This window comes from Paenibacillus sp. FSL P2-0173, from assembly GCF_038008045.1.
Taxonomy (GTDB): domain Bacteria; phylum Bacillota; class Bacilli; order Paenibacillales; family Paenibacillaceae; genus Paenibacillus; species Paenibacillus polymyxa_B.
Genome location: NZ_JBBOYK010000002.1, coordinates 1 through 115,343 on the forward strand (window position 1 = coordinate 1; position 115,343 = coordinate 115,343).

103 protein-coding genes and 1 pseudogene (1 of these 104 running past the window's edge) are annotated in these 115,343 nt (G+C 46.2%); 18 read left to right on the forward strand and 86 right to left on the reverse strand.

What is annotated here, in order from left to right; translation table 11 throughout:
• Positions 1-1,151: 1,151 nt before the first annotated feature.
• The 7 genes from glpX to MKX30_RS10240 form a co-directional block, all read right to left on the reverse strand.
• Positions 1,152-2,129: a class II fructose-bisphosphatase gene (glpX, locus tag MKX30_RS10210; RefSeq protein WP_013310165.1), complete on the reverse strand. Its 978-nt coding sequence runs from the start codon at positions 2,127-2,129 to the stop codon at positions 1,152-1,154.
• Positions 2,130-2,277: 148 nt separating this feature from the next.
• A complete protein-coding gene (locus MKX30_RS10215) occupies positions 2,278-3,081 on the reverse strand; it encodes a pyruvate, water dikinase regulatory protein (protein WP_341062803.1) in 804 nt (267 codons plus the stop codon).
• A 13-nt stretch (positions 3,082-3,094) separates the two neighbouring features.
• Positions 3,095-3,709 carry a helix-turn-helix transcriptional regulator gene (locus MKX30_RS10220; RefSeq protein WP_223822107.1) on the reverse strand — a complete coding sequence of 205 codons (615 nt, stop codon included), beginning with the start codon at positions 3,707-3,709 and terminating at the stop codon, positions 3,095-3,097.
• A gap of 237 nt (positions 3,710-3,946) precedes the next feature.
• Complete coding sequence (locus MKX30_RS10225; protein WP_023988441.1) at positions 3,947-5,158, reverse strand: ABC transporter permease; 1,212 nt, start codon at positions 5,156-5,158, stop codon at positions 3,947-3,949.
• Positions 5,155-5,874, reverse strand: coding sequence for an ABC transporter ATP-binding protein (locus tag MKX30_RS10230; protein WP_023988440.1), 720 nt, complete (start codon positions 5,872-5,874; stop codon positions 5,155-5,157). Before MKX30_RS10230 ends, MKX30_RS10225 begins: the two co-directional genes overlap by 4 nt.
• Positions 5,875-5,880: 6 nt before the next feature.
• Complete coding sequence (locus MKX30_RS10235) at positions 5,881-7,341, reverse strand: efflux RND transporter periplasmic adaptor subunit (protein WP_071558800.1); 1,461 nt, start codon at positions 7,339-7,341, stop codon at positions 5,881-5,883.
• Between the two features lie 13 nt (positions 7,342-7,354).
• Positions 7,355-8,518: a TolC family protein gene (locus MKX30_RS10240; RefSeq protein WP_341062804.1), complete on the reverse strand. Its 1,164-nt coding sequence runs from the start codon at positions 8,516-8,518 to the stop codon at positions 7,355-7,357.
• Positions 8,519-8,838: 320 nt separating this feature from the next.
• On the opposite strand from MKX30_RS10240, the gene MKX30_RS10245 reads away from it, so the two are divergent.
• Positions 8,839-9,027, forward strand: a complete 189-nt coding sequence (locus tag MKX30_RS10245) for a hypothetical protein (protein WP_013370989.1) — start codon at positions 8,839-8,841, stop codon at positions 9,025-9,027.
• 156 nt (positions 9,028-9,183) lie between these two features.
• On the opposite strand, the gene MKX30_RS10250 is transcribed toward MKX30_RS10245, so the two are convergent.
• The 3 genes from MKX30_RS10250 to MKX30_RS10260 form a co-directional block, all read right to left on the reverse strand.
• Entirely contained in the window at positions 9,184-9,507 is a 324-nt protein-coding gene (locus MKX30_RS10250) for an MGMT family protein (RefSeq protein WP_023988438.1), read from the reverse strand.
• Between the two features lie 115 nt (positions 9,508-9,622).
• A complete protein-coding gene (locus MKX30_RS10255; RefSeq protein ID WP_076265346.1) occupies positions 9,623-10,783 on the reverse strand; it encodes a rhamnogalacturonan acetylesterase in 1,161 nt (386 codons plus the stop codon).
• A gap of 231 nt (positions 10,784-11,014) precedes the next feature.
• Positions 11,015-11,437 (reverse strand): hypothetical protein, encoded by a 423-nt coding sequence (locus MKX30_RS10260; protein ID WP_028542329.1) that lies wholly within the window; start codon positions 11,435-11,437, stop codon positions 11,015-11,017.
• A gap of 168 nt (positions 11,438-11,605) precedes the next feature.
• Between MKX30_RS10260 and MKX30_RS10265 the strand changes: the two genes are divergently transcribed.
• The 4 genes from MKX30_RS10265 (at position 11,606) to MKX30_RS10280 (ending at position 15,476) form a co-directional block, all read left to right on the forward strand.
• Positions 11,606-12,031 carry a CHRD domain-containing protein gene (locus tag MKX30_RS10265; RefSeq protein ID WP_023988435.1) on the forward strand — a complete coding sequence of 142 codons (426 nt, stop codon included), beginning with the start codon at positions 11,606-11,608 and terminating at the stop codon, positions 12,029-12,031.
• 320 nt (positions 12,032-12,351) lie between these two features.
• Entirely contained in the window at positions 12,352-13,542 is a 1,191-nt protein-coding gene (locus MKX30_RS10270; protein ID WP_075154145.1) for an acyltransferase, read from the forward strand.
• Between the two features lie 110 nt (positions 13,543-13,652).
• The gene (locus tag MKX30_RS10275) at positions 13,653-14,354 is read left to right on the forward strand and encodes a response regulator transcription factor (RefSeq protein ID WP_023988433.1); all 702 of its coding nucleotides are present in this window, start codon (positions 13,653-13,655) and stop codon (positions 14,352-14,354) included.
• Between the two features lie 15 nt (positions 14,355-14,369).
• Positions 14,370-15,476, forward strand: a complete 1,107-nt coding sequence (locus MKX30_RS10280) for a sensor histidine kinase (protein WP_028542331.1) — start codon at positions 14,370-14,372, stop codon at positions 15,474-15,476.
• A gap of 65 nt (positions 15,477-15,541) precedes the next feature.
• Here MKX30_RS10280 and MKX30_RS10285 read toward each other — a convergent pair whose 3' ends face one another.
• The 5 genes from MKX30_RS10285 to MKX30_RS10305 all read right to left on the reverse strand — a co-directional run bounded on the left by MKX30_RS10285 (position 15,542) and on the right by MKX30_RS10305 (position 22,442).
• Positions 15,542-16,978 (reverse strand): glycoside hydrolase family 1 protein, encoded by a 1,437-nt coding sequence (locus MKX30_RS10285; RefSeq protein ID WP_341062805.1) that lies wholly within the window; start codon positions 16,976-16,978, stop codon positions 15,542-15,544.
• A gap of 19 nt (positions 16,979-16,997) precedes the next feature.
• A complete protein-coding gene (locus MKX30_RS10290; protein WP_341062806.1) occupies positions 16,998-18,887 on the reverse strand; it encodes a beta-glucoside-specific PTS transporter subunit IIABC in 1,890 nt (629 codons plus the stop codon).
• Between the two features lie 117 nt (positions 18,888-19,004).
• Positions 19,005-19,847 (reverse strand): BglG family transcription antiterminator LicT, encoded by an 843-nt coding sequence (gene licT, locus MKX30_RS10295; protein WP_023988429.1) that lies wholly within the window; start codon positions 19,845-19,847, stop codon positions 19,005-19,007.
• A gap of 259 nt (positions 19,848-20,106) precedes the next feature.
• Positions 20,107-20,961 carry a DMT family transporter gene (locus tag MKX30_RS10300; protein ID WP_028542333.1) on the reverse strand — a complete coding sequence of 285 codons (855 nt, stop codon included), beginning with the start codon at positions 20,959-20,961 and terminating at the stop codon, positions 20,107-20,109.
• A gap of 17 nt (positions 20,962-20,978) precedes the next feature.
• The gene (locus MKX30_RS10305) at positions 20,979-22,442 is read right to left on the reverse strand and encodes a glycoside hydrolase family 1 protein (RefSeq protein WP_341062807.1); all 1,464 of its coding nucleotides are present in this window, start codon (positions 22,440-22,442) and stop codon (positions 20,979-20,981) included.
• Positions 22,443-22,596: 154 nt separating this feature from the next.
• Between MKX30_RS10305 and MKX30_RS10310 the strand changes: the two genes are divergently transcribed.
• Positions 22,597-23,574 (forward strand): LacI family DNA-binding transcriptional regulator, encoded by a 978-nt coding sequence (locus tag MKX30_RS10310; RefSeq protein WP_068940816.1) that lies wholly within the window; start codon positions 22,597-22,599, stop codon positions 23,572-23,574.
• Between the two features lie 12 nt (positions 23,575-23,586).
• Here the strand turns inward: MKX30_RS10310 and MKX30_RS10315 are convergent, their stop codons facing one another.
• The 8 genes from MKX30_RS10315 to MKX30_RS10350 form a co-directional block, all read right to left on the reverse strand.
• Positions 23,587-24,342, reverse strand: coding sequence for a LutC/YkgG family protein (locus MKX30_RS10315; protein ID WP_075154143.1), 756 nt, complete (start codon positions 24,340-24,342; stop codon positions 23,587-23,589).
• Entirely contained in the window at positions 24,335-25,855 is a 1,521-nt protein-coding gene (locus MKX30_RS10320; RefSeq protein WP_341062808.1) for a LutB/LldF family L-lactate oxidation iron-sulfur protein, read from the reverse strand. Before MKX30_RS10320 ends, MKX30_RS10315 begins: the two co-directional genes overlap by 8 nt.
• Positions 25,852-26,580 carry a (Fe-S)-binding protein gene (locus MKX30_RS10325; protein ID WP_025724218.1) on the reverse strand — a complete coding sequence of 243 codons (729 nt, stop codon included), beginning with the start codon at positions 26,578-26,580 and terminating at the stop codon, positions 25,852-25,854. Before MKX30_RS10325 ends, MKX30_RS10320 begins: the two co-directional genes overlap by 4 nt.
• A 268-nt stretch (positions 26,581-26,848) precedes the next feature.
• On the reverse strand, positions 26,849-27,607 hold the full coding sequence (locus MKX30_RS10330) for a DeoR/GlpR family DNA-binding transcription regulator (RefSeq protein ID WP_023988422.1): 759 nt from the start codon (positions 27,605-27,607) through the stop codon (positions 26,849-26,851).
• 20 nt (positions 27,608-27,627) lie between these two features.
• The gene (gene rhaB, locus MKX30_RS10335; RefSeq protein WP_028542338.1) at positions 27,628-29,103 is read right to left on the reverse strand and encodes a rhamnulokinase; all 1,476 of its coding nucleotides are present in this window, start codon (positions 29,101-29,103) and stop codon (positions 27,628-27,630) included.
• Complete coding sequence (gene rhaI, locus MKX30_RS10340; protein WP_025724216.1) at positions 29,100-30,320, reverse strand: L-rhamnose isomerase; 1,221 nt, start codon at positions 30,318-30,320, stop codon at positions 29,100-29,102. Before rhaI ends, rhaB begins: the two co-directional genes overlap by 4 nt.
• 353 nt (positions 30,321-30,673) lie before the next feature.
• Entirely contained in the window at positions 30,674-32,743 is a 2,070-nt protein-coding gene (locus MKX30_RS10345) for a bifunctional aldolase/short-chain dehydrogenase (RefSeq protein ID WP_341062809.1), read from the reverse strand.
• A 263-nt stretch (positions 32,744-33,006) separates the two neighbouring features.
• On the reverse strand, positions 33,007-34,020 hold the full coding sequence (locus MKX30_RS10350) for an LLM class flavin-dependent oxidoreductase (RefSeq protein WP_075154139.1): 1,014 nt from the start codon (positions 34,018-34,020) through the stop codon (positions 33,007-33,009).
• Positions 34,021-34,265: 245 nt separating this feature from the next.
• Between MKX30_RS10350 and MKX30_RS10355 the strand changes: the two genes are divergently transcribed.
• The 4 genes from MKX30_RS10355 (at position 34,266) to MKX30_RS10370 (ending at position 38,410) form a co-directional block, all read left to right on the forward strand.
• Positions 34,266-34,742, forward strand: coding sequence for an Rrf2 family transcriptional regulator (locus MKX30_RS10355; RefSeq protein WP_081327414.1), 477 nt, complete (start codon positions 34,266-34,268; stop codon positions 34,740-34,742).
• Positions 34,743-34,773: 31 nt separating this feature from the next.
• Positions 34,774-35,655 (forward strand): Hsp33 family molecular chaperone HslO, encoded by an 882-nt coding sequence (gene hslO, locus MKX30_RS10360; RefSeq protein WP_341062810.1) that lies wholly within the window; start codon positions 34,774-34,776, stop codon positions 35,653-35,655.
• A 264-nt stretch (positions 35,656-35,919) separates the two neighbouring features.
• Positions 35,920-36,642, forward strand: coding sequence for a class I SAM-dependent methyltransferase (locus MKX30_RS10365; RefSeq protein WP_341063001.1), 723 nt, complete (start codon positions 35,920-35,922; stop codon positions 36,640-36,642).
• Between the two features lie 898 nt (positions 36,643-37,540).
• Entirely contained in the window at positions 37,541-38,410 is an 870-nt protein-coding gene (locus MKX30_RS10370) for an aminoglycoside 6-adenylyltransferase (RefSeq protein WP_069079667.1), read from the forward strand.
• A gap of 49 nt (positions 38,411-38,459) precedes the next feature.
• Here the strand turns inward: MKX30_RS10370 and MKX30_RS10375 are convergent, their stop codons facing one another.
• From MKX30_RS10375 to MKX30_RS10445, 15 genes are all read right to left on the reverse strand, one after another.
• Positions 38,460-40,328: an alpha/beta fold hydrolase gene (locus MKX30_RS10375; RefSeq protein WP_341062811.1), complete on the reverse strand. Its 1,869-nt coding sequence runs from the start codon at positions 40,326-40,328 to the stop codon at positions 38,460-38,462.
• Between the two features lie 60 nt (positions 40,329-40,388).
• Positions 40,389-40,970 (reverse strand): TetR/AcrR family transcriptional regulator, encoded by a 582-nt coding sequence (locus tag MKX30_RS10380; RefSeq protein WP_226887689.1) that lies wholly within the window; start codon positions 40,968-40,970, stop codon positions 40,389-40,391.
• Between the two features lie 66 nt (positions 40,971-41,036).
• Complete coding sequence (locus MKX30_RS10385; protein WP_023988410.1) at positions 41,037-41,381, reverse strand: cupin domain-containing protein; 345 nt, start codon at positions 41,379-41,381, stop codon at positions 41,037-41,039.
• 121 nt (positions 41,382-41,502) lie between these two features.
• Positions 41,503-41,838 (reverse strand): YolD-like family protein, encoded by a 336-nt coding sequence (locus MKX30_RS10390; protein ID WP_013310132.1) that lies wholly within the window; start codon positions 41,836-41,838, stop codon positions 41,503-41,505.
• Positions 41,839-41,850: 12 nt separating this feature from the next.
• The gene (locus MKX30_RS10395) at positions 41,851-42,045 is read right to left on the reverse strand and encodes a hypothetical protein (RefSeq protein WP_013310131.1); all 195 of its coding nucleotides are present in this window, start codon (positions 42,043-42,045) and stop codon (positions 41,851-41,853) included.
• 154 nt (positions 42,046-42,199) lie between these two features.
• On the reverse strand, positions 42,200-42,583 hold the full coding sequence (locus MKX30_RS10400; RefSeq protein ID WP_023988409.1) for a VOC family protein: 384 nt from the start codon (positions 42,581-42,583) through the stop codon (positions 42,200-42,202).
• A gap of 66 nt (positions 42,584-42,649) precedes the next feature.
• Positions 42,650-43,138 (reverse strand): hypothetical protein, encoded by a 489-nt coding sequence (locus MKX30_RS10405; protein WP_023988408.1) that lies wholly within the window; start codon positions 43,136-43,138, stop codon positions 42,650-42,652.
• Between the two features lie 85 nt (positions 43,139-43,223).
• A complete protein-coding gene (locus MKX30_RS10410) occupies positions 43,224-43,586 on the reverse strand; it encodes a response regulator (protein WP_023988407.1) in 363 nt (120 codons plus the stop codon).
• Positions 43,587-43,919: 333 nt separating this feature from the next.
• Positions 43,920-44,909: a metal ABC transporter substrate-binding protein gene (locus MKX30_RS10415; RefSeq protein ID WP_069079665.1), complete on the reverse strand. Its 990-nt coding sequence runs from the start codon at positions 44,907-44,909 to the stop codon at positions 43,920-43,922.
• Positions 44,910-44,961: 52 nt separating this feature from the next.
• On the reverse strand, positions 44,962-45,810 hold the full coding sequence (locus MKX30_RS10420) for a metal ABC transporter permease (RefSeq protein ID WP_028542348.1): 849 nt from the start codon (positions 45,808-45,810) through the stop codon (positions 44,962-44,964).
• Positions 45,756-46,463, reverse strand: coding sequence for a metal ABC transporter ATP-binding protein (locus MKX30_RS10425; RefSeq protein ID WP_023988404.1), 708 nt, complete (start codon positions 46,461-46,463; stop codon positions 45,756-45,758). The genes MKX30_RS10420 and MKX30_RS10425 overlap by 55 nt, the downstream gene beginning before the upstream one ends.
• A 217-nt stretch (positions 46,464-46,680) precedes the next feature.
• Positions 46,681-47,703, reverse strand: coding sequence for an ABC transporter substrate-binding protein (locus tag MKX30_RS10430; RefSeq protein ID WP_053325337.1), 1,023 nt, complete (start codon positions 47,701-47,703; stop codon positions 46,681-46,683).
• Between the two features lie 64 nt (positions 47,704-47,767).
• Positions 47,768-48,556, reverse strand: coding sequence for an ABC transporter ATP-binding protein (locus MKX30_RS10435; protein WP_069079663.1), 789 nt, complete (start codon positions 48,554-48,556; stop codon positions 47,768-47,770).
• Complete coding sequence (locus MKX30_RS10440; RefSeq protein ID WP_034095024.1) at positions 48,553-49,662, reverse strand: FecCD family ABC transporter permease; 1,110 nt, start codon at positions 49,660-49,662, stop codon at positions 48,553-48,555. The genes MKX30_RS10435 and MKX30_RS10440 overlap by 4 nt, the downstream gene beginning before the upstream one ends.
• Positions 49,659-50,753 carry a CobW family GTP-binding protein gene (locus MKX30_RS10445; protein WP_341062812.1) on the reverse strand — a complete coding sequence of 365 codons (1,095 nt, stop codon included), beginning with the start codon at positions 50,751-50,753 and terminating at the stop codon, positions 49,659-49,661. Before MKX30_RS10445 ends, MKX30_RS10440 begins: the two co-directional genes overlap by 4 nt.
• A gap of 234 nt (positions 50,754-50,987) precedes the next feature.
• On the opposite strand from MKX30_RS10445, the gene MKX30_RS10450 reads away from it, so the two are divergent.
• Genes MKX30_RS10450 through MKX30_RS10460 form a run of 3 tightly spaced genes read left to right on the forward strand, consistent with a single transcriptional unit; the run spans position 50,988 to position 54,097 of the window.
• Complete coding sequence (locus tag MKX30_RS10450; RefSeq protein ID WP_068940793.1) at positions 50,988-51,989, forward strand: permease; 1,002 nt, start codon at positions 50,988-50,990, stop codon at positions 51,987-51,989.
• 8 nt (positions 51,990-51,997) lie between these two features.
• Positions 51,998-52,975 (forward strand): TIGR03943 family putative permease subunit, encoded by a 978-nt coding sequence (locus tag MKX30_RS10455; protein WP_071558808.1) that lies wholly within the window; start codon positions 51,998-52,000, stop codon positions 52,973-52,975.
• Positions 52,976-52,993: 18 nt separating this feature from the next.
• On the forward strand, positions 52,994-54,097 hold the full coding sequence (locus MKX30_RS10460) for a CobW family GTP-binding protein (RefSeq protein ID WP_341062813.1): 1,104 nt from the start codon (positions 52,994-52,996) through the stop codon (positions 54,095-54,097).
• Between the two features lie 111 nt (positions 54,098-54,208).
• Here the strand turns inward: MKX30_RS10460 and MKX30_RS10465 are convergent, their stop codons facing one another.
• The 13 genes from MKX30_RS10465 to MKX30_RS10525 all read right to left on the reverse strand — a co-directional run bounded on the left by MKX30_RS10465 (position 54,209) and on the right by MKX30_RS10525 (position 71,960).
• Positions 54,209-54,454 (reverse strand): type B 50S ribosomal protein L31, encoded by a 246-nt coding sequence (locus MKX30_RS10465; protein WP_013310118.1) that lies wholly within the window; start codon positions 54,452-54,454, stop codon positions 54,209-54,211.
• 17 nt (positions 54,455-54,471) lie between these two features.
• Positions 54,472-54,942: a hypothetical protein gene (locus MKX30_RS10470; RefSeq protein WP_023988396.1), complete on the reverse strand. Its 471-nt coding sequence runs from the start codon at positions 54,940-54,942 to the stop codon at positions 54,472-54,474.
• A 95-nt stretch (positions 54,943-55,037) separates the two neighbouring features.
• Positions 55,038-55,187: a 50S ribosomal protein L33 gene (rpmG, locus tag MKX30_RS10475; RefSeq protein ID WP_007430271.1), complete on the reverse strand. Its 150-nt coding sequence runs from the start codon at positions 55,185-55,187 to the stop codon at positions 55,038-55,040.
• Positions 55,188-55,255: 68 nt separating this feature from the next.
• Positions 55,256-55,825: a hypothetical protein gene (locus MKX30_RS10480; RefSeq protein WP_053325330.1), complete on the reverse strand. Its 570-nt coding sequence runs from the start codon at positions 55,823-55,825 to the stop codon at positions 55,256-55,258.
• 80 nt (positions 55,826-55,905) lie between these two features.
• The gene (locus tag MKX30_RS10485) at positions 55,906-57,288 is read right to left on the reverse strand and encodes an MFS transporter (RefSeq protein ID WP_028542356.1); all 1,383 of its coding nucleotides are present in this window, start codon (positions 57,286-57,288) and stop codon (positions 55,906-55,908) included.
• A gap of 93 nt (positions 57,289-57,381) precedes the next feature.
• Positions 57,382-57,849, reverse strand: a complete 468-nt coding sequence (locus tag MKX30_RS10490) for a MarR family winged helix-turn-helix transcriptional regulator (RefSeq protein WP_023988393.1) — start codon at positions 57,847-57,849, stop codon at positions 57,382-57,384.
• Positions 57,850-58,078: 229 nt separating this feature from the next.
• Positions 58,079-61,087 carry a GAP1-N2 domain-containing protein gene (locus MKX30_RS10495; protein ID WP_341062814.1) on the reverse strand — a complete coding sequence of 1,003 codons (3,009 nt, stop codon included), beginning with the start codon at positions 61,085-61,087 and terminating at the stop codon, positions 58,079-58,081.
• A complete protein-coding gene (locus tag MKX30_RS10500; RefSeq protein WP_023988391.1) occupies positions 61,084-62,349 on the reverse strand; it encodes a TRAFAC clade GTPase domain-containing protein in 1,266 nt (421 codons plus the stop codon). Before MKX30_RS10500 ends, MKX30_RS10495 begins: the two co-directional genes overlap by 4 nt.
• Positions 62,350-62,365: 16 nt before the next feature.
• Positions 62,366-63,019, reverse strand: a complete 654-nt coding sequence (locus MKX30_RS10505) for a beta-mannanase (RefSeq protein ID WP_068940786.1) — start codon at positions 63,017-63,019, stop codon at positions 62,366-62,368.
• 18 nt (positions 63,020-63,037) lie between these two features.
• Positions 63,038-64,327: a vWA domain-containing protein gene (locus MKX30_RS10510; protein WP_023988389.1), complete on the reverse strand. Its 1,290-nt coding sequence runs from the start codon at positions 64,325-64,327 to the stop codon at positions 63,038-63,040.
• Positions 64,328-64,373: 46 nt separating this feature from the next.
• The gene (locus tag MKX30_RS10515; RefSeq protein ID WP_053325327.1) at positions 64,374-66,740 is read right to left on the reverse strand and encodes a transcription initiation factor TFIID; all 2,367 of its coding nucleotides are present in this window, start codon (positions 66,738-66,740) and stop codon (positions 64,374-64,376) included.
• Between the two features lie 3 nt (positions 66,741-66,743).
• Complete coding sequence (locus MKX30_RS10520) at positions 66,744-70,133, reverse strand: tubulin-like doman-containing protein (RefSeq protein ID WP_341062815.1); 3,390 nt, start codon at positions 70,131-70,133, stop codon at positions 66,744-66,746.
• 24 nt (positions 70,134-70,157) lie between these two features.
• Positions 70,158-71,960: a vWA domain-containing protein gene (locus MKX30_RS10525; RefSeq protein ID WP_341062816.1), complete on the reverse strand. Its 1,803-nt coding sequence runs from the start codon at positions 71,958-71,960 to the stop codon at positions 70,158-70,160.
• Between the two features lie 300 nt (positions 71,961-72,260).
• On the opposite strand from MKX30_RS10525, the gene MKX30_RS10530 reads away from it, so the two are divergent.
• The 3 genes from MKX30_RS10530 to MKX30_RS10540 all read left to right on the forward strand — a co-directional run bounded on the left by MKX30_RS10530 (position 72,261) and on the right by MKX30_RS10540 (position 73,657).
• Positions 72,261-72,413, forward strand: a complete 153-nt coding sequence (locus MKX30_RS10530) for a hypothetical protein (protein ID WP_023988385.1) — start codon at positions 72,261-72,263, stop codon at positions 72,411-72,413.
• Positions 72,406-73,323 (forward strand): hypothetical protein, encoded by a 918-nt coding sequence (locus MKX30_RS10535; protein ID WP_023988384.1) that lies wholly within the window; start codon positions 72,406-72,408, stop codon positions 73,321-73,323. The genes MKX30_RS10530 and MKX30_RS10535 overlap by 8 nt, the downstream gene beginning before the upstream one ends.
• Before the next feature lie 172 nt (positions 73,324-73,495).
• Positions 73,496-73,657, forward strand: coding sequence for a hypothetical protein (locus MKX30_RS10540; protein WP_023988383.1), 162 nt, complete (start codon positions 73,496-73,498; stop codon positions 73,655-73,657).
• 181 nt (positions 73,658-73,838) lie between these two features.
• Here the strand turns inward: MKX30_RS10540 and fabG are convergent.
• From fabG to MKX30_RS10570, 5 genes and pseudogenes are all read right to left on the reverse strand, one after another.
• Positions 73,839-74,593, reverse strand: a pseudogene (gene fabG / locus MKX30_RS27380) (3-oxoacyl-ACP reductase FabG).
• Between the two features lie 335 nt (positions 74,594-74,928).
• Positions 74,929-77,685 (reverse strand): PHB depolymerase family esterase, encoded by a 2,757-nt coding sequence (locus MKX30_RS10555; protein ID WP_341062819.1) that lies wholly within the window; start codon positions 77,683-77,685, stop codon positions 74,929-74,931.
• 274 nt (positions 77,686-77,959) lie between these two features.
• Complete coding sequence (locus MKX30_RS10560) at positions 77,960-78,298, reverse strand: hypothetical protein (RefSeq protein WP_023988379.1); 339 nt, start codon at positions 78,296-78,298, stop codon at positions 77,960-77,962.
• Positions 78,299-78,433: 135 nt separating this feature from the next.
• Positions 78,434-79,564 carry a bifunctional cystathionine gamma-lyase/homocysteine desulfhydrase gene (locus tag MKX30_RS10565; protein WP_025724184.1) on the reverse strand — a complete coding sequence of 377 codons (1,131 nt, stop codon included), beginning with the start codon at positions 79,562-79,564 and terminating at the stop codon, positions 78,434-78,436.
• Between the two features lies 1 nt (position 79,565).
• Positions 79,566-80,489 carry a PLP-dependent cysteine synthase family protein gene (locus tag MKX30_RS10570; RefSeq protein ID WP_023988377.1) on the reverse strand — a complete coding sequence of 308 codons (924 nt, stop codon included), beginning with the start codon at positions 80,487-80,489 and terminating at the stop codon, positions 79,566-79,568.
• Positions 80,490-80,744: 255 nt separating this feature from the next.
• Here MKX30_RS10570 and MKX30_RS10575 point away from each other — a divergent pair, with 255 nt between their 5' ends.
• The gene (locus MKX30_RS10575) at positions 80,745-81,107 is read left to right on the forward strand and encodes a hypothetical protein (protein WP_068940772.1); all 363 of its coding nucleotides are present in this window, start codon (positions 80,745-80,747) and stop codon (positions 81,105-81,107) included.
• A 119-nt stretch (positions 81,108-81,226) separates the two neighbouring features.
• Here the strand turns inward: MKX30_RS10575 and MKX30_RS10580 are convergent, their stop codons facing one another.
• The 27 genes from MKX30_RS10580 to MKX30_RS10710 form a co-directional block, all read right to left on the reverse strand.
• Positions 81,227-81,526 (reverse strand): DUF6509 family protein, encoded by a 300-nt coding sequence (locus MKX30_RS10580; protein ID WP_023988376.1) that lies wholly within the window; start codon positions 81,524-81,526, stop codon positions 81,227-81,229.
• Positions 81,520-83,487 (reverse strand): ATP-dependent DNA helicase, encoded by a 1,968-nt coding sequence (locus tag MKX30_RS10585; protein WP_339201974.1) that lies wholly within the window; start codon positions 83,485-83,487, stop codon positions 81,520-81,522. The genes MKX30_RS10580 and MKX30_RS10585 overlap by 7 nt, the downstream gene beginning before the upstream one ends.
• Positions 83,488-83,778: 291 nt before the next feature.
• Positions 83,779-84,783, reverse strand: a complete 1,005-nt coding sequence (locus MKX30_RS10590; RefSeq protein WP_023988374.1) for an ABC transporter substrate-binding protein — start codon at positions 84,781-84,783, stop codon at positions 83,779-83,781.
• A 100-nt stretch (positions 84,784-84,883) separates the two neighbouring features.
• Positions 84,884-85,402 (reverse strand): RDD family protein, encoded by a 519-nt coding sequence (locus tag MKX30_RS10595; RefSeq protein WP_028542365.1) that lies wholly within the window; start codon positions 85,400-85,402, stop codon positions 84,884-84,886.
• A gap of 397 nt (positions 85,403-85,799) precedes the next feature.
• A complete protein-coding gene (locus tag MKX30_RS10600) occupies positions 85,800-86,936 on the reverse strand; it encodes a glycoside hydrolase family 88 protein (protein ID WP_023988372.1) in 1,137 nt (378 codons plus the stop codon).
• Positions 86,937-86,996: 60 nt separating this feature from the next.
• Positions 86,997-88,907, reverse strand: coding sequence for a hypothetical protein (locus MKX30_RS10605; RefSeq protein ID WP_028542367.1), 1,911 nt, complete (start codon positions 88,905-88,907; stop codon positions 86,997-86,999).
• A 28-nt stretch (positions 88,908-88,935) separates the two neighbouring features.
• The gene (locus MKX30_RS10610) at positions 88,936-90,840 is read right to left on the reverse strand and encodes a heparinase II/III domain-containing protein (RefSeq protein ID WP_076160355.1); all 1,905 of its coding nucleotides are present in this window, start codon (positions 90,838-90,840) and stop codon (positions 88,936-88,938) included.
• Between the two features lie 207 nt (positions 90,841-91,047).
• Positions 91,048-92,040, reverse strand: coding sequence for a cation diffusion facilitator family transporter (locus MKX30_RS10615; RefSeq protein WP_023988369.1), 993 nt, complete (start codon positions 92,038-92,040; stop codon positions 91,048-91,050).
• 259 nt (positions 92,041-92,299) lie between these two features.
• The gene (rpsN, locus tag MKX30_RS10620) at positions 92,300-92,569 is read right to left on the reverse strand and encodes a 30S ribosomal protein S14 (RefSeq protein WP_023988368.1); all 270 of its coding nucleotides are present in this window, start codon (positions 92,567-92,569) and stop codon (positions 92,300-92,302) included.
• Positions 92,570-92,831: 262 nt separating this feature from the next.
• Positions 92,832-93,800 (reverse strand): ABC transporter ATP-binding protein, encoded by a 969-nt coding sequence (locus tag MKX30_RS10625; RefSeq protein ID WP_341062820.1) that lies wholly within the window; start codon positions 93,798-93,800, stop codon positions 92,832-92,834.
• Entirely contained in the window at positions 93,793-94,776 is a 984-nt protein-coding gene (locus MKX30_RS10630; RefSeq protein ID WP_053325318.1) for an ABC transporter ATP-binding protein, read from the reverse strand. The genes MKX30_RS10625 and MKX30_RS10630 overlap by 8 nt, the downstream gene beginning before the upstream one ends.
• A gap of 13 nt (positions 94,777-94,789) precedes the next feature.
• Positions 94,790-95,716: an oligopeptide ABC transporter permease gene (gene opp4C, locus MKX30_RS10635; protein WP_023988365.1), complete on the reverse strand. Its 927-nt coding sequence runs from the start codon at positions 95,714-95,716 to the stop codon at positions 94,790-94,792.
• A 15-nt stretch (positions 95,717-95,731) separates the two neighbouring features.
• Positions 95,732-96,685 carry an ABC transporter permease gene (locus tag MKX30_RS10640; protein WP_061831922.1) on the reverse strand — a complete coding sequence of 318 codons (954 nt, stop codon included), beginning with the start codon at positions 96,683-96,685 and terminating at the stop codon, positions 95,732-95,734.
• 107 nt (positions 96,686-96,792) lie between these two features.
• Complete coding sequence (locus tag MKX30_RS10645) at positions 96,793-98,514, reverse strand: ABC transporter substrate-binding protein (RefSeq protein ID WP_341062821.1); 1,722 nt, start codon at positions 98,512-98,514, stop codon at positions 96,793-96,795.
• A 202-nt stretch (positions 98,515-98,716) separates the two neighbouring features.
• Positions 98,717-99,652 (reverse strand): ArsR family transcriptional regulator, encoded by a 936-nt coding sequence (locus tag MKX30_RS10650; protein WP_279830658.1) that lies wholly within the window; start codon positions 99,650-99,652, stop codon positions 98,717-98,719.
• 250 nt (positions 99,653-99,902) lie between these two features.
• Positions 99,903-101,312 carry a discoidin domain-containing protein gene (locus MKX30_RS10655; RefSeq protein ID WP_076160212.1) on the reverse strand — a complete coding sequence of 470 codons (1,410 nt, stop codon included), beginning with the start codon at positions 101,310-101,312 and terminating at the stop codon, positions 99,903-99,905.
• Positions 101,313-101,683: 371 nt separating this feature from the next.
• Positions 101,684-102,619, reverse strand: a complete 936-nt coding sequence (locus tag MKX30_RS10660; RefSeq protein WP_068940757.1) for a dockerin — start codon at positions 102,617-102,619, stop codon at positions 101,684-101,686.
• A gap of 187 nt (positions 102,620-102,806) precedes the next feature.
• A complete protein-coding gene (locus MKX30_RS10665) occupies positions 102,807-103,964 on the reverse strand; it encodes an amidohydrolase (RefSeq protein ID WP_341062822.1) in 1,158 nt (385 codons plus the stop codon).
• Between the two features lie 56 nt (positions 103,965-104,020).
• On the reverse strand, positions 104,021-105,037 hold the full coding sequence (locus MKX30_RS10670) for an LLM class flavin-dependent oxidoreductase (RefSeq protein WP_068940753.1): 1,017 nt from the start codon (positions 105,035-105,037) through the stop codon (positions 104,021-104,023).
• A 15-nt stretch (positions 105,038-105,052) separates the two neighbouring features.
• Positions 105,053-105,805, reverse strand: a complete 753-nt coding sequence (locus tag MKX30_RS10675) for an amino acid ABC transporter ATP-binding protein (RefSeq protein ID WP_023988357.1) — start codon at positions 105,803-105,805, stop codon at positions 105,053-105,055.
• The gene (locus MKX30_RS10680) at positions 105,802-106,512 is read right to left on the reverse strand and encodes an amino acid ABC transporter permease (RefSeq protein WP_023988356.1); all 711 of its coding nucleotides are present in this window, start codon (positions 106,510-106,512) and stop codon (positions 105,802-105,804) included. The genes MKX30_RS10675 and MKX30_RS10680 overlap by 4 nt, the downstream gene beginning before the upstream one ends.
• Complete coding sequence (locus tag MKX30_RS10685; protein ID WP_023988355.1) at positions 106,509-107,288, reverse strand: amino acid ABC transporter permease; 780 nt, start codon at positions 107,286-107,288, stop codon at positions 106,509-106,511. Before MKX30_RS10685 ends, MKX30_RS10680 begins: the two co-directional genes overlap by 4 nt.
• A gap of 76 nt (positions 107,289-107,364) precedes the next feature.
• Entirely contained in the window at positions 107,365-108,213 is an 849-nt protein-coding gene (locus MKX30_RS10690; RefSeq protein ID WP_023988354.1) for a transporter substrate-binding domain-containing protein, read from the reverse strand.
• Positions 108,214-108,373: 160 nt separating this feature from the next.
• A complete protein-coding gene (locus tag MKX30_RS10695) occupies positions 108,374-109,264 on the reverse strand; it encodes a LysR family transcriptional regulator (protein WP_013310069.1) in 891 nt (296 codons plus the stop codon).
• 108 nt (positions 109,265-109,372) lie between these two features.
• Positions 109,373-109,903, reverse strand: coding sequence for an NADPH-dependent FMN reductase (ssuE, locus tag MKX30_RS10700; RefSeq protein ID WP_029519116.1), 531 nt, complete (start codon positions 109,901-109,903; stop codon positions 109,373-109,375).
• A gap of 17 nt (positions 109,904-109,920) precedes the next feature.
• Positions 109,921-111,261: an LLM class flavin-dependent oxidoreductase gene (locus MKX30_RS10705; protein ID WP_023988352.1), complete on the reverse strand. Its 1,341-nt coding sequence runs from the start codon at positions 111,259-111,261 to the stop codon at positions 109,921-109,923.
• Positions 111,262-111,403: 142 nt separating this feature from the next.
• Positions 111,404-111,673 (reverse strand): glutaredoxin family protein, encoded by a 270-nt coding sequence (locus tag MKX30_RS10710; protein WP_023988351.1) that lies wholly within the window; start codon positions 111,671-111,673, stop codon positions 111,404-111,406.
• A 271-nt stretch (positions 111,674-111,944) separates the two neighbouring features.
• On the opposite strand from MKX30_RS10710, the gene MKX30_RS10715 reads away from it, so the two are divergent.
• Positions 111,945-112,814 (forward strand): DUF421 domain-containing protein, encoded by an 870-nt coding sequence (locus MKX30_RS10715; RefSeq protein WP_028542379.1) that lies wholly within the window; start codon positions 111,945-111,947, stop codon positions 112,812-112,814.
• 87 nt (positions 112,815-112,901) lie between these two features.
• Here the strand turns inward: MKX30_RS10715 and MKX30_RS10720 are convergent, their stop codons facing one another.
• The 3 genes from MKX30_RS10720 to MKX30_RS10730 all read right to left on the reverse strand — a co-directional run.
• On the reverse strand, positions 112,902-114,026 hold the full coding sequence (locus MKX30_RS10720) for a sensor histidine kinase (protein WP_076160200.1): 1,125 nt from the start codon (positions 114,024-114,026) through the stop codon (positions 112,902-112,904).
• The gene (locus MKX30_RS10725) at positions 114,023-114,697 is read right to left on the reverse strand and encodes a response regulator transcription factor (protein WP_068940747.1); all 675 of its coding nucleotides are present in this window, start codon (positions 114,695-114,697) and stop codon (positions 114,023-114,025) included. The genes MKX30_RS10720 and MKX30_RS10725 overlap by 4 nt, the downstream gene beginning before the upstream one ends.
• Positions 114,698-114,758: 61 nt before the next feature.
• A protein-coding gene (locus MKX30_RS10730) for an ABC transporter permease (protein ID WP_028542381.1) crosses the window boundary here: on the reverse strand, positions 114,759-115,343 show its 3' portion. 231 nt of this gene lie beyond the right edge of the window; the window shows 585 of its 816 coding nt (coding positions 232-816); the start codon falls outside the window, past its right edge; the stop codon is at positions 114,759-114,761.

The following is a 115,343-nucleotide window of genomic DNA, read 5'->3' on the forward strand; positions in this document are numbered from 1 at the left end:
TTTGAAACTGACGAGATAAAATATCTCTTGTTCGCTTCTATTTTATACAGCCTGACGGCATGTACCAAAATTTCAGCGTTGGATTTTGTAAACAAAATCCGTACTCACTCGTTGTTCAGTTTTCAAAGATCAAATTTTCACGCGGCTTTTTGAGCCAGAACAATAATATAACATTTCCATCTAATTTAATCAACCTGTAAATAATTCCAGGCGAGTTATCCAAACCTTATTTAGTTAACAATCACTTTCGGGCTGGAATAATAATATATCAATTTAAACCGATCAAGTCTACCTGTAAAAATTCCCAGCTTGTTCGAACTTATTAAAAATCTTTGATCTTGTTCTATCGGCTGGACTAGTAATTTAACACGCATACCAAATTAATTCTACTTGAAATTAATTCCTTTTGATAGACAACTATAGATAATACACCAAAGTGGTTCATAATCCCAATAGGTGGAAATTTTGCTTAAATCTACGTTATTCTAATTTCCATAAAGATTTGCTTTGTCAATTATTTCTTAGATGTTTTCTAAGGTTGATGCTTCTTGTATTTCATTTGATTTTGATGCTAGTAATACTATTTATATTCTTTTTGGATGCATTTTTCTCAGAAGAAGTTGATAATTATGAAGAAATTTATTATGAATTTAATCCTTACATTTTTCACTGGCCTCTTCGCTATTTATTTACTTACTCGAAAAGTAGAAATAGATGGTTTAAGAGTTTGCTTTATAAGCACAGGAGTAGTAGCACTAGGTTATCTGACTGTGTGTTTAATAAAAAAAGCCCGTAAATGAAAACCACATTTCTAATACGGACCAAAAAACGGCAAAAATAATTATGCTTACGTCACTCAATGAAAGTGAGGTTATACTCGATGCGTATTCCATGGAGTTGATAACTTCATCTGTTCCATGACAGTTAGAATGACCCCGAAATATGAAAAACAGCGGTATCCTTGGATGAGTCCTAGATACCGCTGTTTTTTTGAACTATCGTTCCTTGTTTGTTAAACGATAAACTTAATCTCCGTATTGTATTTACAGCATACGAAACTTCTGCTTTGAATTCACCTCTGGACGATGCAAGGTGAAGAAGAACCTTTCGCCTACTGTGGGAACAGATTTAGGAAGCCATGACTTCAATGTTCAAGAGGATGCCGCTACCGCAAGCGTACCGGAAGAATCTGCTGTATGATGAATACTCCGCACGAAGCGAATCGTTTTTGTTTCTGAGTGCATTACGACTGAATGAGTTTCCGCTCTGTGGCCAGGAAGAGAACGAACCCCCTGCAACCACTCTCCAGGTGTCACACCTGTAGCCACAAACATCACGCCTTGGCGTCCGACCATATCATCCATGGAGAGCAACGCACCGGGATCAGTAATGCCCATACGCTTGCAACGCTCAATCTCTTCTTCACCATGAGGCAGCAGGCGACCTTGGATTTCTCCGCCCATGCATTTCAGCGCTGCAGCGGCCAATACACCCTCAGGAGCGCCACCAGAACCGATATGCAAATCTACACCGCTATCCAGGCATGTTTCAATCGCGCCCATCACATCCCCATGGCCAAGCAGTTTGATTCGAACGCCGCTTTCCCGCAGAAGCTTGATGATCCCGGCGTGCCGTGTACGATCAAGAATAGACACGGTAAGATCAGACAAGGATTTACCGAGTACTCGTGCAGCTTTTGACAATGTAGTTGGAATTGGGTCCTCAAGTGATAGCTTTCCAGCCAATGCCGGGCCAACGGCCATTTTTTGCATGTACATATCCGGAGCGTGGAGTAGACTACCACGAGGTGCAGCAGCAATGACCGACAGAGCGTTATTCAAACCATTTGCTACCGTTTCGGTTCCCTCTAGTGGATCGACAGCGATGTCCATAGCCGGTCCTCTGCGATTGCCTACTCTTTCCCCGATATACAGCATGGGAGCTTCATCCATTTCGCCTTCGCCAATGACGACCGTGCCGTCCATGGATACCGCATTAAAATGAGTGCGGATGGCTACCGTAGCCGCCTCGTCTGCGCTATTCTTATCTCCACGCCCTGTCCATTGTGCTGATTGCAGTGCCGCTGCCTCTGTTACCCGAACGAATTCCAATGCCATTTGACTCTCCATACCTATCCCTCCACCTCTCCTAAAAATTAATTGTTACCCTTAAGCAAATGAATTATTTAGGGCAGCTTTGCTGCAATCTTTCTATTTATCTATTAAACTCCTGTATCCTACGATTTTAATTTTTAGTTATATGAGCAGCTACTAGGCTCTATAACATTCTGATAATTAAACCTGCCGTCTCTTCAATCGCCTTATCTGTAACATCAATAACCGGACAATTCAGCTCTTTAAACAAAGACTGCGCATACGCTATTTCCTCTTCTACCCTTATCGCTGTAGCATACTGCACATTATTAGGAAGCCCCATAACCTTTAGTCGCTCACTGCGTATTTTCAACAGTAACTCTGGCTCGATCGTTAATCCGAATACTCGACCACGCTGAACATCCTTCAACTGAACAGGCGGTGTCAGCTCCGGTACAATCGGTATGTTGACCGTTTTATAACCTTTATGCGCGAGAAACATGGATAAAGGGGTTTTGGAAATACGGGATACTCCAAGCAATACAATATCCGCTTTGAGAATGGCGCTCACATCTTTACCATCATCATATTGAACCGCAAAATCCAAGGCCTCTACACGGCGAAAATAGTTATCGTCCAGTCGGTGCAGCAGACCAGGCTTCTCTTTGGGATCGTTATGGAACGTATCAGCAAACGCCTGCATCATCGGTCCCATAATGTCGACAGCCCGCACATTCAGCCGGACAGCCTCCTCTTTCATCGCTTCTCTCAATTCTGGCTGTACCAGCGTATAAGCTACGAAGCCTTTACGCTCGGCAACTTCCTCCATCACCCGGCTCAGTTCGTCTTCATCCCTCACGTTCATAAATCTTTTGATCTCTGTGTCCGGTAACTCAAATTGGCGCATGGTCGCCTGTACGACAGCTTCTGCCGTCTCGCCAATCGAGTCTGAACAGATCGCTATAAAATGACTGCTCACCTGAACCATTCGATTCCTCCCATTAATCCTCTGCTACCATATCGAGCAACATTTTAATAATATTCGTTTTTGTAATGCGTCCCACGACTTTCCAGTGCTCCCCTGGCTTGTCGGAGTCGGAAGGGACGACAACAGGCAGGCTGTCGATTTGACGGGCAATAATTTTGCGCGCTGCCTCTAATACCGTATCCTCTGGGGAAACGGTGACAACATTCGCCTGTCGGGTCATCACAAGGCTGACAGGAATGGTTGCTGCATTGGGATTCCCTAACGTTACCTTAAGCAAATCCTTGCGGGAAGCTACCCCTGCCAAATCTCCGTCTTCATCGGTGACGATCAAATTGCTCACATTTTCCAAAAAGAGAGCTACGACAGCTTCCTGAATCGTGGTTGTTTCTCGTACGATGACTGGAACACCATGAAGATCGCCGACCTTCATTTGCAACAGCCGGAACTTTTCCTCCCGGTTCGGCGTGCCCCGCTTTCCAACAAAATATCCGACCTTGGGCTTTGCATCTATGTAATTCAGAATGCCCAATTTGGATAGGTCGGTCCGAATGGTCGCCTTGCTGAGATTAAGCATTTCCGCAATCTGATCCCCGGTAATCGGGGCATGCTTTTGTACGATGTTTAAAATTTCTACTTGTCTTGCCGTAAGGTCGATGATGAACGTCCCTCCTTTTTTCTTGCGATCTAATATTGAATATAATACGTCATATATAACAATAAATCAACCTTAAAAAGCATATAAAACATCACATATATAAAATTAAGGCAGTTATTCATGTCTTTTTATCATTTAAAACACTTATTTAACACAAAAAACGGGTACTTTGCACCCTGCTCTTTCGAGTAAGGCGAAGTACCCGCTCCCTTATTCGTATCTTAAAGCATCAATTGGACGCAGCTTCGACGCCTTTCGCGCCGGATATACTCCGAACAACACTCCAACCCCCATACAGCACAGAAAAGAGTAAAGCACGGGCTCTATCGAATACACAATCGGCATTTGGACGAATTTCTCGAGCAGCTTTGCACCTCCGAGACCCACCATTACGCCAACCAGTCCACCCATCAGACTGAGAAAAACAGCCTCAGCCACAAACTGCAGCATAATATCACTGCGTTGCGCACCAATCGCTTTACGAATCCCGATCTCCCTCGTACGTTCCGTGACGGACACCAGCATAATATTCATAATGCCGACACCTCCAACGCCAAGCGCAATTGCAGCTACACCGGCCAGCAGCATATTCATAATCCGATCAACCCCGGACACTGTTTTTAAGATTTCCGTCTGGGTCATGATCTGAAAGTCATCGCCCTCTGATGGCTTTAGCTCATGTCTGGCACGTAGCACCTGCCGAATTTCAGCACTTGCCTGATTAATCTTCTCCTCTGTTGTTGCAGAGGCGTTCACCTGCTGAATACTCATATTGCCTAGCCGTTCCATCCCCGTTGTAATCGGTACATATACCTGCTGACCACTGTTACTCATATTGGAATTGGAATTTGCCAGCACACCAACCACCTTAAAAGGAAGCTGTTTAATCATGATCGTCTCACCGACCGCTCTTGAGGCATCCGGACCAAAAATATTACGGGCCGCATCACTCCCAAGCACGGCCACATTCATTTGTTTATCCACTTCATAGTGGGTAAACGACCTGCCTTGAGCTAGTGACAGCTTTCTCACATGAACGAATGCCAGCGAAGTCCCCTCAATTTGCGCGCTGACCTTATTGCGACTCCACGTAATATCTGCATTGGTCATGGCACTTGGCGCTACCTCTGCTACTGCTTTTTGCTCCTCTAGCGCATCGATATCTTCCAGAGATATCCCTTTCGTCTGACTGAACGACATGGAGCTGGAGCCATCATATGGAGCATAAGGATAGATCATCAGCAGATTATTTCCCATACTGTTGATCTGAGATGTAATCGTAGCCGTTGATCCTTTACCGATGGCTACAATCATAATCACAGCGGCCACTCCGATAATAATGCCCACCATGGTCAGCAAAGATCGCAGCATATTGGTTCGCAAACTGTTGAGCGATACACGGATAATTTCCTTAAACTTCATGCCTTCACTTCCTCTGCCGCCATTCTTCGTTTCCCAACAGGCTGATCCTCTTCAATCCGCCCATCCCGAAAATGAATCAGACGCTTGGCGTATTCCGCAACCTCCTGATCATGAGTAACCAATACAACCGTTTTCCCCTGATCATTCAGACGCTGGAAAATCCCCATTATTTCAACACTTGTTTTGGAGTCCAATGCGCCTGTCGGTTCATCCGCCAAGAGAATGACCGGATTGTTCACAAGTGCGCGCGCAATAGACACCCGCTGCTGCTGACCGCCTGACAATTCGTTTGGCCTATTGTTCATCCGATCGCCTAGACCTACGCTAGTAAGAGCCTCCATTGCCCGCAAACGACGCTCCTTGGCAGGAATACCCGCATAGATCATAGGCAGTTCCACATTCTCCAAAGCCGTTGCTCGCGGGAGCAAATGGAATTTTTGAAATACAAATCCGATTTTCTGATTACGTATAATAGCCAGTTCATCCTCGCGGGCATCTAATATCGAATAGCCATCCAAATAAAATTGTCCCGATGTAGGTAAATCCAGACAGCCGATGACATTCATCATCGTGGACTTGCCTGATCCAGACGGTCCCATGATCGCGACAAAATCACCGTCAGCAATATCAAGTTGTACCTCACGCAGGGCATGAATTTCCTGATCTCCGACCTGATACACTTTTTTCAAATCCTCAATCTGAATGACGTATCTCATACCCGTTTAAAAACCTCCCTGCATGCCGCCCATAGCAGAAGGGTCCGGCGGAGGTTCAGGAGCAGGCACAATAAGCGTGTCACCCTCCTTTACACCTGACTTGAGCTCGACTCGATCTGGCGTGTAAAATCCGAGTTCTACGGGCTTGAATGTGCGCGCCCCTGGATTCGCAGCGTTATTAGCGGAAACATACACGCCATCCTGTCCCCCTTCCGATCTCAGCGCAGTAGCAGGTACGAACAATACATTTTTGTGTACTCCCAAAATAACGGCCACATTCATAATCATGCCCGTTTTGAGCTTGCCTTTCGGGTCATGAACAGACAATTCCATCAGATACGTCGTCATCCCTTCATCCGTAGAGGCTTCCGGTGAGACGAATTGCACCTTCCCTGGAAATGATTCACCCGGATATGCATTGGTAGTCAACACGGCTGAAAGACCCTTCTTTACTTTGACAATGTCGGTCTGACTTACCTTCACAACCACCTTAAGATCGTTGGAATCCGAGTTATTCATGACAATGAATGGAGCCGTCGGACTGGTCCCTACATCCCCGTTCACCTTCAAGATTACCCCGTCCCAAGGTGCTGTGACCTGAAGCTTGTTCAATTCATTTTTCTTCTGCTCCAGTTCCGTCGCCTGTCTTCGAACCTCTATCCGTGAGGCTTGAATATTGGATGCATCAGCCGGAACCTGAATTTTGCGAAGCTCTGCCATTGCCGTACGATATCCGATTTCAGCTTCTGAAATGGTGCGACGTTTTTGCGACATGATTTTGCGGAACTGCAGATCCAGACCATCATAGTCCGTCTGTGCTTTATCCAGTGCTTGCTCTGCCTGCTCCAATTCACTGTTGGACACCGCACCGGCATCATGTAAAAACTTTTGGTCTTCATATGCCTTTCGCGCCTGTTCCAACTGCTTTTGGGAAGTTTTCTTCTGACTTTCGGCTTCTTCCAGCTCAAATGATTCTTGCGCTGTATCGATAGCCATTTTGGCCCGAAGTACATTTGTTTTCTGAATTTCAATATCCTCTGCCTTCGGACCTTTCTCCAATTCAGCCAGCTTGGATTTGGATATTTCCAAAGTATCAGACGCAGTCTGAATTTGCATTTTAATTTCTGAACTGTCCAGAAGAGCCAGCACCTGTCCTTTTTTCACCTTGTCCCCGGCTTTCACATTTACCACTGCCAGCTTGTTATCACCTGCACTCGTGAAGTTTAACTTCACTTCCTTGGACGCTTGCACGGTACCGGACGTGTCCAGCTTCTCACTCACATCGCCGCGCTCTACTTTAAGCGTCTCATCCTGAACCAAAGGTGCCGCCTGCTCCTTGGGCAGATTCAGATATACTGCCGTTCCGCCTCCACCTACAACCAGTAGAACAATTGCAGTCCATATCCACTTTTTTCTCCGTTTTTTCCGTAACTTGATTAAAGCATCATTTAAAACCGTTTCTGCCAACGCCTTTTCCTCCCTATGTGCTCCATGGCTTGTTCAACGTATACTCATTTTGATCCAACTCGATCGCCAGCTCTTCCATTTGCCGTTCAATCTGGTTCACTTTCAACTGATTATTTTTCAATTCCATCTCGATAATTAGACCTCTGTCCCACTTTTTGCGCGATAACTCCAAGGCCTCTTTTGCCGTACGCAAGCTTTCTTCCAGTTGTACATATTTTTTTTGGTTTTCCTTAACCGTGGCATACAAATTACGGAGTGATTCGGCAAAATCCTTTTGACCTTTGTCAAGCTCCTCTTTAGCCGTATCGACATCCATTTTAGCTAGATCGTAAGCACCCGCACCGTTGTTAAAATCGAAGTATCTCACATTAAGTTCCGAAGTTTTGATGCTATCCTCCAGCTTCCATAAGTTCGGATTCATGTCTGTCAGCTGTTGTATATGTAATTCGATATCCAGTTTCTTTGGTTCCTTGTATACGGGTCGATCAACCATTTCATAGGCTGTTCCGTTAGGCTGTCCCATGAGGAAGTTCAGAGCATCCCTAGATTTTTGCAACGCAATTTTCCCCTGCTCTACTGTTTGCTGAGCCTGGCTTCTGGTCTGTGTACTCTCGTTTTTCGCATACTCAGACAGCTTGCCGCGCGCAAATTTGGCAAGTGCAATCTTTTCCTCCGCTTGGGCAATTTCAAGCGCTTCTAGATCATTTTTCACTTGATTCTCTGCCACGAACACACTTTGATAGCTTTTCATCACATTAAAATAAATCTGGTCTTTGGCGAACTGCGCCTGCTTTTTGCTGGCTAGATAAGATAGCGTCGAAGAGTTATAACTTCTCCAAGAGGTATTATCATCAACATATTCACCGTCTATAAAATCAACAAATGCATTTCCCAGATCCTTTTCTGCATTTTTCAGTTCCATTCTGCGACGCTCTACGTCCCGTTCGGCGGTACGCGTATTGTAATTGTTCGTCTGTGCCCATTCCACGGCCTGCTTGAGTGTTAATGTAGGTAAAGCCTGACCCGTTACGGATGATGTCTTCGATGTAGCCTCAGTAGATGGACTAACCGACGTACTTGATGCTACATTTCCTGATAAACTCTCAGACTGTACAGTGGAGGCCAATCCTGATGATAAGGACAATACAAGCAGCACGACAGCCGCTTTTTGCTTCATAGATGAATCTCTCCCCTTTCGGTTCATTCCCCGAATCTTTTCCATTTTTTTTCGACATAAACTTCCACGAACTCTTTGCATTCTAATTGTACTTTCAGGTTTATGTTGGTACAAGGTGTCAAAACAATACATTTTTGTAACCTTTACTTCCTGATTACTCGCTTTATACTACTTTTCGTCCAATGAGATATTGATTCAACCTATTTTTACCTGAACTTTACCTAATTTTCAGCTAATTTTAAGGAAACCAACAGCATCTATTAAGGTTTGGAACATATACTAGAGAAAGAATTACAGCCGCTCACTGGGAGGGTTAATAGATGATAAAAGAATCTCGCATGACAACCACTAACGAACCGTCTGATTTGTGGATGACCCGCTTTTTACGTGAATCAGAACAAAAAAAGAAACAACTGATCCGGGAAGCCCGGAAAAATAACGATATACCGCTGATGAACAGCATTTCTTTTCACCTTGCCCAACGGGATCAGCAGCATCTTATCGGATAAAATGACAAGTGAATCTTATGCTATAAATAACAGATTACCTCTAGTTATCCGCTTCGTATGCTAGATGAAAAAAATCCGGGACAAATCGATAATTGATTTGTCCCGGATTTTTGTGATCATCAAATCTAATATAAAACCGCATAGCTTGTTCCGTTCCTATTCTTCCATCTCCGCCTGCGGATCATAGAGATATTGATCGAGTGGAATACGCCCGCTTTCATTAAAACGTATGCCTTCCTCCTCCAAGTACAGACGCTGCAGGGATGCGGACTCATCCTCCTGCAAAGCAATCTCCCCCAAACGGTTGACTACTCTATGCCAAGGAAGTCGGTGTTTTTGGCTCAATGTATGCAAAATTCGCACCACCTGTCTGGCACCTCTTGGGCTTCCGGCCTCTGCCGCAATTTGACCGTAAGTCATTACTTTTCCCTCAGGGATCAACAGTATAATTTGAAGCACACGGGCAGTGAAAGGCTGCATGTTCTAATTCCTCCGTATTACTATTGCTTTTTCAATAATTATAGCACCCTGAACAGAGGCTAAAAACCCCTGCTCCTACGAATGTAAGAAGCAGGGGAAAACCCATCGTTTAAATTTAGAATCCGCTCAGACCCTGCCTTTTTAAATCCTGTGCTACCAATCGGGCCAGTTCCCTTGCACCTTCATAGTTTGGATGGAGTGTATCGCCGTTCATATACAAGGCCAGTGTAGCGTCTTTACCAATAGAAGTGAAATAAGCTGAGCTAAGAACATTCAGGTCGACTAAAGGCGTTTGTTCCTCTTGAGCCAGTGCCAAAATAGCGCTTCTATACCATCTATTTTCTGCGTTGTGTACATTGTTAGCATTAAAGTCAGTGGCTCGTCCTTGCGGAGTTGACAGGATTACCGTCGCCCCTTTAGCCTTAACCTGCCGAATCATATCCTTCATCCAGTCCTTAAACTCGGCTTCGCTTTCGTTATGCTTTGGATTGGTGTCATTAATGCCCAATTGGAGAATAAAATAATCCCCCGGCTTGATATATTGGACGATGGCCTCCAACTGACCGTCCTGGTGGAAGCCTCTAGCAATTTGGCCTCCTGACGCCATATTGCGAATTTGAAAAGTATTCGTGTTCACAAACTCTGGCAGCAGTTGACCCCATCCCGCCTGTACGCTGCTATCTAGCGGATAATAGTTACAAACCGTAGAATCTCCACCGATATAAATCGTTCGATTCGTAACCGGATTGCTAGATAATTGCCTGATTTCCAATGCACTGAGTGTGAAGACCGCGCCCTCTTTGCCTTCAGTAACCAGCAGATTTAGCTGTCCATCTGTCACTGGAATTTGAAAGCGATCCTTGGCCCCATTCCCTGTCATATTAATGACCTGATACACCCCTTCAGCCGCAATACTCGAACGAGAGGTATCTCCTAAAGTAACCGACACCTCATACAAACCAGGAGGAAGATCAACGTCAAAAGTATTCTCGCTTTTCGTACCTGTAGCCAGGAACCGTACCGCATCACTTGCCACTCCAGTCCCCGAAGCGCTGACATTACGCATATTCTCAGGGGTACGAAAGCCATATCCACGTGCTGAGTCATAGGACAGCGAAGCACTCACACCGGTATAACCCGTTTCGACCGTACCTCCGCCAAAATCAAACTTGTACTCACCATCGGATGCATGTGCCGGCGTAGCTATGCCCATACCTGGTGCACCACATAAAAAAGCTGCTAAAAGCATACCAGTCAATCCTTTTTTCCATTTCATTCTTCATTCCTCCTTCAGATTTTCAATTGTACGAAGCAAAGAATATTTTATTTTTGTAAGCGCATACATAAAATTCTACCAATTGTTGCAGGGTTATGCCTATGTGATTATTATGCAAAAGAAAAGTAGTTTATTCGTTAAGCTAAAACTTGTACTTGTACACAAAAAAGCCTCGCAGTTACAACTGCGAAGCTTTATGAAGCAATATTTCTTCATATCAAAATCACTACATTAATCCGCAACCAAAATTCCGTCAAAGCTCTCTGGACCTACACGTATTGTACCCAGCAGGTTAGCAGAAACAAAAGCAGTGTACACCAGTTGTGGCGTAATCGGCGGATTGAAATCATCTGCTGAGAACGCAATAACCTGTGGAGCTAATAAACTCAAACTAAAAGTGGATGTAGCCGAATAAACAACAGGGTCAGTTACCACAGTACCTCTTACAATAGTGATAGTAATTCCTACTAAAGCAAGCGGAAGTTGAAGCGATATGGTTCCTTTAAGCAGAACCCGTGGCGTACCTGTAGCTCCCTGTGTGTTTAATCCGATCTGTCCAAACAATTGAGGTGTATTCAAAACCGTGATCGGAATGGCAATAGAGTTGGCTGTCGAAGCATTTTGGGATGTTCTTCCATCAATAAATGTCCCCATGGTTTCCCCTCCTCTCTCTACCAGATACTCATAGACTATGAAAAAGTTTGTTTTGTGCTTGGACTGAATAACTTGTAAAACACACAACTTCTGATGAATAGGCTAATGTGCAGCCCTTTCTCTGGCCCTGTGAATACACTAAACCAACACTGGGAAAGGAGGGATGTCATGTCTAATAAGTTTAGAGCCACCTTAAGGGGGGCTAATGAAGTGCCTCCTGTCAGAACAAATGCGACAGGAACAGCCGAATTTCGTTACCGTCCAACGAGCCAACAATTAAGCTTTGAACTGACTGTACGCAATATCTCACGGGTAACCGAAGCGCATATTCATCTGGGACGAAGAGGTGAAAATGGCCCTGTTGTTGCTACACTGTTTGGTCCTTCGAAGTTTGGGATAACCGTTAGAAGAGGCGTCGTTAGCGGCGTGCTCCGTGCATGTGATCTTACCGGTCCGCTCAGAGGCAGAACCATTTATGATTTGGTGTGCCAAATTAGAGAGGGCAATGCCTACGTCAATGTCCACACCATCCGTCATCCGAACGGTGCCATTCGTGGACAAATTAGACGCGCACCTATCAAACGCTGCAAATAACGAATGATCATGAGTATAAAAAAGAACTTCCATGTCACTCATTTTGAGGCTATGGAAGTTCTTTTCTTAATTCAGGATTTTGCAAAATTCGATTCCAGTCGCTCCGAAGTGCAAGATATAGACGGACTAAACCATTTCGATCTATATCTTGCTCATTGGAAGTCGCTTATGGGATTTTTGCAAAATCCTCAATTCTTAACAAAAGTTAAGAAGTTCATAAGCGTTTCTTAAGCCGTTCCCTTTCAGGTTGTTAAGAACTTTATCTTTTAATAGAAAGAGTTCAACAAGATACAGTTCACTCCTGAAAGGAAATGAAGCTTATGAAGCCTAAGACCAAAGAAAAAATTCCCGAATTGCAGTTGGTCAGAGCCATGGCGATTTTAGCCGTCTTGATGGTACATGCCACTTCTTATGCAACGGTTCAGCTTACAAATTCCAGTCTTTATGTTGTATACAATGCGCTCAATGTGTTGATGAAGTATGGAACCCCCGTATTTATCGCGCTTAGCAGCATGGTACTGTTCTACAACTACAAGGATCGTCCGATGGGACGACAGCTCTTAAGCCGCTTTTATAAGCAGAGGTTGCTGTACATCCTCTTACCTTACGTCATGTTCTCTCTATTTTATTTCATCCTGTCCCTTATGGCTGGCAGCTCCGAACCATGGAATATAATCACACTTGCGAAAAGCTTTGCTCTGAAGCTGGCCACAGGCAAAGCGTATACTCATTTATATTATATTTTTATCATGATGCAATTCTATCTTGCATTTCCATTCGTACTGTGGCTGTTCCAGCGTTGTCGGCAACTTCCACAATGGTCTATTGTCCTTGGGCTGTTGGTACAGTGGTCATTTGTTATTGGAAATAAATTTCTATTTCAGGTTCAAAATAAGGGCAGTTGGGCACTGTCTTATATAGCCTGCTACATGCTGGGTGCTGCTCTCGGTTACTACTACCCACAGCTGAGAACGTGGTTTCTGATGCGTAAGGGGGAACGAAGTGTTGCCGGAGTGCTGACATGGATCGCAATTTGGGCTTTATGGCTGATTTCAGCCACCATGCATGTCTATATGTGGTACGAAAATAGAATGTACGGAATCTCGTACAATTCGCTAGTTTTTGAACTTATGTATAATATGTACAGCCTGTCTAGCACTCTGGTAATACTACAGATTTCCTTTTTAATGTACAGACGACAAGATTCCTTTGTCACTCGCAAACTGGAACGTCTGGGCACACTGTCCTTTGGTGTGTATCTGATTCATCCGTTCTTCCTGCTCCTGTATCGGCAGTTTTCACCACATATCGGTTCTCCGCAGCTTATTCATGCGTGGTATGCCGGAGGTTTTTTCTTTGCACTTCTTTGCTCTTGGCTCGTCGTGTCGATCATCTCCCGTTTCCTGCCATTTGCTTGGATCTTGTTCGGTCAACTACCAGAAATAGAAAAAAGACAATTCAAGCAAGAAAACCGTATTACTTCAACTGAAACAGCACTATCCAAAGGCTGACGACCCCAAGCAAGCGAACTGAGATGAGTGTCCATAGCCTCCATCTTTAAAAAGGTATATAATACGCCCATATTGTATACTGCTGGAAAGAACAGAAAGGGTGCACAACCATGCATAACGGAACCATTTTATTAGTAGACGATGAACCTGAAATTATTAAGCTGATGCAAATTTATTTGGAAAATGAAGGATATCGACTGCTTATGGCACGAGACGGACTGGAAGCGCTGGAGCAAGTCAGTCGGGAATCGATAGATGTGATGGTGCTTGATGTGATGATGCCCAATATGGACGGGGTTGAAGCTTGCATGAAGATCAGAGAAACCGAGCATTTTCCGATTATTATGTTGTCTGCGAAGGGACAAGATATGGACAAAATCACAGGACTCAGCGTTGGGGCCGATGATTATGTCACTAAGCCGTTCAGCCCGTTGGAGCTGGTGGCACGTATCAAATCCCAGCTGCGCAGAGTACGGAAATATACCCACTCCTCCCCTGCATTGGAGCATGAAATGATACTGGATGAACTCTCCATTAATTCTGCTACGCATGAGGTCACTCTCGCCGGAGAATCCATTAAGCTGACCCCGCGTGAATTTGCCATTGTCGAGCTGTTGGCACGTAATCGTGGTCAAGTGCTGAGCATGGAGCAGATCTATGAAAAAGTATGGAAGGAGCAATATCTGGAATCCAACAACACGCTGATGGTTCATGTGCGTAAAATTCGCGAGAAAATTGAGGCTGATCCGAGAAAACCTAAATACCTGAAAACGGTGTGGGGAATCGGCTACAAAATGGAAAAATTCGATTAATGGAGGATTCACGTCTTGAAGGCAAAACGATATGACACATTGGGATGGAAGCTGGCAGCCCTTAGCCTTGCCGCCTTCACTTTAACCGGACTGATTTTGATGGTGTTTTATTATGGAGCATCTTTGCTACTATGGCTGAACCCTTCCCGTTCATTTTTTGGCACTCGTCTAATTCGCTGGACCGTGAATCATATTGGGTCCCCACTCATCATGCTGATTGGAGGGCTGCCTTTATATATTTATTTCTTTTTCCTTTTTACCAAAAATACGATTGGCTATCTTCGCGAAATTACGACGGGGATGCAGGAGTTTGCTGATGGAGATCTGTCCTATACGATCCCTGTTTCTTCAGCGGACGAGCTGGGTACCTTGGCGAAAAATATGAACACCATGGCGGACAAGCTCCGTCTCTCACTGGAAGAAGAACGGGCTTCCGCCAAAGCCAAAAACGACCTGATCACCGGCGTATCTCATGATCTTCGTACCCCGCTAACATCCGTGATCGGTTTTTTGGAATATATTGAAACCGACCGCTATCGGGATGAAATTGAGCTGCGCTATTATGTGAACATTGCTTATGAAAAGTCATTGACGCTTAAAAAGCTGATCGATGAGCTGTTTGAATACACGCGTGTGAGCGGTGGCAGTCTGCCACTGGAGCTGGAGCCTGTAGATCTCGGCAAATTGCTTACCCAGCTTGCTGAGGAATTTGTACCCTCGCTGGAACAGGCGGACATGTCCTACCGTGTCCGAATCGTCGAGCCTGTTCGGATTCTAGCCGATACCGACGAGCTGGTACGCCTGTATGAAAATTTGTTTTCCAACGCTATTCGATACGGAAAAGACGGCAAACGCCTCGATATCACCATAGGACGCGAAGACGACGAGGCGGTGGTAATCTGCACTAACTACGGCACCCCAATTCCTGCGGAAGATGTCCCGCACTTGTTTGAGCGGTTTTACCGGGTGGACAAATCACGTTCCAAGGAAACCGGAGGCACCGGACTGGGCCTTGCGATTACAAAAAGTATTACCGAGCTGCATGATGGCCGCATTTCGGTTAGGAGCAATCGCAGACAAACAGATTTTGAAACCCGTTTTCCCCTCTACTCCTACACATAAACAAACGAACCAGCCAAAGATTGTATCTCTGGCCGGTTCATTTCTGACTTTTATTTAATACAGGACTATTTTCCTTTATTTTGTTCAAATAATACTTCCCCATTGGATTCAATAATCTTTTGGTACCAGTAGAAGCTGTTCTTTTTTCTTCTTTCCAGCGTACCCGTACCATCGTTGTTTTTGTCTACATAGATAAAGCCGTACCTTTTTTTCATTTCTCCCGTTCCCGCACTGACAATGTCGATTGGACCCCACCAGGTATAGCCGAGCACTTCGCAGCCATCCTCAATAGCTTCATGCAGCTGGATCAGATGCTTGTTCAGATAGTCTACCCGCTCGGGATCATGAATTGAACCGTCTTCCAAAATTTCATCATGACTGCCGTAGCCGTTCTCTACAACAAACAGAGGTTTCTGATATCGGTCGTACATCTCATTACACACATAGCGGAAGCCCTTCGGGTCAATTGGCCATCCCCACGGCGTTTTTTCCAAATAGGGATTGTCGAGTCCCATAATTCCCCCTGTGTTGCCCAAGATGGGCATACCTGCTTTATGTGTCGTACTTCGATAATAGCTAAATCCTAAATAATCCGCTGTATGCTCCCGCAGTAATTGTTCATCTCCGGGCTCCATTTGGACCATGATGTTATGCTCTTTCCAGATCCGTTTGGCATAGCTTGGATAATAGCCTCTAAGGATCACATCGGAATAAAATAAGGATCTTCTTCTCAGCTCATAGGCTTCAAACACATCGTCCGGATTACAGGTATTCGGATAGATCGGACTCAGGGATAACATAGCGCCCATCATCGCTCCTGGGATAATTTCATGACACAGTTTAGTAGCCAGGGCACTGGCAACGAAAACATGGTGACTAGCCTGATAAATAGTCGGCAGTTTGTGCTCATCGTCTTGAACAACAATGCCTCCTGCCGCCAAAGGAATGGTATGGAAATGGTTGATTTCGTTGAAGTTCATCCAATATTTCACTTTGTTTTTATAACGTTTGAAGACAACTTCCGCATACTTTACATAGAATCCAATCAGCTCGCGGCTTTTCCAGCCTTCGTATTTGCGAATCAGATTCAGAGGTAGCTCAAAGTGAGAAATGGTGATGACCGGCTCAATTCCATACTTCAGTAGCTCATCAAACAGATCATCGTAAAATTGCAGCCCTTTTTCATTTGGTTCGGCATCATCCCCATTCGGAAAGATTCGGGACCATGCAATGGAAGTCCGAAAGCATTTCATGCCCATTTCGGCGAACAGGGCGATATCTTCTTTATAACGATGGTAAAAATCAATCGCTTCATGGCTGGCGTAGTACTTGTTTTCATCAATCGTATCATCAAACGTCCCGCCTACTATTCCTCCCCGAAATGCATCGCTGATTGCTGGCCCTTTACCATCCTCGTTCCATGCCCCTTCAGCCTGATTCGCTGCTATAGCACCACCCCATAGAAAATTATCAGGAAAACTTTTGGCTATCTGTGCTGTCATAACTCATTTCCTCCTTTATTTAATGTACGGTGAGTAAAACACTTTGCAAATCAACGGATTTTTGCTGTGTCTGGGTAACCTTTTGGTAAGCAGTGCTGTTGGTAACAATAATCGGAGTGGTCAGGTCATAACCGGCTGCCTGGATTTTCGGAATATCAAATTCAAGCAGCAAATCGCCTCGTTCAATCCGTTGCCCTTGTTCTACATGCTTCGTGAAATAGCTGCCTTTCAGCTTAACCGTATCTAGTCCCACATGAATTAACAGATCCAGATGGTTATCTGAGGTGATGGCTATCGCATGGCCGGTTCGAAATACGAGCGAGACAACCCCGGAAACCGGTGAATATACCTTTCCTTCACTCGGTAGAATGGCTATTCCTTGACCCATCGCTTCTGTAGAGAACGCAGGATCAGGAACCTCATGAAGCGGAACAATTTGGCCATGGATAGGCGCATAGACATTCTCGGTGACTTCGGTATGTCCAGGTTCAGTTTGTAAGGCAGGCTCGGATTTTTCTGCTTCCGTCTTTCCTGTCTCCGCATCCGTTGCCCCGTTTCCTTCATTAAAGCCCAGAATATAAGTCAATACGGTAGTAACCACAAATGAAATGATGATACTAATCAAATAAAAAGCAATTGTATTCGTAAAGAATGCCGGAATCGTTGTTATTGCCGGGAACACATAAGCAAGCACGGTCGTTTGGAAATGTCCGGCAATGGCCCCTCCGATCATTCCCCCGATGACGGCGGCAATCATTGGTCTTTTCAGCTTCACGGACAATCCGTAAACGATAGGTTCTGTAATACCAGCGAACAGTGAAGGGAAAATAGATGACAGTGCGTAAGCTCTCAGCTTTTTGTCCTTGGCTTTCAGAAAGACCCCAAGAGCGACACCGGATTGGGCGAAGGTCGCAGAAGCCATCATAGGTCGAATCGTATCAAACCCTTTGAGGGAAAGATTGTTGATCATCGCAGGTGCAATCCCCCAGTGTAAACCAAACATCACCAGGAAGGTCCAGCCGCCTCCCAGAATGGCTCCAGTCAAGAGACCGCTTTGCGTACTCAAAAATTCAATACCATCCGCAATACCTTTACCGGTGTACACTCCCAGTGGACCGATCACAATGGCGGTAAGCGGAACCATAATTAATAAGGAAACAAGCGGGACCATAAACAATTCAATGCTTTTCGGAACCACCCGCTTCAGAAACCGTTCCAGATATGAATACAGCCAAATGGCTAAAATTGCTGGAATAATGGATGTCGTATAACTCATCAGGACAACGGGAATGTGGATAAAGGAAGCAATATCCCCCGTGTTTTCCATCAACTTGGTGAAGTTAGGCTCCAGCAGAGCGGCCATAATGGCAGCAGATACGATAGGCTGGGTCTTGAATGTTCTCGAAGCTGAAAACGCCAACATCAGTGGCAGGAAGAAAAATACGCCATTGCCTGCGGCAGCAAGGATAGCATAGGTACTGGAGGCACTGTCCAACCACTCTAACTGTGTAAGAATAACCAGGATAGCTTTCAGCATCCCTGCACCAGCCAAAGCAGGTACAATCGGCTGGAAAATAGAGCTCATGACGGTAAAAGCACGACTGATGAAATTACCTTCCTTTGCATTATCCTCTTTTTTGTCGTTGCCGCTTTTTACCTGAAGGTTATAGTTCTTCGCAATCGTATCATAAACCTCGTTAACATGATTGCCGATCACCACCTGGTACTGCCCTCCGCTTTCTATCACGGAAATGACTCCGTCGGAATTTTCCAAAGCCTGTTTATTGGCTTTTTGCTTGTCCTTAAGTGTAAATCTCAGACGGGTCATACAATGGTACAGATCACGTATATTTTCTTCTCCGCCTACATTAGTTACAATGAATTTCGCTAATTCATCATGTTTGCTCATAATGCCTGCCTCCAATGTTCTCTGGTTGATATAAAAAAAACCTGAGTAATCCCCGATACCAAAATGCAATTTAGTATCGAAATCACTCAGGTAATGCCCACGAATGGTAACACCCTGTTAGTTTTCAGTTCTGTTGACCAATCTGGAAATGTGAATCATAAGATACATCATTTCATCATTGGTTAATTTCTGCTCAAACTGCTTATTCACATACACCCCTATTTTTTGTACACATCTGTGCTCTTCTGGAAATTTGATTTTCAGGTCTTCGAACAAATTCATGTACTGCGGGTCTGCCGATTCGTGGGCAAAAAGCCGCTGGGCAAAAAATTTAAGATGGGTTACAAAACGGTTGTAATTCCATGAATCTTCATCAATCTCGACATTGAAGTGGTATTTTACAATATCCATAATATCCTTGATGACTTTTGACGTTTTTAGCGTCAGATCAAGCTTCTGGTTATCCAGGCGGGCGTTGACGAAATGCAGGGCAATAAACCCGGCTTCATTCTCATCGAACGTGATGTTGATCCTGTTACGAATCATCTCCAGCGCATGTTTACCGATCGCGAATTCTTCGCGATAAAACCGCTTGATCTCCCATAGAAACCGGTTTTCAATCGGTGTTCCCCGTTCATGCCGTTGGATGGCGAATGAAATGTGGTCGATCAGGGCTAGGTAAATATAGTCACTAATGTCTCCAGCCAATCTCGGTCTGGCATACTCCACGATTTCATCCGCGATTTCAATACATTCCATCTTCACATCTTTCAGCAAATCCGCCAGCTTCGCGGATAAATCCTGAGTTTTGACTACAAACAGCTTCGTGATTTTCCGCTCATCAATGGTATCCCCCGGTTTCAGGTTGAATGCGATTCCATTTCCTGTCGCAATGACCTCTTGGGCGTCCTCTTCCTCTGCTAAAACGACATTGTTGTTAAGCGCTTTCTTCAAAATCATGCGACCACCTGCTTTTATTTACTGGAAGGCCATTTTTTAAAGAGACTCTGTTAAAAAATGTGCATACACTAAAAAACCTGAACAGAATACCGCTTCATAGACGTTATCGCCCATTTACCGGAACTCCATTCAGGTTATGCCTAAAATAGTAACACCCTGAAAATTATGAAATTCATTTTTGTAATCGTTTTCTTGGCTTCATTATAATAGAGTTTCTTTTTTTCTGTCAACCCTTTATTAAAAAAAGCCTTCCATCCGCTTACTGCGGCTTCGGAGTCCCTGAACGATTCACAATCCAGATGCCCGCCAGTACTAAGAAAATGCCAAGCAAGGTAGCCGCTTTGAGCGCCTCGTGAAGAAAGATCCAGCCGGACACAACACCGATGATAGGAACCAGCAACAGCGTAACAGAAGCTTTACTAGCTTCCATTCTAGTGAGAATATGAGTCCACAGCAGGAATGCAAGAGCAGACGCCACAATGCCGGAAAATAAGATATAAAAGATCGACGCAGCGCTAAAGTTCGGCTCCCATCGCTCAAACAACAGGGAGTACAATAACAATCCGAGCGCACCGAACGCCATCTGCCAGGTCGTGAACTGGGTTTTATCGCAATGCTGGAGCTTGAGCTTGATAATCAGGTTCGAAAGTGCCCAAGCAATCGCTGAACTCACCCCAAGCAGCATGGCCCACAAATTGCCGCCCAAATGAATGTCCATAGCAAATAATAGCCCCAGGACCCCTGTAGCAATTCCAATCGTTTTGCGTGTATTCAGCCGCTCACCTGGAATCATAAAATGAGCCATAATGGATAAAAACAGCGGCATGCTGTACGTAAGCACGGAGGTTAAGCCCGCATTAATGTAGTTCAGGGATATCTGAATCGCAATATTAAAATAGGTAGTCTGGAGAATCCCGCAGAGTATATACCATTTTATCGTGTGCCTGTCAGGGTTCGGAACCCGTTTCCACATCAGAATTCCGAACAGAAGTAGCGTCCCTGTGAGAAACCGGAGAGCCGCAAATTGAACAGGTTCAAAGGCTCCATTGCCCAATTTCATGATGACAAAATTAAAGCCCCAGATCAGGCATAAGAGCAGGCTCAAGCCTTTCATGCATCATACGCCTCCGTTTAGAGCACTTCTCCGCCCGATTCAATCACTTTTTTATACCAGTCAAAGCTTTTTTTCTTGTAGCGGTTCAGTGTTCCGTTGCCCAGATCATCCTGGTCGACGTAGACGAAGCCGTATCTCTTGGATGCCTGTGAGGTCGAAGCACTGATCATGTCGATGGGACCCCAGGCGGTGTAGCCGAACAGGTCCACTCCATCCTCAATGGCTTCCCTCATTTGCTCGATATGTTTTTTCAGATAGTCGATACGGTAATCATCGTTAATGGTGCCGTCAGGATTCATTTGATCTGTCGCACCCACGCCGTTTTCTGAGATGAACAGTGGCTTTTGATAGCGGTCATACAGGTTATTAAGCGCATAACGTAATCCTTTAGGATCAATCTGCCATCCCCACTCGGACTGCTCGAGGTAAGGATTCTTCACGCCACCAATCAGATTTCCGCTTGCTTTGGCATGCTGATCGGCAGTGGCACTGGCATTGTTGGACATATAGTAGCTCAGGGACACGAAGTCCACGAGGTTATCTCGCAAGATTTCATCGTCGCCAGGTTCTTTATGCAGAACAACACCCTTTTCTTTGAACATACGTGCGGTATAGGACGGATAATACCCTCTAGCTTGTACATCACTGAAAAAGAAGGACACTCGTTCTTCCTTTTGGCATTCAAGCACATCATCCGGATTGCAAGTATTCGGATAAAGCAACAGATAGCTGATCATACACCCAATCTGGGAGTTCGGTATAATCTCATGACAGGCTTTGACTGCCAGCGCGCTAGCTATAAACTGATGATGGGCAGATTGATACTTGTCCTGCTCCAGATTCGGGTGATTCTCTTCAATGATCCCCGCGCTGACAAACGGATGGTGTTTGACACAGTTCATTTCGTTAAACGTAATCCAGTACTTTACTCTATCCTTGTAACGGGTAAATACAGTCTCGGCAAAACGGACGAAAAATTCAATCAGTTTCCGGTTTTTCCAGCCACCATATTCGGTGACAAGATACAAAGGCATATCGTAATGGGTCAGCGAGATGACAGGTTCAATTCCTTTGGCCAGCAGGGCATCAAAAACCTTGTCATAGAATTGCAGCCCTTTCTCATTGGGTTCTGTCTCGTCGCCATTCGGGAAAATACGTGTCCAGGAAATGGAAGTGCGGAAGCATTTAAAACCCATTTCGGCCAGCAGATTAATATCTTCTTCATAACGGTGATAGAAATCATTTCCCCGACGTTTTGGATAATTTTTGGTGCTGTTTGGGTCCAATGCTTCCTTGACCTGCGCATGGGTCATCATATGCCACTGATCCAGCCAATGCTTTTTGTCGAGTGCTGGATCAAAGGTAAATACATCAGAAATCGAGAGTCCTCTTCCATCTACGTTGTAAGCCCCTTCAATCTGCATGGCAGCGGCTGCCCCGCCCCATAGAAAGTTCTTGGGAAAACCTTTTGCCTGTTGCATGTTGCATTCCTCCAAGTAGGTTATAATTTGTGAAGAAGTATGCGGAACCCATGTCCTTCAAATGCATCCCGGATTGCTGCATACGCTTTATGCTTTCATGCTACAATCTGGGATGCATTCCAGGTCAAGAACTAAATTTTTGGAGTTGAATGTCATGCATAATATAAAAAGAATTGCTGAAATTGCGGGGGTATCGACAAGTACCGTATCTCGAGTGCTTAATCATCATCCATATGTCAGTGAAGCAACGCGGACCAGGGTGATGGAAGTCATTCGGGAACTGGATTATATTCCGAATATTAATGCGGTGCAGTTGAAAGTAGGCCGTACCAAGGTTATTGGGATCATGACCCCAACGATTAACAATTATTACATGCAAATCATCAAGGGAGTATCCAATGCGGGTAAAGAGCAAGATTATCAGGTTTTGATCTACCAGACGGAGGAAAATCAGGATTTGGAAAGCGCGGCGTTAGAGCTTTTGAGGCAGAAAAAAGTGGACGGGATCGTCATTTTACGGCGTATGCTGGATTGGTCTGCTGTGAGGCATTACACCAAGTATGGGCCGATTGTGACCTGCGAGCCATTAAAAAATAAAGAGATTTCATCCATTTATCTCGATCATTATGAAGGATTTCGGATTGGATTAGAGCATTTGGCCGAGCTGGGATTTAGAAAAATCGCCTGCACCGTAGGCAGAAAAAACAGCGTAAACAGCCAAAGAAGACTCCAGGCCTATTATGACCTGCTCGCGGCAAGGAAGCTGCCAGTGAATGAGGAATGGTTGCTCAGTGGTATCCATACGGTGCAGGACGGAATGCGAGCGTTCGCCAAGCTGGAGTCTTTAAAGGAACGTCCCCATGCCATCATGACAACCAATGATTTGGTGGCATGCGGTATTATCTCAGCTGCTCGTAGTAAAGGGTGGAAGGTTCCAGGAGATTTAGCAGTGGTCGGCTTTGAAGCTGACGAAAGTCAGGTAGCCGACGCCATGGGACTGACCAATATTACGAACCCATTGCAGCGAATCGGACAGGAAATGTTCCGTACATTATATCAGCAATTGAACGGACAGCCTTTGGAGCCAGCCTCCCTTGCTTTTGAATTGAAGGTCCGCCAGTCTACCTGCTAATCCATCTACAAACTAACCAATCAACAGTGTATAGACGATACCCGGCCCGTGTACACCGATCGTCAGATCATTTTCAATATCCGACGAGCGGCTCGGTCCAGTAATAAAATGAATGCCTGCGGGCAATTGCTCACGCCCGGCTTTGTCAAAGCGGTTTAGAATTTCGCCCAGTCGTGTTCGCAAGCGCTCTACTGGCAGAAGAATGATCAGTGCAGTTGGCAAAAGGCTGACTGCACGGCCTTTCTCCGGCGAGGATAACACCGCTACCGAACCGGTGTAAGCAGCCGCTTCGTCGGCGATGACGATGCCAATATCCGCCTCAGCGGCGCGGGCCTTCCAATCCTCGACTGGATCGGTGTTCCACACCGTTAAACGGACTTCCGGCAGCACCGATTCCAGCTGGAGCGCATCCAGGTCCGGCTCATTCTGCCGGACGATATAGGCCGCTCCCAGCTCTCGCGCTTTGTGCGCGATCCAGTCTGCGGTCTGCTCCAAATCCGGCAGACGCACGACATGCCCGCCAACACTTGTAAAGTTGGCGGTGAACTCCTCGATGCGCTGCTCCGTGCTCCATTCGAATTCGTGCCAAAATGCAGGTGCCCCGCGAAACGGCTGAACTGGCGGCTCCGTTTGTCGTGGACGCTTGAGCCGCTTCGCGATGCCGTCCATAAAGCGTACCTGCTTGGCACGGGATTCTGCTTCCATTTGATGAAGCCACGTTTCATGGGCCGCTTTTGCTTGCGCAGAAGGATTACTCTGTTCACTCATGCTGCATCCCTCCTTTACTTCTATCTGCCAAAATCTTCTCCATTCGGCTCAGAACATCCGGCTGCATCACGTTGCGTTCCTGCTCCAGCTTATGCTCCAGCGTGTTCCATTGCTGACGGAAGGATTTTTTCGCCAAAGAGGGAGCCACACGGTACGTATTCCATCCCTTTAGGGGGCCCAGCTTTAGGGTAATTTTGCCCTTACGAACGACCGCTTTCTGGGCAATCTGCCCTAGCCGAATCGCCGCTGCGAATCGCTTCGAGCTGGAAACCACAGTCGCAAAACCTTTCATTCCTACTGTTTCCAGCTTATCTCCTTGTCCCGCCTCTACCTTACGTCTACGCAAATATACCAGCATATCATGCAGCGGTATTTTGACCGGACAGGCTTCATAACACGCACCACACAGACTGGACGCACTCGCAATATCGTTCCACTCTTCGATGTTGCCATGAAGGGCAGGCGTAAGCACTGCACCGATAGGGCCACTATATGTCCCGCCGTACGCGTGCCCGCCAATGTGTCGGTACACCGGACAGGCATTCAGGCAAGCCCCACAGCGAATGCAATTCAGCAACTCTTGAAACTCGGGATTGCCTAGCTGTAGTGAACGTCCGTTATCTACGATGATGATGTGCATTTCGTCAGGCCCATCGGCATCTTGGCTGCGCCGAGGGCCTGAAATACCAGACATGTACATGGTCAGCTTCTGTCCAGTAGCGGATCGTGGCAGTAATGTAGCCATCACCTCCAAATCCGTCCAGGATGGAATAATCCGTTCCATGCCCATCAGCGTAATTTGCGTTTTGGGCAAAGTGGATACCATTCGTGCGTTGCCTTCATTTTCAAACAGGACCATGGAGCCTGTCTCGGCGATGGCAAAATTACACCCGGTCATGCCAATATCCGCTTCTAGAAACTTCTCACGCAGCTTTTTGCGGACAAAGCCCGCCAAAATCGTCGTATCCGCGGACAATTTCTCCCCTGCTTCTTTGGATAACAGCTCGGCAATCTGATAGCGGTTTTTGTGAATCGCCGGAATGACGATATGAGACGGGGGCTCTCCTGCCAGTTGAATAATATATTCACCGAGGTCACTTTCAATCGTCTCGATATCCGCCCCTTCCAGTGCCTGATTCAAATGCAGCTCCTCCGACACCATCGACTTGGATTTGACGACGGAGCGGGCTTGGCTATGTGCAGCAATATCCAGTGTAATACGTACGGCATCGGCTGCTGTGTCGGCAAAATGAATATGCACCCCGTTGGCACGGGCATTTTCTACAAATAGATTTAAGTAATAGTCCAGATGGGCAATGGTATGCAGACGAATTTGACGGCCCCGTTCACGCCATTCCTCCCAATTTCCGTGCTGCTCTGAAGCCACCCGCTTGCCGTTACGCAGCCGCTCCGTAGTGAAACGAACTGCATTCCGCAGAAAATCATCATTTAGGGCCAGCTCTGCGCATTTTTTGACCTTTTGGTTCATGGAATGTGAGTGTACGGCGGTCATGCGTGCTTCACCCCTTCGTACAGCAGCTCAGCCAGATGCATCACCCGAACTGGCTCCTCCCGATACCGAAGATTTCCGGCAATGTTCATCAAGCAGGCCATATCTAGTCCGACCAGTACCTCGGCTTCGGTCTCCCTGATGTGGTCCACTTTTTCAGTCACCATCGCTCCCGAAATATCCGGCATTTTCACCGCGAAAGTCCCGCCAAAGCCACAGCAGTCCTCAGCAAAGGGAAGTGGTACTAATTGCAGCCCCTTTACACTGCCAAGCAGCTTCATCGGTTCCTCCTTCACGCCGAGCAAACGTGTGCCATGGCAAGACGGATGGTAGGTTACCGTATGCGGAAAAGACGCGCCCACATCGGTCACGCCAAGCACCTGCACCATAAATTGCGTAAACTCATACGTCTTTTGCTCCAGCCTCCGTGCCGAATCGAGCCATTCGGGTTCATCCTTAAACAACTCCGGGTAATGATGAATCATATATGTGCAAGAGCCGGAAGGAGATACGACAAAATCGCTGTCGTTAAACGCTTTCAAAATCGTTTTAGCCGCAACCCTCGTTTCATCCCAATAGCCGCTGTTATAGGATGGCTGTCCGCAGCATGTCTGTATCTTCGGAAAATCCAGCTGAACACCATATCTGACAAGCAAGCGTGCCATCGCTTCCCCTACCTTGGGATAAATCGCATCACTTAGGCAGGTAATAAATAAAGATACCTTCATACGGAACACCCTTCCGTCCATGGAATAGCTATTACTTTATAACTGAAAGGTTACCTAGAGTGCCGCTGCGCAGTCAGATGGTGCTTCCCATCGCTGTTGCCCCCAGATTCTTTACTCAATGCTAAAAATCCGGGGGAAGTGATACTTTAGAAGCTTGCAGTGGGATTCTCACTTATAACTTTTTTACATCATCAAAGAATCCCACTGCAATAGCGATCGTAAGACCAAATGAAACGCAAAGCGGCCTTCACCTTGGAAACTCCCCGCTTCACACAACCGTAACTGGAATAGCCAGCTCCGCAAGTTGACTGCGAATCGGGTCCGACAACCGCGAATCCGTAATAATCTCGGATACCTGCGACAGGTTCACGACGTGCGTAAACGCCTGTTGCCCAAATTTGCTCGCATCCGCCAGTAAAATCACACGGTCTGCAATGCTGACCATTTTCTGCTTCAAACGAGCTTGCAGTTCATTTGATTCGCTAATACCGCGATCCAGATGAACCCCCTGGCTGGAGAAAAACAATTTATCCACATAATAGGTTTCTAGTGAACGCTCTGCGAGCGGGCCTACAAATGACAACGAGCGTTGAAGCAACTGCCCCCCTGTCGAAATGACCTCGATTTTTTCCTTACCCGCCAGCTCTGTAGCTACCCGAATTGAATTTGTTAATATTGTCAAAGGAATATCCGGTAAACTTGACGCCATATACCAGGCGGTTGTGCTGGCATCCAGCAAAATACGATCATTCGGCTGAATCTGCTTGACCGCTTCCTCGGCAATCCTACGCTTTTCCTCTGCGTTCATAATTTCCCGTACCGCATAGGGCGTTTCAGGCTGCTCGTTTTTGACACTGACCGCTCCCCCATGCGAACGGCGCAGTCGTCCCGCCTGCTCCAGGCGGTCCAGATCACGGCGGATCGTTTCCTCCGTTACTTTGCACAACTCACTCAATTCGGACACCCGTATGCTTCCTTTTTCATTAACGAGCTGCACAATCATCTCATATCTTTCTGCGACCAGCATGGCAATCTCACTCCACATCTTTAATGTACAAAAAGTCCCGCCACCCGCCGGAATTGCCCGTAGGCATCCTCCCACGCTTCTGACTCGGCAGGTTCATATTCCTCCACGGAAATAGAATCCGCGATGACCCGGCGTGCTTCCCATATATCGGCGAACTTTCCCTGTGTCATCCATTGTACCGCAAGATTGCCGATTGCGCTCGCTTCTGCAGGTCCCGCCCACACTGGTTTTTGAATCGAATTAGCTGTCCATTGGCACAGCAAGCGATTTTGAATCCCTCCTCCGACCATATGCAAACCATTAAACCGTTGTCCTGACACCTGCTCCGTAAGCTCCAAAATGTAACGGTACTTTAACGCCAGACTCTCCAAAACACAGCGCGTGATTTCTCCCGGCGTCTCGGGCAATGGCTGCCCGGTGTTGCGGCAATATTGGCGAATACGTGTTTTCATATCCCCGGCGTGCAGAAACAGTTCATCGTCCGGGTCAATCAAAGAAGTGAATGCTGGAGCCTGTTCTGCCATATGAACCAGTTCGGGGAAGGAATAGGAGTATCCCTGCCGCTCCCATTCTCTGCGCGCCTCCTGTAAAATCCACAAGCCCATAATGTTTTTAAGCAGCCTGTAAGTTCGACCGACCCCACCTTCGTTCGTAAAATTAAAACGAAGCGTATCGTCATTGATTACAGGCTGTGCCGTTTCCGTTCCCATCAGGGACCATGTTCCGCAGCTCAAGTACGCAAACGAGTGCTCCAGCGCAGGCACGGCAGCCACAGCAGATCCCGTATCGTGCTCTGCTACTGCAATTACAGGAATCGCCCCAATACCCAGATCGGTCATGACCGACGAGCGGATAGTTCCTGCAACATTTCCTGGCTCCAGTACCTCACCAAACCAGGAACGGGGAATATTGATTCCAGACAAAAGCTCATCATCCCATTTTTGCTGCAACGGATTATATAATTGCGTGCTAGTCGCATTCGAAAACTCATTGTACATTTCACCTGTCAGAAAATACCGCAGCAGATCTGGAATCATCAAGAAATGCTTTGCCTGCTCCAGCAACGGTGAACTCGCATTTCGCATAGCAGCCAGCTGATAAATCGTGTTAAACGTCAAAAACTGAATGCCTGTACGCTGAAAAATGGAGTCTTTTCCCAGCCGTCTCTGTATTTCTTCCATCACCCCGTGGGTGTGCCAATCCCGATAATGATAAGGGTTCCCCAGCAATTCTCCGGTTTCCCCAATTAATCCAAAATCGACCGCCCAGGAGTCAATCGCAAGACTGGACGGATTCACTCCCATATGCTTGGCTTTGAGCAATCCTTGCTGAACCTCGTGATACAGACGCAACAGATCCCAGTGCAGACGCTCCCCAACCTTGACCGGATCATTCGAAAAGCGATGAATTTCCTCCACCACTATACGTGAATCTGTCAATTCTCCGAGTAGAACCCTGCCGCTGCTTGCCCCCAAATCATAAGCGAGGATGCTCACCAGCTTGCACCACCCTTGCCTCTTTGCAAAATCTGCGTGCCATACTCAGACGCTAAATAGGCTTTCATCGGGTCTGCCGGTAACCCTTGCTCTTCACGGATCGCTCTGAGCAATGGTGCCACATCGAACTCAAACGCTTGGCGCACGGCATCCTCCGCACCCAGCACATCCTGGCGACTCGCCGCTTCCTCCACCTCTGCATGATTGATCAGAAGTGCCTTCGCATATTGAGTCTGCACATTCAGCACCGAGCGAATCATCGCCGGAATTTTGGGTTCAATATTGTGCGATTGGTCGATCAAATAAGCAATTTTATCGACGGTATGGCGAATATCCGCATCCACATCCTGAGCCGCATTCAAAATCTGATAAAAAATCAAGAACAGTTCATACGGATTCGCGGAGCCCACGATCAGATCATCATCCGCATATTTGTAGCTATTAAAATGAAAACCACCTAATCGCTTCTCATCAATTAGAAACGCGACAATATGCTCCACGTTGGCTCCCGGCAGATGATGCCCTGTATCCACCAGCACCTGTGCCTGCGGCCCCAGCTTGGTTGCGAAATTGTACGCCATACCCCAATCGGCAATATCCGTATGATAAAAGGCTGGCTCGAACGCCTTGTATTCAATCAACATGCGCATGTCAGGAGTAAGCGCCTTATACATTTCACTGAGCGCTTCCAGCATCCAATTTTTCCGTTTGCGAATGTCTCCCTGACCGGGATAATTCGTTCCATCTGCGAACCATAAGCTAAAATCGTTAGAGCCCGTTTCCTTCGCAATATCCACGCATTCCAGCAAATGGTTGATGGCCTTGCGGCGGATGGCCGGGTCTACATTGGTGACACTGCCGAGCATGTAGTCCTCGTCTTGAAACAGATTGGGATTCACGGCCCCAATCTGTAGTCCCAAGCTTTCGGCATGACTGCGAAGCTTGCCGTAATTGTCTACTGTATCCCACGGAATGTGGATCGCAACGGATGGACATAGGCCTGTCACGGCATGAACTTGCGCGGCATCCTCCAACTTTTCGAACGGGTCACGCGGCACGCCTGTTTTCTGAAAGACTTTAAATCGTGTACCCGAGTCACCATATCCCCAGGATGGTGTTTCTATGCTAAGCGCTTTCAGCTTTGCCTTTACTTGCTCCAGGTCAATGCCCCGTTGTTGCTGTTGCTCCTCGAATAAGGCGTACGCTTTGTCACTCATCGTGGTTCCTCCTTGGAAAATGAAGTGAGTTACGGGAGGCCGCTTCGCGTGCGGATTGTTCTTCCGATCGCTGTTGCAACGGGATTTTTCATTTTATAACACATGATAAGGTTAAAATCCCGTTGCAAAGGCGAACACATCGTTTCTTCAGAACAATTCCGCCCGCTCTGCTGCTGACCACCCATAAAGTCACTTCTATTTTTAAAGTGTTAGTGTGTATAAGCCCTTCGAAACTATCGTCATGTGGCTTGGTTTAGTGAAATAGATTAGTACATTAAATTAGTTCATTATAATACCTAAGTGTTGAGCCGTTGAAATGAGTCTATCGCTTACATAGGTTCATTTTAATTCGGCTAGCGTGTAAATGCTGCGGGAACGCCACCGTCGATGGTCAGCATACAACCTGTCGTTTTCTCTGCCTTGGATGAGGCGAAAAAGGCAATGCCCTCGGCGATATCCTGCGGGTAAATGTTGACCAGCAGCGTCGTCCGTTTGCGGTAATGTTCCTCCAGCTGGTCGGGCTCAATCCCGTAGGCGGCAGCGCGCTCGTTGCGCCAATTGGAGTTCCAGATTGCCGAGCCTTGCAGAATGGCATCCGGCAAAATGGTGTTCACACGGATACCATATTCACCGCCTTCTGCGGCAATACAACGGGCTAAATGCGCTTCCAGCGCCTTGACCGAGCTGTAGGCTGTTACATTTTTTCCTGCGTAGACCGAGTTTTTGGAGCCGACGAACACCATGCTGCCGCCAAGTGTCTGCTCCTTCATGAGCTTGAACGCTTCTCGTGCAACCAGAAAATAACCCGTTCCCAGCACATTCACATTTAAATTCCATTCCTTTAACGATGTTTCATCGAACGGACTGGATGTAGCAAGGCCTGCATTGTTGACGATGGTATCTACACCGCCATAGGTCAATGCCGTTTCTGCATAGGCAGCCTGAATTTGCTCCTCCTGCGTCACATCCATTTTTACGGCGATGGCACGATGTTCTCCGTAGCTACTATTTATCTCTGCGGCTACCTTTTGCGCGCCTTCCAGATTCAGATCTGCCAGTACGACATGTGCGCCTTCATCCACCAAACGACGTGCGGTTGCACTGCCAATTCCGCCTGCACCGCCTGTAATGAACGCAATTTTACGGGAAAATTCAGCTTCTGCTGGCGCGAGTGACAGCTTATAAAGCTCCAGCGGCCAATATTCCACGTTATATGACTCGTTCTCGCTGAGTGAAACAAATTCTCCTAACGCCGTTGCTCCTCGCATGACAGCAATAGCACGATGATACAAGGCGCCGCTTACCTGCGCGTTGCTCCAGCTTTTTCCTGTGTTGATCATACCAATACCCGGAATCAAAATTACACGTGGCGTAGCCTCAAACATAACATCTCCCTCATGCCGATTGCGCTCGAAATAAGCTTGATACTGCTCCTTATAGGCTGCTATACCCTCGGCAAGCTTAACTTTCAAGCCCTCTACATCCTCCACATCCGGTGTCCAATCTACATAGAGTGGCTTCATCTTGGTATGGACCAGATGATCCGGGCACGCAGCCCCGACCTGGGATAAAGCAGCAGAATCCCGGCCGTTCACAAACTCCAACACATCCTCCGCGTCATCAAAGGTGAGGATCATCTTTTTCTCATCACTGACTGCACCACGGACGGATGGCATGACCTGGGATGCAATGCTACGGCGTTCTTTATAAGTAAGCGCTTTATATTTTGTGCCTCCAAATGCCTGCTTTTCCTCTTGACGAGCTCTAATATAGCTTTCTGCTTCTTGAATGATTTCGATTGTTTTCGCATAAGCCGCTTCGGATGTCTCTCCCCACGTAACCAGACCATGCTTTTCCATCAATACCAATTCAGCTTGTGGATGATCGAGTACACCTTGGGCAATCATTTTCGATAGCTTAAAGCCAGGACGGATATAAGGCACCCATACAAAACGGTCACCGAAAATTTCCTTAGCGATTTCCTTGCCGTTGTGCGCACAGCACAAGCTAATAATCGCGTCCGGGTGTGTATGATCCACATGTCTAAAAGGCAGAAAAGCATGCAATAGCGTCTCAATTGAAGCCCGTGGATGCTTGGCATCTATCATACAGTTCGCCAAATATGCGACCATATCCTCGTCAGACATATCTTCCCTTTCAAATAAAGGACGAATATCCTCCATACGAAGCCCTGTGAAGTTATGCGCTTTCATTGTTGCGAGATCGGAACCGCTGCCCTTAACGTACATCACTTCTACTTCACGCCCACGAAAATCTTGTATCATCGTTTTGGCCGAAGTGTTGCCGCCTCCCCAGTTGCACACACTCCTATCTGTGCCAATCAGGTTAGAACGGTATACGAGCTGTTCCAGCGTGCTTTTCTGCTCAGATGCTTGTGAAGAAATCCACAGACTTTGTACCATAGGAAAAAGACCTCCAAGTTTAGTTTTAGTTTTGAAAGGCTTTATTACAGTGGTTATTCTTTGTTTATGGAGACTATAACACTTTTGTTTTAATTTGAAAATAAGTAATACAAAAATAATCAAAAATAAATTTTAATTTTTACCCATCTATAAAACGGATATATTCATTGTAAAACGATCATTTCCACGCAGAAAATAAAGGCCATGTCAGAATCGGTTATAAGAACCTTTCTGGCACAGCCTCATTTGTTTAACTCATCTAATTACCCAACTATACGCATCACTTTGGCTAGCAGCTCGTACGAGCGCAGGCGCGCTTGATGGTCATATACCTGAGAGGTTGTAATCAGCTCATTGGCTCTCGTCTGGTCGATTATCAAATCCATCTTTTGCTTGACGGTGTCAGGACTGCCGATGGCTGAATACCCCAGCATATTACCACGAACCATCTCCTTCTCGTGCTCACTCCAAAGCTTTTCCATGTCATCCACTGGTGGCTTCAGTCCTCCGCTGTGCCCGCGCAGCACATTTAGAAACTGCTGTTCTTGTGAAGTAAAGAGCCATTTTGCTTCCTCATCAGAATCTGCAACAAGCACATTAACACCGACCATCACATATGGCTTATCCAGTGCTTTGGATGGCCGAAAATTGCGATGATACAACTCTAAAGCCTGTAGCAAATGAGCCGGGGCAAAGTGGCTGGCGAACGCGAACGGCAACCCAAGCTGACCTGCCAGCTGTGCGCTGAATCCGCTTGATCCCAGTAACCAGATGGGAATGTCCAGCCCCTCTCCAGGAATCGCTCTTACTCCCGGAACGGCTCCGTTTAGCGCTGGATTCAGGTAAGAACGCAGCTCATTCAATTGCTCGGGGAAATCTTCCCCAGTACTGTGAAGCCCTCGCCGCAGTGCCCTCATCGCGGGTTGATCCGTGCCTGGAGCCCGGCCAAGTCCCAGATCAATTCGTCCCGGATAGAGCGACTCTAGGGTTCCAAACTGCTCTGCAATCATGAGTGGAGCATGGTTAGCCAGCATGATACCGCCTGAACCGACCCGAATCTTGTTTGTATGTGCAGCTACATGCCCGATGATCACGGACGTAGCCGCACTAGCGACCGCCTGCATATTATGATGCTCCGTTAGCCAGTACCGATGGTACCCCCATTGTTCAGCATGCTGGGCAAGATCCACCGTATCGCGGAAGGAATCGGCAGGAGTGCCGCCTTCAATGACGGGTGCAAGATCTAATATAGATAGTGCAACGTTACGCGTAGTCATTATATATAAACCCCCTGTCAAAATATTATTTTACATATTTCCCTCAACGCCTTAATTCTTTGACCCATCAATTGATACGTCAATTATGATAATGTGTTCCGTTATGAATTGCAAATGATTTAAATTTTTAGTTTTTATCAAAAAACAGTTTACTTTTATAATAAGCTCATCTATTATGCAATATATGTGGATAATATTTATCCACGTTAGCCTGGTTATAAATATTGAGGTGATTGCTAGTGCATATGAAAACAGGTGTCGAACAATCTGTCTACGCTCTTCTTCTACTCACGATGCTGCCGGACAAAGCCGTTTTACCTGGGGAGGCCATCAGCCAGCAGTTAGGTGCTTCACCTACTTATTTTCATAAACTGTTACGAAAATTGGTTAGCTCCGATTTGATTACTTCTGTACCTGGTGTCAAGGGCGGGTTCAAATTAAAGAAAAAACCTGAGGATATACGGGTATTTGATATTTATCTAGCGATTGAGGGACAACAAACCCTTTATTCTTCCAGTGGTATATACAACGAAATGCTTGAATTAAAGAAAGACGATGAGTGTTGTTTACTGGCAAATTTGATGGAAGAAGCGGAAGCCTCCTGGAAGGCAGTTCTGAAAAGAGAAACCATCGCGTCACTATCCGCTGACTTTTTTAAAGAAGGATATGATGACAAAATTACTTCTTTAGAGAACTGGATTCAGGAAAAAATGGTCTTGTAAAGAACTCTAATTAACAGAAAGGAATATGAACATGAACGATTATTTAGTAAAAGCTCTTGCCTACAACAATCAGGTACGGGCTTATGCCGTGAGAACAACGGAAACGGTAAGTGAAGCCCAACGGCGTCATTATACCTGGCCCACAGCATCGGCTGCATTGGGACGTTCTATGACGGTCGGCGTCATGCTGGGAGCCATGCTTAAGGATGAGGATAAACTGACGATCAGAATCAACGGTGGCGGACCTATCGGCACCATTCTTGTCGATACCAACTCCAAAGGTGAAGTTAGAGGTTATGTAAAAAATCCACAAACCCATTTTGAGCTTAATCAGATAGGGAAATTGGATGTCGCCAGAGCTGTAGGAACAGATGGAGCGCTAATTGTATCCAAAGATATCGGCTTAAAACACCCGTTTGTTGGACAGGTCCCTCTCATATCGGGTGAACTGGGCGAGGACTTCACATCTTATCTCGTCCAATCCGAACAAATTCCTTCTTCTGTGGGAGCGGGAGTTATTGTTAACCCAGATAACTCTATACAGGCGGCTGGAGGTTTTATTATTCAGCTGATGCCAGATACACCAGAAGAGGTTATCAGTTTTATCGAGAGACGTATTGAGAGCATTCCAAGCATCTCCGCAATGGTCATGGAAGGTCTTACACCAGAGCAGATTCTGGGTCAGATTTTAGGAGAAAGCAACATAAACATACTGGAAACCATGCCTGTACAATTTCATTGTCCCTGCTCAGAAGAGCGCGTTACCAATGCCATTATCAGCTTAGGGAGTAAGGAAATAGAAGATATGATCCATACCGATGGACAGGCTGAAGCTCATTGCCACTTTTGTAACGCACACTACCATCTTACCAAAGAAGATCTCGAGGGCATGCTGGAAACAAACATCATTTAAATATGGCTGTTCCCAAAAAGTAGGTTTAGCTACTGGGGAACAGCTTTTTTCTTTCCCAATGCTTCCGATGGTTTCTTAATCCTAAACACGGTAGACTTGTTCATGATGTAAGTGATAATGTTATATTATTCCAATCACTTGAGATGAGGTGCGCTATGCTCGAAAGATACGCATGAAATTCTAGCTTATTATGATGGCGGTGCAGAAATAGGCAGGTTAGAGCGAGGCATAGGAAAAATAGAACTGGAAAGATCAAAAGAAATCATTTCACGTTATCTCAGGGAGTCTACTCATGTTATTTACGATATCGGCGGCGGTGTAGGGGTCTACTCTTCGTGGCTGGCGGAGCTGGGATACGAAGTTCATCTATTTGATCTATCTTCCCAAGCCATTGAATTCGCTCGTCAGCAGCAACTGAATAAACCCATCATCAGCAAGCTGGAAACCGCGGATGCCAGAAATCTTGATCGTAAAGATGAAAGCGCGGACATCGTGCTATTGATGGGACCTTTATATCATTTAACGGAACAGAAGGAACGAGTAAAAGCACTGCAAGAAGCAGCGCGTGTCTTAAAAAAAGGTGGAACGCTGATTACTTCAGCTATTTCCAGGTTTGGCTCGCTACTGTGGGGGCTATCGGTGTACGGTGAGTGCAATACTATTGTGGAGGAAGATGCGTTCATGGATATGGTCAGACAGGAGCTAACAGATGGTCAGCATGTGCGCCCTGCTGCTTATCCCTCTTTTCTCACACGCCCCTACTTCCATACACCGGATGCCTTGCGCGCAGACTGGCAGGCGGCTGGATTGCCGAAGCCTCGTGTACTGGGCGTGGAAGGACCCGTCTGGATTGCACCCGGATTTGAGGAAAAGTGGGTGCTTCCTTCCCATCGCAGCCGCTTGCTGGATATATCACGGCAGGTTGAAGAGCAGGAATCCGTAATCGGTATGAGCCCGCATATGCTTGCGGTAGGTACCAAGTCTTAAAACTCAGCACCTCTACAATTACGGTCAGATGCCGCTGCTTTAATAGTTCACGATCTATTGCTACGATATCCTCTCCAAGCGGGTTAGCTATACCGTCCAAATGCTGAGTAAACGTCATTCGTCCACTCTTCATAGGCCGTAAATCCTTCATCACGGTTTCAAGAGCAGCTTCCCACTTCTCATCTGCCGGGTAATATAGCACGTAGTCTAATTCTCCTTTGGATGCCAGTTGAGGTAATAGGATTTCTTGAAGCAACATGTTGATTTCTTTTAAAAAGGCTTTATTGTCCGGACTTCCTCCCAGAAAAATGCCTTGGGGGTTGCTCAATACAGCGGTATCCCCATTATTAGATAAAAAAATTCTACCCGGTGTGGTGCCGCTAATAACACCTTGAATCGATATGTGATGCTTCATTGTAATAAAAAGACCGAATGCCTTATAAAAATAAGATTCCGCGAGTTCTATTCCTTGAATCATGTGATGAGCACACATCTGTCCGATTTGCCTCCCATAAGCCTATGAGAGATTCTTTCTTATTCATTTAAATACATAAACCTCTCATAAGCTTTTTGATTTGTTTGTTCGTATTCAAACATCATCACTCCTTTAAACGTATTAGAGGATTAGGCTCTAAGATGGTCTGTACTTGATGCCTCGCTTCATTATGGATAAAACATACAATTCGGTCAAGTGTACTTCTGGTAATGAAGAAGGCCTCGGCAGCACAATTGAATGGCTTCTGTGTATAGGCTATTGTAAGGATAGGAGACTTTTCCCAGATAAAAGAACTTACAGGAGGTTGTTTTCCATGATGCTCCTTGAGCTAGTGGCTATTATTTCTATTGCTCCCTTGTCCACGTTTTTCTCCTTTAGATATCGCTTGTGGAGACAACTATTATGAGAAGTGAACATGAAATGCTTCATACCATTCTCCATTTTGCTCAAGAGGACGAACGGGTACGTGCCGTGATTCTGAATGGTTCACGCGCCAATCCACATGCTTCACGGGACATTTTTCAGGATTATGATATCGTCTTTCTCGTATCCTCCATGGACAGCTTTATTCAGGAACGTCGCTGGATCAACCATTTTGGTGAATTGATCATTATGCAGACGCCCGATGAGCATATGGAACCTGCTCCGATGCCCCGTGATCGCTTTGCTTTTCTCATGTTATTTACGGACGGCAATCGCATAGATCTTACACTCTACCCTGCGAATAATATCGCCAATTGCACCCGAGACAGCTTAAGTGTACTGCTGCTGGATAAAGACAGACTTGTGGAGCCTTTCCCACCGCCAAGTCTTCAAGATTATAAGACGATACCTCCAACTGCCCAAGTCTATGCGAATTCCTGCAACGAGTTCTGGTGGGTCAGTACCTATGTGGCTAAAGGATTATGGCGACAGGAACTGCCCTATGCCAAATTTATGCTGGATCGGCCTGTGAGAGATGCGTTTCACTTGATGCTGGAATGGCATATTGGTATACGAACAGACTTCGCGGCAGACCCGGGTAAACAGGGAAAATATTTTGAGAACCACCTTGAACCTGGACTTTGGGCACTCTACATCCAAACGTTTGCGGATGCAGATTATGAACATATGTGGCAGTCTCTTTTTATCATGGGAAATTTATTTAGAGAAGTTGCCTTGGAAGTAGCGAACCATTATGGTTACGAATATCCGACTCTGGACGATCAACGTGTTACGAACTATCTCCATCACGTAAAAGCTCTCCCAGCAGATGCTAAGGACATTTATTGATAAAAAACCAGTCGGCACTTGATTTATATGTGCTAGGCTGGTTTTATTTTTATACACTAACGTTATTCTGTCGTATGTGCTGCTTTAGATATTGGGCTGTTCGTTCCGGTTGCGAGATCGGAAAATGATGGGCTGCCGGAATATTCAGCGTATGCAGGGCATGAAATGGCTCGGGCAACTTATAGATCTGATCCTTCACACCCCATAGAATCGAAACCTCCTCTTTATCCATTCTTTCGGGTATCTCAGGGACCGACCGGAAGCTATCGGACTTGGTTAGCATGGCTAGGGCTTGCGCAGTCGTCTTTCTTACGCGTGGGGAACGCATTTCTTCAAGAACATACGTGATGTATGCTGGCGGGATATCGTCGATACTTTCAAAACAAGTCTGCGCAAGTAATTGCTTGCGTAAGCCTGACTCGCTGAGTCTGCCTAGCATACTCTCCGTAATTCGTGCGCTCCGATATCTGCGCGGAGCAGTATGCAATACAGGCTGCAATAGGTGTAAGCTACTGATACGCTCAGGTACGCGTTCCCATGCCTTAGCAGCTAGTAGTCCGCCGAACGAATGACCTACAAGGCAGATTGGCGTTTCCAAAGCCTGAATAGCCTGCACTAACGATTCAATGTGGCCTTCTAGTACATCCTCCTTATGATGGTATGGGGAACGGCCAAAACCGGGAAGATCCACCAAGCAAACAGAGGATTCCGGAAATTGATTTGCCAGCGGTATCAAACAATCTGCCCCGCTGAAAGTACCGTGAACTAATACGATCGTTGGATTTCCATTCTTCACCCTTCGCTCCAGGGTAGCTAATGGCCCACGTCTGTTGCGGACATATCCATCTGTATCTATGGTGGAATGAGCAATCCTGAAATCAAGATCAGTAATGACAAATGGGAACATGCTTTTGTTCGTTGCCTGTGACAACCCGTATTTACGTTGAATCTCTCGTGCTGCATCCAGTGGGTAGTCCACATCCACGATAAAATCGAGTGATTCCTTCGGAATACCTAACTTTTGGCCCAGAGGAGTACCCAATATACTGGTTAGCCAAGCTGGCGAGATCGAACCGAGCGGTTTACAGACACGAAGCTCCTTCGCCATATTCGTTCCCAGCTCTATCATCGTTGGACTCTGCTGCCTGTCATCCATCAAGTAGTATGTTTCACTAGAAGGATGTGATTCCTTCGTAAGAACACTGATCAATTCGGCTGCATGATCTACATGGACCAAGGGAAGCCAATGAGATTTTCCGCCGGGGACAAGTCCCATAAGCTTGCGCGCTGTAGAACCTACGAGAATGCCTAGCCCACCAGTTTGGGGCGTATCCCCAGACTCTGAGTCACCCATGACAACGCTCAAATGGACAACCGAAAGCGGAAATCCTTCCTTGTGTGCTCCTTGACGAATACGCAAATCAGCCAAAAATTTCATCCTTTCATATGGAGGCGCCTGTTCCAAATGAGCGATGACGGGCTCGGGAGTAATCCAGTTATGATCATTAAAAGGGCTTTTATACCCAACCAAATGAATAAAATGTCGTAACCCTTTGCTCGCATGAATATGTGTAGCCAACGTTATCATTTCTTCTGCCGCTTGTAGAAAAGCTGCTCTCGCATCCTCCTCTCCCAGCAGAATATCCATCGGGCCTCCTGCGTGAATTATCACATCTGCTGTCTCCACGAGTTGCCTGTCAACAGGATTTAATCCTAGAGCAGGTATACTCAAATTGCCAATAACCGGTGTTAATTTCCCGATATGCCATGCTGTCTCCAAATCCATTTGCCTGCATATTTGTTCCCACTTCTGCTGCGAACGAACCAGGACGGTAATAGTGTGTTCCGCCTTTGAAAGTTGTCGTAACGTATGCATGCCGATAAACCCTGTGCCGCCCGTGATAAAGATATGTGCCATATACGAAACCTGCCTTTTTTAATTTTTAGTACTTCGTAGTACTAATAAAGATTAAAAAAATCACTTTAGCAGAAGTGCTAAAGTAAATTTTAAATTTTCGAGTATGCTCGGGTCCTGGCTTGCATGCTGCAGAAAGAGCGCACCTTCAATGGCCGAGACGATGAATTGGGCCGTCGACCTCGCAGGAAGTTCAGCCTGAATCTCTAATCTTTCCCTTCCCTCGTTCAGCAATATTTCTACGGTAGTGATTTGGCTTTGGAAGAACTGGCTTATTTTATTCCGAAACAAGGCGCTATCTTGAGGCATTTGCGTATAAAGAGTAATAAAGGGACAGCCTCCCAAACAATCTGTCTCTTGCTCTGTCAGCAATTGAAGAAGGATTTCAAAACGTTCCTGAACAGACTGATCCTTACGCGAAACAACTTCATAAATCATCTCATTATACGTTTGAATCAGTTGATCCAGAATGGCTGAAAGTAGCTCTTCTTTACTTTTAAAATAATAGTAAATGTTGGTTTTGGACACATTGCTCACAGCCACAATTTCATCCATACTTGTTGCATGATATCCTTGGGTAAGAAACAATGAGGTGGCGATGCGCAGAACAACATCCCGATTCGTGATTTTATTTTTTTTCATCATATTTAGCACTATACGGTACTAAAAAAGACTTGTCAACCTTCGCTGGAACATGTCTGCTCCAAAATATTATTTTTCGGCCAGAACCCGGTCACCTCTGCTCGCAGGCTGAGAAATAACCAAAAATTCAACATCCTGATTCGTTTCATTAAACATTTGATGAGGCGCCATAGGAGGAACCTCACATCCTTCCTGAGATCCTAATTGGATTCGTTCACCATCCACTTCAAGTACCGCTTTACCTGATAAAATAAAGAAAAATTGGCGCGCATGATGATGATAATGTCTCACCTCATGTGTATTTCCAGGCATCCGCTCATGAATAATGCTCAAATCATTATTTTTCACCAAGCGCCAACCATCACATTGATCTCCCCATATATAATGTTCAGCATTATTTTTACTTATTTTCATATTGAACTCCTCCTTTTGCAATTACAGTTTTATTTTAAATATGGATTCATAGAGCTACAATCTTAATTTTAAAAAACGGCGGGACAAATGTAAAAAACACTCCGACTTAGTCAGACTGTTTTTATATATCCGCCTCGATAATTTCCTCCAACTTTATCCAGCTAAAATCCTCTTCCCCACGGGATAGCTTCACCTCTCGCCGACTTGTGTTAATCACCGTGACCAGTCCACGCAGCTCCTCATCATCAAATGGATTGAACACTTTTAGCGTAATAGGCTTACGTTCGTTATAGGATACGATAATGGCCTGTTCAATCTGCTGCATTTCCTGATCGTCCAGTGCTGGCTTGCCGCGCCTTCCTTGCTCCTTCATCAGTCTTAAATATGCCTCCCGATGCTCAGGCAAAATCATGCGCGAGCTTTCCCATATGCCATTTCCTTCAAGCTTTTTCCCCATCGTAAGCCCCTCCTATGCTGTTCTGGTTACCGGATGCCATGCCAATACATGATCTAATCGAAAAACACGTGGCTGGCCTGTCTGTAAACAGGTGGCTCGTATCAAGCCATTCTGCACACGATGCACCTCGATACGCCGATGAGACAGTTTGCCCTTCCGATCCAAATACACGATTTCCACGATCTGCCCCACGTATTTTTCCAACATGATCCTTCACTCCTTATCAGAACGTTTGTTTGTATTATATGCGAACATGCGTTTGATTATCAATGTAAAAAAATCCCTTGAGGGATTTGACTCTCTCAAGGGATTTCGTAACAATGTAATCTGAACTTAAAAATTTAACTTCTACAAAAATTTATTATTTAGTTCGTTCCCTTACAGCAAAGTAATTTTCTTCATTATCTGCAAAGTTAAACACTCTTCCGAAAGGCATAGTTACAATTTCTCCAACTTTGACATTTTTATTTGATAAGTCGTCATATAATTGATCAAGATTTTCCGAAAAAAACATTAAAGAAGGTGTACCGAGATTTAATTCAGGTGACATTTTAGCAACGAATTCCTTATTGTGGAGAATAATGCTTGTTTCTGCACCCTTTGCAGGAGCAATTTCAATCCATCTCATTCCTTGACCATTATTTTCTTCAGAAATTACTTTAAATCCTACTTTTTTTGTCCAAAAATCCAGTGCCTCATCCTGGTTATTTACATACAACATAATTTGACCGACTTTACTAATCATTGATTTTTCAACTCCTTTGTATAAGTAATTACCAAACCTCGATGCCCCTAATCCCATCTCCTCACTTTAAAATTCATAGGTGGATAGCTTAATATCTTCTTTATTCAAATCTTTCAGCGGATAGACAGGGCCATTCCAATAAGTCAGAATATCAAGCGGCTCATTAGTACCATGTTCTTTTAAAGAAAGAGATAATTCAAGTAATAAATGCGGAAGTTGATAAGAGCTTGTTAAAAACTGATATTCCTCTGGACTTTCACAGTCTTCTGCTCGATAGAACACAAAATATCCCTCGGTATGATCCCCAATGAGTACAATATAGCGAGCAAGAAACATAATTTCGCCATTGGCAAAAGGAATGGAATGTGTCGAAGCAGAGATCAAATCGGTCTCTAATCCCTCAATACGAAGGGTAAGTTCATTGTTAAGAGCATCCATTCTTTCCCTTTGTTCGCTGACGAGGTGTTCATAATTTACAGGGACAAGCCCTCCATTCTTGATCGTAGCGATCAGTTCGTCTATAAATACTTTTTGAGACAACACTCGATTGCTCATCCTATTCATCTCCATATTCGTGAAAATAAGCATGGAATTCTCGCTTTAACATGTTCAATATTTATGTATTAAAAATCTTGATTCCTTAACTCCCCAACATTTTTGTGACGGCATTCACGACCCTTTCCATCTCAAATGGTTTAACAATAAAGTCTTTTGCACCTGCCTGAAATGCTTTTATAATCGCTTCCTGCTGCCCCAAAGCAGAACACATTAAAATGTTAGCTTGAGGATCAAGCTCTACAATCTTTTTAACAGCCTCAAGTCCGTCCATCTTAGGCATATTAATATCCATGGTGATTAAATCGGGACGAAAGTGTGCGTATTTCAAAACAGCATCATACCCATTTTCTGCTTCCGCAATAACAGCGTGACCTAAATCCAAAAGAATATCCTTAAGCACAGAACGCATAAATAAAGAGTCATCCACTACTATAACTGTTGCCAAATTAACCTCTCCAATCCGTTGTCAAATGATATGCACGCCCAAACTTCAATATCGGTGAATAAACTAGTAATATTAATAGAAAGAATCTGTAAAAATAAAAACGCTACCAATGAATTATAAAAGAAATTTGAAACTAGCTACTACAGAATTAGTTTTCAAAAAAACGTTTCACAATGACGTAAATCATTTCTGAAAAGCAAATTACAAAGGACTATATATCTACTGTATCTAGAGCACTAGCCCAGAAAGTACAATCTTCTTAGATAGTTATAAAAAAACTGACGCCGGTATCATTCCGACGTCAGTTTTTAAACTTATTCGTTTAAGAATTCCTTATTCATTCAGAGCTTTTTTCAAAGCCTCCAGATTGTTTTTCATCACACCAAGGTAATCCAGGTTCTTCTGTTTGTCTTCATCCGTCAATCCTTCGAGCGGATTCAGTACATCGGTTTTTGAACCGATTTCAGTAGCTACGGTCTCAGCGACCTTCGGATCAACAAGAGTTTCGAAGAAAATCGTTTTAACATTATTTTCTTTAGCAAATTTGATAATACCCGCCAGCTTGTCCGGTGTAGGCTCTTGCTCTGGAGATAATCCGGCAATAGGTACTTGGGTCAGACCATATTGCTTAGCCAAATAACCAAAAGCAGCATGCTGCGTAATAAAGTCTTTACGTTTTACATCTTTCAGACCTGTTTTGAACTCGTTATCCAGATCCTTCAGCTTGGCGATATAAGCATCAGCGTTTTTCTCATAATCAGCTTTGTTTGCCGGATCGGCTGCCACAAGCCCTGCTTCAATGGACTCTACTTCTTTTTGGGCCAAGACTGGGTTAAGCCATACATGAGGGTCCAGCACATGATCATGATCATGGCCTTCCTCTGCGTGTGCTTCTTCTCCTTCTTCCTCCTCAGCAGTGCCTTCCATCAGGTTCAACCCTTTGCTCGCTTCAACTACAACACGCTTATCGTTGGACGCGCTGCTCAAAGCCTGTTCTGCCCAACCTTCGACGATACCGTTATAAACAAATACGTCAGCATCCTTAACCTGTGCCATATCTTTGGCGCTTGGTTCCCAGTCATGCGGCTCAGCACCGGCAGGAATCAACGCGGTTACGTTAGCATGGTCTCCAGCAACTTGCTTGGTAAATTCATACATTGGATAAAAAGTGGTGACCACATTCAGCTTGTCTGCTGTTTGTGCCGCATTCGGCTCGGTTTGGGAAGCATTTGTAGCTGTATTATCAGATTTGGCTCCGCAGCCAGACAAAATAAGTGCTAGTCCCGCAGACAATACAAATGATTTTTTGAACCATGTATTCATATTCATTACTCCTTTATGTGTTAGTTTTTAGTCACTCTCACTGTAATTACACTCACTGGCCTGTCGCATTCTTCCGTCGGGAAGCCTGCTGCTTGCCCAGCTTACGGACCAGCTTTTGAATACCAGCTCCTACGATCAGGAATAATAACAGCACCATGGCAATTGTCCCCCCTGGGGGTGTACTAAGTTCATACGACGCCGTTAAACCCATAAATACGCCGATCAATGCAGTGATCATAGATATCCAGATGGCTGCCGCGAAGCTCGGTGCGATTCGAATCGCCAGCGCCGCAGGGAGCACGATGAGTGAGGAGACAAGCAGCACACCGACAATCGGCATTGCAGCAGCTACAATCATCCCTGTTAAAATACTAAATGCAAATGAGATGGACTTGACAGGAAGACCATTAGTCTTCGCCGTTTCTTCATCAAAGGTAATCTGATACAATGGACGCCGGAATACAAAAAAGAAAATACCTCCGATCACAGCCACTACAATCATCAACATCAGTTCTGTCTGATTGACCGCTACTACCGAACCGAACAAATAAGCGGAAAACCCTTTGTTGATGCTCTGATTCAGATTCATTAAAATAACGGCCGTCGAGAGGCCACCTACCATAATAATAGCCACAGATATCTCACTATATGTTTTATAAGACCTGCGGACGTATTCAACGATAATCGCGCCGATTACGGCAACAATAAATCCAGTTATCGTTGGGTTAATGCCTAAATAGGCACCCGCTGCCACCCCTGCCAGCGATACATGCGATAGCATGTCCGCCATGAGAGCCTGACGCCGTAGCATCAGATAAACTCCAAGCACCGAGGCCAGCAGTGCAATTACCCCACCGGCACAAAATGCCCGCTGCATGAAGTCGTAGTGCAGCATTTCCATCCGCCATCTTCCTTCCTCTCAAGCTCAATAATTCGATCCAGATAATGTTGCACTTCCGATAGTCCATGGGTCACCATGACCACAGTTCTTCCATATTCCTTAACCTGCTGATTCATCAGATCGTAGAAATGATGGCGGCTTTCCTGATCCATTCCGGTCGTGGGCTCATCCAAAATGAGCAGATCCGATTCCTGAGCGAGTGCTCTTGCCACACAAATACGTTGCTTCTGTCCACCCGACAATTCTCCGATTTTACGGTGACGCAAATCCCACATGCCTACCTGACGCAGCGCCTGCTCAGTCAGATCATGATCCTCAGGCCGCATACGGCGCAACCAAGAGCCATGAGTATATCTTCCTGAACGGACAAATTCCAGGATCGTACTTGGGAATCCGCCATTGAATGCAGCAATTTGTTGGGATACAAAGCCGACAACGAGCTTTTTGCCTTCACCTGTACGGTTAGACATGAACACCTTGCCCTTCCAAGGCTGAAGCAAGCCGAGCAACAGTTTGAGCATGGTTGATTTGGAAGCACCATTCGGTCCGGTAATAGCTACAAATTCTCCCGAAAAAATTTCAACATTGGCATCCACCAAGTTAGGAACGTCTCCGTAGCCAAATGTGACCTGTTCCAATGAGGCCAATAACATGACGCAAATCTCCTTTTCCTTTAAAAAGCCTGGAGCCATCTGAGCGATCATCATTTGCGCAGATTCTCCAGGTCGTTTATGATCATTAAACCATCTACCGTAATTATTACGATTTGGTAATAAAAAAATAAGCGTTTGATAAACGTAACCTTTACGCATTAGCAAGTTTAACAGTTTAGGCAAGGTTCGTCAATGTTTTGGAAACTCTTTTGTTTGTTTACTTCACCTTGTCCGGGTATAAGCCTGCCGCCAAGGTTTTCAACGCGATCGGAGCGCGCACGCCTTCAGCCGCTGCGGATAATGGCAGTACTATAAACCGTTTGTTTTTGATCGCTTCCACACCAGCCAGCGCAGGCTTGCTCAGGAGCAGCTTCTCTTTATCCGCCAGTGAAGTATCTCCATAGTCGAGAATGACAATGACGTCAGGATTACGGTTCACAACCTCTTCCCAGCTTACCTCGGTAAAACTTTTGTCGATATCATCAAAAATATTTTTCGCCTTCACACTTTCAATCAAAGACGTTAGGTAATTGTTGGCAGCCGTAAAGGGCTTGTCTTCTCCGCTGTCATAGACAAACACCTTGGGTGGCTGTTCAACAATACCAATTTGAGTCTGAATGGACTGCACTTGTTCACGAATGTCATTTACCAGCTTTTCTGCACGCTCCTCAACCCTGAAAATACGCCCAATATTTAGTATATCCTGATACACATCTTCTAACGTGGGACCCGGTTTATTGGAGGACTCCTGTACATAGGTCAGCACCCCTTGTTTGGCTAGCTCCTCACGGGAACCCAGATTTTTATCATTAAAGGCACTCTTCCAGCCCGCATAGGCAAAATCCGGTGCAGCGGCCATAAACACCTCTTTGGACGGATATTGTCCGGCCAGTACCGGGATTTTGTCATATTGAGCCTTATATTTTGGCAAAATCTGATCATCCAAATACGCAGTTCCTACCATAGAGGATTCCAGTCCAAGGGCCAGCATAACCTCAGTTGCATGCTGGTTCAATGTAACCGCGCGTTTGGGCGCCTCGGGAAATGCCATTTTAACGCCCATGTTCTCAAGCTCTACCGACGTCTTATTGGTTGCCGATTGCAATGCGGCAGGTTGCTGCCCGTTTGCCAATGGATCGCTTGTTTGAGCTGTGTTTCCTGCTGCGCAGGCTGATAACAACAGCATCATCGCCAAAGCGAGCATAACCAGCGGTAACGCGGGCTTGCTATATTTTTTCATATGTACCGTCTCCTCTTTTATTTGTAGTATATCTTACCTCATCGTATCACCTTTTCTGTTGACGTTATGGATAGCCTCCTCTCCTGAGAGAATCCGGTAAAAAGGTAATATTCGGCTTCCCGGTTTTTGGATGAATGCAGATTTCTGTCTCCACACCGAATACACTCCACAGCAGGTCTGGCTGAAGCACATCCTCCGTTATGCCAGAGGCTACCACTTTGCCTTCTTTTAATACATACATTCGATCACAATAAAATGCCGCCAAATTCAAATCATGTAGTGCAGCTAGCGTAGTTATCCGAAGTGTTTTGACCAAATCCAAAATTTGCAACTGATACCTGATATCCAGATGATTCGTCGGCTCATCCAAAACAAGAAATCTCGCCTGCCCGGCCAAAGCTCTGGCGATCAATACCCGTTGCTTTTCTCCGCCGGACAAGGTGGCAAAGCCCTGATCCGCCTGAGCATCCATGCCTACCCGCTCCAGCGCCTGCTCGACCAGTTCATGATCGACGACAGTATCTGCTTCCAGCAGTTTCTTATGCGGATGGCGCCCCATCAGCACGATGTCCCGTACTGAAAAATCAAACGTTTGCGGCGCATCCTGACTCACCACTGCCATTTGTCGGGCCGTCTCTTTATACTTCATCCGCAGCATATCCTGGCCATCCAACGTAACCAAACCACTGTCAGGCTTTAGCACACGATACATATTTTTGAGCAACGTCGATTTCCCGCTGCCATTCGGACCGATCAATCCGACCAGCTCCCCTGCTTTTACCTGGAGACAGATGCCGTCGATCAGCCGTTTGTCGTGAATACTGAAGGTCACGCATTCGACTTCTATATTCATTTTTCGCCTCCAAACGAGTAGGAACTACGACGCAGCAGCCACACAAAAAAGGGTCCTCCGCACACAGCCGTCACAATACCAATCGGCAGCTCCTGTGGAGCCAGCACGAGCCGGGCACATACATCAGCCCACACGACAAAAATAGCTCCCGCCAACAGACTGACAGGCAGTACACGCCGATGATCTGATCCCACTATCAGCCTAACGATGTGCGGAATCATAAGCCCGACAAAGCCAATCGAGCCACTAACTGATACGACTGCCCCGGTTAAAAGAGACGCCACAACAACCAGTAATACGCGGAACGCCTGTACGTTCACACCGAGCGTTACTGCGGTCTCTTCACCCGTTAGCAAAGCATTCAGCGAACGGTATCGGGTCAGGAGCACAGCCGTTCCAACGGCTACAATGAGGCTTGGAATAAAAAGCGTATCCCATTGAGCACCTGCCAGACTTCCCATCATCCAATACATCGCGTCACGAATGCCTTTTTCATTCGGGGCCATCGTAACGATAAAGCTAGTCACTGCCGACAGCATCATAGACACCGCCACCCCTGCCAGCAATAAGCGGGTCGTCGATATGCTCCCAGCCACACGGGCTAACGCGAACACCATAAGCATTGCAGTTAACGAACCTATAAAAGCAGATAAAGGCAGCGCAAGTCGTCCTAAAAATCCGAAAGCTCCGAACACAATCACCAACGTGGCTGTTACCGAAGCCCCAGACGAGACTCCTAAAATATAGGGATCTGCTAACGAATTACGGATTAATGCCTGTATAGTCGCTCCTGTAACAGCAAGTCCTGCTCCTACGACAACACCTAGCAGCACGCGTGGAAAGCGGATTTCCCAAACGATATATTGCTCAGGCTTGGTCCATGTCACGGGTATCCACTGGTCCAGCCAGGGAAGATGGGACAGTGCAATTCGCCATATCGTCCCCGGTGTGACAGCTACAGGACCCAGCATAACCGCGAGTGTGACCGAAAGCAACAGTCCAGCAGTCAGCAGCAGAATTGTTGTAAATCCCCAAGTAGGCTTGCCCGCTAGGTGTGCGCGAGAATTATGTTGTGATGGATTAAGGTTGCTCGTTCTCGAAGTCATGAACTACTACTCAATGGCTTTTCGGCAGCTTCCAACTTTCTCAATTGTTCCTCGATCTCGGAAGCAGAGAAATTCTCACCCATGACAACCGCTACATCGTTCACTGGCTTTTGCGGGCGGATCGGAATGATTTCCAGCTCCCGATAGGCAAATTGAAACATCATCTGGCCCTCTGATTCCAGAAACCGCACAATTCCTTTGGCCCGGTAAATTTCAGCTGGCAAACTGCGGAACAACTGTTCAAACTCGGATCGTGGCACAGGTTGTCCAAAGAAATGCGTGTGAACAACTACATGGTCGTAGGAATGATAATGCTCCCCATGTTCGTGGCCATGTTCGTGGCCATGGGCGTGATCACGGTGATCATGATCATGATGATCTGTATGGTTATCATGATCATACGTCTGCAAATGATTTTCCGAATGAGAATGTTTACTCTTAATATCAACTGCGGATTCCTTATGCCGCGAAACGTCCATACGCTCCTCTCCTTGAGTGGAGAAAAAAATACCCGCGTCCACGTCACTTCGTTGCGTGCTCACAGTCAAAGCATATGGATTTAACTCTTTTACGAGGGCCTGTACTTTCTGCAACTCGCCCGCAGCCAATAAATCGGTCTTGTTAATAATCAGTTTGGAAGCGCACCGAAGCTGATCCTGCATCAAACGAAGCGACTTGCTTCTCTCGTTCCCCGAGGCAAAGTCCAGAAATTGATGCGCGTCTATGACCGTGATAACGGATTGTAAAATCATAGAGGAATAGATGGAGGCGTCTGTCACTGCATCTACAATCTCCATCGGGTTAGCCACTCCGGTACATTCTACAATAATCACGTCCGGCTTATATTCATCAGCAAGATTCATGAGCTCGACGCCCAAATCCCCGCGAATGGTACAGCATATACAACCGCTGAGCATTTCCTTCATGGGTGCTTGGCCATTCACCAAACTGCCGTCCAGATTAACATCACCCAACTCATTCATCAAAATGGCTGGCTTGAGGCCCTTCTCCTTGTAGTAAGCCAGCGCATACTGAAGAAGAGTGGTTTTACCGCTACCCAAAAAACCGGATAAAACAACAATCGGTATCATATAACCCCTCCTTGTCTTTGCAACATTTAATATGGATCGTACCGTAAAAGTTTCCTTCTTGCAATCCTTTATCAGAAATTAATCGTAATAATTACTAATAACAAACATAAATATATATGACCACTCTTTGAATTGTCAATATAGGAGGTGAGACAAGCACAATCCAGCGGGCATGATTGTCCCTCTACAGACATAGGATGTAGATAAGAACCCTTATTCCCAAGGAGACGTGGAATGAAAAACAGTACGCTGTTGAAGATGCTGCCTTTTATAATTCCGTTTGCCTTTCTCATCCCTGTGCTTGTCACGCTATCTCCCCAGTGGCTTCGTTTGTTAGATATGGGCCAGCTGCAACCGTTAAAAACGGTATTTATGGGTATTTTTCTGGAAGCTGTTCCGTTTCTCCTTATCGGTGTACTCGTCTCATCCCTTTTGCAGTGGCTTGTACCGGAGACATGGATTCGCAAAATAGCGCCTGCGCATCCTGTACCGGGTGTCCTGCTGGCCTCCTTACTAGGTATGCTATTTCCCATCTGTGAATGCGGCATGATCCCTGTCGTTCGCCAATTAATGCTCAAGGGAATGCCTGCCTATATGGGTATCACTTTTATTTTAAGCGGGCCCATTATCAATCCCGTGGTACTGGCTGCGACGATGATGGCTTTCCCTTCCCATCCCGAGGTCACTGCCGTTCGAATGGGTTTGGCTTTTGCCGTCTCCGCGATCATCGGGCTGATCGTGTATGCCTTTGTACGAGTGCATCCGCTCAAACGGTCGTTGCTCTCTTTTAACCAGCAAAAGCAGAACAATCAGACTCATCGGCATAGTCGCACATGGCGGGGCTTTTTTGTACATGCTGGTGACGAGTTTTTGGACATGAGTAAATATCTCATTATCGGCGCACTATTAACAGCCTGCATTCAAACCTTCATCCCACGCGATGAACTGCTTTCGTTAAGCAACGGAACGGTTGGATCGTACGCCTTTATGATGGGTTTTGCCTACATACTGTCGCTGTGTTCCACCTCCGATGCCTTTGTAGCCACTGCTTTTTCACATACCTTTACACTGGGTCCGCTGGCAGCCTTTCTTGTACTCGGTCCGATGCTAGACTTCAAAGGCACGCTCATGCTGCTAAGCACCTTCCGCACCAAATTTGTCGCCATCCTGGGCTTGCTCATTGTTTCACTCGTCCTAGTGGGTTCTATAGCTGCTGAATGGTTATTAGGGAGGTGAATACAAACGTGAATTCAACCTTTAGCATTCGCTGGCAATACGGCATGCGCTCCTTGCTCCTGATCGGATTGGCTGTGTACATCGTCTCATTAAGCCGCACGAATGCACTTCATTACTACTTGGCTCCCCATATGCAAAAGCTGCTCCTACTCTGTCCTGTACCACTCTTGTTCATCGCATTGGCGATGGCATGGCACGGAATCATCGGGGAGCGGGACGGTGAGGATGTATGTGATTGTGAGCATCCGTTGCCGCAAAGCTGGTTCAAAAAAACACTCGTATATGGAATGCTGCTCATCCCGCTCCTGTTCGGTTCTCTGCTGCCCAATCAGGCACTTGGTAGTGATATGGCCGCCAAAAAAGGCATGTCCTTCACGTATCCCAACCCGGATATCCGACGAAAAACAGATACACAGACCACGAAAGCATCCACCGCCTCCCTTTTATCAACTGCATCTTCCGTCCCAACTTCGTCCCCTCCAGAGGGAAAATGGAGTCAGGAAACGCTGGATAAGCTGTTCGTTCCGCCTGACAAGTACAATGTAGAATTCGCCGAGCTGGCGAAACGCCTGTATCAGCAACCTATCATACAGATCAAGCCTGAGATTTTTTCCGAAACTATTGGAGCCATTGAGTTATATAAACAAGCTTTTGAAGGAAAAAAAGTACAGGTGACTGGCTTTGTCTATAAAGACGACAACCTGCCGGGTAAAGGCCTATTTGCAGTAGGAAGATTCCTCGTCATGTGCTGTACTGCCGATGCCATGCCATTCGGGATCATCGTCCAATCCCAGAAGGCCCCGTCCTTTGACAAGGATACCTGGGTGACCATTGAAGGAACACTGCATGCCACACAAAAGGGCAACGCTCCCGTACTTGAAATTCGATCCGAAAAAATAACCGCTGTCGAGCAGCCAGAATCCCCTTATGTCTATACCCAAGCAGACTCGGTAGCTACCTTTGATCGCTTGAACACAGCACACTAAACCCACCAAGGAGGAAAAATGATGAATAAAGTTCCTGTTATTTTAATCAGTGGTTTTCTTGGAAGCGGCAAAACAACACTACTTTTGCGCCTATTAGCCCATACTCGCCAAATCCCCCTTCGTGCTGCTGTTTTAATGAACGAAATGGGCGAATATGATGTAGACAGCGCTATAATTTCAGAGGAAATGCCTGACGTAACAGTAGAAGGATTGCTAGAAGGCTGCATTTGTTGCAGCAAAAGAAATGAGCTGGCAGGGGCTCTGCATACCCTGCTCAGCCAGGAGCCAGATCTGATCTTCATGGAAACCACCGGGGTAGCCAACCCCGAACAAGTACTGGAGGAGCTTCGCTCCCCTCTACTGGCAGATCGGCTTTATCTGGTTCACAGCATCAGTGTTGTGGATGCTGAGCTGTTCCATGAATACAACAGCCGCTTTACGGCTGATAAAGAACTGTTTCGCACCCTGCACGGACAGCTGCGCACCGCAGACTTCATTGTGGTGAACAAGACGGATGCAGCAAGCAGCCGTGAAGTGACGAAGGTCGTCAAGAGCATCCGCAAGCTCAACGATACGGCCAAGCTGCAAACTACTGAATATAGCCGGGTTGACCTTGAACCACTACTAGAGCCTGTTCTGGCCTCTGCATCCGTTGCCGCGAAACCTGCACAGACACCTCAACCAGCACCTGCACAGGTCCAGCTCACTGATGCAGATGCACCGTCCGTCCCCATTCCCGTCAAAAGTATCGGAAGCACCAGTAGTGTCTCCAGAAGTACGGCTTTCAAAGTTATTTCGACACACAGTCATAACCACGATCCTAAGCAGCCTCATTCGTTCTCCCGTCTGGAGAGCATAACGCTGCATCAATATTCTCCTCAGCCACTCGAAAAACAACGATTAGAAAACTTTCTAACCGGGTTAGGTTCCTCACTGCTTCGAGCGAAAGGTTATTGCGTGCTTCCTCAGGAAGGTACAATGCTTTTGCAATTTTCAGGAAATCACTTGGAGTGGCAGCCTACTGCACTTCCCGTGAGTCAGGGATATGTCACGCTAATTGGGGAGCAGCTCGACAAAGCATCCATTACCGACCAATGGGAACAGTGCTTCATTTCGCTATAAATGACAGGTCTAGATTAAGACAAAAAAACCTCCTGCATCTGCAGGAGGTTTTTTAAAAAGCGATGTTCACGGATTATTAGCATAATCCATAAACATAACGCTCGACTGTTCTTACTTAAGGTTATATTTTTTGTTAAAGCGATCCACACGGCCACCGATATCCACGTTTCTTTGTTTACCAGTGAAGAACGGGTGGGAAGCGGAGCTAGTATCTACACGGATAACTGGGTATGTGTTGCCATCTTCCCATTCCATCGTTTCTTGCGAATATTTAGTGGAAGCACTCAGGAAAGTAAATCCACAGCTAGGGTCCAAAAAGATAACTTTGTTCAATGTTGGATGAATATCTTTTTTCATTAGTTTCACCTAATCTTTCATATAGTTTTAGTTTCAAACTCAAACGTACTGGCGCAATACTCCATCAGTTGGCAAAAGGAACGGTTATGTCCCAGAAAAAAAGACGACAGATCATAACGGTTGCGCTCAAGCTCGTAAACGACAAGCAAACGATGCCGCATATATCGCATCGCCCATTGCACGAACGCTCCGGATCTTTCGTCAGCCTTCATCGTTATATAAGCATATAGTGAATGGTCCTCCGGCTCGTCCCAAATGCTGACACCAGCACAGGAGAACTCGGTAGCCACGTGCTTTCGATTCAAAAGGCAAAGCGTGCCATGTAGCTCGGCATCTATCATACAGCCTTGAAAAAAAGCCGTTTTCTTAGGTGCAAGCTTTAACTTTGGACGCTCTGTCCACTGGACTAATTCAAGTTTTCGCCGGTTCCATAACGCAGGCTTTTGCAAACTTAACACGATTTCTTCATCGTTAACTGGAGAGATCATGCCGCAGCTCCTTTCATGAAGCCCTATATTCATTAGAATTACAGGCTCCGTTCAGGATGCAGGATCATTCAGGTTGCTATATAGCAAGCCTCAAATTATCTAGTTTCACGATGGATCGTGTACTTTTTCAGACGCGGAGAGTATTTTTTCATTTCAAGACGCTCCGGATGATTTCTTTTGTTCTTGGTTGTTGTATAGTTGCGATCACCGGATTCGGTGCATGCCAAGGTAACAATTACGCGCATTTCTCTTCCTCCTTAATTGGAATACATGGTATACAATTACAATAGTAATTTTTACGATTAGTTCTATTCTATAATTCATGCTCCGCTTTGTCAACCTTAGAGTCACGGTTTGTCGCTTCTTCTACCGTGTTCCAGCGATTACGGTACTGTGCAAGCTTCGGATGAAGTTCCTGGGGTTCGCTCGAAAGCAGCAATCTGACATTTCTAATCCATTCTCCAAACGATGCATAGGAAGCGCACAAATTTGCAGTTTCAGGACTCATGTACAAAAAAAGTGGGGTCGTATACTTTTCCGCCAAAAAACGGATGGCTGCTTCAATCGGCGTATACTTTTTACGCTTACCTTCCCAACTCTCAATCACAACAGCACTCAAAGCCTGCTCCCGCTGCCACTCTCCCAGCTCGTCCACCCGCTTGTAATACGAACGTACCGGCTGCTTCCACATTCTTCTGACGGTTTCTTCATGTAGCGGATACAGCACCAGCTTTGTAAAAGATAATGCAGCCCCCGTTTCGGCAAAAAGCTCCAGCTCTCTGGCTGTAATCTGCTCGAACGTATCATAGTAAACCATGGTCCCTTTATGCGTCTCGATCGGAGGCTCATAACCATAGGGCACATATTGAAGGTTTCTTGTCATGCTGGACACTCCGTCCTTCCATAGATGAACTTTTCCTTCTATATTATACCCTTGTTTTGGCATGAGTTTGCATCAAATGTTTATCCTTGTTCAACAGCAGGCGTATTACGGCGTGAACCCCTTCGGAATTGCAACGCATAAAGTCCCATCGTCACAAGCGCAATCAGTGCAAGCACCGTAAAAATATTGCTAAAATTGAACACCTGCACATTAGATACGACAGGATTCAAATGAAAGGACGACGAACTATCCAGCGTTTTGCCCAAAATACTTGTCGTGATCGCTCCGGCAATGAAATTCAGCAGAGATAGCAGCCCCATTCCAACACCAATCTGGTCTTTCGACAAGGTACGAGAAATCGTGTTGGACATGGCAATTTGCATGAAGGTCTGACCTACGTTTCCGAAAATAAGCAAAAATAAAATCAGATACGGAGATGCACCCACAAACGTAGACAAGCTGATAAAACAGATGAACAAAAGCGATACAGCTGTATAGACGAGAAACGAATTTCCTTTACTATCCGCCAAACGCCCCCCTCTTTTACCCAATAGAGCCGAAGCAATAGCAGCCGGAAACATAACCAGTCCAATTATTGCCGGCGTAAGCTGATTGAGACTGTTCAGAAACTGCGGTGCCAAGTACGGCAATCCAAAGCTAATCCCCGTCCCTAAAAAAGCGATAAGGAGCCCGTATGAATATTGCTTGTTACGGAACAGCTTCGGCTGGATGAATGGATCATGCGCAGTGTTAATGCGCCATATAAACAGTGCAAATAACACCATACCGAGCAGAAAAAACATCATATTGGTTTGCGAAATCGAAAGTAACAAGAAGGCTACTGTTCCACCCAGCAATAATCCACCAAGAAAATCGAACTTCTGATCCTCTCCACGCTGATCGTCCAAATATTTACGAAAGAACGGCAATGCGATCAGTGGCAGCATGGAAATGACGAACAAAAAACGCCAGCTTGCAAAGCCTGTGATCAAACCGGAAATAATCGGAGCCAGTGCAGTACCTAACGCCAAGCCGATTGCTGTGACACCCAAAGCACGTCCTCTTTTTTCAGCCGAGAAATAACGGACTGGGACGATCATAGCAGTTGCCGGAATAACAGCAGCCCCTGCAGCCTGAAGCAAACGAGCTACAATGAGCATCCAAAATTGATTGGCCAACAGTCCAATAAGCGAACCCAGTGCAAAAAAGATAATCCCAAACGTCAGCAAATCCTTAAGACGATATTTATCTGCCAATTTGCCGTAGGTCACTGAACCAACCGCATACACAATCATATAGCCAGTCAGCAACCAACTTACATCGGAAGCACTAATATGAAACTCCTCCCGAATCACAGGCATAACGACATTAAACATAAAAGCGTTCATCACTGAAAAAACAAGTGTGAAAGCCAACACACGCATAAGCTTATCCGCATTGGGATAAGTTTGTTCATTTATCATTTGGTTTTCTCCCTCTCCTGTAAACCTCTTATCTAAGATCGTATTTCACTGCTTTTGAATATCCCTATCCGGGCAAACTCTCTATATATCCGCTCAAACGCGGGTGTTCGCATAACGGTAATCGTGGAGAATTTTTTTAAGCAGGCCGCGCAGCGTCTCCGATTCTCCGACAGATAACGTTTCACCTACCGAGCTTTTAATTGCCTCAATGGTACGTTCAGCTGTCTTGTGAATCTCCAAACCTTCCTCAGTCAAATAGATTTGCTTCATTCGTGCATCTTCCGGGTGACTTTTGCGTACTGCCCAGTTTTTCTTAACGATCCCGTTAACCAGGCTGGTAACGCTTGATTTATCAATAAGCAATAGCTTTTCCAAATCCGTATTGGTGACTCCAGGCGACATCGCCAGTATATAGAGCGTCTGCGATTGTGGGGAGGTGAGCCCCAAAGGGCGCAGTGCTGTTTCAATTTCGCGCCGGACGGTAGTGAAAATCCATTTAATTAAATACATCGTACTCTCTTCCTCCCAAGGAAGACAAACGGGATACACCTCACTTCCCATCTCACTACTAACCTCCATATCTATCTAATTTCAATAGTTTGAATTCCAACTAATTTTAATCAGCTGCCTAGTTGGTGTCAATACTTTCGTAAAATGATGTTTTATTAGATAAGGTGAATTTCAAATTTTGAATTCATCCTTTATGGAAATATAGGCATAATAAAAGACGAGCCCTTGAAGGAAACCCGTCTTTTACTTCATTCATCATTCATTACTGTTTTATTGTTGCTTAGTCTGCAGTTTTCACTTGAACTAGCGGATATTCTTCTCCATCAACGGTAACCGTACTAGCATCATTCAGCTCCAGCCGTTGCCAAATGGTCAACAGCGTACGATAAGGATACTTCTTCAGATCATACTCCGATGGTGCGTCAGTGTCTGTGTTGGTTCCATTACCACTACCCTCAGTAGAAATCTCTGAAGTCGAGCCTCCGTCCGTATTGTCTGTCACTGCTCCAGACTGATCGCCGCTTTTTCCGCTGGATGTACCACCACGAGCTGTGGAACCACTGTCCGTGGATTGTCCATCTGCTGTCGTGCTTTTTGTGGTGGGGTTCCCAATATTTACGTCACTGGATGGATTTTTGTTCGCTTTAATGGCTACTTCCTTGTCGTTCTGTTCAGCAAGCGTAAAATTTTCGTATAAGTGCTCCTGTTGATCCGCCCCGACAATGACGAGCTTCTTAGGCTTAAATTCTGCCTGCTCTGTCGATGTCTGAAACGCAAACAACAGCTTGACCATTTTCGTAGTGGACTTGGTATTAGGCACATGTGTCACTATCGCCGTAGGCTCCTCTTTTACGGGCACTGTAGGCTCTACAGGCTGTTGTACAGGCTTCGGAGCAGCAACAGGCGCAGGTGTGTCAACAGATCCGATCACTCCGGTTGCTTTAAGGCCACCTAGCGTACCTACAATGACAATCAGCACAATCCCGGAAATCACCCCACCTTTACGGAAACGACGAAGTGTTTTGACCAACGGCGTGTCCGTCTCCCGCTTTGCTGCCAAATAGAAATTTTTAAAAGCAGGCTTTGCAGGTTCAAAATATTGACGCCACAGCGTTTTTTTGTGCAATCCCTCTCGTCCTTCCTTTTGGAAGAATAGAAGTAGCGCACGTCGATACGCCGGTTCGAAACCGCCACGTGGAGTAGCAAACTCGGGGTGTTCCTCTGACCATCGGATAAAACGGTACATCGTATCGTTATCCTTCGCCCATTTGCGGATCGAACCGACTAGGCGAGCGAAGTCCAATATTCCTTCTCCCGGCCCGTCAGAACGATAGAAAGCAGGCAACAGACGGGCAAAATGGCCTTCCGCAAGCTGCTGGGGCAGCCAGCCATAAGCCCAATCCTGTACCTTTTCTACTTCGCCAGGCTCCAGGCCGTCCAGCACCGCCGGTTCCGGTTCCTCCGTATTAAACCAATCGTAAGCCGCAATCAATCGCACTGCTTGTCCCTTGAGAGGAGCAGGCAGCTTTCCAACCCACTGCACCAAATCGGGCCGTGTGAAAAATGGAATCTGTACGACCTGATCGGGTGATATTTCTTTTAGCTCTACTTCGGTAAGTAAATACCGATCCGACGCTTCCTGCAAGCGCTCTGTCAATCCAGATTGCTCCAACGGGGACAGTTTGCCTACGGCAGAGCTGCTGTCCCATTGACGCAAGCGTTGGTGAATGGCAGCCACAGCCTCTACTGGTTTTCTTTCGGCACGCAGTCTGCCCATCAGCGCAGATTCTGCCAAAAGCTGAAAATCGGCATTCGCCGACACTTCGATATACCGACTGCCCCATTCGTGCACAACAGCCAGCAGTCCCTTGGCATCCGGTGTTCTTTTCATCTGACTGTCCATGTAGGGAATGAACAGCATTTTTGTAAGTGCTGGATTACCCAACACTTTCGTAAAATATGCCTTGCCTAATGATGGATTTTCTTCAATCGTATGATAAATATACGTAACTGCTTCCGTATTTCTGGCAGTATAAGCATTGTTTAGCGAACGGATTAAATATTCCACCAACCGATTTTCGCTGCTGCGTGCATGAACTTTATAATAGTCCTTGAAACTATCGACTAGACCTACGTCTGGAATATATCCATCCTTCACCCGATCAAATTCATGATCAAAAAACGACAGAAACAGATCATTCAGCCTCATTTTACGTGGCAGCGCATCGGGTGGCGATAAATAATCAGTCAAGCTTCGTAACACAGCGATTCGTTGTTCGTTGTATAATGCCCGCTCTCCCTGCTCAATTCTGTACAACGTAATGAGCTCATGATAGCTGGATGGCGTCAAATCACGCCCGGCCTCCATACCTGTCAGCATTTGCTCGGCAAATTTGAAGAAATCGTCCGGCGTCTCACCATTCAGCAACGTACGAACAATCCAGTCAAAATACGGCTGTCTCACCTGCTCTGCATCCACATTAAGTATTCGACTATGGTTAGACAGGTCAAATACAAAGTCCTTTTCCACATTCCGATCACCGGGACGCAAACTAAAAGGCTCAACGAACATCAAGTGAATGCCTTTTCTGCTGTTCGGTTCCTGTGCATATGTAAGAAATCCGAGTCTGTTACGAAATGCATAAGGCAGTGCCGCATACAGCACACCCAGTAGCTGCTTGGCTGAAGATCCGACCGCTTCTACAGGAACATTCAGCGCTACATATACCTTTTTGCGACCTGCTGCGGACATCATGACTGCGTATAAAAGCTGTTTGAACACTTCTTCGCTCAGCTGTAATTGAGTCAGCACTGTAGACGGGTCAACAGCCGGAAATACACTTCCACCCGGTAGACGCTCCAATTCCGGCAAATCCGTTCCCTGCTCAATATCATAGGTATCAACAAAGGATGTGTTCAGCCACTGCTTATAGTCAGACGGAGATTCACCATGTCCGGCTGGAATCACATAGTTGTGCGTGAAAAAGGCGCTCCGCAGCCCAGTAAAATCCGCGGCCTTATAAATACTGCGGCCAAGCACTACATCCCCGGACTCCGTCCGTACCAGATGTATAGCTTCCGGATAGACGCTTTCCTGTTTCTCACCACGCGCCGTCAAAGCAGCAGGCGCATCATATACACATAAGGGATGGAGCACCTTTTTAATAAAAGAAGCATCCAATCCTTTGGAATTAGCCACTGTATCGAAGCCTTCCGTAGAACGGAAAATACCACGCCGTTCCCGTGTGTACATCTGCTGTTGTATTAAATGAGAGGTAGAATAACTCACTGTGATTCTCTCCCCTCAATGTACTTCAACTTATAAAGCAGCCAAATGAATGGCTCATCCACACGGATCGGACTAACCAACCCTTGCAGCTTTTGCTCCACCGGATTGCTACCCAGCGCGGAAACTGCGAAATAGGCCGTATCCGTAAAATATACATCCATCGTGCCCTTGAACGGCTTATCCACCTTTTCGATGAAGCGTCGAACTTCGCCATCAATGTTCGCGAACTCATCCAAATCCATATATTTGCGATGCTCCATCGGATTAAAAATATTGCTGTTCGTCTTGATGTATGTGCCTTCTTCATCTGCCAACGCAGTAAGCATATCACTTTTGGTCAGGACGACAGCGGTCGGAATATCCGTTTTCCCTTTTTCCTGATAAGCGATAAAATCACCGAACATCGTAAGTACGACATCACGCGGTTCATCGTATTGCGAGACCCATTCACCCGGCTTATCGCCAAGGTTAATCTTAATGCGCTCCCGAATAGAGCGGATTTGCAGTGGATCGACCATAAAGAGAATACCTGCAGAATTCTTAATATGCTGTCCATGCAGTCCCAGATAGTCCTGATCTACCATTCCCTCACCGGCGACATCAAAAAATACCAGCGTCAGTGGCGGCTTTTCCTCATCCTTAAATACAAACTGGAAGATAAAAGGCTCCTGCATCTTTTCTTTTTGTGTCGATGTAAGCAGATCCCCTCGTTCAAATAGGGGTTCCTCATACATGGTGCGGAACTTTCGGCTGATCTCTGCATTGAGCGGCATGCAAGCCGCGTCAAAATGATCGGCCGTAACATGCTGCAACGTGTGAATCAGTGAGGTCATATAAACAGATTTCCCCGCCTGCGAAGCTCCAATGATCGAAATGATATTGCTAGGCACCTTACCCGCGGTCACGGGCAGTTCGTTATGGCAGTGCGGGCACAGTCGGTGACGCGTCAGCTCGCCATAACGGTCCGTCAGTCCTGTCAGTACATGATCAGAATACAATCGATGTTCCTCAGGGACATCATGGGGATGCAAAATCGCCTCCATATCATGCACACTGTCCAAACCAAAACGCTCCCGATATTTGTTCAACAGCTCATCTTCACCCAAAGCGTAGTCCTCGTCATCTTCACGGTGATGAGAAGCACGGAATACCACTTCCTCCGGGGAAAATTTACTAAAGCAATAAGGGCACACAATATCATAAAATAACGGCCTTGGCGCTGCCTGTGGCTTTCTTCTGAATAAATTGCTAAGAAAACTCATCGGTTGCGGCCTCCTTTCATTCAGGGACTAATTCATATACCGTGCCATATTTCTGGCCATCCGTAAAAAACAGCCGCACATATTCATCTCCCCCCACTTCAACAGAGGGTAAAACATTCCGTCCCGCGGCAAAAGGTGCCGTGAACGGATACAAGGTTCCATCGTCCCGGTCTGCTGGATAACCCCCGCGCTTCTTCACGTAGCAAAGCGCTTCTTGCGGGACAGGAACTTCGGCTGTCACCTGAATCTGGACGGTTTTGCGGCTGCGAAACCAGCTTTTTTTATGGTGAACTGCATATCTGATTTTAGCCCTCCCCGTGCTCAACTCCAGTTGGTTGGCTCCGTCTTGCTGACGGATCACGTAAGTGTCTCCATCCTCCCGAACAGCTGGATATACGATATACCGCACGCGTCCAATGCCTTCAATTCGGTCACGATAGCTGCCAGCAGCCTTATACTCCTCGCGTGTAAAAAGTTTTAGGCTTGAAAAAGGCGGTAAAACTTCACCTTCATTTTGCCCATTCACACCTGCATCGGCTGATTGTTTCGCAATATATACCACGGCTGCGCCCTCAGGCCACTGCCAGCGTAACACAACCCGGTTGTCATCAATTTTGTGGCTCAGCTCCGAAATAATAGGATCACCGGGCTGTGCTTCCCTATACTGCATAAGTTCCAGCCTCCCGTTCTAAAATCCACTGCTGCGTCGATTGCGCGTCGGGGCTTCCGGTGCCCCTCTCCGGCGTCCTGATGGCGCACCCTGACTTCCTCCACCGGAAGATCGGCGAGTATTTTCCGCAATCGGCAGAACAAGCGAAAAGACAGCAATAAGGGCTGCCAGTACGAGCGCTGCCACCAAACGAATCATCAAGTCGCCTATAGGCGAGCCAGATAGTCCCTTTTCCAAAATAAAACCAGCGAGCAAGCCTGCCGGGACTCCTCCAATCGCAAAATTCCGTGCGAGAAAACGGTTATCGAACATCAGCCCAAGAGCCAATCCCAATAAAGCGCCGATAATGACCAGCGCCGTTACGCGATAAATGGCAAAATACAGACTGTCGGCATACTCACCTGTCCGCTCCGTTACCAGTGTGCGATCACCGATTTTGTTATATATTTTTCCGAACGCCTGAGTAAGTCCTTGGGCATTGGCTACATTAGAATAAGTTCCGCCCGTCAGGTCAGCAATATTTTGCAATAAGGCTATACCATCCGACTCTGCCAGTTTCAGCCCGATCGTATTAATCGGAATCTGGCGGGCGATATAAGGAGCCAATGCTGTCTGGGTATCCAGATCGCTAAAGCCATCAGAGAGCATGATAACGAGAGAACCTTTTTCTGCATTACCTTGGGTTTCAATCTCTTTGATCGTCTCGTCCAAAGCAAGCCCGATCTCTGTACCGCCTGACATTATAGTCTGCATACTATCGATTTTGGAATAAACCGCTTGCTTCTCTGCATCTGTGCCAATGGGAGTAAATGGCTGAACCAACTGCGCAGCAGATTCAAATGAAACAATGGCTACCCGCTTGTCTCCATCCATTTGGCCAATCAGACTCTTGGCAGCCGTTAGGCGCTCATTATCAGGATCTGTTTGCTGCATACTCCCGGAATTATCAATCACAAGCACGAGGTCCTGTACGCTCTTGCGCCCTTCAGGGTTAACCTGATAGCCCAACTCCAATAGCAGACCTGCCACGAACAACATCACTAGTGTAGCAGGCACCAGTAACTTCCAGGATAACCCGGAGTAGCGCTGCCGCCATGAATGCCCATTTAACTGTGGCGAAATTAGTTCGCCAATCAGACAACCTAGGCCAATGCACAGTGCCATGATGCCAAAATACAGCCCAATCACGACGATATGCGGCCAGTGCCCTATCAATTTGTGAAGAATAAGCTCTCCCAAGATGAAGCCTACTACAGCACCCAACAAGCCGAACAGTAATAGGAGAACGTTAAATTTACGTTGCTTCATAAGAATCGTTGCTTCCTTCCATCATTAAAGTAGGATTAATATGTGGCTACCGCAATTCCGGCAACCGGTCCACGTCGATTCCGTGAAACACGAAACCATTCGCAGTATATGTCTCATAATACGTTTTGCCGTTGCGGTAAACCATCAGATCCTCCAGATGGAAGCCGCCCATCAAATGCAGCTTTTCCACCCCGCTGCTGCGACGCTCATGTACAAAACCCAACTTGTAAATACGCGAAGTAATGTCCACATCCATCGCATAAGGAAGAAATTCGCCTTCGTAGTCACCAAAGAAGTACTTTTCTTCATACCGATGCTCATGGGTATAGTCGAGCAAACGTACGTTAATTCCACCATGTTCCTCTAACGTTTGATACAGTTTCTTAAACAGCTCATCCTTCGGAACGACCAGCCGATTTTCATATGCAGCAGCTACATTGGCACGCCGCAATAATTCTTCTTCGAAGGTCTGATTAAACGGCTGTGAACTGAGAATCAAGGTTCGACAGGTCTGCGTAAGTCGATCCACCAATGCGGACAGGCCCCCGTCCAGCAATCCGGATACAGGCCCCATATGCCGGGTATCAAAGAATATAGATTTTCCCCGCTTGCTTTCCAACTCACGCATGACATCCTCCGTCACACGCTCGTAATACTCGAACAGGTTTTGACCTGTGTAACTATCAGCCTGCCGAATACTATCCGTTGCAGCTTGATGCAGTTCACGCTCCAGGCTGGAAAGCTGTACTGTAATATGCTTCGCCTGTGCATGCCATTTTTCTAGTGCCAGTTCATAGCGACGAAGCAGCTCCAAATCGGCTTGAATTCGCAGCATGTGCAGTTTGTGCCCGTAAACCGTCTCGGTCAGGTAACGAATCAAGCTGCGCACATTATGCTTATCCATGAGTGGCAGTCGTTGAAAAGGCTGGTCCTCCACCTGACCGCTATACAGGGTGTCCAGTTCAGCGGTACTAATCTGCAAGTCATTGGACGTATCCCGAATCAGCCCCCGAATGGCCGTAAGCACATTTCCTGTTTTATTTTCATCCGTCCAGTCTGTCAACTCGAATAAGCCGATTTCAGGATATTCCTTGGAAGCTGCATTCACAGCCAACTGCAGACCTGATTCCGCCTGAAAATCTCCCAACCGTTTGTGCATAATCCGTTCACAGTTATCGCGGAAAAAGGCTTCGCAGCCCTGACCGAACAAGGCTCCCTCCGCCTCACGTAATGTCATTCGCTTCAAGGAGCCGTAGCTGGCTCCGCTGGTCATCAGTGCGCTCATGTCCGTGATCGCCTCATTACCAGGAACGAGATCATTTCGCGTGCGACCGCGCTCAGCAGCATCTAAACCAAAATAATTCAGCTTATCGCGTATGTCCCACTCCTGCTCTGTTCTCATACGCTCTAGCAGCTTCACATAAAAATGATACAGCACCGTAAGTGCGATTGACTGGTTAGGGCGGTTGACTCGGGAAAATCCAGCCGACACATAACCCTGCCGCCCGGATTCCGTCATGATGTTGTTTTTAAACGATGTATTGTTGTATCCCCCATCCTGTGACCGATAGGAATCTCCTGCCTGATAGCGGTTTTTAAGAAGCTGAATGTGGCAAATGATGTCACAGCTTTCCCGCAGGCTATTCGGCACCGTTACGCCGCGTTCGTTCTTGTCGGACAGCACATAGACGAGATCGAACAACGGTGATGGAGCATGGGATACTGGAATGGTCAATTTGTCCTCAGTCATATGAAGCGGTGCCGTAAACGTATACTCTGGACTCTGGATATAGTCCAGCTCCCGCATAAAAGCAACGGACGTTGCACTACTGTAGCCGAATTGGACAGCCTGATCGCTTTCATTCACCAACACATACAGATCCATTTGTACCGATTTAAAAGACTGTGCAAAAATATACTCCGCCAACAGCGTAATTTCAGGGATTAATACGTTCATGGGGTCATCCGCTGTCGTCAAAATCGACAAATGAACACGCTCGAACGAAGAATACAACCGACCGTAATCTGCCAGATGTCCACTAGCCCGGCGCAACGCGGTGTTAAGCTCAATTAGCTGCGATTCATGTGTATAAAAAGCCTGGTGCAAGTCACGGCGTATCGTTTGGTGGCCACTTTCCTCCGGTACCGCTATCGTATGAACAATAGCATCCACCGAACGATCTACAGCCGCATGTTCTTCCTGCGAGCGGATCTGAATATACGTTACTCCCGTGCTGTTATCCCACTTGGTCCGGTTGATATCTGCAATGGTGTTCATCACCGGGTTCATGCGATCACCGATAAAAAGAAACACGGACGGGAAATGGATGCTACTGCGTCCATCTCCGCTTCCGATTAATTGGTCCTCTGCGACTGCATAGTCAGCCGCATAACGTAACAGCTGCTCTCTCATACTTTACTTCAACTTTCTGCGGATGTCGTTTAATTTTCCAGCCATTTGAGCATAGAATGCATAAAGTTCCGCTCCGTTAGCGAGCTCCACCTTTTCATATTCCAATTGATTGCGGGCCTCTGTGTAAATCGCAGCCAGTTCGTCCAGCTTCGACAGCAATGGTGTAATATCCTCAGATGAAGTCAATACAGCATCACGGCGATCCGCCTTGCGCATTAGAGCAGCAAATTTCTTTTCTTCCAAACCGCGGAAGTTTGTAAACACTTCAAACTCCACATAATTACGGCTCTTCATGACATTGGCAAACGGCTCCCAAGCCTCTTCCTCTTCGTCGCGATCATAGACGTACAAAGCACCTTTTTTCGTAATCGTGTCCGTATAGAGTGCCTGAATGAACTGATCCAGCCATTTTTCTTCATCCTGATATTTGCCCAGCAAAGCTTCCAATTCAGCGGCTTTCGCTTCAATTTGTGTATATTTCGCCAGTTCTTCACGAACCACCTGTGTTAATTCTGGTGAACGGATCAGGTTTTCCTTCGCCATCTCTTCATTGATGCTGCCAAAGATGTCCTTGCTTCCGGCCTGCTCCAGCCCTTCAGCCAGCAGACGTTTCAACTCAGACCATGCTCTTTTTACTTCACCCAAATTCGGCTTGGATTCCTGCAAGCGCATATCGTAGCCTGCCAGCATCGCATTCAGATCTAGCGCATGTGAACGGATTACAGTGAAGCGGCTGCTCGTATTCTGATCGACATCCTTTTCCCGAATCACGCCAAGTGACTTGGCACGGTCAAAATCATTACGAATGCGGGCATTGTAAGCTTGCACACGCGAATTGACGTAAGTTTCGCCCCATGACTTTTCAGGAATCGGCGACGGCAGATTAGTCCAATTGTTCTGACCTGTTTGCACCAGATGACGGCCAATACCTTCGCGGTCAAGAATCGTTTTTTCATAGCTTTCTTCATACACTTTGAGCGGCGTATATACAAACAGAGGAACACCATTACGCGTATTGAGCCAGAAAATCCGGTTACGAACTTCACTCTCTTTAATAGTAAAATGTGATTTGCCAATTGCATTATTTTGATAATTGCGAACGCCTTTCAGAATATTAGGCGACTGTACAGGTACTGAAACGAATCCCCATGATGGGAAGTACAAGTTGCCAGAGCTATTGCTCAGATGGAACACAGGTACAGCTTCCTCATCCAGTTTACTCGCAATGTAGCGCTCCACAAATTTTTCAATGGCTTCATCTTGCCCGTATTTCATGACGAGGAAATCCTCCATGGAACGGGTAATGAGATCACCGAACTTATCAGTCAAGAAATTGGAGATTGAGCTGATGATGTCCATATCCTGATCCTTCACCCATTGATCTGAATTTTCGAGCAATTCTTGGGCAAAATCACGAATCAAATCATCACCGTTGCGGTTGTCCAGCAGCTTGGTCACAACTTCAGAAATATCCGGTACACTTACCAGATTCCAATAGTACGTTTTGTTACCTTTGTGATCGGACTGTTCTTCGCCATTTATCAGCAGATCGCCATTCTTCTCGAAAATTGCGCTCAATGCGTTCAAAATTTCAGTAAATACATTATAAATGCGGCTATTTTCCTTGTTCAACAGGTCATACAGGTCTTCATAAAATTCAATGAGCTGCTCTGTACGTTCCACATCAGCCCGCAGCCAATATTCATTAATTTTCGCTTCAATGTACGCATTTTTCTTTTTATCCTTGGACACAAACGCGCTCTTGGCATCGCCCAGCTTTTCGTTCGCCTGCTCACGCGCCCATTCAATGTCCGTTGGAATACGGTGCAGTGATTCACGCAACGTCTCAACATATGAAAGCAGCATTTTCAGCAAGCTAAATCCTTTTTCAGTATAAATCATGCGGGATACATAAAACGGCCCTTGCTCAGGATGCAGAAACATCCGGCGGATTTGGTCCGTAAACTGTCCTGTAATTTCGCCAGGAAGCTGTTTCTTCGCTTTGATATACTCTTCGCGGGCACGCGTCAGGAACGTTTGCTCCAGCTCGGTGTCCATATTGACAACTTGCATTTTAACAACATTGCTATAACTCAACCGTTCACTGTTTTCAAAGCCCGGAAGCGGCTCAGGTACACGGGATTCAAAGTTTTTGATCATGCTATCCAGATCCACGCCCAGCTTGCGGGCAAACTTCTCTACATCCTCTTGATTTGGCGATTGCTCAAACATTTTGGACATTTTGCCAAACATTCGATAGGCCAGATATGTCGTCATTTCCTCCATTGGCAGTACCGCCGAGGAAGCCCCGATAATATTGTAATCGTAGTTTGCCGGATAGGCCTTATTCATTTGTGCGATGTTGGTACGGATATTGCTGATATAGTCATGAATGGCAAACTCTTCGCCTGACTGTTTTTCCTCACTCGCCATAAAGTTGGTGATGTTCTCGGCGGTGACATTCATGCAGTAATCATAAGCATTTTCCAACAGCTTGCCTTCCGTATTCGTGGCCGAAATGAGATGACACAGATTAAACGGCGGAAGCGGCGAGTTCACGGCCAAAATATTTCCGTACTGCTGCTTAAAGCGTTCACCACGGCTGTCTACATTCATCCAATAGTCCAGCTCTTTCAGTGCAGCATAGCCGTTCTTTTTAATATATTCACGTGTATGCTCGCTCAGGCTTTTGTTCGCTAAATTAATATCCGGTGTAAACAGATAACCTAATGTATTTACACGGTCTACACCTGCAGAGCCATAGTCACGCTCAATAATTCCTCGGACGATATATGAGATATCGAGGAAAGTACCGCTTCCTGTACCGCCGGACAAACCGGACAGCAGGAACACCATAAGCTTCTTGTTGGTGCCTTCAGACAAGGTTTTGATTTTTTTGTCAATGCTTTGTACGACCTGATTGATTTTGGTGAACAACAGCAATCGTCCTGCCTGACGTACCCCTGCCGCCCCATTCATACCATCGGTAATGCTCAGCTCTGGAGACAGCCAATCGGTAATGTACGGCTCAAGAATGCTGCGGTTTTGCAGCAATCCGCCGATTTCCGCATTGGATAGCAGTACAAACTCATTGATGGGGTCCAAACCAATCCCCTTGTATTTTTTGTTGCGGTCTTGTTCATTCGTTTCAAAAGCGAGAAATTCCACATTGTCCGGTTTATCGCTCTTTTTCTTGGAGATCGGATCTGCTGGAAGCTTGAATCTGCGGTTAATTTGATATTTCAAGCGGAGAAGGGCATCAATTCCCGTGCCTCCGAGTCCGATAATTAAAATAGGATTATCAATAGTATCAACTCTGATCTTATCGCTTACGATCCCCCCGCCGAGTGATACGTCTAATTGTTGGATATGCTCTCTAACTACTGGTTTCATAGATATGACCTCCTAAGGGTTCGTTTAGCTGTTTACTGAAATAAATTCCAGTAAAATGGTTTTGTCCACACTGGCTAACGGGATGGTCAGACGATCACCGTTTTTGAGTTCAAGACCGTTGCCTGTGTCTACAGCCCGTCCGGATTTCTCAATCGTAATCTCGGGGGTACTGCGCACAATGATACGATCCTGATTGGCTGGTGTGAACACGACCTTGTCGGTTCCAGCAAATTCCGGTGCCAGTTGCAGCAACTGGTGCAGATTAAATTTGCCCCGGAAGGTGTTCAGCTTCTTGTATTGTGGATACGTTTTTTCGCCAGTGTTCTCATCCCGGATTTCCAGTACGATTTGACCGACAAAGCCACGGTTGGCCTTTTTGACAGCCTTCCAGATGAAATATGCGGCAACCAGCAGAATGAGCAGCCCCAGCCCTAAAAGAATGAGTGGCATTAGCTTGGACTTTTCAGCAGGTGTTATTGGCTGTGTCGTGCCCGTATTCGTACCGCTCGTCGCCCCTGCTTTAGCACTGATGGTTACAGGCTGTGTTTCACGGTAGAAGCTCTTCTCCTCTGCTCTAACGGTTAGTTCGTAGTCATGCTCATCTGGAATCGTATAGCTACCGGTAAAAGAATCCCCTGCATTGGTTAACGGCACCTCATTCGTTGTACCGGAATCCAGATCCTTGACCTTCAGAACAGCATTCATATTCGCATACAATTCCTGATCCTGAAGCTGCTGGCTATTGCTCGTCAGGTAGGAACGAATTTGAACTGCATCGCCTTTTTTGTATGATTTGGCGGACGGTGCGTCCATTTTCAGCTCCAGATCGTAGTTAAACACCAGATTAATATCAATCTGATCCTGCTGGACTCCCTTGACTTGGAGCTTCCAGTCACCAGCCACAGGCTTGAGCAGTTTAATCAGCGAGTAGCTTTTGGACTTGGACAGCAGCACATCGCTCGAAGGAATCGGCTTGGTGTTGCCCGACGGGTCTATCAGTCTCGCATCCACCGGTTTCGAGGACATGATCGAAATGTTAGCCTCCAGCACACTATCGTTCGGTACGGTTACCGTTACATCCTGATAGTCGCCGTTTGCCGTAATGGACTGCAAAGGCACCACTTTCAACTTCAAATTGCTGGCGAAAATTTCACTTAAAATGTTCGGCAGGTCATCCGCTGAGCTTGTAATAAAGGACTTGCCGCCCGTTTGCTGCGCTATGTCGGCAAGCTTGTTTTTATTCAGCTTCCCATCTGCATTCAAGCCGATGGTGTAGATCGGAACGCCGCTATTTTTAGCCTCGGCTACAGCCTGTGCCATATCCTGATCTGATTGGCTTTCGGTTCTGCCTGTCGTCTTATTAAAATCGTTGTTACCGTCGGCCAACATGACGATCATAGGCGCATGTCCAGCTGTTTTACCATCTTGCAAAATGCGGATCGCTTCCTTGACACCCACGGAGGTGTCAGTATACGCCCCCCGGTTCAGTCCGTCAATAAACGTCTTCAGTTCCTGCTTATCCGCTTCGGATGTAATATTAAGCAAGGCTTTCTCGCGCTGTACGACATCCGTATACGCTACAATCCCGACCTTGTCATTTTGCGTCGACAGCATATCAATGAACATTTTCATGGCTTCATTGCCAATTTTCCCAGGATCACTGGTGTTCATTGAATTACTTACATCGACGACCAGCACCGCATCCACCTTAGAAGCAGAGGGCGAAGCGGCATTCGCCATCTGTGGCTGCCATGCCAAAATCGAGGTCATGATCATTGTACATATGATTCCGATGACCAAAAACCATTTTCTGTCTCTACTAAACATCGCTTGTACCCCTTTGCCGGTTAATTCTCATTCTAAATTACAGTTGTACTCCCCTACTATTAAATTATAATGAGTTTTACATGAACGCCAGCTGAAAATACTGCCCAAATGGTCTGAATCCAACCAAAAAGCCTGTCATACCGCGAGATTTTACCAATATCCTGCAGTAATGATATAATTATACCCCAACAAGGGCAATCGGGCACCAGCCTTCTCCTTTATACGACAAAAATGACAGTAGCGAAACCCGCCCATGTAAAATATTGAAGTAAAAATCCAAGCAGAAAGAGGAAGTACACTATGATCTCATACGGATGTCTGGCGATTATGTTTCTTTTTGTCGCCATCAAATCACTAATTTACTATATACATAAAAAACGCGCCCCGTCGATTACACAAATCGACACCGAGCTTCTGGCACTGCTGAACCGGAGAAGTGAGCGCAATGAATAGTTCCAAACAAGCTGTACAATTTCGCCCATTTACCCGCACAGAGCACGCCTTCCAAAAGCTAAGAGTCTGCAAGCGTTGTGGACAATTCACCGCCCTTTGGGAAGAGAAATGTACATCATGTGGTCGGGATACACTAGTTCCTGTAGAGCAATATGCCAAACTTAGAGCCAAACGTTATTTTCGTAAAGACCTTGCCGTCGGCGTCATATTGCTGGCCGCTACTGTTTTTTTCGGCCACTCGCAGCAACAAATGTTTCTATGCGGTATCGTCGGTGCGTTCTTTCTGCTGCCCTTGGTGCTTCTACAGCAGGGTATTTATCCTTATGAGCAGCGTAGGCAGCTTATACGTCTGTTCAGAGGTCGTATAGGGCAGATCCAGGAAGGACTAAACGTTAATCATAAAAACGCGGTTGCCCTGCGGCAGCTCAGTGAGCGTGTCTCCTATGAAATGCTGCGTGAGATGGCTGTACTCATTCACAATGATCGGATAAGGCTCCAGCAGGTCGCCCTGCTGCAATCTTTTGTTCTCCGCAAAGACATGGAATTAACGCTCGATCCTCTCCTGATCAAGAGCTTCGAGCCGCTTATGGTCAGATATATCGGAGAGATTGCCAGACTCAATCGTGAGCTGATCAAGGACCGGACATTCCGATACGTAGTCTTTTATGAGCGCCGTATTCTGGAATTGGCAGGGGGCGAAGATATTCTCGTCCGCGTAGCCAGTGCAGCTGTCCGTAAAAAGCGCTACGTAGTCACCCATGCCGCTTTCATTTCCAGATATGTACGCAAACTGCCAAAGGAACGAGTCCAGCGTTTATATCATATCATTCAAGAGAATCCGTTAGAACCCTTTGGAGATTTGGCCGATGAAGTAAAGATCATGTACCTGATGGAGCAGTATAAAAACTGATCTGTCCTAACGCCCTTCTATATATGACGTCATTACCATGACAAACCACTGCAATAAAGCAGCAAAAAACCGTCAGGATCGCCTGGGTGGTATCATCCCCTTCAAGTAGACACTCTAAAAAAACCTTGTGTGTTACCATGAGGGTATGAGTGAACCTGGAGGGGATTTTCGTATGGCTAACCAACTCAAAGTTTGGGTGAAGAAGGTTCGAAATGCTGAACCGCTCGATTGGCGCAAGGGTTCATCCAGCCCGATGAAGGGGCGTACACGTACCTCCTTTTCCAGTATCAAAGAAGAACGAGATTACTTGATAGCTCAGGGGTGGACTACTTAAAAAGCGATATTCAAATCTGGTGACGGAGCGAAGCTCAGCGGTTTCAGGGTAAACTCAAAAAGCGCGCCCCGATCGAGTATCGGCACGCGCTTGCAGCTTAGCTTTTTTCATTCGTCTACTTGACAGGGGTATGACTACTTGAAGGATTCATTTTATTCCTCTTGGTACAAACTTGTTTTTATTAAGATTCAGGCAAGCTCTGTCCTCCGTCAATAATAATTGTTTGTCCCGTGATGAAGCCAGCCTCCTTAGAGGCAAGAAATGCAGCTGCATGTCCCATTTCTTCAACGGTTCCAAACCGTTTCAATGGAATAGCTGGAAGCATGGTTTCAATGTATTCTGGGAAGGTTTGTATCATTTCAGTCATTGTATTACCGGGCATGATCGCATTGATTGTAATACCAAACGGAGCTAACTCAAGCGCTGCACTGCGAATAAAACCGAGTTGGGCAGCCTTACTGGCACCGTAATGCGACCATCCTACAAATCCTGTCGCCGACCCCGTAATCGAAGATGTTAACACCACTCTTCCATATTCAGCTTTTTTAAGAATGGCAGACAAGCCTGTACAGAAAATAAAGCTCCACGCACATTAGTATTCATCACGCTATCCCATTCTTCAGCAACCATTTCTTCAATTGTAGTCATAGGGGCAATACCTGAGTTAGCACACAACACATCAATGCCGCTAAAGGCCACCGATACTGAATGTGCCATCATTTCCATAGAAGATCGATCCGTGACATCACCTCTAAAGCCTTGCGCGTATCCACCGGATGCTCTGATTTCGGCAGCGCATATCTCGGCCTCATCTAGGTTACGAGAAATAATGGCTACTTTAGCTCCCTTTTCAGCAAAGACTTTGGCGATTCCTTTACCAATCCCCTTACTCGAACCAGTTACAATAACCGACTTGTTTTCAAATGAATTTTCCATTATGTTTTCCCTCCTTCGGAGAGAGCATTTGCTCTCTAAATAGATCAAAAAAATATCTTATAATAATATTAATAGAATGCATGACTAGATTAATCTTTTCCTGTGCACTTAACGTGCCTTTCCCTGGACAGAAGAAGGATTCAAAACGTTTATGATGATATTCACATTTTTTAGCTTTGTCAATAAAGTGGACGCACAAGGCTACTTCCATATCTCGACATGGTTGAGCTCTCTTGAAGGAGTTTTGATTTGTCTCACGTTAAGGGGTCAGTCCCCCTCCCCAACTCCGGACGTTTTTTTATTTTAGGATTATCGTGTCTAATTAGCTGTCTTCTTTATTGGCCTTGCAGTTTTTGCTGCGCATGTCTGATGGAAGTAAAGTTAAAAGCACGCACTCCCTTGCTGTCATACACAATAATCTCTTTATTCAAATATGGGTGTAAACCATTAAAATATCCAGGCATAATCAGTCTGCGCATAAATAGGTTTTTACCCAACATACGGGGGGAATTGGTCGCTACGACAAGCATTTGCTGGGTTGCAGACCATGGGCTAGGTTGAATATATGACAGACAATACTCGCCTGCCGTAAAATCGCCGCCCAATGTATACCCTTCCTCCGTACATGTAATTTGCAGATCAGCTTGGTGCTTCTGAAGCAGCTCATGTCTGGACAAGCCCGAAGTGACACATATCACGTTGCTATCAGCCAGTGCTTCCTCTGTAATATCATTGGAAGACACCACCGGATAATGAACACCGATATACGGATTCCAAGTCGCTGTTCGTGGGCTAGCCAAGGCGTTCGCCGTCCGTCTCACCGCCTGCTCTTCCTCCGGTGTAGCATAGCTGGATGGAAGGACAATGTGAAGACGATCCATATAAACGTCAAGCACACCCATACCATGGCTCAAAACGTTTCTTCCCACGCTTTTCGAATCCACAATTTCCTTTTTGGCATCCGATTCTTTTGAAAAGCATTCACTGCTTTCTTCCTCCCGTTCGGCAATCAAACGGTATTCAGGTGAGGGACGTTTATGTGAGTGTGTTTTAACAAAGCGAAAGCGGCTGTATTCCCGCAAGTCCAACACGAAAATACGGGCTCCGATACGAACTTGGGCCAATTCCAAGGGCATGACCTCTTGAGAAAGATGAATGATAAATTCTTCGGCGTGAACTGCCTCAATATCCAACTCACCTGTGGCACTCATTTCAACGTACAACTCGGCATATTCCTCATTTTCATCCATTCGCGTCAGTTCCAGCCAGTAAGCCCGGTTATGTCTGCCCCGTTCCGTCCGATAGGCAATACGCTGAGGTACGACATCCCTTTTCCATTGCATAAGCCAACCCAGTACGCCGTCCAGAAGTCTCAGCTCATGCGTATCCCAGTGATTAGACTGCCGCTCTACGACACCTTTAAAATGATCAGATGGAAGCTCTGTTACAGGGGCTGTGTATGCTTGTGCAAATAAGTAATCCTGATCTCCGCATACATTCAATATTGGCATATTCAACAGATTTATCAGATGCTTGGGATGTGGCGCTCCAGAGATAACCGCAATAGCCGCAAACCGAGAAGGATAAGCCTGTGCCATCGCCCAGGCCGCATATGCTCCGTTCGAATAACCCGTCAGATAGATCCGCTCTTCGTCCACTCGGTACGCTTGCAGTATGACATCCAGCGCCTCCAAAAAAGCAGCTTCTCCAATATAACTGCCCAACGTTACACCACGGCATGAAAAAGTAACGAATATAGCTTCCTCTTCCCAGCCTTGCCCAAAACCTCGATTCTGAAAATCCGGCAAGCCCAGTTCATATCGCTTGCCTGGCATCAGAACGATCAGAGGATACTGTCGGTCAGTCGAATAGCTTCTGGGAAGCTGAATGGTATAGCGTTGCAAACTATTATCCAAACGGGAGACAAAAAATCCTTCCCCAATTCCGTCATTAGACAAAAAGATGTGTTCTTCTTGAAGTAAGGACGGGGAGTGTGACTGTTCGGCATGTCCACACGTGAAGATTTGTTTTAATAGCTTGATATATTCACGTACAACCCGGTAATCCCAGATTTCAAAAGGATCTTCCGGCAAATCCGTTAACCTTTTTAATTCCTCAAGCAGGCCCTCTATTTGTATTTTCTGCGCAGAATGAAGAATATCTATAGCGCGGGCTTGAATGTACCGGTCATACTCTTCCTGCAAGCCCTCCACGACGACTGACAAAGGCCGCACAAGTGCCGAATACACAAAATGATGCTCCACAGCCTCATGATCCCGATATGTAACGGTGAAGTGCAGCATTCCCGTATTCCTGGCCTTTTCCTCGTCCCAGTCATAGCTTTGCTCCTGCTCCCAATGTGCTGGAAAGCGATCCAGCTTCATGCCTTCATCATTCGTTACCTCGACCCATAACGTTTGATCTAAGGGAAGATCTATCCGATCCTTACGCAGTAAATAAAATAAGATCGGGCTGTCTTCACCCTCCCTGCCAGCACTTTTCTCAACCTCTAACCAAGCCATATGAAAACGTATATTACGCTCTACAAATTCACGTTGCAGTTCTGTCACATCTGGTTCGTCGCATACCTGATTTCCACTGATACGAATAGAGCGGGCCTCCTCGGGAATAAACGCAGCAATGATAACTACCGTGTGATCGCCTTCCTCCAGATACAAGCGAAAAGGACCGGATTCCGCATATACCAGTGTGCCATCTATCCAAATTTGTCCCGTTCCTTCAAAGGGTCTGAAAATCACTTCCTGTGCAGCCATACAACGAAGATTTGAAACCAGCAAAAGCCTTTCTTGTTCGGCCAAAGGCGGAAAAACACCTAGATTTAGTTCGGCAGTCCGAGGGTCCAGCTCGGTCAATAATCGGCACGCTGCCTTTCCTCCGGCTGAAAGCTCTACTCCTTCTTCATCACAAGCCTTTTCCAAATTCCATTCCTCATGGGCAAAATAACTTGTCCATTCCCTGCCCACACCGCAATTTTCCGGGAGCATGACCGGACCGACTGCATAAGCAGACCTCAGACGTACCGGATGATCCGACAGCACAGTTGTTGCTTTTTCCAGATGTGTGAACCTCATAACATTCCCCCTCCAGGTTTTTGTTTCCTCAGAGACGTAGTCGCGGTTATATTCCGTTTAACATTCAATTTAACTATATAAAACTATTCGTTATTACCTCTACGTACTCCTCTGTTCTTCTCAAAAAAGTAGCTATGATAAAACAAAAAAAACGAAGAAAGCAGAGTGCTTCACTTCGTTATTAAAAATTTCTATATCTAAAAACCTATTTAATGCTGCCATGATTGTTGCTAACAATACTAGGGTATAGTATGTTTAGGGTGAAGTTACTATTTTAAAAATGTGCATAACTCGCTTGAATTTGCTTTTCCAACTTAATGCGTTCTAACTTTAGCTCCCAAATCTGTTCGCTCCACGAGTTTCGATCCGCCGCGTTATTACTATTTCGTAAGAGATCAAACAACCTCAGCAATTCATCGTTAATCTGATCAAAATGCCGCCACAGCGTATTAATCTCAGAATCTTTAGTCTCTTTGCCATTCTCCAGCAATTGATGCCGCAGGGCTTCTTTGAGCTCCTGTTGCCACTCTATATCGTTCAATTGTTTCGCATAATTAAGAAGATCCAGATAGTCATCTACCTGCAGGTAACTGCGTGTTTTTATCTGTTTCATAGGGTCTCTCTCCTTATGGCTCAATCTATTACCAAGTATTATACTCGGTTATTAAGGGAAAGCAATACTTTATTCTACAATACACAAAAAAAGAGGCAGCCTCAGCTACCTCTCTTGAACATTACGATTATTTTCTTACAATGCTGCCTGCAAATCTTCGATCAAATCTTCCAGATCTTCAATCCCAACCGAAATCCGCACCAAACCTTCGGTAATACCTAGCTCTGCACGACGTTCTACTGGAATAGAGGCGTGCGTCATACGTGCCGGAACACTAATCAGACTTTCAACCGCTCCCAAGCTTTCAGCCAGTGTAAAATATTTCACCTTTTTCAGAAGTGCAACCGCGTTAGCGTCGCTACCTACATCAAAGGAAATGATGCCGCCAAAGCCTTCGGCCTGGATTTTGGACAGTTCATGCTGTGCATGGCTTTCCAGTCCAGGATAGTACACTTTGCTAACCTTCGGATGTTTTTCCAAAAAGGCTGCAATTTCCTTTGCATTTTGCTCAATCGCTTCCATACGCAGACCCAATGTTTTAATACCTCGGATCAATAACCAAGAATCTTGCGGGCCGAGAATAGCACCAATGGCGTTTTGCAGAAAATGAAGTTGTTCTCCCAGCTCGTCGCTGTTCACAACAGCCAGACCGGCTACAACATCGCTATGGCCGCCCAAATACTTGGTAGCAGAGTGAATGACGATATCAGCCCCAAGTGTAATTGGCGTCTGCCAATAAGGGGTAGCAAATGTGTTGTCGACGATCAATAAAAGATCATGTTTTTTTACAAGCTCCGAAACAGCGCGGATATCCGTAACCTTCAAAAGCGGGTTCGTTGGCGTTTCGACATACAATGCCTTCGTATTCGGACGAATTGCTTTGGAGATGGCTTCCAGGTCAGTCGTATCCACAAATGTGGACTCAATTCCGATACGGCTGAGGACTTTGCTTACAATACGGTAGGTGCCTCCGTATACATCATCGGTCAGCAAAATATGATCCCCTGCATTAAACAGTGAAAATACCGCATGGATTGCTGCCATACCCGAACCGAAAGCAAAACCACGCTTTCCTTCCTCCAGATCCTTAATCAGCTCCTCCAGAGCAAACCGGGTCGGATTGCCTGTACGCGAATATTCGTATCCCTTATGGACGCCAATTTCCTCTTGCTCATAAGTGCTTACCTGATAAATAGGAACGTTAACCGCGCCTGTATGGGGATCGGTAGGAAGCCCGCCGTGAATCAGTTTTGTTTTGCGTTTCATTTTATATCCCGCCTTCATATATTTTTTTGCTCAGATAACGTTCGCTGCTATCCGGGAAAATGGTAACAATATGTGCGCCATCCGGTGCATTTTCGGCTTCCAGTAAAGCGGCATGTAAAGCAGACCCTGAAGAACTGCCAACGAGAAGACCTTCACGTGCAGCCAGTTCCTTGACACGGTCAAAAGCATCAACATCGCTAATGGTGTGAATGGCATTAAAATATCCTTTATCCACAAATTCAGGGATTAATTCCATGCCAATTCCTTCCGTTTTATGTGGACCTGACTCGCCGCCATTCAAAATGGACCCTTCCGGCTCCACGATGACCGTTTTAAGGGCTGCATTTTGTTCCTTAAGATAACGCGAGGTTCCCATAAACGTTCCCCCCGAGCCTGCACCTGCCACAAATACGTCCACTTTGCCGTCCAGATCGTTCCATATTTCAGGTCCCATTGTCGTATAATATGCCTCGGGATTATCCGGATTACTGAATTGCCGTGGCAAGTATGCATCTTTTATTTCAGCAGCCAATTCTTTTGTTTTTTCGATAGCTCCTTTCATCCCCTCACTTGTCGGGGTATGAACGATGCGTGCTCCCAATGCCTTCATCAGGTCCTGCTTCTCTTGGCTGAACTTCTCAGGCACAGCAAAAATAACCGAGATATTATAATGAAGCGCCGCCATCGCAAGACCAATACCTGCGTTGCCTGCTGTTGCTTCAATTAATGTCCCACCTGGCTTCAGCTGACCTGTTTTTAATGCTTTTTCAATTAGAGCCTTACCTACCCGATCCTTTACGCTGCCGCCGGGATTCATAAACTCCAGCTTCGCAAACAGGCGAATTCCTCTCGGTAGAGAATAGCTGTTCAGCTCCACTAATGGCGTACGTCCGATGAGTTCAAGGGTATTTTGATATACATTCATAATTTCAAGCTCCTTTTAATGGCGAATCCAAAATAAACCAATGGTCAAAAATTAACGCCTATTGTCGGAGAAGTTCGCTATCATCTCCGAGAAAACACAGTAATACGGTAAGTATTGATGCAATAAGATTTTATGTGTATTTGAAGCTTTTGTCAAATGGACCAGTCACAATACCCACACACCCTGCCTGCTTGCTCGATATGATAGAGAAGATGTCACAAAATATCCCCGTGCAACATAAGAAGGAGTTCATATATGGGAAAGCAATTTCTGAAGATAGCTGCCGTATATTTTGCCCTCAGTGTGCTGCTTAGTGTAATTATTGGCGTGTCGGGTGATTACAGTCTGTCCAATGTTCAGTCTCATATCCATTTGTTAGGTTGGATTGCACTTGGAATTATAGGTCTGATCTATGTGACCTTTCCTGCACTTTCAGTTACTATTCTGGCACATATCCATTTTTGGATGCATAATATCGGTCTGCCTGTGTTGATATTGGCGATTATAGGTGAAATTTACGAGGTTCCAGAGGCTGGAGTGTGGATCACCATAGGGTGGGTGTTACTCGCGGGGGGGACTGTGCTGTTTATGGTGAATGTGTGGGATAGACTGCGCTAGAGCAAATAAGTTCTCTTCATTTGACCATAAAAAAAGGAGCCTGATCATGTCAGGACTCCTTGATATCTTCATTATATGTTAGCTATACACCAGCTGTGCTAGCTAAGTGTTCTATACTGTTACTTCACTGTTTCATCCTGTACATGTTCTTTACAGAAGTTCTCAACAGCTTGCAGCTCATCATCTTCAAGTTCAAGATCAATGTAACTATTCGTTACTTTTTCAATTAATTCATACTTTAGCAGTCCCGTCTTTTCTTCGTCTACTAAATAAAGACAACGGATATACAGTCCGTTTTCAGTGTATAGCTCGTCGTCCTCCTCTACCTCTACATCAATGATAAATTCATAACGCTGTCCAGTCAAAATACCAAAAGCATCTTTAATCTGATCTACTGTGTACGTTGTAAAATTCAACATGTTTTTATTCCCTCCGGGTTTCCTTCAATTACGGTGCATTCTACGCCCGCAGGCAGTAGTTGTTCAACTTGTGTGCGTACTTCTTGACGTCTCAAATCCTGGCCCATGATGGATATCCAGCCTCGATCATTACGCGAGCGAATTAAACGCCCTATGCCTTGTCTGAGTCTAAGTGCCATGTGAGGCATATCTATCTGAATAAACGGATCTGCTGCATCCTTGCGCAGAGCCGTAAAAACCGGATCATTCGGAGGAAATGGCAGTGACCAGATAATGACGTGCGACAGAGAAGGTCCAGGAATATCCAATCCTTCCCATAATGTAACAGCGCACAACACACTTTCCTCATCATTCTGAAAAGCTGAGATCAGATGGCTGATTTCAGCCGAACCTTCGTACAGAAAACGATAGGCTGATGCCTCCGGGTAAGCAACGAGATCCTTCTTGAATGCAGCCAGTTCCTCCTGTGAAGGAAACAGGATAAGCGCTCTTCCCTGCGATTTCTCCAGCAGTGTCAGCGCTCTCTGGATTGGATCATGCCCCACTTGCAACGGGTACAGTGCAGCTTGCATCTGATCGCTGTAGTCATAAGGTGAAGCAACAGAAAACGTTAGTGGATTTTCAATACCGAGACTCTGTGCCATATAGTCAAAAGAGCTCTCTACGGAAAGCGTAGCTGAAGAGAATACGATTGGTATATGCTGCGCAAATACTCGTTCTTTGAGAATCTCTTTTACCATCTTCGGCATAACCACAAGCGTTAACCCATCCTGATCCTCCATCACCCACGAAATGAGAAGTTCAGGACGCTTAAACAAAGCCAATGCGGTTTGAATCATTTCCAAATGTTCTTCCACAATTTTGACTTGATACTCATCCAAAGAGAATAGCCCGCTTTCAAATACAAGCTCTTCTTCGATCGTGCCGATCAATTCACCAAAGCGGTTTACCTCTCGAATCAGCGACTCATTCAGGATGAACTCCTTGCGATTAGAACCCTGTACAGGCTGACTGTTCTTATCAAGCGCAGCGAACAAAACCTCACTTTGGGAGATCGCATCTTCGATCGTCATTGCCAAAGATTCTCGCACTTCCCCCTCGAGAAGTCGGGTAATAATAGACTCAAACTGAGCGTGCTTAAGCTTGTAGGTAAGTGCATTTTGTGCCGCTGTCTCCAGCAGATGCCCTTCGTCAAAGACGACAGAGCTGTGCTCCGGCAGCAACGGCAGCTGACCCTCGCGCTTTCTCGCTTCGTAGGTCCATACATGCTCCATATAAAAGTCATGAGAGCAAATGACCAGATCTGCCGCTTTGCGGTAATGATCACGAGACAACGTCTGACCGCAACGATGGCGCTGATGGCAAACGAGACAGTCTTGAAATACATCCCATCCGAGTCTGCTCCACTGTCCATCTGTTAGCTCGGGATACTCCTTCCGATTTCCGTAAGGAGTGAAGGACTGTAACGTATCTGGAAAATGAACAAAATCCGGCAGTTCCTGATAAATATCACGGAAAATATCTGCGTCCTCATCCAGTCCGCCTCGCACCTCATCCAGCTTATTCAGGCAAATATACTGATCCGGCGACTTCCCCAATCTGGCATCAATCGTCAGACTCAAATGCCGTGCCAGCTTGGCGATATCCCCTTCCGGCTTTACCAATTGTTCAATTAACGATTCATCCGCACAGGCGATAATCGCCGGTTTTCTCATGTATCGAGCATATGCAATAGCGTACAGCAGGTATACCAGCGTTTTACCAGTGCCCACACCTGCTTCTGCAAAAATGGTCTTTTTTTCCTTATAGGCACGTTCTAGCTGGAATGCCATATAAATTTGTTCATCCCGAACCTCAAAGCCGACTTCAGGCAAAACTTCATAAAATACATCCGCAATCCAGTCACTTGCCTGCTCAATAAACGGCTTGGACGGATCAAAGGCAAAAGGGTAAGTAGTCAATCGGGCTGTGCCTCCAATTCGTTCATAATGTGCATCCTTTCATTATAACGCAAAACAAGCTAAAAAGAACATGAAAACTGTAAGAACAGCTTACATTTTTTATTTCGCCATGAAATTCTATAAATAAAGGACATCAGGGTTCGTTTGTGTGAGTATGCTACGAGGAGGATTTGGCGAAGGATTTGGTGGAGAAAGCTTGATAAGAGATAGGTTAAGCAAGGGAAGTATTCATAGCATAATGAGAAAACAAAGAAACCAGCTAATGCTTTCAGGCACTGGCTGGTTCCATGTTTACTTTTGCTTCATCAAATCTGGAATTTGTTCAAGAAGCCGTTCTCTCGTGATGGCATCATCAAAATTCCATGAGCTGTCGAGTGTATATACCCGTTTGTTTTGAACCGCGGGAATGGTCTTCCATATTTCACTGTTCATCAGATTATTAGTAACTGCAACTGTTTCTTTACTCTGATCCGACAGAATAAATAGTTCATCCCCGATAAATGCAGGAAGCACCTCGTTAGAAATGGTAGCAAAGCGCTCTTTTTTATCAATCAGGTCTGTTTGTACCTTGGGAGCCGGTTTAAAGCCAAGCACATCATACAAGGACACGGATGCACCCTGATGTCCCATAACATACAGGTTCTTCCCCATAACTAACAACACTGTCGCTGTCTCTCCTGGCTTAATGTCAACATCCAGCTTGGCCTTCATTTGTTTGGCCTTCTCGTCATATAAGGTTTTGAATTGGTCTGCCTCTTTAGTTTTTCCAAGAAGTTTACCTAGCTCCTGCATACGTTCAAAAGTTGCCTGGTCGGAATGAAGAGCCACGGTAGGTGCAATTTTAGCTAACGTATCAATCGCCTTTTCATCCCAATTGTCGTGAAGAATAAGGTCCGGTTTCAGCATCGTCACTTTTTCCAGATTCACTGGGTAGCCTACATCGGTAATATCCTTGGTAAGGTCCGCATACACAATTTGTGACTGAATGACACTCAGACTCGCACCTGCTGGACGTACACCCAAGGCAAGCAAATCCCCCGGATCACTGCCTACATAAACGATCCGCTGTGGATTTACCGGAATCGTTACTTTACGTTTTTGAGAGTCTGTATATTCTCGGGTGGTCGGCGTTGTTGATGCCTCTTCCTTTTGAACCGTGCTGTTTGCAGCCTGTCCTGCTGTAGGGGAAGTTTGGGCAACATTTCCTTGAGAGCTACAAGCTGATAGTACAACGGCTATAATGAGCAGTACTCCCGCCAGTATAGGGAGTTTGGTCGATTTTTTTACATGTAGCATATGGATGTATCCTCCAAGTTATATAGTCTATAGAAAATGATAATCATTATCATTCACTTAATATTACATAATAGACCCATCTTCTGCAACGGAAATTTCCTTAATTCATGATATTAGAAGCTACTGGAGGGAAGGGCAATTGTTGATCATATCGCTGCAATTCTTTTTTATTCACAACAAAGGTGTTGGTACAAAGATCGTGGAGTCCCTGTTTTTTGGCAGTAAAAGCAACCACAATATAAATAATATGAGCAATTACAAAAGAAATGGCTTTAATCCAATAACGTCCTGAGGCATGTAAGAATCCAAGACGATTTCCTTCCTTGTCTACAACAATTAAAGAGAACACCAGCTTACCCGGTGTTGCTCTTACCTTCGATGATTCCCATAACACACAGTACAACCATGGCACTACGAGCCATAAGATCAGCGGCCACAACATAAGCAGTACTTGTATGAAACCCGTCTCCTTTATGCCCAGAATATCTGGGATAATGTAAATTGCGCCCCCTACTAAAAGGACTATGGCAGTAAGGATGATCAGATCAATCACAAACGCTGCCGTTCTTATCCAAAATCCTCCGTATATTCTTTTTGTACAATCACTTGTTGCTGTCATGATATGTATAACTCCTTTTGCAAATGAGATTTAAAATCCAGTTTATTCCTTTACACAAAAAGATATCATACGGTTACCCACCTATATTGTCAATTTACGAGTAAATGCTCTTAAACAAGTAAAAGGACCTATTTCCATGCATCAAAATGAAAATTTTCATAGGAGTTAAGAGCTTATATCAATGATTTTTCTCTGATTGGGTACAAAATAAGCTCAGCCACAATCTCTTAACCCCCTATAAGTAGTACTTTGGCATCGAAATAAATCCAGCCTTTTCATGCATAAAAAAACAGCGTATATGTAAATGAAATTACACACACGCTGCTTCACAATTCATTCCGTAAATCTGACAAACGACCGTATGATTAAAATGAGTTCGTTCTTGCACGCTTATACACTATATTTTTTTGCATTCAACACTAAACAAACCTTCTTCTCCGCGCAGCTTTGCCAATGCCTCGACAAAGAAATAATCGCCATAGATAATGGGAACGTTGATGTATTTTTGCTCAGGATAATGTACAGTCCCGTTCATCAGCAATCCCTCATGCTCCTCGCCCCACGCCGTACATGTATGATGCAAGCCCTCGAGGATAGATGCTGCAGCTTCTGTAAAATGCTCTGCACGCGTCGAATATTTTGCCAGCTCCAGCAAACCACTGGCCGCAATTGCCGCCGCCGATGAATCCCATGCCCCGCGGTGCTCTTCTTCTGCTCTAAAATCCCACACAGGCAGGCAAGCATCGCCCAACTGGGACAGGAAAAAGTCAGCCGTGTTCTCGGCCACCTTCAAATAACGCGAATCGCGCGTGTACCCATACGAAAGCGTAAAACCATACAAAGCCCAAGCCGTGCCACGTGCCCAGGCAGAACCGGGAGCAAATCCCTGTCCACCATGCTCGGCGACCTTTTTTCCAATCTCCGGATCGAATTCGATCACATGTGCGATAGAGCCATCCGAACGGACAAATTCACGTGCTACGGTATCTGCATGCTGCACAGCGAGAGCGGCAAAACGCGGATCTCCGCTTTCCTCCGAAGCCCAATAAAGCAGGGGTAGATTCATCATACTGTCTATAATCGCAACGCCCCGTGTATCCATGTCCTTCGAGGGGAAGTTCCACGCACGAATAAAACGGCCATTCACGTTAAAACGGGCAGCCAGCAGATTGGCAGCCAATAACCCACGTCTTCTGGACTCAGAATCTCCGTTCAATCGGTGGGCGGCCACGCCGCTGAGCAGCCAAATAAAGCCAAGATCATGGTCTACAGCTTCGCTATTATAGAGTATTTTTTCCAAACGACCCTCGCACCGCTGTGCAATCCCGGCAGCCACACTGTCAGGACGCGCCCGATTGGCTAGCCATAGCAGTCCCGGATAAAAGCCTGCTGTCCACCACGCTTCTTCACGATTATCATAACGTCCACCCTCTGCAACATGTGGAAAAGCGTCCCCCAGTCTTGCCGCCAAGGCAAGCGTTTTATCCAAAGCCAGCTCCCACGATTGCTCCAGCCACGCTTCTGTTTTCGTCATTTCTTTTTCCTCTCCCTTTTTCCACATGTTTAAAAATATATATGGCTACACCAGTTCCATTTATTCAGGTAACCGAATGATAAAGGAAATGCGGTTGCCTTCACATTCCAGACGCGCTCCCTTAAGTAAACCATTCCGACAGGCCACAGAAGCTAATTCTTCCGGCCAAACCACGTTCGTTCCTTCCGTCGTCGGGATGACTTCAAGGCTTGCACCTGCGTATTCTACTCGAATGCTTTCCGTTTCTTTCCCAGCTGACATGACATGATGAATAACACTGCGCTCCCGACCGTCGTACGCCATTAGGGGAATAAGTGCCCCTACATTCTGAATATTGCCTTGAAGCTCATACGCCACTTCAATTTTGCCGGGTACCTGACGATAATGCGTTCGGATTTCCCTCACTCCCGGGAATGGGCCTTCCCACAGGAGTGTAAAATCCGTTGCTCCGTCAGACGCTGAGCTTTGTTCCATCTGTACGGTTCCTCCACCATCCTGCGGGTCAATCCCTCCATCCCGGTCGAACTCCAGCGTACCGGGAATGCCCTCCGACAAGCTGTGCCACTTTCCGTCCTCCGTTTGCCAGGCCGGGGTATAGCTCAACGGGAAAATATCTCCCTCCGCGAAGCCTGTAAAGCCGCGGTCTGCATGACCTGCTGAGGACGGACCGATCAGCGACGGCAGCGCAGACTGCTGAATACGCACGATGCCCGGAATATTGTACGGGTCGTTGACCGATGTTTGCACAAGCATTTGCTGCCCGTCTACGGCTGCAATGACAGTCTGGAACCAGCCATCCGTTGCCAACACCCGGCTGCCGATCTCCGCCGGGATGAAGGTTGGGGAAATGCGATCCATCTCCTCACCATGTAGAAGGGTGTGGGCCAGCACAGCCGCCGTCCACAGACTGTAGCAGGTATGATTCGAGTACACCTCAAAGCCATGCCGTGCCTCGGACGGATAATGGTTGCGGACGATATGCAGCTTGCCGTCATCCGTCTGCCAGCGGCTAATCGCTTGCCAGCATAGATCTGCTGCCCGTCGGAACGCACCTGCGAGCCCATGCTCTCCTGCTGTAAAAGCCTGCTGTGCATGTGTTGTAAAGACAAAGGCCGCCGCCGATTCGTTCCACTGATGCTGGGCGCTTCTTCCACGCGGCGGAATTTCCCCGTGCGGGGATAGCGCCAGTAATGTGCTGAGCGCCCCCTTGCGAAGGTGGTCACGCAGTTCGAGTGCGCAGCTGCCATCATATCCGTTCTCCAGCATCACGCCCAGATGAAAACGTGTAACGATATCGTAGGCAAATGGGCTATTGGGCCGATCCAACGGACCATCCTGATACAGGCCCAACCTGGTAAAACGAGGCAAATGGTAGCTGCGGATATACGTCTCCATCCATTCCGAATCGGCTGCAATTCCTTCCGTTGCACGCAAAAACTCGCCGGAAATCATAATCGCATTCCAGTTGATCATCCGGTTCGGATTTTTCATTTTGCTCATCGTAAAAATGTAGGTCTGCTCCGGCTGAATTCTGCTCAGTTGCTGCTTCCATGCCATGGCTTGTTCTGGCAGCAGATTTTTAAGGAGCCGATACGCTCCCATCATCATAATTGGAAAAAAGTCTGGGTGGTGATCTGGCGCTTTTTCCTCCACTACACAAGCTATGCTATGCGTCAAGGCCGCAGCAGCAGATTCCAGTAAATCATGCCGGCCTTCTTTGACCAACACCGCCGCAGCCAACGCATAGGAGGGGGTGGAGTAGTACCGTTCACTTTCAGAATGGGGGTCAATGATAGCTCCGGTTTCGTCCTGATGCAGGGCATATGCGCGAACCAGCTTTTCCAGCACAGCCAGCTTATGTTGGTGAGTCCAACCGTCATTCACTCGATTTGGCGCGCTTTCCACCTGTTCAATAAATCTCTCCAGCTCCGTCTGCCAAGGGTACACGCTGCCTGTCTGCAGCTTATTCATCCTGTCTGCCTCCCATTCAAAATGAAAATTAATGTATGGTAAAAAACAGATTACAATCTACGCTTGCAGAACCGTTCCATTGATTGGAGTCCAGTTGCAGCGATGTTTTATAAAACACAAAAGGAACTCCGTCATGATCTATGTGCTTCACAGCCTCCAACCCCGCCCGCAGCACGCTGGCATCATAATCTAACCTGACCCCTGCGTTCGCTCCCTTCCATTCCACGAAGCCTGCTCCCAGATTAGGCTGAATACGACTGATCAAAAGCTCCTCCACATCCCGTGACTTCATGCTCACGCCAGACGTTTCAAACTCAAAATGATCTGTGACGGTAAGCCTTGCCCCCTCGTTTCCCTCCAGCACATTCCATGTAAAGGAGCGGGTGAAGACTGCCAATTCTTCTACAGGATAAGCAGATGTCAAATCAAGCTTAAGCCTTGTGCCCGTCTGTACCTCCTCCTGCTCATCCAAAGCAATATCCAGCACAGCCGCCTTTGCCTGTGCGCCCGATTGCTGCATAGTCCCATTGATGACAGGCACGGAATGACCGCCGGAGGAGATATTAATAATCGACTCTCGTCCCGATGAAAAATAGGCTTTCGTGTACAAGCCTGCTCCCAGATCGCACAATATATTTTCGCCACCGCCATGAAGGATGAAATGTCCAAGATCGTTATGATTGTGCGGTTCATTGTTATGCCCAGCCTTCGCTGAAAATGCAAGCATGACACCTGGTTCACCCTTTTGGCTTTCGGGTCCACTATGGCTGGAACTGCAGCTGCGGCACATCAGCCAACCGAGTTGCGGCAAATAATTGGTAACGGTCTCACCGCTCCCGAATGCCAGAGGATTCGTCCAGACCAAGTTGCGCAATACATGAGCCCAGCGGCGACAGGGGTCTTCCAACAGACCAGGTACGCGGAAAGGGAGTGTAGATGGTCCTCCTTGCAAAGAATTCAAATGAGAAATGAGTCCGGAAGGCAATCGTTCCGTTTCACTACTGTCCGAATAATTAGCGAAAATACCATCCGACAGATGAACCCGCTCTGCAAAGGCTGCGATTTGCCTAACCTTTTCCGAGTTCAGAATATCCACAGCTCCCTCGGTAAACTCACGCAGCATATCGGCAAAATAAGTGAAATAACCAAAGCCGTACACCCAGTAACCTACTCCTTCGGGACATCCCCCGTCCTCTCTGTAGCCTGCCAAAAAACAATCCAGCGCCCCCAGCATACTCTCGATGGCTACCGCTCTGGAAAAGTCGTCTTCTACCAGCAGCAATGCTGCAATTCCGCAACCGGAAGCACATACTGCCGACCAATTATGATCTGCGGTTTCCCATCCAAAATGACGAGGCTTCCAAAAAACGGGTTCCAGCACACGACGTTCAATCTCTTCGTGCACCTGAGCGACCACATGGCTAGCCAGTTGTTCTCCTAGCAGCAATAAAATTTCAACCAGCGTTTGTGCTGTTTCGGACGCGAATAAATCCACCTGCTGCCAAGGCGGTGTTACTGTGTCCTCTTCATTGACATGTGCAGGAAGCGCCCATGTGTACTCGCTACATATGTCCAGCAGACCGCTTTCCACCTCTTTCATCTTTCGAGGCTCCGGCTTGACAACAGCTTCAAGCACTATAGCAACCAGTCGTCCACGCCGTTCAAAGTACACATCCTCATACGGCTTGCGCTCTCCTGTATTAGTAAATTCCCGAAACAGAGACAACGGCAGTTCAGGCCATGATGTTTCCCGATTATCTTTACAGACACGCACAATATCCATCCAAAGTTCGGCGTATATCGGCTCAGAGACAGTCGTCCGCAGCCTTTTTGTCCAATTACTCCTTAACCGTTGCCTTGCTGAATCCTGCATGCCGCCAGCCAGCGCCTTAACGAGCCGCGAAGCAGGCCAAGCCTCCCTCAGAAGACTCATTTGCATTTCCTCCCCATGAGAAGCATTTGTTTCACCTTCTTTTTTGTTAACGCTTTCATTGTATCTAACAATCATCCTAAATTCAAAGGGGTAGTAAAACAATTGAGAAAAAAGTAAAAGAACCTCCATGCCCCGTTGCTGTGGTCATGGAAGCTCTTATTTTACACTATTGCCAATCCCCGTCCAGATTCGCTTTGATCATTTTTTCTAAACTGTGGGTTTCTCTTGTTTCCACTTTCTAATCCCGTCATCTTCCAGAATACCCAATGCTGCATCTGAGATATTAGGATCACGTAGCAAAGCGTCCTCGACTCTAAATTTAATATCGTCAGCATCTGCCAGCGTCATGCCCGGTGTAAGCTCAATCAACCCTTCCACGTGATAGTAGCGTCCCTCCTGTAAAATACGCATTTGATAAATATCCGTTACATGTGTATCTGCTAGAATAATGGAAGCCACACGTTCTTCGATATCAGGAGGAGCAGATACACCAATCAAGCCTACCATGTTGTCGTAACCGACCCGGAAAGCAACACCGACCATCAGACAACCGATGAGTATACTCGAAATTCCGTCCAGCAGTTTAAAATCTGTCAGCGATGTGACCACCACTGCTAGCAGAGCAAGTACTCCACCCGTTGTTGCTACCAAATCTTCATAAAACACCAGCCGGGTTGGCGGTGCAGCACGCCCCACATGGCGGAACGCAGTGGTGAAAATGCTTAGCCCCTTCGCTTCTACTCTGGATTCATGCAGCACTTCTTTCATCGCTTTGCTCCATACAAATCCGTCCACCACTAGTGACAAAATCAGCACTACTACATTAATCCAAAATCCATGTGTAGATTCAGCTGGATGCTGCAGCAAATGAATGCCTTCCAATGCGGTTTCATAGGCCATAATCGTTACAACAATAACGGCAACCATACAAAACAGGTTAATCACTCGTCCAAAGCCGGTAGGAAAGCGTTTTGTCGGTTTTTTCTCTGCTAGTACACTGCCCGCGAATACAAACATTTGATTCACTGCATCCGCAATGGAATGCATCATCGTAGCAAACATAGAGCCGCTGCCTGTCAAGGCAAAAGCAATCCCCTTAATCAGAGCAATGCCGGTATTACCTAACGCCGCCGAGCCCGAGGATTTGTTTCCTTTTTTGACCATACTCCAAAAGGAGTCCTCTCTCTGTTTCACTTCCATCTTGTAGCTCCTCCTGAGGTATACATAATCTGATATATCCACATTATGTAATCGTTTGTTATGTATATTTTTAACCCGTCCATATTCTACCTAACCATCTGAGGAGAATCAATACAAACGATAATATTTTCCATGGAAAAGGAATGCCCCATGTCCCCCTACGACATGAAGCATTCCCGTTACAACCTTCTATCAGACATATCCTCAGGTTAACAACACAGATAATCTCCATGCGCTGACGATCGACATAAGTACCTGTTTACCAGCTTGATTTCGTAATTCCTGGAATTTGGCCTTTATGTGCCAACTCGCGGAACGCGATACGAGACAGCTTGAATTTGCGCAAGTATCCTCTAGGTCTGCCCGTCAGCTCGCAACGGCTTTTCAGGCGGGTTGGAGATGAGTCACGCGGAAGCTTTTGCAAAGCTTCGTAGTCCCCTTTTGCTTTCAATTCACGTCTCAGGTCCGCATATTTAGCTACAATATCCTGGCGTTTCTTCTCTTTTACGACTTTTGACTTCTTGGCCATGTAAAGCTCCTCCTTGTGATATATGCCAATCATGAAGGTTCACCATCACTACCGCGAGATTGATGAACACGGATATGGACATGATTTTATACCTTAAATAGTAATCATTACGATTAATATTTAATATAACGCTGCTCCAGGTGTGTTGTCAACCCAAGCGGTTTGAATCACGACATTAAAAAGCCGTTGAAACAGCAGCCCCCTTCACTCTTGTGAACGGTCTGCCGTTTCAACGGCTTTAAAATTTGCTGACTGACTTTGTTCATTCAGCCAAATGGCAAGCTACCCAGTGATCTGGACGAGCCTCACGATAGAGTGGAATCTCTTTGGAGCAACGGTCGATTGCAAAGGGGCAGCGAGTATGGAACTTGCAGCCCGAAGGCGGATTAACCGGACTTGGAATATCCCCCTTGAGCAAAATACGTTCTCTCTTCAGCTTCGGCACCGGAATAGGTACAGCCGACAGCAACGCCTTCGTATACGGATGCAACGGATTCCCGAATAGCTCGTCACGCGATGCCGTTTCGACCATGGAGCCTAAATACATCACGCAAATACGGGAACACAAATGTTCCACCACGCTCAAATCATGCGAGATGAACAAATATGTCAGACCCCGTTCGGCCTGCAATTTGGCGAATAGGTTAATAATCTGCGCCTGTATGGACACATCCAGCGCTGATACCGGCTCATCAGCGATAATTAAATCCGGCTGAAGCGCCAGCGCTCGGGCAATGCCGATCCGTTGGCGTTGACCTCCCGAAAATTCATGGGGAAAACGGTCGATATGATACTCTGACAATCCACATAGCTTGAGCACGTCCAGCACAATCTGCCGGACCTCCTCCTTCGTTGCTATACCGTGATCCAGTAGCGCCTCACCAATGGCATCACCAATCCGTACACGCGGATTCAGCGAGCTATATGGGTCTTGAAAGATCAGCTGAATTTTGGGACGAAGTTCCTGCATCCCTTTGGCTGACAAGCTGTGTAGATCCACCCCTTTGTATTTTACGGTACCGTCCGTTTTATCCGTCAATCTAACAATCGTGCGGCCCACCGTGCTTTTACCGCTCCCCGATTCCCCTACCAATCCGAAGGTTTCACCCTGACGGATCGTAAAGCTGATATCGTCTACCGCCCGCACATGTCCTGAAGTACGGTTCATAAATCCGGACTTCACCGGAAAGTACGTTTTTAAGCGGTCTATTTCCAACAACGGCTCAGCCATGAACAACCGCCTCCTCATATAACCAGCAGGATGCTTTCTGCTGAGCTGAAACTTCTTTTAATGTAGGCTCCTTTACACGACAAATGTCCATGCACTGCCCACAGCGGTCATGAAAATAACAGGAAGTCGTCAGCTCCAGCGGATTAGGGACCTGCCCGGGAATGGAATACAGTTCCTCTTGGCGCTGATTAAGCACCGGTTTGGATTTTAGTAACCCTTGTGTATAAGGATGCTTGGGATGATTAAACAGCTGTACCACTTCGCCTTCCTCGACGATCTTGCCTGCATACATCACAATGACGTAATCAGCCATTTCGGCGACAACACCCAGATCATGGGTGATTAGCATGAGCGACATATTGGATTGGGCTTTAAATTCACGCAGCATATCCAGGATTTGCGCCTGAATCGTTACATCCAACGCCGTGGTTGGCTCATCCGCGATAAGCAGCTTGGGACCACAAGAAATAGCAATTGCAATCATAATTCGCTGCAGCATCCCCCCGCTCAGCTCATGCGGATAACTTTTTAAAATCTGCTCCGGCCGGGATATACCGACCTGTTCGATCAGCTCCAGTGCTCGCTTACGAGCTTCCTTACGGCCCATTTTCAAATGCTCAATCAGTGGTTCGGATAGCTGTTCACCAATGGTCATGACCGGATTCAATGAAGACATCGGCTCCTGAAAGATCATGGATATTTCATGTCCGCGAATCGTGCGCATCTCATTTCTGCTAAGCTCTAGCAGATCGGTTTCCTCAAAGCGGATGCTTCCGCCTGCCACTTTACCACCGGGACTCTGGATCAGACCCATGATGGACATCGCGGTAATACTTTTGCCGCATCCCGATTCACCGACAATGCATACCGTTTCCCCTGGCTTCACACGGAAGCTGATATCATCCACCGCTTTAACCGTTCCTTCTTCTGTATAAAAATGAGTGCTTAAATGTTCAATAGAAAGTAAATTGTCCATGGTGTATGATCACCTACCTCTTATGTTTCGGGTCAAGTACATCCCTCAGCCCGTCACCAAAAATATTAATAGCGATGACTGTAGCAAAAATAGACAGTCCTGGCGGTATCCACAACCACGGACGTTGCTGAAAATCCAGCACATTGTTAGCGGCATCAATCATGTTGCCCCAAGTCGGTGTTGTGGGCAGCACGCCAAGGCCAAAGAAGCTGAGCACAGATTCACTCAGGATGGCTCCGCCAATATTCAATGTAGCGATAACGATCAACAACGGTAAAATATTCGGCAGTAGATGCTTGAACAGCTTTCGACGATTCGAGAGTCCCAGTACCGTCGCGGCTTGCATAAATTCACGTTCCCGCAAACTAAGCATCTGGCCCCTCACCATCCGTGCAATCCCCGGCCAGTTGACCAGACTAAGCATCAGCATGACAATATACATCCGTTGATCGGGTGGAACCTTCCAGTCAGATAGCAGCGCGCCCATAATAAATAGCAGCGGCAAACTGGGAATCGTCAGCAGCAAATCAGCAACGCGCATAATAATCTGATCCGCAATCCCGCGAAAATATGCGGATATGACCCCCAGCGTAGCCCCCAAAAAGACTGACAATACCATTGAAGCCAAACCCACGGTAAGAGAAATTTGACCTGCTTGCATCACACGTGTCAACACATCCCGCCCCAGCTTGTCTGTTCCTAACCAGTGATGGATATTTGGCGCCTTGTTCATCATTAATATATTTGTTTTATTATCGGAATAAGGAGAAAATAGCGGACCGATAAAACAGAGCAAAAACATAAATACCACGACAAGCAGACCAGCCATAGCAAGCTTGTTTCTGAACAGCTGCCGGAGCGCTTGCTGCCACATTGAAGATTTAACAGTTGTTCGCAGTCTGCCGCTGCTCTTGCTCAAATTACTGCTCACGGATGACATTCCTTAGCCCCCTTCTTACACTTTCACACGCGGGTCCGCGATGCGATACAAAATATCGGACAACAGTGTTCCGATAACGCTCAATATGGCAATTAGCATCGTAAAGCCCATAAGTAGTGGATAATCCCGGAGCGAAAAGGATTGCATGTACAACTGACCGATTCCTGGCCAATTAAAAATCTTTTCAATAATCAGGGACCCGCCAAACAGCGCAGGTAATTCGAAGCCAACGAGCGTAATGGCAGGCAGCAATGCATTTCTCAATGCGTGCGTAAAAAGTACCTTTCTTTCCTTTAAGCCCTTTGCACGGGCTGTGCGTATATAATCCTGCTGGATCACGTCGATCATATTGCTACGGAAGTAGCGGGTCAACGACCCCAGTCCCAGCAGCGTCATAACGATCACTGGCAAGGTCATATGCTGGAGAACCTCCTTCACATACTCCATACCTGTAGCGTTACTCCCCGTATTAAGCATGCCACCGGGTGGCAACCACTTCAGGTCAACCGCTGCGATTTTAATCAGATACAACCCGATAAAAAATGAGGGCACAGACATGGCAGCGAAAATCACCACCATTACCAAAGTATCAAACCATGAATACTGCTTATAAGCAGCAACCACACCGATAATGACCGCGATAAACCAGGTCAGGAAGGTCGATACAACGGCCAGCAAAAACGAGTTCCAGATATACTCATTAAATAAGGTCAGCACCGGCTTTTGCTGGGCAAGCGAATAACCAAAATTTCCATGCAGCGCATTGCCCAGCCAATTTCCATAGCGTTCAAGAATAGGCTTATTCAGGCCGTAAATTCCCCTCAGCTCCGCCTTTCTCTCTGGCGACAGCTTCAGATTGCCGCTAATGAAATCTCCCGGTGTCATGGCATACAGGAAAAAAATCATCATCGAAGCGGCCAACAAAATAATAACCATATACGTCAGTCTTTTCGTTAAAAACGAGCTCATGACAGACTCCTTTCAATTCAAGGTCAGGCTACTCATTACGTTTCCCCTATTTGGGAGGCCCCTTGATCCGAACCTGATGTTCTTCACAAGGGGCCCGCAAATGTGGCTTATTTAAGGGACCATTCGAACAGATTACCAGACAAGCCAATGAACGGACTGACCTTTACATGTTCCATCCGACCATTGTAGGCATACACCGTCTTCTTATAGTTGGTAAAAATTACGGGCAATTCATCGTTTAGCAGCACATATAATTCTTGATATATTTCCTTGCGTTCTTCCATATTCGTCGTAGACAAGCCTTTTTCATACAGCTCTTTTACCTTTGGATTGTTATATCCCTTGACTTCTCCATTGACGAATTGCTCGATTCCATCTGATGGATCTGTCAGCATGCCTGTCGAAAAGGCGGCAAGATCATAATCCTTACCTTCTACTTTGGCGACCATTGCATTAAAGTCTGCAAAGATTTCCGGCTGTAGGTCAACGCCAATCGCTTTGTAATTTTCAGCCGCAAGCGCAATAAAGGTATCTGTTTCTGGACGTTTAGAGGTCAACAGGTGAATGGTCAGCTTCTGACCGTTTTTCTCACGGATGCCGTCACTACCTTCTGCCCAGCCCGCTTCATCCAGCAGCTTTTTCGCTTGCTCTGGGTCGTAGTTATATGGATTGATTCCATCGGTCGTGTAAGACCAGAATATTGGGGAAGCTGGAATGTTTGCGACCGCCCCTGCTCCCTGAGCTGCGTCGACATAAATGCTTTTCCGATCCAGTCCATAGGTCAATGCTTGACGAACCTTTTTATCCTTAAGCTTTTCATTTTCAAGATTTACTTGCAAATATCCGTAAGTGCTAGGGGTATACGGCAAAATGTTTAAAAAGCCAAGCCCTTTTAGTTTGTCTATATTTTCCTGAGTTGCGGTGAATTGAGCAAAATCGGTATCGCCTGTTTCTATGAATTGCCAAGCGTCGCCTTCTGCTGTTTTGTAAATGAAATGCTGTGTTTTCGGTTTGCCTTTGAAAAAGTGATCATTCGCCTCCAGACGAACTTCTTGCCCTGGAATGAACTTTTCCAACTTATAAGCCCCATTTCCCAGAGGGCTACTATGTAAATTTTTAAAATAATCCAGCTGTCCGAACTTGTAATCCTTGCCGTAGTAGGCTTTGGACAGTACATAGTCACCCAGAATCGGCAGAGCCAGCGCGTTTGGTTTTTCCAACGTCGCAGAAATGGTCTGCGCATCAATCACCTTGATTCCTTCAATTTGTTTTGCCTTGCCTTCCGTATAGTCTTTGCCGCCTTTAATGTTCAGCTTTCGGATTTGGCTGTCACCAGGATAGGCTTTGTCATAGATCAACGTCCAGGTAAAAGCGACATCCTCTGCTGTCAAAGGAGAGCCATCACTGAATTTTGTACCGGGAACCAGATGAAACGTGTACGTTAGATTATCCTTAGAAATATCCCAGCTCTTAGCCAGATTGGGCAGCGGAAGCCCCTTCTCGTCTACCGTGACCAGCGGAGTCCACAACTGCGAAATCACGTTGCCGTCATAGCCGCTTTGGTTAAAATACGGAGTAAACACCCCGGCTGGGTCAGTCAGACCAACAATAATCGTGTCGCTTCTCTTTTTGGACACTTCCGGCAATTTGGATAAATCAGAAGCTTGTACCAGACTTGTTAATGGCTGCGCTGTAGCGGCTGTCTGTGCGGCATCACTATTTTGCGAAGTAGCATCGCTAGTGCTATCTGATCCACCACTAGAGCAAGCTGCTAATAAGGTAGAACTTGCCAGAAGTAGACTGCTGAGTAGAATAATTCCCTTTTTCAAAATAATCCCCCCGAGTTAATTTAGTAAATTCCGATCGAACAAGTTGTAATTAATAAGATAAATCTCATTATAGGAATCTATTCCGGTTCTGTAAAGAGAGAACTCCATTTTTTATGTAAAAAAATAGACGTCATCTCATCTGGATTCCAAATGATCGACGTCTATTTGTTTAAAGTGTTAAAGTCTAACTGGTGAGTGCAGCCTAATTTCGCTCCATATAGCCCAGGATGCTCCGATGCATTTCATCCACAGCCGAAAGCCGTGCGCTATAGCCGAGCAATGTTTCACCATCAAAATGTGCATGGATGAAGCCAGAGGCCCGGAGCTTAAAAATATGGTCGTGGGTGATTCCCTTGGACAGCTTGAGATGACGGACAATCTCAATAAAGGTTCGTGGAGACTGGCTTTGGTACAAATATTTTAAAATCTTAAGCCTGCTCTTCTCCCCCAAACTTCGGATCATTCGATATTCCTGTGGGGATAAAAAATCGTCCTCCTGAACATAAATCCCTGCCGAATAATGGCACAACAGGAGCGACCCAAATCGATAAATGATATTAATCGGCTGAAAATGGTATTGAGGCACCAGCAACACCCGTGTCAGCCCTTCGGAAGGCTCGAACCGGAAGCCATTAGTGGTACGATCCACCCACTCCATAGAGCTATGTAAGCCCTTCTCCTTATTTCTCCGTTCAGCTTCCTGTTCCAGACCGCTTAGAATACTTGTATCCACATGGCGAAAATACTCCTCGTCCCAGCCAGATAGCAGTTGCAAAGCAAGTTTACGAAGCTTCTCCATATCGTCAGGCAGCGGGACCCCAAAGGCTGATGCCTGTTCATTTAATTGCTGTACAGCCCGGTTCTCCAGACGGTCTACGACCTCTTCAACGTTCCCCTGATCAGAAAGCATACAGACGAGTCCATAAATAACCTTCCAATCTGCATTGATTTCCATGGACTCCAGCAATTTAGACAAACCTGGAGACAGCGTTCTACGCACTTGCTCCGCCCACCCGGCTGATAAATCGGTCTTCTTGTAAGCCTTGCGGCAAATAAAGGTGTGTAAGCTGCTGAGCAGCTCAAACACCGGTCCATATGCTACATGTACATCGTAAGGAGCATTCACGTCGTGACTCATCGCTTTCTGTCCTCTTTTCTTTCATGTCTGATGTCCATTATACATACTATCGTACACCCGTTCATTCTTAGTGATCCATTCATACGAGAATTTAGCAAAACATAGATACAAATATGAAGGAAACAAACGCCATAATCAAGGCGCAAAAAAAGCCTGATCTCATCAGACTCTAACTGATCAGCTATGAATTAGAAAAGGTTGTCTCCCACAAATATTGTAGGAGACAACCTCTGGACAAATAATATGATGCTTAAAGTTTGTTAGCTGCTACTTTCCACTCTAATATTCCTGTGGATGCTGAACCTTTGGATACCATTTCAATTCTTAATTTCGCTGTTTTTACAGGCGTAAAAGTAGTCGTATTATACTGATCTGCCGAAGTACCCAATCCATTAGCCTGCTTGACATTGGACCAGCTACGACCATTCCAATACTTAATCTTGTAAGACTTAGGAACATCAATGCCAGCGCCATCTTTAAACCAATAGACATCCGTTTGGGATATCGTATATTCTTGATCAAAATCATATTGGACCCATTGTGTACCCGTCTCAGGCCAGTTACCATACACAGCATGACTTCTATCGTTGGAATTGGCAGGTTCAAATCCATCGTTTAGCGCGCTTACATTTTCCCAAGATGAAGTATAAGAGCTGCTAGCCGTTGCCGCAGGTGCTATGTTCACGATTTCATCAGGATCTGTTTCAATTGGGCCATCGTCGTCTTTAGTCGTGATTGGGAAACGAGCCGTATCCTTTTTGATTTGACTCCAGGTATAACGTAGCATCCAAACATCCCAGTCGGTGATATGATCGGAATTGCCGGCCCACATAATGGTGTTCGTTGGGAATCCACCTGGTGGACGCTCATGTTCTTCATAAAAATCGTTTAACCCAAATCCGTGACCAATTTCATGTTCAGTAATCTCAATCTCATCAGCGTTCACCGTACTCAGAACGTATTCATCATTCATACGCTGTCCCCAGTCGCCGCCGGCTCCCCCGCCAAAATTTTCTGTGGCCCAGAGATACATATCAAAGCGTTTATCCAATCCACCCGGATACGAATAGTTCGGGTCCGAAAAATGCTCAAACCGGGATATTTCATTAGGCGCAACTGGAAGCGCAGCAGGAATTTCCGGTTTTTCAGAAGCTAGTGTATCTGTAATGGTATCCGTATAAATGACCTCGTCAGGCTGCTTGTTCAGGAGCAGTGAAGGATCGGCAACAGCCCAGCCTACCACCTTTACTTTAATATTCTTATAGGGCCAACCGTCATATCCTTGAAGATGATCTGTCCAATGGTTCATCTGCCGATCTATCATTTTAGCAATATCCTGGCGTTGCTTCAGTGTGACGGGCTTAGAGGATTGCCAGCGTATAACATAATTAAGAGTCCCTTTTCCCGCAAAAATTTGATCAAAAATCGTATTTTTACGAACCGTCGAGCCTTCAGTCAACATCCTATTCTTCCAAACCCATTCCACTGAGGATTTGAGATAAGCTGGCATATCAGCTAACGTCGAATCACCCGTTGCCGCAACCACAGAATCCCCGTTTAGATGAGAATCCGCTGATACAAAACTAGCGTTTCCCATCAGTAATGAACTAGCAATGACTACTGAAAAAGAAGCCATCATCATTCCTTTTCTGTTCAACATGTATGTACCTCCATATCCATTGGTATTATTGCAATAGTTTTCTTGAAATAACTATCTCTATCACCTCTCTTTTCGTGTTTGCGAACTAATCTAGGAGATTAAGAGTACACTATCAAATCTCCTTGTCGTTTTTTGTAAATAATCACAAATCATATTATCACTGGATTATTGCATCGTCAATATTTTCCTTAATGATTTAAATTAGTCATTTTAATCGTATCTTGGAACATATACTTGATCTTTGCATGCACAAAACTGGTATTTTATAAAATGAAAAAACCGTTTATTCACTAAATCAATTCCACCATAGAATTTGATTTTGGAACAAACGGCTCTATTTATAAGCTTTTTTCACACTACTCTAGCATTTTTTAGCGGTTAGGAAAACGAGAGGTATCCTTCTTAACCTGGCTCCAGGTATAACGCAACATCCAGGTATCCCACTCTGTTATTTTGGGGGAATTTCCGGCCCACATAATAGTTGGCACAGGAAACCCACCGGGTGGACGCTCATGTTCTTCATAGAAGTCAGGCAAGCCGAATCCATGCCCCATCTCGTGCTCTGTAATCTGGATTTCATCCGAATTCAAGGTGTTCAGGATATAATCATCAGGCATACGTTGCCCCCAATCCCCGCCGGCTCCGCCTTGAAAATTGGACGTTCCCCATAAGTACATATCAAACCGCTTGTCCAGGCCACCTGGGTAAGAATAGTTAGGGTCCATAAAATGTTCAAATCTCGATAGTGCGTTAGGAGCAACCGGAAGTTTAGCTGGAATATTCGGGTCTGTTTTACTTAAGTCATCCGTAATGGTATCCGTGTAAACGATTTCATTAGATTGTTTGTTAAGAATCTGTGATGGATTCGCAACGGCCCAGCCTACTATTTTTACTGTAATATTGTTATAAGGCCAGCCATCATACCCTTTCAACTGCTTATTCCAATTATTGATTTGGCGACTCAGCATGGAAGCCATATCTTTACGCTGCTGAAGAGTGATATTTTTAGAGGATTGCCAACGCACTACATAATTTAGCGTTCCTTTTCCCGCATAGATTTGATCAAAAATCAAATTTTTACGGTTGGTGGAGCCTTCTTTGACCATTCTATTCTTCCAAACCCATTCTACCGATGGCTTAAATTTAGCAGGTATATCAGCAGCAGCCAAATTAATATTTGTCGACTCTATATCGGAAGTGCTTTCCAAATCTGAGGCTGCTGAACCAACGTTAGCCCCGCCAACCAGTAAAGAAGCAGCCACTACCAATGAAAAAGAAGCCATGATCATTCCATTTTTCTTCGGCATTTATTTAACCTCCATACCTTTTATTTTTACGAGACATCTAAAACGACAACGCCTACTCTCTTATTACACCCACTCTCGATTTTGAATAAAATTACAATTTTATACTATCATTGGAATGATATAGCGTCAAACAAAAATATCCCCTCTACAAGGAGGGGATAAGTATCCATAGACTAGGCTCGCACTCCTACTCTATGGATATCAATGCCAAATCTGCCAGTGAATCCAGTAGCTTCGCTGTTCCGGGCAACGCGCGTTCGTCCAGATCAAAGGCAGGATGATGCCATTCCTGGCTTCCCGCAGTGCCGACAAAGACAAATACACCAGGGATGTTCTTCTGATAAAACCCAAAATCCTCGCTCGCCGAGGATGGTATGGGACGAACGACGTCCAGACCGACCAATTCTGCCGCCTCCTCCGCGATGACGGCCAACTTACCGTCGTTCAGCACAGGCGGCGGGCCCTCGATCCAGCGGATGGTCGCTTTCGTGCCGAAAGCATCGGCAACGCCTTTTACGACCTGTTCGAAGCGCTCAGTCACCTGGGCGCGAACATTCTCGTCAAATGTGCGAATGGTTCCGTCCAAATGGGCGCGGTCAGGAATGATGTTCCAGGCGTTGCCACTGTGCAGCTTCGTGACGCTAATGACCGCGCTATCCAGCGGATTAACGCTCCGACTCACAATGGATTGCAGCGCCGTAATGATATGTGACGATACCACGATGGGGTCAATCCCTGCATGCGGCACTGCCGCATGTGTGCTCAGACCCTCCACCTCGATGTAAAAACCATCCGCCGCTGCCATTAGCGGACCTTCTTTGATGCCGACCGTGCCTACGGGCAGGTCCGGCTTGTTATGTAGGCCAAATATGGCCTGCACCCCTGCCAACGCACCGCTGTCCAGCACTTGGGCAGCGCCTTTGGCCTTTTCCTCAGCTGGCTGGAACACCAGCCGAACCGTGCCTTTCAGCTCCTGCTCCCGCTGCTTCAACAATACGGCTGCTCCTAACAGGGATGCGGTATGAAAATCATGCCCACAGGCATGCATCTTGCCGGGATGCACCGAAGCATAAGGCAATCCCGTCTCTTCCTGAATAGGCAACGCATCAATGTCTGCACGAAGCGCGACAGTTGGTCCCTCCTGCTGTCCGCCGATTTCCGCTACTAATCCGGTACGCAGCGGCACATCCAGAATGGTTATGTTCTGTTCTTCCAGCAGACGGCGGATAAAGGCGGTAGTTTCAACCTCCTCGTTAGATAACTCGGGATTTCGATGCAGATGGCGGCGAATGTCCACCAGCTTCTGCTCCAAAACCTGCTCCTTCGTCCCGGTTGATCCACTCATCCCTATTCCTCCTTCGTGAACCCAAAATAGTTACAATTCTCTCAGACCAACAACATCTAGGACTGCACAGGCAACCCGGCAAAAGCTTCATGCAATAACTCGAACGAGCGCACGCGCTTGTGTATATCCCTTATTCCTGTCGTAACAATTAGCTCATCGGCCTGATACTTCGCTTGAATTTCCGTCAACACAGCATAGATTTCGTCTTTATTCCCTTTGTTAATTTGCGCTTGTGTAGCTTCAATTGTATATTCTTCACCTGATTGCTTGCCGAACTCTTCTGCACTTTCCACCGTGCCCACCGTAGCCGTCTTGCCACTGGCCAGATGAATTTTGTACAGCTTGTGCTCCCCTGCTAACTCCGCAGCTTCCTCGGAAGTGTCCGCTACGATGACTGAAAGCGCAAAAAGAGCTTTCGGCTCACGTCCACAACTATAATCGAAAGACTCCCGATACGTACGGAATGATTCCAATGCAATCTGCTCATTACTATTGATAAATTGCGAGAAAACGTAGGGCAACCCCAAACGCGCAGCAATTCCAGCACTGTCTGTACTTGTACCCAAAACGTAAATATCCGCTGGTGTTTCTGGAATCGGATTCGCCTGTAACCCGGCTAACGGTCCTTCTTCAGACGGAATATTATGAATATAGCGACTTACTTCATCAATTTTTTCTTCGAGAGAAGGCGCGTCATGAACGTTTCGTTGTAACGCCTGTGTGGATTTCGGCAACCCGCCCGGCGCGCGTCCAATTCCCAAATCTACGCGACCCGGTGCAAGAGAGGACAGCACATTAAAGTTTTCAGCTACTTTATAAGGGCTGTAATGCTGAAGCATCACTCCACCAGAACCGACTTTAATACGCTCAGTGCGTGCCAGCAAATGGGAAATGAGTACCTCTGGCGAAGAGCCCGCAACCTGCTCGGAATCGTGATGCTCTGATACCCAGAAGCGCGTAAACCCCAATTCCTCTACACGCTGTGCTAGCTTAATCGTATTACGAAGGGCCTGCGCTGCCGTTTCCCCCTCGTGTATAGGGCTTTGATCCAATACTCCGATTTTAATACTCATGTCTCCCTCTCCCGTCTAAATTGAATAGTTATATTCCGGTGTAATCCGTTTCAGGAATTGTTTGGTACGTTCCTCTTTGGGGTGGTTAAAAATGTCGTCCGGTGTGCCTTCCTCGATAATATGACCGCCATCCATAAATACCACATGATTTGAAACATCGCGCGCAAAGCCCATTTCATGTGTAACGACAATCATTGTAATGCCTTCCTTCGCAATCTTGCGGATCACCGACAGCACCTCACCCACCAATTCAGGGTCCAGCGCCGAAGTCGGCTCATCGAACAAAATCACTTCCGGGTTCAGCGCCAAGGCACGCGCTATGCCAACACGCTGCTGCTGCCCGCCGGATAGCTGGCTTGGATAATGATTCAGCTTTTCACCCAGACCGACCTTTTCCAGCACTTCAATGCTAATTTTTTTCGCTTCCTCCTGCTTGACCTTGCGGACAACGACAAGTCCCTCCATGACATTTTCCAGCGCTGTTTTATGCTTGAACAAATTGTATTGCTGGAAAACCATAGCCGTCTTTTGACGTAGAGCCAAAACATCCCTCTTCGCAGGTCGCTTGCAGTTCACTGTAAAATCGCCAATGCTGACTTCCCCATCATTCGGCTTTTCCAGATAATTAATGCAGCGTAGCAGAGTCGTTTTTCCTGAACCGCTCGGGCCTAAAATAACGACGACCTCGCCTTTGTTCACGGTCAAATCAATGCCTTTGAGCACTTCATGTTTGCCGAACGACTTCGTTATATTTTGCAGACGGATCATGATGCTCGACCTCCATTAAACACATTGATTTTTTTCTCCACCAAGCCGGATATTCGCTCAATTAATACCGTCAAGCCCCAAAATAGCAGTGCAGCCGCGATATATACCTCTAAATATTTCCAGTTGGTAGATGCCAGAATTTCAGCCTGTGCCTGGATTTCTGTGACCGAAACCGTGAAGGCCAAGGTAGAGCCATGAAGCATCCCAATAACGGAATTCGTCAGGTTTGGCAAACTCACCACGAACGCCTGCGGAAATACAATCCGTCTCAGCACTTGCCACGTCGTCATACCAACGGCATAAGCCGCCTCGATTTGCCCCTTGTTGACCGATTGGATTCCAGAACGGACGACCTCAGACATATACGCGCCACTGGTAATGGAAAACGAAATGAGTGCAAATACCATATAAGGAACATCTTTGGAATGCAGAGGCCAGCCGAAATGCTTCGCTCCCGCATCAATCAACAAAGGCAAACTGAAATAAATAAGCAGCAAATGCATCAGCATCGGTGTGCCACGGATAAAGGTAACGTAACCGTGAGAAATTTGGGACAACACAGGAACCTTATAGATTCGCGCCAGTGCCGTTATAATACCAATGACCAACCCTGCCAGTACGGAAACCACCGTAATAATTAAAGTGTTGGGCAGCGCGGAGAACAACCCTAAAAAGGCAGTATATATAAATCCAAAATCCAGACTCATATGCCTTTACCTCCTTTACTAAGACGAGGACTTCTCAGGTAGCGCACCACAAAACTTTTTCGTTTTTCGGGTTCTTTCTGTACTGCATCCCGATGCTCATGCCGGAGAAGCGTATTTTCCAGCACCTTGAACAATTTTTGTAAAATCAGACTGATCACCAGATAGATAAGGGATAACGCGATATAGGTTTCAACAAAATGCTGGGTAGCCGACCCTAATGTCTGTGATTTCCCTGTCATCTCCATCGCTCCGATCGTAAATGCCAGCGAAGTATCCTTCAGATTGCCAATCACCAGATTGGAAAATACCGGAACCACCACAGCCAGCGCTTGCGGCATTATGATACGTGTGAAGGTCTGATAGCCTGACATGCCGACGGACTGCGCAGCCTCGATTTGTCCTCGATCTACTGCCTCTACTCCTGACCTGATAATTTCGGAAATAAAGGCTCCACTATTGAGCGCGTAGGTCGCTACGGCAAACCACAGCACATCCCATCTGGAGGAATTGATATCCACCAGCTTTAGTAGCTCTGGCAGGCCGTAATACACCAGAAACAATTGGATTAGAATAGGTGTTCCGCGAAAAAAGGAAACATACACTTGAGAAACACGTTTGAGAAATGGAATGTTATACATGCGAGGCAGCGCAACCAACAGACCAATGATAAGCCCCAATACAAGCGAGCTTGCCACAATAAACAAGGTGATGTGTAAGTAAGACAGCATTTTCGGGATAAAGCTAAATACATAGTCAATATTGAACTCTCTGCTCATATGCCTGCCTCCTTTCTATACATCAACGGTCAGAATACATAGAGTACCCTGACCGCTGAAATGTCCAAGTCTATCCTTACTTCTTACTGCTACCTTCTTTTTTCACATCTTCCAGAGACTTAGTGAAATCCTCTCCAAGCCATTTAATGCTCAGCTTCGACAACGTACCGTCGTCCTTCACTTCCTGAATGGCTTTGTCCAGGTCATCCGCCAACCCTTGCTCATTTTTGTTCAGTACATACAGTACATCCGATTGAGTTAAAGGATCACCAACGGTCTTCAGAGCTACTTCTCCTTTTTCATCGGTGTTAAAACGGTTCGCAAAGTCTGTCGTAACGGTAGCATCTATACGGCCGCTCGTAATTTGTTGCACCGTATCATTGGCTGCACCACTCGTATAAACGATATTCAGGGCATCTCCGTGGGTTTTGTTATACTCTTTCAGCACATACGCCGCATTACTGGTTGGGCTGGTGAGTACCTTTTTCCCTTTCAAATCATCAATTGAATGAATGGTATTGTTATCCTTCGCTACAGCGACTCTGTTCAGAAAAATGCTATACGGATTTTTGTTGAACAGATACTTGGCTTCGCGCTCCGGGTTTTTTTCCATTTGATGCGATACCAGATCAATCTTGCCGGCATCGAGACTTAGCAGCAAATTTCCAAAGTCCATCGTTTTGAATTCAAATTCGTATTGAGGCAGGCGCTTGTCCAGCTCCTTAATCAGCTCCACATCAAAACCTGTTAAATTTCCGTTTTCGTCAATAAAGCATACATTTTTGAATTGAGTACCTGTGCCTACGATAATTTTCTTCACGTCTCCGCTTGAACCTGACGCGCTAGACGCGTTATCTGAGGAACCGCAGCCTGCCAACACCAGGATGATTGCCATAACAGACAATATTGCAAACCACTTTTTCATATGAATCCCCCTCATCTCTTTGTATATCAGCAGTTTGCGACATACATGGTAGCTACAACATCCAATAATTCATAATTCCTATAAGCTTAATTGGTTTTAGGATGTGATTAATTTAACACCTGGAAACCTATACGTCAATCCACCAAGCTATAGAACATTCCTATAACAAAACAGCACCCCGGAAACCTTCTGTCAGTGCATCTGCAAAATCCGAGGTCACTGCACAGTCTTCTTTGGTCGCTATTATGCTAATCTGCATAGACACCCCAGCTACCTCTGGAACATGGATACGGAACAGTTTCTGATCTTTCACTTCACGGTTCACACAGACATCCGGCAAAAAGGCAATACCCGCTTCTTCCAATACCAGCTTTTTGGCCGTGACCACATTGTCTACCTGAAAAGCAATGTCCGGTGGCTGCTCCAGTGATTCAAAAGCGCGATGAATCCTCATCCAATCTAGTGATCCGCATTCGAAAAATACCAGTGTTTCACGTTGAATATCCTGTATGCTGGCCTTTCCTGTTTTCATAAACGGATGGCCGTCGTATACATACAGGGAAATCGGATCTTCATAAAAAGCAAGCGTACGGATAGCCGGATGCATCACTTTACGGACAAAACTAATGTCTACCTCACGGTTCAACAGTTTATGTACCAGTTGATCCGTCGTAGCCGTCACAATTTTGTAGTTAACCTCTGGATAACGGGCACGAAGCTGCTTTAATATTTCAGGAATGATGTAGTTCGACACCGATATCGTGCAGCCAATTCGAATTTGCTGAGGGGCTTTCTTACGCTGTTGGAGCTTTTGCTTCCCTTTTTGCAGCACCTGAAGCATCTGCTCCGCATAAGGAAGAAACTTTCGTCCATCCTCCGTCAGAACCGTTTGCTTGCTTTGGCGGTCGAACAGCTTGCATTCTAGCTCGCGCTCTAGCGTCTGAATCCGTGCTGTAACGGAGGGCTGGGACAAGAACAAGGCTTCTGCCGCCTTGTTAAAGCTCCCATAATGATTCACGTATACAAAGGCTTCCATATTCTCGATATTCATACGTAAGTCCCCCAGTAAGTTTTATATACATTTATCCAATATGTTAACTTGGTTTTTTTGTATCATAAAACTCACTGAACGACCTGTCAATGGAAATATTGAAAATATCTATAATTTTAATAGCTCATTTAGTTCTTTAACAGAACGTTCCAACCGTGCAACCAATTCTTCGGACAACCCGTATGCTCCATCTGGTAGACGTTCGACCCACTGATCCACTGCATACACCCCGCCAAGAATATGTCTTCCGCCCAGTGCATTAATAACCGGCTTCAAGGCATAGTCAATGACCAGCAGATGAGCCAGCGTACCTCCGATAAATAAAGGCAGGACAGGTTTCCCTCTTAGCCCCTCCTGCGGAACCAAATCCAGGAATATTTTCAATAGTCCTGAATAGGACGCCTTATAGACTGGAGAAGCCACAATAACGGCATCCGCTGCTGCAATCAGCGCAAGTGATGCTGTGACGTCGGGGCTGTTAAAGTTAGCCGTGACCAGATCCTCCGCCGGCAAGTCGACCACATTCAGCAGTGTGACCTCCGCTCCAGCCTGTTGCAACTGCTCCGTTGTATAGTTAATCAAGCCGTATAAACGGGATTGTGTAGACGGACTGCCTGATAGGATGACAACCTTGGACATATTTTTTCCTCCTTCTGTTATGCGTCAACCTTCACTTTGGATTTGGCTGCTGTATAGCGGTTCTCAGGAATAGGCACGCCCAGGTTTTCACGCAGTGTGCTAAATTCATAATCCTGACGGTAAATACCGCGTTCCTGCAAAATAGGCACAACCAGATTTACGAAGTCATGCAGACCCGAGGGTACATCAGAACCAATGATGAATCCGTCTGCTCCTTTTCTTTCAAACCACTCCTGCACTCGATCCGCCACCTGCTCAGCGGTTCCGATAAAAGAGGTTCTCGGCGTAGCTGAACGCAACGCAACCTCGCGTAAGGTCAAGTTTTGTTCCTTGGCTACTCGTTTGATTTTATCTGTACCGCTGCGGAACGCATTGCTGCCAATACCATCAAGCTCAGGGAATGGCTCATCCAGCGGATATTGTGAGAAATCATGATGATCGAAGAAACGTCCCAAATATTTTAACGCAGCCTCAATCGTCACCAGATTAGTGATCTCTTCATACTTACGTTCCGCTTCCTCCGTCGTGCTGCCAATAATCGGCGATATGCCCGGCAAAATGACAATATCCTCTTCGGATCTACCATAGCGTACCGCACGTTCTTTCACATCACGATAAAACTGCTGCGCTTCCTCTAACGTTTCATGTCCTGTAAATACAGCATCCGCTTCCTTGGCGGCCAGGTTTTTGCCATCCTCCGAGGAACCTGCCTGAAAAATAACCGGCTGTCCCTGCTTGGATCGTCCAATGTTCAGTGGACCCTGCACAGAGAAAAACTCACCTTTATGGTTCAATGTATGCAGCTTTTCAGGATCAAAGAATACGCCGGCTTCCTTATCACGAACGAACGCATCCTCTTCCCACGAGTCCCACAGTCCTTTGGTAACCTGTAAATATTCCTCTGCAATTTTATAGCGCTGCGGATGCGACGGGTGCTCGCCTTTGCTAAAGTTAAGGGCAGAGCCTTCCAGCGGAGAAGTTACCACATTCCAGCCTGCACGACCTCCGCTAATATGATCAATGGAAGAAAACTGGCGTGCTACCGTGAACGGTTCGCTATAGGAAGTCGACAGTGTGCCGACCAGTCCGATATGCTTCGTCACCCCAGCCAAAGCGGACAGAATCGTAATTGGTTCAAAACGGTTCAGAAAGTGGGGAATAGATTTTTCGTTAATGAACAGGCCATCTGCGATAAATACGAGGTCAAACTTTCCTTCCTCTGCCTTTTGCGCCTGCGTTTTATAAAATTCAAAGTTAACACTCGCATCCGCAGGTACTTCAGGGTGACGCCAAGTCGTCATGCTTCCCCCAACACCGTGAATAATCGCACCAAATTTAATTTGTCTATTCTTAGCCATAACTCTTCCACCTCTCTTGAACATAATTGTTATCCTACGGCTATCATTTTTTTAGGGCAGCTAGGCTGCTAATGGTTTGTAGGGCAGTCTCCGCTACTTATTTTGTATAGGCAGCGGAGTAACTGATCCTTTTCCTATTGGCCTATACTACTTGATTGTAACTTTCCAGCACTTTACCCAACTCTTCCAGATCCGGGTTGAGCAGTGCTTCATATTTATTATCCCCGCCTACCTCGACGACAGGGACATAACGAATACCATATTTGGTCTCCAGCACGTCACGCAGCGCATCATTTCCGTCCACTTGGATATTTTCATACGGCTGATTTTGGGATTCCAGGTACGATTTGATCTCTCCACAAAAATGACAGCCGGTTTTACTCCACAATACAACTTTAGGTTTGGACGACATATACATACCTCCGTGAGCTTAATGTTTATAATCCCGATGAATTAAATAAGAATTATATCTATAATGTATCCTCCCCCCTCCTTTCCGTCAATCGCTTGTGCAATAGACAATGATAATTCATCGATAGAAAATTTTAATTATATATTGTATTTCATCGCTTATTGGCAGCTTGGTTATTTAAATTTAGGGGAATTGGAGTTTAAATGTGCCTTGACGCGGATATCCTTGGAATAGTAGCGTCCTTGTGGCGAAATGAAATGAGGTTGAGCAAATGCAGGATTGGGCCGAGGTTGCTATACGCACATTAATGGCTGTCGCTATATTATTTTTAATCACCAAAATTCTTGGAAAACGTCAGGTATCCCAGCTTTCCTTGTTCGAATATATAACAGGAATCACGATAGGTAACCTGGCTGCTACCATTCCTATGGAGCGTGAATCCACCTGGTATCTAGGCCTCATAGCCTTGTCAGTATGGGTACTGACAACACTTGGCATTGAATATTTGCAAATTAAAAGCAAGAAAATCAGAGATATAACAGATGGAAGGACAACAATCCTGATCAAAGACGGCAAAATTTTAGAGGATAATCTGAGAAAAGAACGGCTCACCCTGGATGAACTCATGGAGCAGCTTCGAAGCAAAAATGTATTCAAAGTATCTGACGTGGAATTTGCTCTTATGGAAACCAGTGGCGAAGTCAATGTGCTGTTAACCAAAGACAAGCAGCCTGTGACACTTAAAGATCTGAATATGCAGCAATTACCGGAGAAGGAACCAACAGCAGTCATTATGGATGGACAACTTATGGAGCAACAAATGGCATATATGGGGATCACTCAACAATGGCTGGATGCCAAGCTAAAGGAAAAGAGTCTAACGGTCAAAGATGTGTTTTTCGCGCAGGTGGACCCGCAAGGAGAACTGTACATTGACCAATATAGTGACAATGTACAGCTAAACAAGGTGCAGGATTCGAATCAAGCCGTGCTGACTTTGCTGGAACAATGCACAACGGAGTTGCAAAAACTCGCATCTGGTTCCAGTGAGCAACAAAGAAAACAGCTATATGAGCAATGCTCACAAAGCTTGAAAGAAGCTATACAGGAGATGCAGCCGGTAAATACATCTAAGTCCTGAGCACATACGCATATGCCATAAGAGTATAAGTATGGGAACTAAAAAGGAGCGTCCTTCAGTCGTTTGTGGCTTTGAAGATGCTCCTTTTTAAATTACTGTGCCGTTGTACATTTCACAGTTGCTGCTGCCTTTCATTACTTTCTGGCGCAGCGGCAGCATAACTGTAAATACCGTTCCTTCTCCCACCTTGCTGGATACAGAGATAGAGCCGGTATGCATCTCTGTTATTTTATAAGCAATGGAAAGTCCCAAACCACTGCCTCCTGCAGTTCGGGCCCGTGACTGGTCTGCTTTATAAAAACGTTCAAAAATGCGTTGCTGATCCTGTTCGTTGATGCCCTGTCCCGTATCCGCAATGCAGATAACCGCCTGATCACCATTACTTGAAAGAGAAACAGATATGCTTCCACCCTGTGGTGTGAATTTAATGGCATTGTGAAGAAGATTCACCCAAACCTGGCCCATCAGATCCTCGTCCGCGTTGACCTCAACTATATCCACCTCAACAGTCATCTCGATTTTTTTAGCCTCCCATTGCGGTTCGCAGGCGAGAATAAGCGAAATCAGCTGCTTGTCCAGCCGATAAAGGGACGGACGAAACGGATGCCGCTCCGAATCCAGAATCGCCAGCTTCATGAGATTATCGCTTAGCTTGGATAGACGAATACACTCCGTCTCGATGATCGACAAATACCGGTCTCGCTGCTCACGATCCAGATTCTCATCCTTAAGCGCCTTGGCGAATCCGATTATCGAGGTCAGTGGTGAGCCGATTTCATGGGATACGTTCGAAATAAACTCCTCCCGCAGTTTTTCCATAGCCTTCAGATTTGCAGCCATATCATTGATACTGTCCACCAACTGTACATAAGGATGCGGCCTCCGATGTTTTCCGTTCCGCCCGCCGAGGTCCCAATCCAGATTAATGTGAAAGTCTCCTTGCGAAATACGTTTTAAAGCATCGATCATTTCGGTAAAAGCGTGCTGCTCTCTAGGCTGGATGAAGCGTCTTACCGTCATACTGATAATACCGAAGAAGAAAAAGCCAAGCGTCGCATTAATAAGAAAGACGAACAAATCATGAAAAGCCCATGACATGCGCGAATAGATCGCCGCCGTAATAAAGTACGCGGCAGTCCAGCTAAGATACAGCACCAATAACACCAGCATGAGTCTCGCAAGGATATGGAGGAATCCCGGTTCCCGCTTCATTGCCTTACCTCCAGTCGATAACCCAATCCCCGGATCGTACTGATCCGGAAAGAGTGGCTTGCCTCCGGAAACCGTTCCCGAAGGCGCTTGATATGGACATCAACTGTTCTTTCGTCTCCCTCATAATCATAACCCCAGATCTGTTCGATCAACTGGTCGCGGGTAAAGGTTTTGCCAGGATAGCTGGCCAGCTTGAAGAGCAACTCAAACTCCTTGAGCGGCAGGGTAATCTCCTTCTCTCCAGCCCGACACTCAAATGTATCGCTGCGCAGGACAAGATCTCCGACAGTCACTGATTTTGAAGCCATGATACGATAACGTTTTAATAAAGCCTTCACGCGTGCGACAAGCACCATGGGGTCGAATGGTTTGACAAGATAGTCGTCCGTTCCGAGCGCGAAGCCTTTCACGATCTGTGACGTCTCGCCTTTGGCTGTAAGCATAAGCAGCGGCAGGTCGGTCTGCTCTCGCAGCTTACGGCACAGCTCCCAACCATCCATTCCCGGCATCATGATATCAAGAACAAGCAAATCGACCTTGTTTTGATCAAAAATGCGCATCGCGTCCAAACCATCCACCGCCTCGACTACCTCCAGACCTTCCATTCTCAAAAAGTGTCCGACCAGTTCACGAATATGCGGATCATCATCAACGACTAATACACACGTCATTTCAATCCCCCCTAACTAACTCTGCCTTAAATCTCTCGTCCTCGTCAAGAAGACCGCCATCTTATGCTTTACGCATATAAGCACGCACCGTAAGCGGCGCGAAGATCGCCACAATGACTGTAGCGCCAAGCAGTGAGATCGCCAGTTCCTCGCCAATCGTTCCCGTATTCGCAAGCTCCCTGACTGCGTTCACAAGATGTGAAATCGGGTTGACGTTTACAAACCACTGTAGCCAACCAGGCATGGTGTCCACAGGCACAAATGCATTGGAAACAAAAGTGAGCGGAAACAGAACAATCATGGAGATGCCCTGTACACTGGAAGCAGTGCGGGCAATCACGCCAAAGAAGGCGAAAATCCAGCTGACTGCCCAGGAACACACGATGACCAAAAGCGCGGCGATAGCGACACTCAGCAGTCCTCCCTCTGGCCGATACCCCAAAATATACCCCATGGCGAAGGTAAGTACAGTCGCAATAGTATACCGGATACTGTCAGCCAGCAGAGCTCCAGCCAAAGGCGCAATGCGTGCGATTGGGAGTGACTTGAACCTGTCGAACACTCCTTTGTCCATATCCTCACGTAGTTGGACGCCGGTAACGACGGAGGTCGAGATCACCGTCTGCACGAGGATGCCTGGAATAAT

Excerpts from the sequence above, each read along its gene's own strand:
- glpX (WP_013310165.1), bottom strand. The coding sequence starts at position 2,129 with ATGGAGAGTCAAATGGCATTGGAATTCGTTCGGGTAACAGAGGCAGCG.
- MKX30_RS10215 (WP_341062803.1), bottom strand. The coding sequence starts at position 3,081 with ATGGTTCAGGTGAGCAGTCATTTTATAGCGATCTGTTCAGACTCGATT.
- MKX30_RS10225 (WP_023988441.1), bottom strand. The coding sequence starts at position 5,158 with ATGAAGTTTAAGGAAATTATCCGTGTATCGCTCAACAGTTTGCGAACC.
- MKX30_RS10230 (WP_023988440.1), bottom strand. The coding sequence starts at position 5,874 with ATGAGATACGTCATTCAGATTGAGGATTTGAAAAAAGTGTATCAGGTC.
- MKX30_RS10240 (WP_341062804.1), bottom strand. The coding sequence starts at position 8,518 with ATGAAGCAAAAAGCGGCTGTCGTGCTGCTTGTATTGTCCTTATCATCA.
- MKX30_RS10245 (WP_013370989.1), top strand. The coding sequence starts at position 8,839 with ATGATAAAAGAATCTCGCATGACAACCACTAACGAACCGTCTGATTTG.
- MKX30_RS10250 (WP_023988438.1), bottom strand. The coding sequence starts at position 9,507 with ATGCAGCCTTTCACTGCCCGTGTGCTTCAAATTATACTGTTGATCCCT.
- MKX30_RS10255 (WP_076265346.1), bottom strand. The coding sequence starts at position 10,783 with ATGAAATGGAAAAAAGGATTGACTGGTATGCTTTTAGCAGCTTTTTTA.
- MKX30_RS10260 (WP_028542329.1), bottom strand. The coding sequence starts at position 11,437 with ATGGGGACATTTATTGATGGAAGAACATCCCAAAATGCTTCGACAGCC.
- MKX30_RS10265 (WP_023988435.1), top strand. The coding sequence starts at position 11,606 with ATGTCTAATAAGTTTAGAGCCACCTTAAGGGGGGCTAATGAAGTGCCT.
- MKX30_RS10270 (WP_075154145.1), top strand. The coding sequence starts at position 12,352 with ATGAAGCCTAAGACCAAAGAAAAAATTCCCGAATTGCAGTTGGTCAGA.
- MKX30_RS10275 (WP_023988433.1), top strand. The coding sequence starts at position 13,653 with ATGCATAACGGAACCATTTTATTAGTAGACGATGAACCTGAAATTATT.
- MKX30_RS10285 (WP_341062805.1), bottom strand. The coding sequence starts at position 16,978 with ATGACAGCACAGATAGCCAAAAGTTTTCCTGATAATTTTCTATGGGGT.
- MKX30_RS10290 (WP_341062806.1), bottom strand. The coding sequence starts at position 18,887 with ATGAGCAAACATGATGAATTAGCGAAATTCATTGTAACTAATGTAGGC.
- licT (WP_023988429.1), bottom strand. The coding sequence starts at position 19,847 with ATGATTTTGAAGAAAGCGCTTAACAACAATGTCGTTTTAGCAGAGGAA.
- MKX30_RS10300 (WP_028542333.1), bottom strand. The coding sequence starts at position 20,961 with ATGAAAGGCTTGAGCCTGCTCTTATGCCTGATCTGGGGCTTTAATTTT.
- MKX30_RS10305 (WP_341062807.1), bottom strand. The coding sequence starts at position 22,442 with ATGCAACAGGCAAAAGGTTTTCCCAAGAACTTTCTATGGGGCGGGGCA.
- MKX30_RS10310 (WP_068940816.1), top strand. The coding sequence starts at position 22,597 with ATGCATAATATAAAAAGAATTGCTGAAATTGCGGGGGTATCGACAAGT.
- MKX30_RS10315 (WP_075154143.1), bottom strand. The coding sequence starts at position 24,342 with ATGAGTGAACAGAGTAATCCTTCTGCGCAAGCAAAAGCGGCCCATGAA.
- MKX30_RS10320 (WP_341062808.1), bottom strand. The coding sequence starts at position 25,855 with ATGACCGCCGTACACTCACATTCCATGAACCAAAAGGTCAAAAAATGC.
- MKX30_RS10325 (WP_025724218.1), bottom strand. The coding sequence starts at position 26,580 with ATGAAGGTATCTTTATTTATTACCTGCCTAAGTGATGCGATTTATCCC.
- MKX30_RS10330 (WP_023988422.1), bottom strand. The coding sequence starts at position 27,607 with ATGCTGGTCGCAGAAAGATATGAGATGATTGTGCAGCTCGTTAATGAA.
- rhaI (WP_025724216.1), bottom strand. The coding sequence starts at position 30,320 with ATGAGTGACAAAGCGTACGCCTTATTCGAGGAGCAACAGCAACAACGG.
- MKX30_RS10345 (WP_341062809.1), bottom strand. The coding sequence starts at position 32,743 with ATGGTACAAAGTCTGTGGATTTCTTCACAAGCATCTGAGCAGAAAAGC.
- MKX30_RS10350 (WP_075154139.1), bottom strand. The coding sequence starts at position 34,020 with ATGACTACGCGTAACGTTGCACTATCTATATTAGATCTTGCACCCGTC.
- MKX30_RS10355 (WP_081327414.1), top strand. The coding sequence starts at position 34,266 with ATGAAAACAGGTGTCGAACAATCTGTCTACGCTCTTCTTCTACTCACG.
- hslO (WP_341062810.1), top strand. The coding sequence starts at position 34,774 with ATGAACGATTATTTAGTAAAAGCTCTTGCCTACAACAATCAGGTACGG.
- MKX30_RS10370 (WP_069079667.1), top strand. The coding sequence starts at position 37,541 with ATGAGAAGTGAACATGAAATGCTTCATACCATTCTCCATTTTGCTCAA.
- MKX30_RS10375 (WP_341062811.1), bottom strand. The coding sequence starts at position 40,328 with ATGGCACATATCTTTATCACGGGCGGCACAGGGTTTATCGGCATGCAT.
- MKX30_RS10380 (WP_226887689.1), bottom strand. The coding sequence starts at position 40,970 with ATGATGAAAAAAAATAAAATCACGAATCGGGATGTTGTTCTGCGCATC.
- MKX30_RS10385 (WP_023988410.1), bottom strand. The coding sequence starts at position 41,381 with ATGAAAATAAGTAAAAATAATGCTGAACATTATATATGGGGAGATCAA.
- MKX30_RS10390 (WP_013310132.1), bottom strand. The coding sequence starts at position 41,838 with ATGGGGAAAAAGCTTGAAGGAAATGGCATATGGGAAAGCTCGCGCATG.
- MKX30_RS10395 (WP_013310131.1), bottom strand. The coding sequence starts at position 42,045 with ATGTTGGAAAAATACGTGGGGCAGATCGTGGAAATCGTGTATTTGGAT.
- MKX30_RS10400 (WP_023988409.1), bottom strand. The coding sequence starts at position 42,583 with ATGATTAGTAAAGTCGGTCAAATTATGTTGTATGTAAATAACCAGGAT.
- MKX30_RS10405 (WP_023988408.1), bottom strand. The coding sequence starts at position 43,138 with ATGAGCAATCGAGTGTTGTCTCAAAAAGTATTTATAGACGAACTGATC.
- MKX30_RS10415 (WP_069079665.1), bottom strand. The coding sequence starts at position 44,909 with ATGAATACATGGTTCAAAAAATCATTTGTATTGTCTGCGGGACTAGCA.
- MKX30_RS10420 (WP_028542348.1), bottom strand. The coding sequence starts at position 45,810 with ATGGAAATGCTGCACTACGACTTCATGCAGCGGGCATTTTGTGCCGGT.
- MKX30_RS10425 (WP_023988404.1), bottom strand. The coding sequence starts at position 46,463 with ATGTTATTGGCCTCATTGGAACAGGTCACATTTGGCTACGGAGACGTT.
- MKX30_RS10430 (WP_053325337.1), bottom strand. The coding sequence starts at position 47,703 with ATGAAAAAATATAGCAAGCCCGCGTTACCGCTGGTTATGCTCGCTTTG.
- MKX30_RS10435 (WP_069079663.1), bottom strand. The coding sequence starts at position 48,556 with ATGAATATAGAAGTCGAATGCGTGACCTTCAGTATTCACGACAAACGG.
- MKX30_RS10440 (WP_034095024.1), bottom strand. The coding sequence starts at position 49,662 with ATGACTTCGAGAACGAGCAACCTTAATCCATCACAACATAATTCTCGC.
- MKX30_RS10445 (WP_341062812.1), bottom strand. The coding sequence starts at position 50,753 with ATGATACCGATTGTTGTTTTATCCGGTTTTTTGGGTAGCGGTAAAACC.
- MKX30_RS10450 (WP_068940793.1), top strand. The coding sequence starts at position 50,988 with ATGAAAAACAGTACGCTGTTGAAGATGCTGCCTTTTATAATTCCGTTT.
- MKX30_RS10460 (WP_341062813.1), top strand. The coding sequence starts at position 52,994 with ATGATGAATAAAGTTCCTGTTATTTTAATCAGTGGTTTTCTTGGAAGC.
- MKX30_RS10465 (WP_013310118.1), bottom strand. The coding sequence starts at position 54,454 with ATGAAAAAAGATATTCATCCAACATTGAACAAAGTTATCTTTTTGGAC.
- MKX30_RS10470 (WP_023988396.1), bottom strand. The coding sequence starts at position 54,942 with ATGATCTCTCCAGTTAACGATGAAGAAATCGTGTTAAGTTTGCAAAAG.
- rpmG (WP_007430271.1), bottom strand. The coding sequence starts at position 55,187 with ATGCGCGTAATTGTTACCTTGGCATGCACCGAATCCGGTGATCGCAAC.
- MKX30_RS10480 (WP_053325330.1), bottom strand. The coding sequence starts at position 55,825 with ATGACAAGAAACCTTCAATATGTGCCCTATGGTTATGAGCCTCCGATC.
- MKX30_RS10485 (WP_028542356.1), bottom strand. The coding sequence starts at position 57,288 with ATGATAAATGAACAAACTTATCCCAATGCGGATAAGCTTATGCGTGTG.
- MKX30_RS10490 (WP_023988393.1), bottom strand. The coding sequence starts at position 57,849 with ATGGGAAGTGAGGTGTATCCCGTTTGTCTTCCTTGGGAGGAAGAGAGT.
- MKX30_RS10500 (WP_023988391.1), bottom strand. The coding sequence starts at position 62,349 with ATGAGTTTTCTTAGCAATTTATTCAGAAGAAAGCCACAGGCAGCGCCA.
- MKX30_RS10505 (WP_068940786.1), bottom strand. The coding sequence starts at position 63,019 with ATGCAGTATAGGGAAGCACAGCCCGGTGATCCTATTATTTCGGAGCTG.
- MKX30_RS10510 (WP_023988389.1), bottom strand. The coding sequence starts at position 64,327 with ATGAAGCAACGTAAATTTAACGTTCTCCTATTACTGTTCGGCTTGTTG.
- MKX30_RS10515 (WP_053325327.1), bottom strand. The coding sequence starts at position 66,740 with ATGAGAGAGCAGCTGTTACGTTATGCGGCTGACTATGCAGTCGCAGAG.
- MKX30_RS10520 (WP_341062815.1), bottom strand. The coding sequence starts at position 70,133 with ATGAAACCAGTAGTTAGAGAGCATATCCAACAATTAGACGTATCACTC.
- MKX30_RS10525 (WP_341062816.1), bottom strand. The coding sequence starts at position 71,960 with ATGTTTAGTAGAGACAGAAAATGGTTTTTGGTCATCGGAATCATATGT.
- MKX30_RS10530 (WP_023988385.1), top strand. The coding sequence starts at position 72,261 with ATGATCTCATACGGATGTCTGGCGATTATGTTTCTTTTTGTCGCCATC.
- MKX30_RS10535 (WP_023988384.1), top strand. The coding sequence starts at position 72,406 with ATGAATAGTTCCAAACAAGCTGTACAATTTCGCCCATTTACCCGCACA.
- MKX30_RS10540 (WP_023988383.1), top strand. The coding sequence starts at position 73,496 with ATGGCTAACCAACTCAAAGTTTGGGTGAAGAAGGTTCGAAATGCTGAA.
- MKX30_RS10555 (WP_341062819.1), bottom strand. The coding sequence starts at position 77,685 with ATGAGGTTCACACATCTGGAAAAAGCAACAACTGTGCTGTCGGATCAT.
- MKX30_RS10560 (WP_023988379.1), bottom strand. The coding sequence starts at position 78,298 with ATGAAACAGATAAAAACACGCAGTTACCTGCAGGTAGATGACTATCTG.
- MKX30_RS10565 (WP_025724184.1), bottom strand. The coding sequence starts at position 79,564 with ATGAAACGCAAAACAAAACTGATTCACGGCGGGCTTCCTACCGATCCC.
- MKX30_RS10570 (WP_023988377.1), bottom strand. The coding sequence starts at position 80,489 with ATGAATGTATATCAAAATACCCTTGAACTCATCGGACGTACGCCATTA.
- MKX30_RS10575 (WP_068940772.1), top strand. The coding sequence starts at position 80,745 with ATGGGAAAGCAATTTCTGAAGATAGCTGCCGTATATTTTGCCCTCAGT.
- MKX30_RS10580 (WP_023988376.1), bottom strand. The coding sequence starts at position 81,526 with ATGTTGAATTTTACAACGTACACAGTAGATCAGATTAAAGATGCTTTT.
- MKX30_RS10590 (WP_023988374.1), bottom strand. The coding sequence starts at position 84,783 with ATGCTACATGTAAAAAAATCGACCAAACTCCCTATACTGGCGGGAGTA.
- MKX30_RS10595 (WP_028542365.1), bottom strand. The coding sequence starts at position 85,402 with ATGACAGCAACAAGTGATTGTACAAAAAGAATATACGGAGGATTTTGG.
- MKX30_RS10600 (WP_023988372.1), bottom strand. The coding sequence starts at position 86,936 with ATGACGAAAACAGAAGCGTGGCTGGAGCAATCGTGGGAGCTGGCTTTG.
- MKX30_RS10605 (WP_028542367.1), bottom strand. The coding sequence starts at position 88,907 with ATGAATAAGCTGCAGACAGGCAGCGTGTACCCTTGGCAGACGGAGCTG.
- MKX30_RS10610 (WP_076160355.1), bottom strand. The coding sequence starts at position 90,840 with ATGAGTCTTCTGAGGGAGGCTTGGCCTGCTTCGCGGCTCGTTAAGGCG.
- MKX30_RS10615 (WP_023988369.1), bottom strand. The coding sequence starts at position 92,040 with ATGGAAGTGAAACAGAGAGAGGACTCCTTTTGGAGTATGGTCAAAAAA.
- rpsN (WP_023988368.1), bottom strand. The coding sequence starts at position 92,569 with ATGGCCAAGAAGTCAAAAGTCGTAAAAGAGAAGAAACGCCAGGATATT.
- MKX30_RS10625 (WP_341062820.1), bottom strand. The coding sequence starts at position 93,800 with ATGGCTGAGCCGTTGTTGGAAATAGACCGCTTAAAAACGTACTTTCCG.
- MKX30_RS10630 (WP_053325318.1), bottom strand. The coding sequence starts at position 94,776 with ATGGACAATTTACTTTCTATTGAACATTTAAGCACTCATTTTTATACA.
- opp4C (WP_023988365.1), bottom strand. The coding sequence starts at position 95,716 with ATGTCATCCGTGAGCAGTAATTTGAGCAAGAGCAGCGGCAGACTGCGA.
- MKX30_RS10640 (WP_061831922.1), bottom strand. The coding sequence starts at position 96,685 with ATGAGCTCGTTTTTAACGAAAAGACTGACGTATATGGTTATTATTTTG.
- MKX30_RS10650 (WP_279830658.1), bottom strand. The coding sequence starts at position 99,652 with ATGAGTCACGACGTGAATGCTCCTTACGATGTACATGTAGCATATGGA.
- MKX30_RS10655 (WP_076160212.1), bottom strand. The coding sequence starts at position 101,312 with ATGTTGAACAGAAAAGGAATGATGATGGCTTCTTTTTCAGTAGTCATT.
- MKX30_RS10660 (WP_068940757.1), bottom strand. The coding sequence starts at position 102,619 with ATGCCGAAGAAAAATGGAATGATCATGGCTTCTTTTTCATTGGTAGTG.
- MKX30_RS10665 (WP_341062822.1), bottom strand. The coding sequence starts at position 103,964 with ATGAGTGGATCAACCGGGACGAAGGAGCAGGTTTTGGAGCAGAAGCTG.
- MKX30_RS10670 (WP_068940753.1), bottom strand. The coding sequence starts at position 105,037 with ATGAGTATTAAAATCGGAGTATTGGATCAAAGCCCTATACACGAGGGG.
- MKX30_RS10675 (WP_023988357.1), bottom strand. The coding sequence starts at position 105,805 with ATGATCCGTCTGCAAAATATAACGAAGTCGTTCGGCAAACATGAAGTG.
- MKX30_RS10680 (WP_023988356.1), bottom strand. The coding sequence starts at position 106,512 with ATGAGTCTGGATTTTGGATTTATATATACTGCCTTTTTAGGGTTGTTC.
- MKX30_RS10685 (WP_023988355.1), bottom strand. The coding sequence starts at position 107,288 with ATGAGCAGAGAGTTCAATATTGACTATGTATTTAGCTTTATCCCGAAA.
- MKX30_RS10690 (WP_023988354.1), bottom strand. The coding sequence starts at position 108,213 with ATGAAAAAGTGGTTTGCAATATTGTCTGTTATGGCAATCATCCTGGTG.
- MKX30_RS10695 (WP_013310069.1), bottom strand. The coding sequence starts at position 109,264 with ATGAATATCGAGAATATGGAAGCCTTTGTATACGTGAATCATTATGGG.
- ssuE (WP_029519116.1), bottom strand. The coding sequence starts at position 109,903 with ATGTCCAAGGTTGTCATCCTATCAGGCAGTCCGTCTACACAATCCCGT.
- MKX30_RS10705 (WP_023988352.1), bottom strand. The coding sequence starts at position 111,261 with ATGGCTAAGAATAGACAAATTAAATTTGGTGCGATTATTCACGGTGTT.
- MKX30_RS10710 (WP_023988351.1), bottom strand. The coding sequence starts at position 111,673 with ATGTCGTCCAAACCTAAAGTTGTATTGTGGAGTAAAACCGGCTGTCAT.
- MKX30_RS10715 (WP_028542379.1), top strand. The coding sequence starts at position 111,945 with ATGCAGGATTGGGCCGAGGTTGCTATACGCACATTAATGGCTGTCGCT.
- MKX30_RS10720 (WP_076160200.1), bottom strand. The coding sequence starts at position 114,026 with ATGAAGCGGGAACCGGGATTCCTCCATATCCTTGCGAGACTCATGCTG.
- MKX30_RS10725 (WP_068940747.1), bottom strand. The coding sequence starts at position 114,697 with ATGACGTGTGTATTAGTCGTTGATGATGATCCGCATATTCGTGAACTG.